A 101,704-nucleotide genomic window follows, 5' to 3' on the forward strand; every position below is an offset into this window, starting at 1 on the left:
ATCCGCACCATGCGCGACACCGGGGCCGACATGCACGACAAGTACAAGGAAACCTCCCGCGGCGGCCTGGCCGTCAGCGCCATCGAGTGCTGACCCGCCCGTGCCCCCGGCCCGGGCGCGCCGCCGCCTTTTGGTGCGTCGCGCCCGGAGCGGATTAAAAGACCTCCTGACCAATCGGTCACATCACGCGCCGTTCGTCTGTTACGGCCCACATTCCCGGATGTAGCGGGGTGACAGCGGCCCTCCCGTCCGGTGCTACCGAACACCCCAGACGCCAGGAACCACGCGGCCTGGCGGTCGCTATCAGAATGTTTCTGTCGCTCTCGCCTAGCCCCGCTGGCATGGGGTTTGGATGAATCGACGCATTTTTATTGAACAGCTGATCAATCCAGGCATGGCCTTTGCCTTGTAGAAAGGGCAACCGTCTGGGTCAGCGCGTACCAGAACCACCAATAAGAAAGAGGGCCTCGCAATAGGGGCTCAATGCGTGTTTAGCGTGAGGGTTTCGCAGATGTCACAGTCCACCACCGGCTCCCAGCCTCAGAATCGCGTCCCCCAAACCATCGGCTTCCTGCTGCTGGACAACTTCACCCTGATCTCCCTGGCCTCGGCGGTGGAACCGCTGCGCATGGCCAACCAGCTTTCCGGCAAGGAGCTGTACCGCTGGTACACCCTCAGCCAGGACGGCAAGCCGGTCAGCGCCAGCGACGGCCTGCAGATCACCCCCGACGCCGGCCTGGAGAATGCGCCGGCGCTGGATGCGGTGATCGTCTGCGGCGGGGTGGACATCCAGCACAGCGTGACCCGCGAGCACCTGCACTGGCTGCAGGTGCAGTCCCGCCAGGGCCGCCAGCTGGGCGCCGTGTGCACCGGCAGCTGGGCGCTGGCCAAGGCCGGTCTGCTGGACGGGTTCGACTGCAGCGTGCACTGGGAATGCCTGGCGGCCATGCAGGAAGCCTTCCCCCGCGCTGCCGTGACCACCCGCCTGTTCTCCATCGACCGCAACCGCAACACCTCCTCCGGCGGCACCGCGCCGATGGACATGATGCTGCACCTCATCGGCCGCGAGCATGGCCGCGAGCTGGCAGCAGCGATCTCCGAGATGTTCATCTACGAGCGCATCCGCAACGAGCAGGACCACCAGCGCGTGCCCCTCAAGCACATGCTCGGCACCAACCAGCCGAAGCTGCAGGAAATCGTCGCGCTGATGGAGGCCAACCTCGAAGAGCCCATCGACCTGGACGAACTGGCCTGCTACGTCGACGTTTCCCGTCGCCAGCTGGAGCGCCTGTTCCAGAAGTACCTGCACTGCTCGCCGTCGCGCTACTACCTCAAGCTGCGCCTGATCCGCGCGCGCCAGCTGCTGAAGCAGACCGCCATGTCGATCATCGAAGTGGCCTCGGTGTGCGGCTTCGTCTCCACCCCGCACTTCTCCAAGTGCTACCGCGAGTACTTCGGCATCCCGCCGCGCGACGAGCGCGCGGGCCAGAACGCCAACGTCGTCGCCCTGGTGCCGCTGCCCGAAGACCTGCGCCGCCCCTCTACCGCCGGCGTCGCCCTCAGCCGCGCGCAGAGCGAATCCACCTTCGCCAGCGTCCGCCTGTAACCCACCCGGGGCCGCCCAGCGGCCCCGTTCCCCAAAACGTCCCTGTAGCCCGGGCTTCAGCCCGGGAAACTCCCCTGCTGACGCCTGCCCGTAGGAGCGTGCTCTGCTCGCGGAGGTTCTTCCCTTGCCCATTCCCGGACTGAAGTCCGGGCTACATGGTTTTGCTTGGGTTTTGGTGCGGGTGCCTTTCGCGGTTGAAACCGCTCCCACGGGACTGGTGCCGGCTTGCGGGAACTGCTGGATTCGATGCGGTTCGCCGAGCTCACCGCATCCTACGTCGCATGCGATGGGGGGGGGGCGGAGGCGGACGTAGGATGGGCTGAGCTGTGCGAAGCCCATCGGCGCCAGGGTGCGTCCTCAGCCGTTCCCAGAGCGTCCCCGTAGCCCGGGCTTCAGCCCGGGAAACTCCCCGGCTGATACCCGCCCGTAGGAGTGAGCTCTGCTCGCGAAGGCTCCTCCCCGGGGCACCCTGCCCATTCCCGGACTGAAGTCCGGGCTACGCGGTTTTGCCTGGGGCTTGGGTGCGGGGGCTTTCGCGGTTGAAACCGCTCCCACAGGTGCCGACCTTTGGGAGCGGTCGCGTGCGATGGGGGCGGAGGCGGACGTAGGATGGGCTGAGCTGTGCGAAGCCCATCGGTGCCAGGGGATGTTTCGTGTCGGCGGGCGACGGTTTTGCGTGGGCATGAAAAAGGGCGCCAGCGGCGCCCTTTGTCGTTACGAGGAATCAGCGCGGCACCAGGGCCGGGAGCAGGGTGCGGGAGATGGCTTCGCGCACTTGGGGCAGCAGGGTGGCGTTGCCGCCCAGCAGTTCCTCCACCAGGCGCCGCAGGGCGGTGGCGCGCTCCGGGCTGAGGCCGCTGACGGCGTGTTCGCACGCCTGTTCGGCGCTCACCCCCGGCGGAATGCTGAGGCCCAGTGCAACCAGCCGGTCGCGGAAGTCATCCTGGTCGATCAGATCGGCATGCATCATGTCGGTGTCTCCTCCTGGTGCTGCGTCAGCGCAGCACGCCCTCTTCCTGCAGCAGTTTGAAGATAGCCTCGGCACCCGCTTCCGGCGAAAGGTCCTTGAGGACCTGGCCGCCCCCACCGGAGGCCTTGGCCGTCGCCGCCTTCATCCGCTCGGCACCGGTCTTGGCCTTGATCACCTTGAGGCGCTTGGGGCGCGGGCGGGCGGGTTGCAGCTGGCTGTCGGCGAACAGCTCGTCTTCTACCACGTCCACGTCTTCGGCACTTAGCTGTCCGCGACGCGCCGGGCCGTAGGCGCTCTGCCGTGCGGCCGGGGCGGCGTTGTCGACGCTGGCGAGGAACGGCAGGCGAACCTTCAGCCGGCGCCGCTGGCCACGGGGCAGGGCTTGCAGCACCTGGGCGACGCCGTTGTCCACCTTCTCCACCTCGGCCAGGCCCACCACCAGCGGCCAGCCGAGGCGTTCGGCCAGCAGGTAGGGCAGCATGCCCGAGCCTTCGCCGGTTTCCGCCTGGCTGCCGGTGAGCACCAGCTGCGCGCCGCTGTGCTGGATGAAATCGCCGAGGGCCGGCAGGGCGTCGTCACGCGGGCCCTGCTCCAGCACCACCAGCTCGGTCAGGCCCATGCCCAGGTAGCTGCGCAGGGCGTCTTCCCGGGGATCGCCGGCGTGCACCACCCGCAGCTGCGGGCCGGCCAGGCGCAGGCCCAGCTCCACCGCGCGGGCATCCTGGTCGGCGCGGCGCGGACGGCCGGACGTGGGGTGGGCGCCGACGGAGACGAGGCTGACGATCTTCAGTGCGTCATGCGGCATCGCGTGCCCCTCCCTGACGGTATTGCCGTACCCGCTCGATGAGCGCGGCGAGGATGGCGCCGGAGTCGCCGATCACCGAGAGATCGGCGCGTTTGATCATGTCGCAGCCCGGGTCCATGTTCACCGCCACCACCTTGTCGCAGGCGCCGATGCCTTGCAGGTGCTGGATGGCCCCGGAGATGCCCACCGCGAGGTAGACCCGCGCGGTGACCCAGGTGCCGGTGGCGCCGACCTGGCGGTTGCGCGGCATGTGGCCGTCGTCCACCGCCACGCGGGAGGCGCCTTCGGTGGCGCCCAGCTCGCGGGCGGCCTGGTGGAACAGGTCCCAGTCCTTCACGCCGTTGCCGCCGGAGAGGATGAACTCCGCTTCGGCCATGGGGATCTGCGCCGGGTCCACGGCCACCGGGCCGAGGTCTTCGATGCGCGGCAGGCTGTGGGCGATGGCGTGGGTGAGTTCCAGAGCGCGGGCCTCGTGGCGGGTCTCGCTGACCGGCTCGGCGCATTCGGCGGCGGCCAGCACCAGGCGTGGCAGGCGCCGTACCAGGTCTTCACGGCCGGCACCGGCACGGCCCGTGGCCTGCTGGTCGGCCACCTGCCAGACGCGGGTGGCGGGGCGCTCGCCGAGCTTGGCGGCCAGGCGCCGGCCCAGCTCGCCGCCACCGGTGCGGCTGTCGGGCAGTAGCCAGTGGCGCGGCGCCAGCTGGCTTTCCACGGCGCTCAGGGCCAGCACCCGCGCTTCCGGCGAGTAGCCGTCGAAGGCTTCACCGGGGATGCGCAGCAGGCGGTCGACGCCAGCGGTGTCGAAGGCGCTTTCCTTGTCCTCGCCGAACACCACGGCCACCACGGCGCCGTCACTGCCGGCCAGCTTGCGGGCCAGGCCGAGCAGGTCCTTGTCGTGGCTGGAGAGGCGGCCGCCGACCATGTCGGGCACCACGCAGATGTGGAAGGCCGGTTGTTCGATGACCAACAGCGGCAGTTGCACCACCTCGGGCGCGCTGCTGCGCTTGCCGGTGGTGCCCTGCTGGGTGCCGCTGCGGTCGATGCGCTTGACGCCGTTGGGGCCGATGAAGCCGGCGGCGGCCACATGGGGGTTCTTGCGCAGCACGCCGTTGGGGCCCATCCAGCTGGCCTGGCCTTGGGTCTGCAGCAGGCCGTGCAGCGGATGCAGGCGGTTGCGGGCGATCCACTCGGCGCGTGGGTCGCGGCGGATGATGTCGCTCATGCTCGGGTCTCCAGGCGGGGGAGGCGGTGGATGGGCATCACGCCACCTCCATGGACGCTTTGGCGGCGGCCGGTTTCTTCACCTCGGCGGGGGCCTCGATGAGCACGTCGGCCACCAGTTCGGCGATGTCCTTGATCTCCGGGCGCGGGGCGACCACGCCTTCGAGCATCGCGGTGCACTGCGGGCAACCGACGGCCACCAGTTCGGCGCCGGTTTCCTTGATGTCCACCATGCGCATGTCGGGAATCCGCTGCTTGCCCGGGATGTCGGTGATCGGTGCGCCACCACCGCCGCCACAGCAGCGGGAGCGGAAGCCGGAGCGTTCCATTTCCTTCACCTCGATGCCGATGGCCTTGAGCACGGCGCGGGGCGCTTCGTACTCGCCGTTGTAGCGGCCGAGGTAGCAGGGGTCGTGGTAGGTCACGCTGCCGGCCTTGCTCTGGCCGAGGTTCAGCGCGCCGCCGCGCACCAGTTCGTCGATGAAGGTGGTGTGGTGCAGGACGTCGTAGTGACCGCCGAGGGCGCCGTACTCGTTCTTCAGCACGTGGAAGCTGTGGGGGTCGCAGCTGACGATGCGCTTGAAGCGGTACTTGGCCAGGGTGGCGATGTTGCGCCTGGCGAGGGTCTGGAAGGTGGCTTCGTCACCCAGGCGCCGGGCCACGTCGCCGCTGTCGCGCTCTTCCAGGCCGAGCACGGCGAAGTCGACGTTGGCGGCCCTGAGCACTTTCACGAAGGCGCGCAGGGTGCGCTGGTTGCGCATGTCGAAGGCACCGTCGCCGACCCAGAACAGCACGTCGGCCTGTTGCTTGTCGCTCATCAGCGGCAGGTTCAGGTCGGCCGCCCAGTTCAGCCGGCCGCCGGGGGCGAAGCCGCCGGGGTTGTCGGTGGCGATGAGGTTTTCCAGCACCTCGGCGCCCTTGTTCGGGGTGGCGCCCTTCTCCAGGGTCAGGTGGCGGCGCATGTCGACGATGGCGTCGACGTGCTCGATCATCATCGGGCACTCCTCGACGCAGGCGCGGCAGGTGGTGCAGGACCACAGCGTATCGGCATCCACCAGGGCCTTGCCTTCCAGGGACACGATGGGCTGGTGCGGGCCGCCGCTGTGCTCACCCAGGGCCTTGCCGGGGTAAGGGCTGCCGGCGAAGGAGGCGTCGTTGCCGCCGGCCAGGCCGATGACCATGTCCTGGATCAGCTTCTTCGGGTTCAACGGCTGGCCGGCGGCGAAGGCCGGGCACATGGCTTCGCACTTGCCGCACTGCACGCAGGCGTCGAAACCGAGCAACTGGTTCCAGGTGAAGTCGGTGGGTTTCTCCACGCCCAGCGGGGCGCTCGGGTCGGTCAGGTCCAGGGCCTTGAGGCCGGTGGAGCGGCCGCCACCGAAGCGTTCGGCGCGGCGGTGCCAGGCCAGGTGCAGGGCCCCGGCGAAGGCGTGCTTCATCGGCCCGCCCCAGGTCATGCCGAAGAACAGCTCGGACACGCCCCAGGCCACGCCCACGGCGAGGAGGGCCGCGAGGAACCAGCCGCCGAAGCCGGCCGGGAGGATGCCGGCCACCGGCAGGGTAGCGATGAAGAAGCTCGCGGAGAACATCAGCAGGCTCTTCGGCAGGCGCATCCACGGGCCCTTGGACAGCCGCGCCGGCGGGTTGCGCCGGCGCTTGGCGACGAACAGGGCGCCGACGAACATCAGCGCCGTGGCCGCCAGCAGGGCGAAGCCGAGGATGCGGCTGTGCAGGCCGAAGCCATGCACCAGGATCGCCAGCAGCGCCGCCAGGACGAAGCCACCGGCGGTGGCGACGTGGGTCTTGGACATGTACTTGTCGCGCTCGACCACGTGGTGCAGGTCCACCAGGTAGCGGCGCGGCATCTTCATCAGCCCGCCGAGCCAGTCGACCTGCGACGGGCGGCCCCGGCGCCACATGAGGAAGCGCTTCGCGGCGCCGAGCACGGCCAGGCCGAGGGCGGTGAAGAGCAGGAGGGGAAGAATCGTGTTCAGCATTGCTGGTCTCCCTACGGGACCGGGTGAACGCGGGGAGGATGCGCGGGAGGGGTTTCGCGTCGCTCACCCCATCCCGCGTCTACCTGGCGGCGTCAGAAGTCCTTGCACAGGCGCAGGGCGTCGTAGATCGCCGCGTGCACGTTGCGGGGGGCGCCACAGTCTCCGATGCGGAACAGCAGGTAACCGTCACCGGGCTCGCTGAGGCAGGGCTGCGGCTGGATGGCGAACAGGGCGTCGACGTCGATCTGGCCCTTGTTGCGCGAGCCTTGCTTGAGTGCGTAGTACAGCGTCTCGTCCGGGCGTACGCCGTTCTCGATGACGATCTGGTCCACCACGCGCTCCTCGCGGGCGCCGGTGTACTCGTTCTCCAGCACGGCCACCACCTTGTCGCCCTCGCGGTAGACCTTCTCCAGCACCAGGTCGCCGGTCATGATCACTTCCTTCGGGTACAGGCTGCGGTAGTAGGTCGGGAAGGTGGTGCCACCCATGGCGACGCCGGGCTTGGTGTCGTCGGTGACGATCTCCACCTGGGCGCCCTTCTCGGACAGGTAGTCCGCCGCGGACATGCCGCCGAACTCGCAGATGGTGTCGTAGACCAGCACGTTCTTGCCGGGCTCCACCTTGCCTTCGAGGATGTCCCAGGCGCTCACCACCAGGCCGTCGGCCGCACCCCAGTGCTCGTTCTGCTCGATGAAGGGGTGGCCGCCGTTGGCCAGAACCACGATGTCGGGCTTGAGGTCGAGGATGGTGGCCGGATCAGCGGCGGTGCCCAGGCGCAGGTCGACGCCGAGGCGGGCGATCTCCAGCTGGTACCAGCGGGTGATGCCGGCGATCTGGTCGCGCTGCGGGGCCTTGGCGGCGAGGGTGATCTGGCCGCCGAGCTGGTCCTTCTTCTCGAACAGGGTCACGTCGTGGCCGCGCTCGGCCGCCACGCGGGCCGCTTCCATGCCGGCGGGGCCGCCGCCGACGATGACCACCTTGCGCTTCTTGCCGGTGGTCTTCTCGATGATGTGCGGAACGCCCATGTACTCGCGGGTGGTGGCGGCGTTCTGGATGCACAGCACGTCCAGGCCCTGGTACTGGCGGTCGATGCAGTAGTTGGCGCCGACGCACTGCTTGATCTGGTCCACCTGGCCCATCTTGATCTTGGCGATCAGGTGCGGGTCGGCGATGTGGGCGCGGGTCATGCCGACCATGTCCACGTAGCCGCCTTCGAGGATGCGGGTGGCCTGGTTCGGGTCCTTGATGTTCTGCGCATGCAGCACCGGGACGTTGACCACTTCCTTGATGCCGGCCGCCAGGTGCAGGAAGGGCTCCGGCGGGAAGCTCATGTTGGGGATGACGTTGGCCAGGGTGTTGTGGGTGTCGGCGCCGGAGCCGACCACGCCGATGAAGTCCAGCATGCCGGTGTCGCTGTAGTACTTGGCGATCTGCTTCATGTCCTCGTGGGACAGGCCGTCGGGGTGGAACTCGTCACCGGAGATGCGCAGGCCGACGCAGAAGTCGGGGCCGACTTCCTCGCGCACGGCCTTGAGCACTTCCAGGCCGAACTTCATGCGGCCTTCGAAGGTGCCGCCCCATTCGTCGGTGCGCTTGTTGACGCGGGGGCTCCAGAACTGGTCGATCATGTGCTGGTGCACGGCGGACAGTTCGACGCCATCCAGCCCGCCGGCCTTGGCGCGGCGCGCGGCCTGGGCGAAGTCACCGATGACGCGCCAGATCTCTTCCACCTCGATGGTCTTGCAGGTGGCCCGGTGCACGGGCTCGCGGATGCCCGACGGGGACATCAGGGTCGGCCAGTTGTAGCCGTCCCAGCGCGAGCGCCGGCCCATGTGGGTTATCTGGATCATGATCTTGGCGCCGTGCTTGTGCATGGCGTCGGCGAGGTTCTGGAAGTGCGGGATGATGCGGTCGGTGGACAGGTTCACCGAGCTCCACCACTGCTGCGGGCTGTCGGTGGAGACCACCGACGAGCCGCCGCAGATGGCCAGGCCGATGCCGCCCTTGGCCTTCTCCTCGTAGTAGCGGATGTAGCGCTCGGTGGTCATGCCGCCGTCGGTGGCGATCACCTCGGCGTGAGCGGTGGAAAGCACGCGGTTGCGGATGGTCAGCTTGCCGATCTGGATCGGCTGGAACATTGCTTCGAAGGCCATGGTGCGTGCTCCGGCTTACAGGGGTTTGACGGTGAACAGGCCGTCGTCGTGGCCTTCTTCCGAGCCGCTGTAGACCTGCTCGGCGACGGTACGAAGGCTGCTGCCACGGGCGGCGAGGATCTGGTCCATGGCGCCGGCGAACCAGCCGGTGAACATGTAGTCCACCTTGCGGCCGACCTTGCCGTAGACGTAGACGAAGGCGGAGTGCTTGAGCTTGACGCTGGCGGTGCCCTTGTCGAGGTCGATGTCCTGGATCTGGAACAGGCCCCAGCCGCGCTGGGACAGGCGCTTCATGTAGTGCTCGAACACCGCCACGCCTTCCAGGCCGTGGCATTCGGCCTCCTTCTCGCACCAGTGCCAGGCGGACTTGTAGCCGGCCTTGTAGAGGATCTCGGCGTAGCGCTCCGGGCCCAGCTCGGCCTCGATGCCCATGTGGTTGTTGACGAAGAAGTGGCGCGGCACATAGAGCATCGGCAGCGCGTCGGTGGTCCAGACGCCGGTCTCGCTGTCGACTTCGATGGGCAGTTCAGGGGCGTGTTTGGCCATGTGGATAACTCCGAATTCAGGTCAGGTATCGGGCGGATGGCGCTTCAGTCATCCGCCGCAGAGATGAGCCACCGCGCGGTGGGGTGGTGGATGAAAAGAGCGTCATCCACCCTACGATTCGTGTTCGGTTCCGGCTGGCGTCATTCGCCCCAGACGTCCTTCAGGACATTCACCCAGTTCTCGCCCATGATCTTGCGCACCACGCGTTCGCTGTGGCCGCGCTTGAGCAGGGTCTCGGTCAGGTTGGGGAACTCGCCCACGGTGCGGATGCCCAGGGGGTTCACGATCTTCCCGAAGTTGGTCAGGCGGCGGGCGTAGCCCTTGTCGTGGGTCAGGTACTCGAAGAAGTCCTGGCCGTGGCCCTGGGTGAAGTCGGTGCCGATGCCGATGGCGTCCTCGCCGACGATGTTCATCACGTACTCAATGGCTTCGGCGTAGTCGTCGATGGTGGAGTCGATGCCCTTGGCCAGGAACGGCGCGAACATGGTCACGCCGACGAAGCCGCCGTGGTCGGCGATGAACTTCAGCTCTTCATCGGACTTGTTGCGCGGGTGTTGCTTCAGGCCGGACGGCAGGCAGTGGGAGTAGCAGACGGGCTTCTTCGATTCGAGGATGACTTCCTCGGAGGTCTTGGAGCCGACGTGGGAGAGGTCGCACATGATGCCGACGCGGTTCATCTCGGCGACGATCTCGCGACCGAAGCCGGAGAGGCCGCCGTCGCGCTCGTAGCAGCCGGTGCCCACGAGGTTCTGGGTGTTGTAGCACATCTGCACGATGCCCACGCCGAGCTGCTTGAACACCTCCACGTAGCCGATCTGGTCCTCGAACGCATGGGCGTTCTGGAAGCCGTAGAGGATGCCGGTCTTGCCCTGTTCCTTGGCCTTGCGGATGTCGGCGGTGGTGCGCACCGGGATGACCAGGTCGCTGTTCTCGCGGATCAGGTTGTTGCTGGCGACGATGTTGTTCACCGTGGCCTGGAAGCCTTCCCACACGGAGACGGTGCAGTTGGCAGCGGTCAGGCCGCCCTTGCGCATGTCTTCGAAGAGTTCGCGGTTCCACTTGGCGATGATCAGGCCATCGATGACGATGCTGTCGGCGTGCAGTTCGGCTGGGCTCATCAGGCTGTCCCCTTGGTGTCGGGCGCGCCGAATCGGTTGCCGGCGCTTTGAAGGGAGCATATCCCCGGGGCTTTGGGCGCTATCGCGCAAAAGCGACCGGGGTATTGCCGAAAGCGTCAAGCCGGTCGCGGATAGGCATGCGGGGTTCGGCGACGCGGCGACTCGTGGCGGGCCGTGCGTCCGGCATCCGCCGATGGGGCTGCGGGGCATCTATATAAGAAGGTGGCGGCAAGTCGCCCGGCGTCGGTTTCAGCATGCACAGGGTCGCTGAGGTGCAATTTCCCAGGCGCAGGGATGGCAAGCTCGCGTAATGCCCCGGACCCGTGCGCGAAGACGTGCGGTCCCGGCAACAGGGTGGCAACCGGCCCGCGTACCGTGGCGGTCGGCGCTGCCGCAGCCGAAACCTCCAGGCCCAGGCGCCCAGCGCCCGGCCTGTGGAGCCGAGGAACGCTGTATGCCTGATGAGACGCTTCACCTGCCTCTGATTCAGCGCGTGCTGGCGCGGGAGAAGGACACCCCCGGTGCCCTGCTGCCGATCCTGCATGCCATCCAGGAGGGCGCCGGCTACATTCCCGCCCTCGCCATCCCCGAGATCGCCCACGCCCTCAACCTCAGCCAGGCCGAGGTCAATGGGGTGATCAGCTTCTACCACGACTTCCGCACCGCCCCGCCGGCACGCCACACCGTGCGCCTGTGCCGTGCCGAGTCCTGCCAGAGCCGGGGCGCCGAAGCCCTGGCGGCGCAACTGCGCGAGCAACTGCGGCTGGACGACCACGGCACCCTTGCCGATGGCCGCGTCAGCCTGCGCCCGGTCTATTGCCTGGGCGCCTGCGCCTGCTCCCCGGCGGTCGAGGTGGACGGCAAGGTCCACGCCCGGCTGACCCCTGAACGCCTGCACGCACTGGTGCAGGGTTGCCTGGAGGACGGCTCATGCTGAGGCTGTGCATCCCCTGTGATTCCGTCGCCCGCGCGGTGGGCGCCGATGCCGTGGCCGACGCCCTGGTGGCCGAGGCTGCGCGCCGGCAGTTGCCGCTGGAGGTGCGTCGCACCAGTTCCCGTGGCCTCTACTGGCTGGAGCCGCTGGTGGAGCTGGACGGGGCCGAGGGTCGCCAGGGCTTCGGCCCGGTCAGCGAAGCCGACGTGCCCGGCCTGCTCGACGCCCTGGCCGATGACGGCCAGCATCCCCTGGCCCTGGGGGCGGTGGAGGAGCTGCCCTACCTGAAGACCCAGCAGCGGCTGCTCTTCGCCCGTGCCGGCATCACCCGGCCGCTGTCCCTGGACGACTACCGTACCCACGGCGGCTTCGAAGGCCTGGCCCGCGCCGTGGCGCTGAGCGGTGACGAGATCGTCACCGCGGTGCTGGATTCCGGCCTGCGGGGGCGCGGTGGTGCCGCCTTCCCCGCCGGCATCAAGTGGCGCACGGTGCGTGGCGCCGTCGCCGAGCAGAAGTACGTGGTGTGCAACGCCGACGAGGGGGACTCCGGCACCTTCGCCGACCGCATGCTGATGGAGGGCGACCCCTTCCTGCTGATCGAGGGCATGGCCATCGCCGGCCTCGCCGTCGGCGCCAGCCAGGGCTACATCTACGTGCGCTCCGAGTACCCCCAGGCGGTGGAGGTCCTGCGCGGCGCCATCGTGCTGGCCCGTGATGCCGGCTACCTCGGTGCGGACGTGGCCGGCAGCGGCCGGCCCTTCGAGCTGGAGGTGCGGGTCGGCGCCGGGGCTTACATCTGCGGCGAGGAAACCGCGCTGCTGGACTCCCTGGAAGGCAAGCGCGGCGTGGTCCGCGCCAAGCCGCCGCTGCCGGCGCTGCAAGGCCTGTTCGGCCAGCCGACGCTGGTGCACAACGTGCTGACGCTGACCTCGGTGCCGCTCATCCTGGCCCGGGGCGCGGCGTTCTACCGTGACTTCGGCATGGGCCGCTCCCTGGGCACCATGCCCTTCCAGCTGGCCGGAAACGTCCGTCACGGCGGCCTGGTGGAGCGGGCCTTCGGCCTGACCCTGCGGGAGCTGATCGAGACCTATGGCGGCGGCTGCGCCAGTGGCCGGCCGGTGAAGGCCGCCCAGGTGGGCGGCCCCCTGGGGGCCTGGGTGCCGCCCGCGCAGTTCGACACCCCGCTGGACTACGAGGCCTTCGCCGCCATGGGCGCCATGCTCGGCCATGGTGGTGTGGTGGTGGCCGACGACAGCCTGGACATGGCGCAGATGGCGCGCTTCGCCCTGCAGTTCTGCGCCGAGGAGTCCTGCGGCAAGTGCACGCCCTGCCGCATCGGCTCGACCCGGGGCGTGGAAGTGGTGGATCGGCTGATCGCCGCCACCGACATCACCGCCCGCGAGGAGCAGGCCCTGCTGCTGCAGGACCTTTGCGACACCATGACCTACGGCTCGCTCTGTGCCCTCGGCGGGATGACCGCCTTCCCGGTCACCAGCGCCCTCAGGCACTTCCCCGCCGACTTCGGGCTGCCGCCCACGGAGGCTGAGCAATGATCCAGATCTTCGACCCCGCCAAGGACACCGACCTGGGCACCCCCGCCCGCCAGAGCGAGGTGCAGGTCAGCCTGAGCATCGACGGCCGCGAAATCAGCGTGCCTGCCGGCACCTCGGTGATGCGTGCCGCCGCGCTGCTCGGCACCACCATTCCCAAGCTCTGCGCCACCGACAGCCTGGAGGCCTTCGGCTCCTGCCGCATGTGCCTGGTGGAAATCGACGGCATGCGCGGCTACCCCGCCTCCTGCACCACGCCGGTGACCGAAGGCATGGTGGTGCGCACCCAGACGCCCAAGCTCGCCAGCCTGCGGCGCAACGTCATGGAGCTGTACATCTCCGACCACCCGCTGGACTGCCTCACCTGCTCCGCCAACGGCAACTGCGAGCTGCAGACCGTGGCCGGCCAGGTGGGCCTGCGCGAGGTGCGCTACGGCTATGACGGGGCCAATCACCTGAGCGATGCCAAGGACACCTCCAACCCCTATTTCGACTACGACCCGAGCAAGTGCATCGTCTGCAACCGCTGCGTGCGGGCGTGTGAGGAGGTGCAGGGCACCTTCGCCCTGACGATCGACGGGCGCGGCTTCGACTCCCGCGTGGCGGCGGCCGGCGGGGAGAACTTCCTCGACTCCGAATGCGTCTCCTGCGGGGCCTGCGTGCAGGCCTGCCCCACCGCCACGCTGATGGAGAAGAGCGTGGTGGAGATGGGCCAGCCGGAGCGCAGCGTGATCACCACCTGTGCCTATTGCGGCGTGGGCTGCTCCTTCCGGGCGGAGATGAAGGGCAATGAGCTGGTGCGCATGGTCCCGGACAAGAACGGCCAGGCCAACCACGGCCACTCCTGCGTCAAGGGCCGCTTCGCCTGGGGCTACGCCACCCACCCGGACCGCATCACCAAGCCGATGATCCGCAAGCGCATCACCGACCCCTGGCAGGAAGTCAGCTGGGAGGAGGCGGTGAACTACGCCGCCGGCGAGTTCCGCCGCCTGCAGCTGCAGTACGGGCGCGACGCCATTGGCGGCATCACCTCCAGCCGCTGCACCAACGAGGAAACCTACCTGGTGCAGAAGCTGGTGCGCGCCGGCTTCGGCAACAACAACGTGGACACTTGCGCCCGCGTCTGCCACTCGCCCACCGGCTACGGGCTGAAGCAGACCCTGGGCGAGTCCGCCGGCACCCAGAGCTTCGACTCGGTGATGCAGGCCGACGTCATCCTGGTGATTGGTGCCAACCCCACCGACGCCCACCCGGTATTCGGCTCCCAGCTAAAGCGCCGCCTGCGCGAGGGCGCGCGGCTGATCGTCATCGACCCGCGCCGCATCGACCTGGTGGACTCGCCCCATGCCCGCGCCGAGCTGCACCTGGCGCTGCGTCCGGGCACCAACGTGGCCATGCTCAATGCCCTGGCCCACGTGATCGTCACCGAGGGGCTGGTGAAGCAGGACTTCGTCGACGCCCGCTGCGAGCCGGCCGACTTCGCCCGCTGGAGTGCGTTCGTCAGCCGTCCCGAACATGCCCCCGAGGCCCTGGGCCCGGTCTGCGGCGTAGCCCCGGACGCCATCCGCGCGGCGGCCCGGCTCTACGCCACCGGCGGCAACGCGGCCATCTACTACGGGCTGGGCGTGACCGAACACAGCCAGGGCAGCACGGCGGTGATGGGCATCGCCAACCTCGCCATGGCCACCGGCAACGTCGGCCGCGAGGGTGTCGGGGTGAACCCGCTGCGCGGGCAGAACAACGTGCAGGGCTCCTGCGACATGGGCTCCTTCCCCCATGAGCTGCCGGGCTACCGCCACGTCTCCAACGAGGCGGTGCGGGCGCAGTTCGAGCAGGCCTGGGGCGTGACCCTGCAGCCCGATCCGGGGCTGCGCATCCCCAACATGTTCGAGGCCGCCCTGGGTGGCAGCTTCAAGGGGCTGTACTGCCAGGGCGAGGACATCGCCCAGAGCGACCCCAACACCCAGCACGTGACCGCTGCGCTGTCGGCCATGGAGTGCGTGGTGGTGCAGGACATCTTCCTCAACGAAACCGCCAAGTTCGCCCACGTGTTCCTGCCCGGCAGCTCCTTCCTGGAGAAGGACGGCACCTTCACCAACGCCGAGCGACGCATCTCCCGCGTGCGCAAGGTGATGGAGCCGCTGGGCGGCAAGGCCGACTGGGAAGCCACCGTGGCCCTGGCCAATGCCCTGGGCTACCGCATGGACTACCGGCACCCGTCGGAGATCATGGACGAGATCGCCCGCCTCACGCCGACCTTCAGCCGTGTCAGCTACGCCGAGCTGGAGCGTCACGGCAGCCTGCAATGGCCGTGCAACGACGCCGCGCCGGATGGCACGCCGACCATGCACATCGACGCCTTCGTGCGTGGCAAGGGGCGCTTCATGCTGACCGGCTACGTGCCCACCGAGGAGAAGGTGAACAACCGCTACCCGCTGCTGCTCACCACCGGGCGCATCCTCAGCCAGTACAACGTCGGCGCGCAGACCCGGCGCACCGACAACGTGGCCTGGCACGAGGAGGACCGCCTGGAGATCCACCCCAGCGACGCCGAGAGCCGTGGCATCGCCGAGGGCGACTGGGTGGGCGTGGGCAGCCGCGCGGGGCAGACCGTGCTGCGTGCCCGGGTGACCGAGCGGGTGGCGCCGGGGGTGGTGTACACCACCTTCCACTTCCCCGAGTCGGGGGCCAACGTGATCACCACCGACAACTCCGACTGGGCCACCAACTGCCCGGAATACAAGGTGACGGCGGTGGAAGTGACGAAGGTGTTCCAGCCTTCCGAATGGCAGAAACGCTATCAGGCGTTCAGTGACGAACAGCGGCGCCTGCTCAAGGAGCGCCGCAGGACGGAGAGAGTCGAGGCACGCCGATGAGCACAGACAACCTGATCAAGATGGCCAACCAGATTGCCCAGTTCTTCAGCAGCGAACCGGACCCGGAGGCGGCGGTGAAAGGCGTCCAGCAGCACCTGCAGAACTTCTGGACCCCGGCCATGCGCATCGAGCTCATGGCCTGGCAGGTGGAGCGCCAGGGCGAGAACCTCCACCCCCTGGTGCAGGCCGCCCTGGCCGAGCAGGGGCGGGCGGTTTAACCGCATCGTGCTGCACGCCACCGGGCGCTCCCTTTGCGCCCGACGGTGGAGCGCGATCCACCGTACGCGGGGGCCGCATGCACAACCCGTAGGATGCGGTGAGCTTGGCGAACCGCATCGATCCCGAACCGAGCCTGGCAATGATGGGCTTCGCACAGCTCAGCCCATCCTACGAGGCTGTCCAAACTCGGGCGTTCCCGTGGTGCCCGACGGTGGAGCGCGACCCACCCCAGGCGGCGCCGTGTGCATAACCCGTAGGATGCGGTGAGCTCGGCGAACCGCATCGCATCCGAGCCGTGCCTGGCCCTGATGGGCTCCGCACAGCTCAACGCCATCCCACGCCCGCTGTGCCGCTTTATCGCAGCGGCGGGTCCGGGTGTTCGTGCCGGTCGCGGCTCGGGGTGGTGTCGAAGCGCTGGCGGTAGCAGCGGGAGAAGTAGCTGGAGGACTCGAAGCCGCAGGCCAGGGCCACGTCCAGCACGCCCATGTCGGTCTGGCGCAGCAGCTGCCGGGCCTTTTCCAGGCGCAGGCCTAGGTAGAAACGGGTCGGCGTGTCCTTCAGGTGCAGGCGGAACAGCCGTTCCAGCTGGCGCGGGGTGACGCCCACGCGCTCGGCCAGGGTGCAGGTCGACAGCGGCGTCTCGCTGTGGCGCTCCATCTCGCCGATCACCTGCACCAGCTTGCGGTTGTGCACGTTGAAGCGGCTGGCGATCTGCATGCGCTGGTGGTCCTGCTGGGAGCGGATGCGGCCGAGCACGAACTGTTCCGACACCTTCAACGCCAGGGCCTCGCCGTGCTGGCGGGCGATCAGCGTGAGCATCAGGTCGAGGCTGGCGGTACCGCCGGCGCTGGTGATGCGGCGCCCGTCGATCTCGAACAGCTCCTGGGTGACGGTCAGCGACGGGTAGCGCTCGCGAAAGGCGTCGATGGCCTCCCAGTGCAGGGTCAGGCGCTGGCGCTCGAACAGTTCGGCCTCGGCCAGCACGAAGCTGCCGGTGTCGATGCCGCCCAGGCGCACGCCGTCGGCTTCGGCGCGGTTGAGCCAGTGGGACAGGCGCGGGTTGAAGGTGGCCAGCGGCTCGAAGCCAGCCACCACCAGCAGGCAATCCCCGACGGCCGGGGCCTCCAGGCCACCATCCACGTTGAGCGACATGCCATTGCTGCCGGCCACCGGGCCGCCGTCGGCACTGAGCAGGCGCCAGCGGTACAACTCGCCGCGGAAGCGGTTGGCCACCCGCAGCGGCTCCACCGCCGACATGAGGCCCATCATCGAGAAGCCGGGCAGCAGCAGGAAGCCGAAGGTCTGGGTCATGGGCGGGGTCCACGAGGCGATGAGCAGTTAAAAACCAGCTGCGCGGCGGCTGCAAGCGGGGAGGTCGTTTCTGTCCTAGAGGTGGTCGTTCTGGTTCGAATCGGTGGGGCGGGCGCTGCGTAAGTTGTGTCCATCGGGTTGACGTGGCGCCCGAGCACGGATGGAGTCGCCGGGCGGGTCGAGCGTGCCTGGAGCCGTCGACCCCGGCCTCCTGAACAACAAGTAGAAAGCCGCATGGCCGCAAGGGGAGCATCGATGAAACGTCTTACCGCATTCGCTGGTTGCTGTTTGTTCGCCCTGTCCCACACCGCTGCATTCGCCGCCGACGACGCCAGTTGCCAGAAGATCCGCATGGGCGTGGTGGGCTGGACCGACGTGGTCGCCACCTCCGCCGTCGCCAACGAGTTGCTGGGCAGCCTGGGTTACCAGACCAGCCAGACCCAGGCGTCGCAGCAGATCATCTTCGCGGGTATCCAGAAGAAGCAGGTGGACGTGTTCCTCGGCTACTGGAAGCCGATCATGGACGACAACATCAAGCCCTTCCTCGACAGCGGTGCCGTGAAGGTGGCGGCCCAGCCGTCCCTGGGCGATGCCGTGGCGGTGCTGGCGGTACCCACCTACACCGCCGAGCAGGGGCTGCGCACCTTCGCCGATATCGCCCGTTTCAAGGACCAGCTCGGCGGCAAGATCTACGGCATCGAGTCCGGTTCCGGTGCCAACCTGGCGATCCAGAAGATGATCGATGGCAACCAGTTCGGCCTGGGCGGCTTCAAGCTGGTGGAGTCCAGCGAGGCGGCGATGCTGACGGCGGTGAAGCGTGCGGTGAAGAACCACAAGCCGGTGGTGTTCTTCGGCTGGAAGCCGCACCCGATGAACATCCAGATGCCGGTGACCTACCTGACCGGCAGCGAGGACGTGTTCGGCCCCAACGACGGCGCCGCCACCGTCTCCACCGTGACCGCGCCGGACTTCGCCCAGCGTTGCCCCAATGCCAACCGGCTGGTTACCAGCCTGCGCTTCACCAGCGACCAGGAGGCGCAGCTGATGCAGCCGATCATGGAGCGCCAGGAGCCGGGCAAGGTGGCCCGCGAGTGGCTCAAGGCCAATCCGACGGTGGTCAAGGGCTGGCTGGAGGGCGTGACCACCTTTGATGGCCGCAGCAGCGACCAGGCCGTCGCCTCCCTGAAGTAATGCCGTTCAACCCCGGTGCGCGGGTTCGCCCGTGCACGGTTTCCGATCGCCTCGCAGAAGGATGAATCCACCGTGAACCATGAAGTCATCGTCACCTGCGCCGTCACCGGCGCCGGCGATACCGTCGGCAAGCACCCGGCCATTCCCGTCACCCCGAAGGAGATCGCCGCCGCCGCCATCGAGGCGGCCAAGGCGGGCGCCACCGTCGCCCACTGCCATGTGCGCGACCCGCGTACCGGCAAGCCGAGCCGCGACGTGGCGCTGTACCGCGAGGTGGTGGAGCGCATCCGCGAGAGCGACACCGACGTGATCATCAACCTCACCGCCGGCATGGGCGGGGACCTGGAGATCGGCAAGGGCGAGCAGCCGCTGGAGTTCGGCGCCGGCACCGACCTGGTGGGGCCGCTGGAGCGCCTGGCCCATGTGGAGGAACTGCTGCCGGAGATCTGCACCCTGGACTGCGGGACGCTGAACTTCGGCGATGGCGACTTCATCTACGTGTCCACCCCGGCCCAGCTGCGGGCGGGCGCCAGGCGCATCACCGAGCTGGGGGTGAAGGCCGAGCTGGAGATCTTCGACACCGGCCACCTGTGGTTCGCCAAGCAGATGCTCAAGGAAGGGCTGCTGGAGGACCCGTTGATCCAGATCTGCCTGGGGATTCCGTGGGGGGCGCCGGCGGACACCACGACCATGAAGGCCATGGCCGACAACCTGCCGCCCGGCCTGACCTGGGCCGGCTTCGGCATCGGCCGCATGCAGATGCCGATGGTGGCCCAGGCGATGCTGCTGGGCGGCAACGTGCGGGTCGGCCTGGAGGACAACATCTGGCTGGACCGGGGCGTGCACGCCAGCAACGGGCAATTGGTAGAGCGGGCCATCGAGATCATCGAGCGCCTGGGCGGCCGTGCCCTGAGCCCGGCCGAGGGCCGCGAGAAGATGAACCTCAAGCGCCGCGGCTGAGCAAATCCCTCATTCATACGCCGTAGCCCGGGCTTCAGCCCTGGGACGCAGCGTCAACCGACACAGGATCAGGAGCCACCATGGCCTTCACCACTCACATCAGAACCTTCGCCGCCCTTGGCAGCGGCGTGATCGGCAGCGGCTGGGTCGCCCGCGCCCTGGCCCACGGGCTGGACGTCGTCGCCTGGGACCCGGCACCGGGTGCCGAGGCCGCGCTGCGGGCCCGCATCGCCAATGCCTGGCCGGCCCTGGAGAAGCAGGGCCTGGCGCCGGGTGCGTCCCAGGCGCGCCTGCGTTTCGTCGACACCGTCGAAGAGTGCGTGCGGGACGCCGACTTCATCCAGGAGAGTGCTCCCGAACGCCTGGAGCTGAAGTTGGCGCTGCATGCGCAGATCAGCGCGGCGGCGCGCCCGGACGTGATCATCGGTTCCAGCACTTCGGGTCTGCTGCCCAGCGAGTTCTACGCCGACGCGCAGCACCCGGAGCGCTGCGTGGTGGGGCACCCGTTCAACCCGGTCTACCTGCTGCCGCTGGTGGAGGTGGTGGGCGGGGAGAAGACGGCGCCGGAGGCGGTGCAGGCGGCGATCCAGGTCTACAGCGCACTGGGCATGCGCCCGCTGCACGTGCGCAAGGAGGTGCCGGGCTTCATCGCCGATCGCCTGCTGGAGGCGCTGTGGCGCGAGGCGCTGCACCTGGTCAACGACGGTGTGGCCAGCACCGGGGAGATCGACGATGCGATCCGCTTCGGCGCAGGGTTGCGTTGGTCCTTCATGGGCACCTTCCTCACCTACACCCTGGCCGGCGGCAACGCGGGGATGCGCCACTTCATGGCGCAGTTCGGGCCGGCCCTGCAACTGCCCTGGACCTACCTGCCGGCACCGGAGCTGACCGAGACGCTGATCGACAGGGTGGTGGAAGGCACGGCGGTGCAGCAGGGCGAGCGCAGCATCGCCGAGCTGGAACGCTACCGGGACGACTGCCTGCTGGCGGTGCTGGCGGCGATCAAGGACACCAAGGCCCGCCATGGCTTCGCCTTCGCGGAGTAGCCGGCATGGTCTTTCGATGGAGTGGAGCCCGGACATGAGCAACCCCCTGGTGACCTACCGCACGCGCATTCCCGCCGAGTGGGTGGACTACAACGGCCACCTGCGCGATGCGTTCTACCTGCTGGTCTTCAGCTACGCCACCGATGCGCTGATGGAGGTGATCGGCCTCGACGAGGGCGGGCGCGCGGAGACCGGCCACACGCTGTACACGCTGGAGTGCCACCTGAACTTCCTGGCGGAAGTGAAACTGGATGAAGCGGTGGAGGTGCACACCCAGGTACTGGGCGTGGACGCCAAGCGCCTGCACATCCACCACAGCCTCCACCGGCCGGACGAACCGGTGATGCTCGCAGCCAGTGAGCAGATGCTGATGAACGTGGACGCCGCCACGGCGCGCTCCTGTGCGTTCGCACCCAGGGTGGCGGAACGGGTCGGGGCGTTGTTCGAGGGGCACCGGGCGTGTCCGCTGCCGGCGTATGTGGGGCGGGTGATCGGGCTGCCGTCTTCGCGATGAAGGCGGCGCCCCGGCGCAGGGGCCGGGGCTCGGCGCGGGGTCAGGTCGGCAAGGCGTAGCGGCGGGCGAAGTCGATGAGGTCCACCAGGTTGCGGGTCTTCAGCTTGTCCATCAGGCGGGACTTGTAGGTGCTGACCGTCTTGTGGCTGATGAACAGCTGCTCGGCGATTTCCTTGTTGTTCTTGCCGTTGGCCAGGTTCTGCAGCACGGCCAGCTCACGGTCGGAGAGGCTGTCCAGCAACTGGCTGTCGTTCGGGCTGCCGCCTTCCTGGGCGCCGGAGGGCAGGTGCACGGTGCTGGGGAACAGGCTGTAGCCGGAGAGCACCGAGCGGGTGGCGGAGATCAGGCTCACGGCCTGCTCCTGCTTGGAGAGGTAGCCGGTGGCGCCGGCCTGCAGGCAGCGGTTGGCATACAGCGCGGCCGGCAGCGAGGTGAGCACCAGCAGCTTGAGGTTCACGTCCATCGCGCTGAGGCGCCCCAGCACTTCCAGGCCGTCGAGCTTGGGAATGGCGATGTCGAGAATGACCAGGTCGGGGCGCAGGGAGCGGGCCATGCTGAGGCCTTCCACGCCGTTTTCGGTTTCACCGACGATTTCATAACCTTCGCGTTCCAGCAGTACGCGAGTCGCGAAACGAATCATGGGCTGGTTGTCGATCAGCAGAATCTTGCTCATCTGGTTGGTTCTCCTGCTCAAGTTTCTCAATTCAATAGGAAGGCGCACGGAAGCCTTCGGGAACTTGCCGTATAGGTGTGTTAAAGGATCGGTCTTTTGCCGTCCTGACCGCGAACGACGGGGGTATGGGCCCGAGCGCGATGTCGATCAAGTTGGCATTGAGCGATTCTTCTCAGAATCTTGCTCGCTGTCTTTCGGACTATTCCGAATACTTCGTTTTTCTGCCCGGCTAACTTGTACGACCTGATTTATCCGTCTGATGAGGCGGCTTAAAAAGTTTGGCTAAGCATGTAGAGCGCGGATTATATTTGCGGTGCGCGGCGGGATTGGTCTTTTGGGAAGTTTCCTACAAGACATGTAGGTATTACTTTTATGTACGCCCCCTTAGGGTCGCCTGTCTGCTCTTGAACTAAGGTTTCCCCGACACCTCTTTTCCCTGCAGGTGGGTCTGTGTCCCGTATTTCCGTCCTCCGCACACTCTCCCTGTGCCTGTCTTTGCTGTGCCTGTCGTTCGGCGGTGTCGTCCTGGCCGAGGAAGGGCGCGCCCTCTCGCTGTCCAGCCAGGTGGTGGTGGACCAGCAGGAGCTGGAAATTTCCGAATCCGACTGGCACTGGTTGCGCCAGCGGCGGGAGTTGGTCATGGGCGTGCTGGCCCAGGGGTATCCGCCCCTGGAGATCGTCCAGGGGCAGGGGGCCTACCAGGGCATGACGCCGGATGCGGCCGCGCTGCTGGGGCAGATGCTCGGTCTGCAGATCCGCCTGCGTGCCTACCCCGACCGTGCGGCGCTGGAGAAGGCGCTGCTGGCCGGGGACATCGACCTGTTCGGTGCCGACAGCCATGGCGAGCAGGAGCCGGGGCTTGCCCGCAGCCTGGCCTACGGCTCCAGCCGGCTGGCGTTGTTCCGCCGTGGCGATGACCGTCGCGAGTTTCCCGATGACCTCAAGGACCTGAAGGTGGCCTACACGCCGGGGCACGGCGATGCCGTGGCGCTGTTCCCGTCCGCCCAGGTGCTGCCGGTCGACACGGTGGAAGAGGGCGTCGCCGATGCCGCCTTCGGCCGTGCGGACCTGCTGCTGGCCGATGTGGTGCCGGTCTACTACCTGCTGAACCGCGCCTTCTACGGCACGGTGCGTTTCGAGCGCTATGTGGATTGGCCCGGCGGCGAGCTGGCCTTCGTGGTGCGTCAGTCCGACCCGCAACTGCTGCGGGGGATCGATGGGGCACTGCGTGCAGTCGGTCGCTCGCGCCTGGACGAGATCGCTCGCCGCTGGGTGGGCAACGGTGTGATGCCGGCGGCCGAGCGCATGGTGCTCACCCCGGAGGAGGCGCGCTGGGTGCAGCGTCATCCGGTGGTGCGCGTGGCAGTGGACGACGACCTGGCGCCCCTGGCCTTCTTCGATGGCAACGGGCAGTTCCAGGGCATCATCGCCGAGCTGCTGGACCTGGTGCGGCTGCGTACCGGGCTGCGCTTCGAGGCCGTCAGCCGCACCGGCGGCTACGCCGGCCAGATCGACGCCCTGACATCCGGCCTGGCGGATGTGGGGCTGCTGACGCAGGACCATGAGCGGGAAACCCTGCTGCGTTTCACCCGGCCGATCACCAGCAGCCCCTTCGTGCTGGTCACCCGTTCCGGCGCCGATGGCCTCGGCGAGTCGGTGGGGGACCTGTCCGGTCGCGTGCTCGCCTTGGGGCGCGGCCATGTGGCGCGGGAGGCGATCCGCCGTGCCTTCCCCAAGGCGGAACTGGTGGAACCCGGTTCGACCCTGGATGCCTTGCACAGTGTCGACACCGGCCGCGCCGATGCCGCCCTGGTGGGGCTTCCGGTGGCCCGCTATTACCTGGTGCGGATGTTCCAGGGCCGCCTGGCCATCGCCCAGGTGGCGCCGGTGGGGCCGGCCACGGCCAACTTCGCGGTGCGTCGGGGCGATACCGAGCTGCAGGCGATCCTCGACCGGGCGCTGGCCGAGCTGTCGCCCGACGAGCTGGCCGCCACGGCCAACCGCTGGCGCGGCATGCCGGGCATGAGCCCGCAGACCTGGCGCGACTACGGTGTGCTCATCCAGCGAATCATCATCGGTGCGGCGGTGCTCCTGCTGCTTGTGCTGGCCTGGGTGCTGCACCTGCGGCGCCAGGTGCGCCGGCGCCAGCTCGCCGAGCGCCAGTTGCAGGATGAGCTGCGCTTCATCGAAACCTTGATCGACAGCATGCCGCCGCCGGTCTACGTGCGGGACACCGAAGGGCGCCTGCTGTCGTGCAACCGCAGCTACCTGCAGACCCTTGGCCTGCCCCGCGAGGCGGTGATCGGCCTGACGGTGACCGAACTGCCGGTGGATTTCCCGGACGCCGCCGAATTCCACCAGCGGCAACTGCAGGCGATTGCCGAAGGGCAGCTGCAGCGCTCGGTGCATGAGCTGTCCCTGGGCGGTCGCACCCTGTGGATCGAGCACTGGATCCAGCCCTTCCAGGATTCCACCGGGGTCACCCGTGGAGTGATCTGCGGCTGGCTGGACCTCACCGAGCACCACAACCTGGTGCTGGAGCTGGAAGCGGCGAAGAACATGGCCGATGCGGCCAGCCGCGCCAAGACCACCTTCCTTGCCACCATGAGCCACGAGATCCGCACGCCGATGAATGCGGTGATCGGCATCCTCGAACTGGCGCTCAAGCGTGCGGCCGACCGTCCCATCGACCCGGCCAGCATCGAGGTGGCCTACACCTCGGCGAAGGGCTTGCTGGAGCTGATCGGCGACATCCTCGACATCGCCCGCATCGAGTCCGGTCGGCTCAGCCTGTCACCGCGCCGGGCCAACCTGCGGGAGCTGGTGGAGTCGGTGGCGCGGGTGTTCGACGGTTTGGCGCGGCAGAAGGGGCTGGTGCTGAACCTGGACATCGATGGCGGCATCCAGGGCGATGTGCTGGTGGACGGCATGCGCTTCAAGCAGGTGCTGTCCAACCTGGTCAGCAACGCCATCAAGTTCACCCGTGAAGGCAGCGTCAGCGTGCGCATCCATGGCGAGGATGGCGAGTCCGACCAGTTGCACGTCTACCTCAGCGTGGCGGACACCGGCATCGGCATCGACCCGGCGGACCAGGAGCGCCTGTTCCAGCCCTTCGAGCAGGTACAGCGCAGCACCGGGGCGATGGAAGGGGCAGGGCTGGGGCTGGTGATCTGCCGCTCACTCTGCGAAATGATGGGCGGCCGCCTGACCCTGGACAGCGCCCTCGGGCGTGGCACCCGGGTGGACGTGGAGTTGCGCCTGCTGCGGCTCGACCCGATCCCGCTGATGGAAATCGCCCGCCAGGAGGAGGCCCAGGCCCGGCGGAGGCTGAAAGTGCTGGTGGTGGACGACCACCCGGTGAACCGGCAGATCCTCGCCCAGCAACTCGCCTACCTGGGCCATACAGTGGTGGAGGCGGCGGACGGGGTGGATGCTCTGGCGCGTTGGCACGAGCAGCCCTTCGACGTCGTTGCCACCGACTGCCACATGCCACGCATGAACGGGGCAGACCTGGCCCGCGCCATCCGCGAGGACGAGCGCCAGCAGGGGCGCGTGCCGGCCCTGATCCTCGGACTGACCGCCGACGCCCAGCAGGAAGAAGTGGAGCGCGGCCTCAAGGCCGGGATGGACGATTGCCTGGTCAAGCCCATCGGGCTGGACCTGCTGGAGGAAAAGCTCGGCGGTGCCCCGGGCGCCTCACCCGCGCCGGTCGAGCCGCCGGCGGGCGAGGCTGCGGCGCTGTTCGACCTGAGCCCCCTGGCACCCTTGACCGGTGGCGACCCGGGCCTGGCGGTGAACCTGCTGCGGGAGTTGCTCAACACCAACCGACGCGACCTCGCCGCGCTGGAAGAGCAGGTCCGCCAGCGCGACGCCTCGGCGCTGTTCGAGCTGGCCCACCGGCTCAAGGGCGCAGCGCGGGTGATCAAGGCCACCCAGGTGATCGAGGCCTGCGAGTACCTGTCGCGGGCCAGCGTGGTGGAACGGCCGCGCACCGAGGCCCTCGAGGCCGGCGTGGAGGCTGTGCGGCGTGCCCTGGATGCCTTGGAGCGTGGCCTGCTCCAGCAGATGCCGGAGCTTCAGTGAAGCGTCGGGCGCTCCACCAGCAGGCGGTCGAAGTCCGGACGGGCCAGCGGCCGCGAGAAGAGGAAGCCCTGGCCTTCGGTGCAGCCCAGGGACAGCAGGCGCTCGCGCTGCTGGCGGGTCTCGATGCCTTCGATGATCAGGCTGATGTCCATGGCCTTGGCCAGCGCCACCGCGCTGCTGATCACCGCGCCGCTGCGGGGCTGGCTGGTGAGCTTGCGGGCGAAACCGGCGTCCAGCTTCACCTGGCTGAAGGGCAGGTCGCAGAGGCGGTCGAGGGAGGAGTAGCCGGTGCCGAAGTCGTCCATCGACAGGCCGCAACCCATCATACGCAGGCGAACGAGGTTCTCCAGGCTGGTGGTCGGGGCGCTGAACAGGCCGGTCTCGGTGACTTCGAAGGTGATGCCATCGGCGGGCAGGCCGGCTTCTTCCAGGTATTCGCGGACCCGCTCGGGGAGGGCGTTGTCGCTCAGTTGGCCGGGCTGGAGGTTGAAGGCGATGTTCAGCGAGCGGCCCTCGCGAGCGAGGCAGCGCTGCAGCTCCAGGCCCTGGCGGAAGATCTGCCAGAACATGCGGTTGATCAGGCCGTGGGCCTCCATCATCTGCAGGAACTGCGCGGGCATCAGCACGCCGTGCTGCGGGTGGCGCCAGCGGGCCAGGGCCTCGGCGCCGATCAGTTCGCCGCTGCGCAGGTCCACCTTGGGCTGGAACCAGGCCTCGAACTGGCCCAGTTCCAGGCCTTCCAGCAGTTCGTCGCGGGAGGGCAGTTCGAGGACTTCCGGCTCGCCCAGCCCACGGGCCTGGTTGGCTTCGTAGCGGGCCAGCAGTTGCGCGGCCCGCTCGATGTCGAAGGGCTTGCCCAGGTCACCCAGGCATTCCAGCCCGAGGGTACGGATCATCGATTGGGTGGCCTGGCGCAGGGGCGCTTCCACGGCACTGCTGAGGATCACCGAGCGCACGGCGCCGGAATGGCTGGCGTGGCGGAGGAAGGCGAGGCCGTCCATGCCCGACATGCGCAGGTCGCACAGCACGACATCGACGCCGCCGCAGCTCTGCAGTTCGGCCAGGGCGCTGGCGCCATCGCCGGCCTGGTGGATGCGCTGGACCCCCAGCTTCTGCAAGGCGGTGACGGCGATCAGGCGCTGGAAGGGTTCGTCTTCCAGAACCAGAATGCTGATGTTCTTCATGGCGAGGGCTCGGTTGGTAAAAAGTCCGGCCACGTTACGCAGGCAGTCCAAGTGCAGCTAGGCGAAGCGTCGGTAGCATTTGTAGGAAATTTCATCTGTGGCACGACTGTGTCACAGTTTTGTCGGGGCTCCCCCGAGCCGTGGTCCAGCGCGAGGTCGCAAGTATGAGAACAGCCCTGATCGTCGATGATCACCCGGTGATCCGCATGGCGGTGCGCATGCTCCTGGAGCGCAACGGGCTCGAGGTGGTGGGCGAGGCCGACAACGGCGTCGATGCCGTGCAGCTGGTGCGCCAGCACGAGCCGGATGTGGTCATCCTCGACATCGGCATTCCCCGCCTGGACGGCCTCAACGTCATCAGCCGCATCCGCTCGCTAGGGCTCGACAGCCATGTGCTGGTGCTCACCTCATTGCCCGCCGAGGGATTCTGCCAGCGCTGCCTGCAGGCAGGGGCACGGGGCTTCGTGAGCAAGGAGGAGGACCTGCAGAACCTGGTGATCGCCATCAACTCCATCAGCGCCGGCTTCACCTTCTTCCCCGCCGACGTGCTGCCGGTGGGGCAGGGCACGCCGGCCAGCGAGCAGGAGTTGGTGGGGCGCTTGTCCAACCAGGAGCTGATGGTGCTGCAGTACCTGGCGTCCGGTCTTGGCAACAAGGAAATTGCCGAGCGCATGCTGCTCAGCAACAAGACCGTGAGCACCTACAAGAGCCGCATCCAACAGAAGCTCAACCTCGCCTCCCTTCTCGAACTCATCGAGTTCGCCCGCCGCAACGACCTGAGCGCTCGGCAGCAGTAGCCGCTCTACCTCGCACTTCTCCCTCCTGGCGCCCGCTCGGGCGCCTTCTTCTGGGGCTCTGAAGCCAGCCTCAGAAAAGGTTTCAGATCCAGGTGAAATTTCCTACAGCCCGCATGGGTCGGGGACTCCATTCCCGGCTTGAGGCCGTCGATATCATTGTGCCCGCCACGCTGAAGTGCGATGCGGTTCTCAATACGAGGTCGGCAAGCGCTCAGTTCTGGTTCCGACTCTAGAGGTCAATCTTTCATTTCGGCGCGTGGAACCAGGCGCCTCTACAGGAGAGTCAAATGAAAAAGTTCCTCACCGCTGGCGCGGCCCTGGTCGGTTTCGGCCTGAGCAACCTGGCACTGGCTTCTGACGGCACGATCACCTTCAAGGGCGAAGTCTCCAGCAAGACCTGCACCATTGACAGCAATACCCTCAATCAAAATGTGGAAATGCCAGTCGTTTCCCAAACCTCGCTGGCTCCCGGCCAGAGGGCTGGTGCCAAGCAGTTCGAAATTCGCGTCAGCGCTTGCACTGCTGGCACCAAGGTCAAGGCTCATTTTGACGCGGGCTCTACGGTCGATGCTGTCGAAGGCGTTCTCAAGAACCAGAGCAAAGACGCTAATGCATCCAACGCCTTTGTTCAGATCCTCAACAAGAACGGTGATCCTATCAATCTGGTGAATGGAACCAACAACCTTGAGGAAGTGACCGGCACCAACAACGACGCCGTGTTGTTGTTCTCGGCCGCTTACCTTGCCCCGAAGGTCGATCCCATCAAGCCCGGTCCTGTGCTGACGAATGTCTCCTACACCATGACCTACGAGTAATACCCCCTACTCGCCCGGGACCTCCCGGGCGAGTTGCCTCTACGGTACTTCCCCATGTCCCTGCGCATCTCATTCACGCGATGGCTACTGGCTGTCACGACCTTGTTGACCCTGTCCGGCGCCCATGCCGGCATCGTGGTCAATGGCACCCGGTTCATCTACCCCGCGAAGCAGCAGGAGATCGGGGTGCGCGTCAGCAATGACGGCAATCAGCCTTCCCTGGTCCAGGTGTGGATCGACCGGGGTGACCCCGAGATTCGCCCCGAGAACGCTGAAGCTCCCTTCGTCATGACGCCGCCCCTGTTTCGTGTAGAGCCCGGAAAAGGCCAGAGCGTGAGGGTTTCCTTCATCGGCGAGCCCCTGCCCAAGGACCGCGAGAGCGTGTTCTGGCTGAACCTGCTGGACGTGCCGCCCATGCCCAGCGAGGACGGCAACTACATGCAGTTCGCCATTCGCACCCGGGTCAAGCTGTTCTACCGCCCCGAGGGGCTGCCGGGCCGCCCGGACCGCGCCATCGAGCAGGTGGCCTGGAGCCTGGCCAGCATCGACGGTAAGCCCGTGCTCAGGGCCACCAACCGCAGTGCCTACAACGTGTCCTTCGGCGATATCGCCCTGCGTGCCAACGGCCGCGACTACAAGGCTGGCAGCGGCATGGTCGGGCCCTTCGGCAGCCACGACTTCCCGGTTACCGGGTTGTCCGGCATGCCGGCATCCGGTCGCGTGGTGCTGCAGTGGATCAACGACTACGGCGCCAGCGTCGGTCAGGAGAGCAGCCTGGACAAGTAGGTCCGGGCATTAGTCGCCATTTTCTTTACACGAATCCCAAGGAGCATCGCGCTGGTCGATGCGAGGTGTACCCATGACTTCGCTTCCCGATACGGATGCCGTTGGCCTCACAAGGGCCTTACTCCCGGGCGGTCAGCGGCGGTGCCCTGTCGTACGCCCACACCTGTTGGCTTTTGCCGTGGCCATGGCCTCGCTCGGGGGGGCGATGGGCCTCGTCGATGCGGACGAATTGCCCAATAGCCCTCGCTTTGCGGCCTTCAACCCTGACTTCCTGTTCAATGGCTCGGGGCAGGGTGAAGCGGTGGACCTGTCCCGCTTCAGCCGCGGCACCGTGCTGCCGGCGGGCACCTATCGGCTGGACATCCTCCTCAACGAGCGCTGGATAGGCCGCCAGGAAGTCCGTCTGCAGGACGACAAGGACGCGCCCAACGGCGCCCGGGTCTGCTTCACCCCGACCCAGCTGGGCACCATCGGCCTCGACCTGGACAAGCTGCCGGACCCGGCGGCCGCCCGCGCGAAGCTGGAAAGCGAGGAGTGCCTGGACCTGACGCAACTGGTGCCGTCCTCCAGCGTCAACGTCGATCTGTCTGAACTCAGCGCCTACCTCAGCGTCCCCCAGGCCTACCTTGGGCGGCAGGTGCGCGGTGAGGTGGACCCCCGGGACTGGGATCGTGGCGTCACTGCCGGTTTCATCGGCTACAGCGCCAACCTCTACCGGAACCACACCGACAGTGGCGATACCCAACAGCTCAGCATCGGGCTCAACAACGGCATCAACCTGGGCGACTGGCGGCTGCGTACCAATGGCAACTACAACCGCTCCAGCTCGTCGGGCGCCCCGTCGCGCAGCCACTACAGCAACAGCAGCACCTACGTGCAACGGGACCTGACCGGCATCCGTTCGCAACTGACCGTGGGCGACTACTACACGCCGGGCGAGCTGTTCGACAGCGTGCCCTTCCGGGGCGTGCAGGTGAGTTCGGACGACCGCATGCTGCCCGACGCCCTGCGCGGTTATGCACCGGTCATCCGCGGCGTGGCGGAGACCAACGCCAAGGTCACCATCCGCCAGGGTGCGTCGATCCTCCACGAGGTCACGGTCTCCCCCGGGCCGTTCAGCATCGAGGACCTCTACGACTCGGGCTACTCCGGCGACCTGGAGGTCACCGTGACCGAGGCGGATGGCCGCCAGCGCACCTTCCTCGTACCTTACGCCTCCGTTGCCCAGTTGCTGCGCCCGGGCATGTCGCGCTTCAGCGTCACCGCCGGCGAGTACCGCAACGACTCGGCCGAGCGCGTCCCGCGCTTCGTCCAGGGCACCTACCAGCGTGGTATCTCCAACGACTGGAGTGCCTACACCGGCAGCATCATCGCCGAGAAGTACATGGCGGTTCAGGGTGGCGTGGCCCTGAGTACCGGCCTGGGCGCCCTGGCACTGGACGTGACCCAGTCGCAGGTCAAGGAGTCCCCCCTGCGCACCGAGGACTCGACGCCCAAGGGCGGCCGCAGCTACCGGATGACCTACTCGAAGCTGGTGGACGCGACCCAGACCAACTTCACCATGGCGGCCTATCGCTTCTCCAGTCGCGGCTACCTGAGCTTCAGCGACTACGCCCAGGCTTACGGTAATCCCCAGGGCGGACTCTATCGCCAGCGCAGCCGCTTCCAGGTGAGTGCCACGCAACCCCTGCCGGGGGAAATGGGCAGCCTCTACCTGAGCGGCTCGTCGCAGAAGTACTGGGACGCCTCGCGCAAGGGCGACATGACCTTCCAGGGCGGCTACTCCAACAGCTACCGCTGGGGCTCCATGAGCTTGTCGGTGGGGCGTACACGCATGGGCGAGGGGTATGAGAACCAGTACATGATGAGTTTCAACATCCCCATCGGCGATGTAGGTCGTTCCGCCAGCCTCAGCACGTCGGTCAACTACGCTAAGGGCCGCAGCAGCACCCAGGCCAGCCTGAGCGGCTCCCTCGGGGAACAGTCCCAGGCCAGCTACAGCCTCTATGGTTCCACCAGTCGCGACCAGGGCGAGCGTTCCAACAACACCGGTGGTAGCTTCAACTACCGTGCTTCCGCTGTGTCCCTCAACGCTGGATTGAGCAAAGGCACCGGCTACCGCCAGGAGAACCTCGGCGCGATGGGCACCGTCGTGCTCCACCCGGGGGGCGTCAACTTCACCCAGACCCAGGGCGAAACCCTCGCCATCATCGAGGCCAAGGGCGCCCAGGGTGCCTATGTGTCGAACGATGCCGGGACGCGGATTGCCGGCAATGGCTACGCCGTGGTCGGTGGGCTGTCCCCGTATCGGCAGAACCAGGTGGTGATCGACCCGGCCGGGCTGTTCCGCAACGTGGAGCTGCAGGTCACCGAGCAGTCGGTGGCGCCCCGCCATGGCGCGGTGGTCATGCTCAACTACCCGACCATCAGCGGCATCCCGGTGCTGTTGAAGATCGTGCGGGACAACGGCGAGAACCCGCCGCTGGGCTCTGAAGTGCTCGATGCCGACGGCAAGAGCCTGGCAATGGTGGGGCAGGCGGGCCGTGCGTTCCTGAGGGGGCTGGATCCGACCGGATCGCTGGTGGTGCGTTGGGGCAGCGACCCCGACAGGCGTTGCACCTTCGAGTACCGGCTGCCGGAAGCAGATCCGGATGATCTCAATTACCAGCAGTTGGAAGTTCGCTGTATCACCCGTACCGGGCGTTCCGAGGTCGCGTTCGCCGACTGACGCCTGGGCTACCTGAACGCTTTTCCTCATCAGGGCCGGTCTTTACCGGCCCTGTCTTTTTCTGCACGTCCGAACTGACTCAGTTGAAGGTGACGGTGATGATCCCGCCCTTGCGGCCCGAGCGGGTCGTGATGGGCTTCATCGCCACGCTCTGGGTCTGGGCGACGCCTGCACAGGCCGAGTCATGGAAGGGATCGGTCGGGGTGCGCGGGCTGATGCCATTGGCGCGTCCCACATTGTTCTGCCAGACACTTGTAGGAACGCTGCACATATCCTTTACGATTCGGCCCTGAAAGGTGATCTGACCATGAGCAGGTTCGTTGGCATTGGCTTGGGCAGCACCCAGGGCCAGGAAAAGGGCGACGGCGGAGAGACTCAGTATTTTTTTCATGTTTAGGACTCCTCACAGACATGACCTGAGTAAAAATCAGCGCGCTCCTACAATCCAGTTTTTTGCTGTCCTCTTTTTCTGTAGGCGACCTCGGGTGGGACGCCCTTGCGTCACAGTTCCATTTGCGACTGCCGATATTTTGTGACCACGTTCATTTCGTGGTCCTCGTCAGAAATTTCCTATATGGATCTTTCGTCCCTTAAAGGCCACAATCGGGCAGTCATCCCGCCGCAGGCACACTGCAAAAGCACCTCTGCTCCACCCGCCTCGCACACACAGCCAAGCCCCCTCGTTCAGCACCGACTGCCTTCATTTGCCTTTTCCGCCCCTGCGCAGGTGGTGGATTGGTTTTCTGCGGGCATGAAAAAGGCCCATCGCACTGGCGCGATGGGCCACATAAAAAAGCCCCCGTCAGGGCCGACGACCTGACGGGGGCGAGGGGTGTCCCTGACGGGACCTCAGTGTGTTGCTTTCAGCGCCGGGAGCGTTTGCAGGCCAGCGCCGCGTAGAGCATGAGCAGGATGAGGAATCCCAGGCTCAGGGACATGTCGCTTACTCGGCGCCGACCTGGCGCAGCTTGGTCGCCGGGGTGTCGCCCAGGTTGTTGAGCATCCGCTCGCTGTACCAGTCGAGGAAGTTGATCACGCCGAACTCGTAGGTCTTCGAGTAGGGGCCGGGCTGGTAGGCGGAGGAGTTGATGCCGCGCTGGTTCTCCTCGGCCAGGCGACGGTCCTGGTCGTTGGTGGCGTCCCACACCTCGCGCAGGCGCGCCACGTCGTAGTCCACGCCTTCCACCGCGTCCTTGTGCACCAGCCACTTGGTGGTGACCACGGTCTCCTGCGGGCCGATGGGCCACACGGTGAAGACGATCATGTGGTCGCCCATGCAGTGGTTCCAGGAGTGCGGCAGGTGGAGGATGCGCATGGAGCCCAGGTCCGGGTTCTGGATGCGGCCCATCAGTTTCTTGCTGCCCTGCTTGCCGTCCATGGTCATGGACACGGTGCCTTCGAGCAGCGGCATGCGCACGATGCGGTTGCGCAGGCCGAAGCTGGCGTGGGCATAGGGGATCTTCTCCGCGTCCCAGGCCCGGGTGCAGGCGGCCACCTGGTCCTTGAAGGCCTGGCTGGCGCGCGGGTCGGTCACGTCGTCCCATTCCAGCAGGGTGTTGAGCAGCTCCGGGTGCGAACCACTGCAGTGGTAGCACTCGCGGTTGTTCTCCATCACCAGCTTCCAGTTGGCGGCTTCACGCAGGGTGGTTTGCACGGCCACCTTGGTGTTCTCCATATCGTAGGGCTCCATGTAATGGGCCAGCGTGGAGAGGAAGTCGTCGATGGCCGGCGGGTTCTCCGCCAGGCTGATGAAGATGTAGCCACCGGCGGTCTTCACGTGCACCGGCTTCAGGCCGTACTGCTTCATATCGAAGTCGGCGCCCATCTCGGTGCCGGCGAACAGCAGGCGGCCGTCCAGTTCGTAGGTCCACTGGTGGTAGGGGCAGACCAGCTTGGCCACCTTGCCCTTGTCGCTGACGCACAGGCGCGAACCGCGGTGGCGGCAGACGTTGTGGAAGGCATGGACCTGGCCTTCGGCGCCGCGCAGGACGATCACCGGGTTGTCGCCCACCTGCAGGGTCAGGTAGTTGCCCTTGGCCGGGATCTCGCAGGTCATGCCGGCGATCAGCCACTCCTTGTGGAAGATCTCCTGCATGTCGAGCTGGAACAGGCGCTCGTCGTTGTAGAACGGCTGGGGCAGCGAGAAGGTGTGGTCGCGCTCCTTGAGCATGGCGGCCGTGGCCTTGCGTGCGGGTTCGAGCGGGTCGACCAGGCTCAGGGGGGAAGTGACGTCCATCGGTAACTCCTCAAAAGGCTGGTCGCACCGGCGACCGCCGCAATGGGTGGCTGATTCGGTTGTCACGCAAGGCGGCGTGACGTGCCCCTCTGTTCTCCCTGGCCGACTGCAGGCCCTGCTGCGGATACGAGGGTGGTTTTTCGAAAAGCCTCGTGTTCTGGCTGGGGCCGAGTGTGCTGTCGCCATGGGGTACGACCTTATCCACGGGCGACACGGCCGCATCCGTTTCCGACGCTCGAGCCCTTGTGGTTGCTGGCAGGTCGCGATGAGCATGCGAATGTCGCTGGCAGGTAAGTGGTGGGGATTTGCGTTCAGCAGAATCCGATCAAAGGCGCCGATCCACGGCGCGCGGAGATGCGTATGAGCAACAGCTTCCTGAACCCGGTGAACACCCAGACCTGGACCAACGGCCGCCACCTGGTGCGCTGCGTGAAGACCGTCCAGGAAACCTGGGACGTCCGCACCTTCTGCTTCATGGCCGACCAGCCGATCCTGTTCTTCTTCAAGCCCGGCCAGTTCGTCACCCTGGAGCTGGAGATCGACGGGCAGCCGATCATGCGTTCGTACACCATCTCCAGCACGCCCTCGGTGCCCTACAGCTTCTCCATCACCATCAAGCGCGTGCCGGGCGGCAAGGTCTCCAACTGGCTGCACGACAACCTCAAGGAAGGTGATGTCCTCCCCGTGCACGGCCCGGTGGGGCTGTTCAACGCCATCGACCACCCCGCCGACAAGGTGCTCTACCTTTCCGGCGGCGTCGGCATCACCCCGGTTATGTCCATGGCCCGCTGGTTCTTCGACACCAACGCCAACGTCGACATGGTCTTCGTCCACAGCGCCCGTACGCCGAAGGACATCATCTACCACCGCGAACTGCGCCACATGGCCTCGCGGATCGCCAACTTCAAGCTGCACCTGGTGGTCGAGCGCTACGATGCCGGCGAGACCTGGTCCGGCTACCGTGGCTACCTCAACGAAGCGATGCTGCACCTGATCGCCCCCGACTTCATGGAGCGGGAGATCTTCTGCTGCGGCCCCACCCCCTACATGAGCGCGGTGAAGCGCCTGCTGCAGGCCAAGGGCTTCGACATGGCGCGCTATCACGAAGAGGCCTTCGGCCCGACGCCCCCCGAGGTGCGCGAAGAGGTCAAGGAACTGGCCGCCGAGGCTGCCGAGGCCGCGCCCGTACCGGCCGCCGACCAGCACCTGGTGGAATTCAGCAGCACCGGCAAGAGCATCCGCGTCGCCCCGGGCGAGACCGTGCATTCCGCCGCCGCCAAGCTCGGCCTGCATATCCCCAAGGCCTGCGGCATGGGCATCTGCGGCACCTGCAAGGTGATGAAGACCGCCGGTGAGGTGGAGATGGAGCACAACGGCGGCATCACCGACGAAGACGTCGCCGAGGGCTACATCCTCTCCTGCTGCAGCGTGCCCAAGGGCGACGTCTGCATCGACTACTGAGTCCCCAGGCATCGTCCTGTACGGAAAACGACCAGGGCCTGCAAAGCCACGCCGGGCGGGGCCCAGCGGGTTTCGTGAACAGCTTGTCCACAGGCTGGTCCACGGCATCTGTGGATCGGCCGCGTACCCTCGGGCCCCGCACGGCAAGGCTTCCAGCCGCTTGAGGTTCCACGGGAGCGGACTGTTCAGGATTTGATCAGCGCGCTGCAAGCCTTGCCAACCATGGGCTGCAGTCATCTATCCACAGGTCGGCCACAGCCTCCTGCACAGTGGGTGTGCATAGTCACCCCACCGGCACCACCTTCCTGCTTGCAGGCTGACCTCCAGCCCAGGCAGCGCGGGCGCCGTGGCGTCCGAGCAGGGGTGAACAGGTTGTCCACAGGCTTGCCCACCGTTATCGGGGAAAACCTGGGGCCCACGCCCCGTGGAACATCCAGAACGCGGCTGGAGCATCCAGTCATTTCGCGGCCTTCAGGACTGGATGAAAAATGAGCGATCGGCTGGGCGCCACGTCTGGCAAAGGGTGTGGCGATCTATCCACAGGCAGTCGACAGGCCGGTGCACAGCAGCTGTGCATGAATGCACGGCAAGTGGCTGAAATAGAACGAAAAACAGGCGGGAGGCCAGGGCCGTTGCGGCGCCTGGCCTGGCGGGAGGGCTCCACGGCTTGTCCACAGGTTGATGCACCGTAATCGGGGACAAGTCGCGGAGCGGGGCTTCAGCCCTGGGCCATGGCAGCGCGGATGTCGGCGGCCAGCTCGCGTACCCGGGCTTCCTCGGTGTCCCAGGAGCACATGAAGCGAGCGCCACCGGCACCGATGAAGGTGTAGAAACGCCAGTTGCGCGCCCGCAGGTACTCCAGCGCCGCCTCGGACATCTGCAGGAACACCCCGTTGGCTTCCACCGGGAACATCAGGCTCACCCCCGGCACGTCCGCCACCAGCTCTGCCAGCAACTGCGCGCAGCCGTTGGCGTGCTGTGCGTAGCGCATCCAGGCGTCGTCCTGCAGCAGGCCCACCCAGGGCGCCGAGAGGAAGCGCATCTTCGAGGCCAGTTGCCCGGCCTGCTTGCAGCGGTAGTCGAAGTCCTCGGCCAGGTCATGGTTGAAGAACAGGATCGCCTCGCCCACTGCCATGCCGTTCTTGGTACCGCCGAAGCACAGCACGTCGACGCCGGCCTTCCAGGTCAGCTCCGCCGGGGTGCAGCCGAGGAAGGCGCAGGCGTTGGAGAAGCGCGCGCCGTCCATGTGCAGGCGCAGGCCCAGCTCCTTGCACACCGCGCTGATGGCGTGGACTTCCTCCGGGCGATAGACGGTGCCCACTTCGGTGGACTGGGTCAGCGTCACCACGCGGGGTTTCGGGTAGTGGATGTCCTGGCGCTTGAGGGCGATCTCGCGCACCGCGTCGGGCGTCAACTTGCCTTGCTCGGTGCGGGCCAGCAGCAGCTTGGAACCGTTGGAGAAGAACTCCGGCGCGCCGCATTCGTCGGTCTCGACGTGGGCCGTCTCCGAGCAGATCACGCTGTGGTAGCTCTGGCACATCGAGGCCAGAGCCAGGGAGTTGGCCGCCGTGCCGTTGAAGGCGAAGAACACCTCGCAGTCGGTCTCGAACAGGCGGCGGAAGTGATCGGCGGCGCGCGCCGTCCAGCTGTCCTCGCCGTAGGCGCGCTCATGGCCCTGGTTGGCCTGGGCCATGGCGGCCCACACTTCCGGGCAGATGCCGGAGTAGTTGTCGCTGGCGAATTGCTGGGTCTTGTCGGTCATCGAAGGGTCCTTTCGGTGTGCCACCCCGTGCGTAGGCGGCCGATGGGATGTAAGTTAACGCCAGCTTGGATGCACGGAAACGTGCTCAGGCGACATCTGTTTCCACCCAGGCGCTGTCCGGGCGCCTTCAGGAACTCCGAGCGGGCTTTGCGGCTCACAACAGAACCGCACCTGCCACGGGGCCGGACCCTGCCATCACCTGAGGAGTGTCACCGATGCGCTACACCCACCTGCTTGCCGTTGCCGCCACCCTTTCCGTCAGCCTGTCGGCCGCCGCCGCCCAATGGGGGCCGGGCGAGCGCGAGCGTTTCGTCCAGGACTGCGCCGCCGGCGCCCAGGCCCAGGTGGCCGGGGACAAACTGCAGAAATACTGCGGCTGTGCTGCCGACAAGGTCGGTGCCGAGTTCAGCCAGGCCGAGCTGGACGAGCTGAAGAACCAGACCACCCCGCTGCCCAAGCCCACCCACGAGCGCCTGATCAAGGTCACCAACCAGTGCCTGGCGCACCTCAACTGACCCCATCCCCCGGGCCTGGCCGCCGGCCGGGCCCTCTCCCAGCGTTCCGTATCCGCACTCCCGCGTAGAAAACCGACGCGTCGCCACTCGGGCGCTGCGTCTGCACGCGTCCGCTGTGCCTGTGGGTATCAGGGGCGGGCGGCGCTGGCGAACCGGAGGTGGCGCCAGGCCGCAGGGGGAGGGGTCAGTTGAAGACCGGGCGGAAGAAGCTGCGCTCGTAGCTGAGGATGCAGCGGGTCTGCTCTGCATAGGCGAAGGCCGCCTGGCAGTCGGCATCCTGCATCGACTGGGCGCGGTAGGTCTCGTAGGCGGCCAGGCTGGGGAAGGTGAACATCGCCATGGCGACGTTGTTGGCGCCCTCGGATGGCAGGAAGTAGCCGTGGTGCTGGCCGCCGAACTTCTCCACCAGCGGAATCCACAGGCGCCCGTAGTGCTCGAACTCGGCGAGCTTGTAGGGATCGATGATGTAGCGCAGGTAGCAGGTGACCATGGGGCGTCCTTTTCATTGGGCGATTGCCTGGGAGCCGGCACGCTAGCCAGTGCCCCGGCGGCTTGTCCAGCGCGCCGGCATCCACAGCCTGTCCGGGCCACTGTGCTGCGCTGTGGGCAAGTGGGGGAATGGACAACCTTTCCGCAAACCCTCAAAGGCCTCGCCAGGCTTGGGTCATGACGATCTATCCACAGGCTGTGAACAAGGCCGTGCACAGTTTCTGTGGGCAAGCACCGGCTGCAACCCGCTGATACTGCTCAAGAAATGTACGAAGCCCGGGAAGCCTCGCCATGCCTGGTGCGGCGCCAGCGCTCTACAGGTTATCCACAGGGTGCTCCACGCTTTGTGGGGATCACCCACCCACGCGTGTTCATCCATCGCCTCTCCGTCGCGCCGGCGGCCATGTCCCGTGGCGTCATCTGCTGTTCCCATCGCGTCGTCGCTTTTGGCAAAGACGGCGCTGCCTGGCGGCGCCGCGCCCTGTCGCCCCGGAGGCAAGGTGGCCGCTGAAAGCGCCGTGTCGCGGGCCGGGTCGTTTGAGCATTTGGACGTCGTAAACAGGCAAGTCACCCCCCAGGCGTTTTCGCACAATCGGTCGCAACAGGCCCGGTCAGGCCGGAGATTCCGGCGCTGGCGCCCCCGGTGGAAACACCGGTGGGCGCTTGCCGCGATGGCTCCCGACCAGCCCCCCAAACCCCGTGCGACAGCCGCACCGCAGGAGATCAGCGATGTTCAGCAAGCAAGACCGAATCCAGGGCTACGACGACGAACTGTTCAGCGCGATGCAGGAAGAAGCGCACCGACAGGAAGACCACATCGAGCTGATCGCCTCCGAGAACTACACCAGCCAGCGGGTGATGGAAGCCCAGGGCAGCGGCCTGACCAACAAGTACGCCGAAGGCTACCCGGGCAAGCGCTACTACGGTGGCTGCGAATTCGTCGACAAGGTGGAGCAGCTGGCCATCGACCGCGCCAAGGAGCTGTTCGGCGCCGACTACGCCAACGTCCAGCCGCACTCCGGCTCCTCCGCCAACAGCGCCGTCTACCTGGCCCTGCTCAATGCCGGCGACACCCTGCTGGGCATGAGCCTGGCCCACGGCGGCCACCTTACCCACGGCGCCAAGGTGTCCTCCTCCGGCAAGCTGTACAACGCCGTGCAGTACGGCCTGGACCCGGCCACCGGCCTGATCGACTACGACGAAGTCGAGCGCCTGGCCGTGGAGCACAAGCCGAAGATGATCGTCGCCGGCTTCTCCGCCTACTCCAAGACCCTCGACTTCCCGCGCTTCCGCGCCATCGCCGACAAGGTCGGGGCGCTGCTGTTCGTCGACATGGCCCACGTCGCCGGCCTGGTGGCCGCCGGCCTGTACCCGAACCCGCTGCCCTACGCCGACGTGGTCACCACCACCACCCACAAGACCCTGCGCGGCCCGCGCGGTGGCCTGATCCTCGCGCGCAAGAACGAAGAGATCGAGAAGAAGCTCAACTCCGCCGTGTTCCCCGGCGCCCAGGGCGGCCCGCTGATGCACGTCATCGCCGCCAAGGCCGTGTGCTTCAAGGAAGCGCTGGAGCCCGGCTTCAAGACCTACCAGGCCCAGGTCATCAAGAACGCCCAGGCCATGGCCAAGGTGTTCATCGAGCGTGGCTATGACGTGGTCTCCGGCGGCACCGACAACCACCTGTTCCTGGTCAGCCTGATCAAGCAGGGCCTGACCGGCAAGGACGCCGACGCCGCCCTCGGTCGCGCCGGCATCACCGTGAACAAGAATGCGGTGCCCAACGACCCGCAGTCGCCCTTCGTCACCTCCGGCGTGCGCATCGGCACCCCGGCCATCACCACCCGCGGCTTCAAGGAAGCCCAGTCCACCGAACTCGCCGGCTGGATCTGCGACATCCTCGACCACCTCGGCGACGCCGACGTGGAAGCCCAGGTGGCCCGGCAGGTGGCGGCGCTCTGCGCCGACTTCCCCGTCTACCGCTGATCCAGGAGTCCGAGCATGCAACGTTATTCCGGCTTCGGCCTGTTCAAGCACTCCCTGAGCCATCACGAGAACTGGCAGCGCATGTGGCGCAACCCCACGCCCAAGCCGGTCTATGACGTGATCGTGGTGGGCGGCGGTGGCCATGGCCTGGCCACGGCCTACTACCTGGCCAAGGAATTCGGCGTGAAGAACGTCGCGGTGGTGGAGAAGGGCTGGCTGGGCGGCGGCAACACCGCGCGCAACACCACCATCGTCCGCTCCAACTACCTGTGGGACGAGGCGGCGCACCTCTACGAGCACGCCATGAAGCTGTGGGAAGGCCTGTCCCAGGACCTGAACTACAACGTGATGTTCTCCCAGCGTGGCGTCTACAACCTCTGCCACACCCTGCAGGACATGCGTGACGCCGAGCGCCGCGTCAGTGCCAACCGCCTCAACGGTGTGGACGGCGAACTGCTCAACGCCCGCCAGGTGGCCGAGGAGATCCCCTACCTGGACTGCAGCACGAACACCCGCTACCCGATCCTCGGCTCCACCGTGCAGCGCCGTGGCGGCGTGGCCCGCCACGACGCCGTGGCCTGGGGCTTCGCCCGCGCCGCCGACGCCCTGGGCGTCGACCTGCTGCAGAACACCGAGGTGATCGGCTTCCGCAAGCAGGATGGCGCGGTCATCGGGGTCGAGACCAACCGCGGCTTCATCGGCGCCAAGCGCGTCGGCGTGGTCACCGCCGGCAACTCCGGGCACATGGCCAAGCTCGCCGGCTTCCGCCTGCCGCTGGAATCCCACCCGCTGCAGGCCCTGGTGTCCGAGCCGATCAAGCCGATCATCCACAGCGTGATCATGTCCAACGCCGTGCACGGCTACATCAGCCAGTCCGACAAGGGCGACCTGGTCATCGGCGCCGGCATCGACGGCTACAACGGCTACGGCCAGCGCGGCTCCTACCCGACCATCGAGCACACCCTGCAGGCCATCGTCGAGATGTTCCCGGTGCTGTCGCGCGTGCGCATGAACCGCCAGTGGGGCGGCATCGTCGACACCACCCCCGACGCCTGCCCGATCATCGCCAAGACGCCGGTGAAGAACCTGTTCTTCAACTGCGGCTGGGGCACCGGCGGCTTCAAGGCCACCCCCGGCTCGGGCAACGTCTTCGCCGCCAGCCTGGCCGCCGGCGAGATGCACCCGCTGGCCAAGCCCTTCTCCATCGAACGTTTCCACAACGGCGCACTGATCGACGAGCACGGCGCCGCTGCCGTGGCTCACTAAGGAGACCCGCCATGCTGCACATCTTCTGTCCCCACTGCGGCGAGCTGCGCTCCGAAGAGGAATTCCACGCCAAGGGCCAGGCGCACATCCCGCGCCCGCTGGACCCGGGCGCCTGCACCGACGAGGAGTGGGGCGACTACATGTTCTTCCGCGACAACCCCCGTGGCCTGCACCACGAGTTGTGGGTGCACGCGGCCGGCTGCCGTCGCTACTTCAACGTCACCCGCCACACCGTGACCTACGAAATCCTCGAAACCTACAAGATCGGTGAGAAGCCCAGCATCACCGAAGCCACCACCGGCGAGAAGAAAGCAGCGCCTGCAGGAGTAACGGCATGAGCCAGGTCAACCGCCTTCCCAAGGGGGGCCGCGTCGAGCGTGGCCAGCCCCTGACCTTCACCTTCAACGGCCAGAACTACCAGGGCTACGCCGGCGACACCCTCGCCTCGGCCCTGCTGGCCAACGGCGTGGACGTCGTCGGTCGCTCCTTCAAGTATTCCCGCCCGCGCGGCATCGTCGCCGCCGGTGCCGAAGAGCCCAATGCCATCCTCCAGCTGGGCTCCACCGAACAGGCCCAGGTGCCGAACATCCGCGCCACCCAGCAGGCCCTGTACGGCGGCCTGGTGGCCAGCAGCACCAACGGCTGGCCGAGCGTCAACACCGACCTGATGGGCATCCTCGGCAAGGTCGGCGGCGGCATGATGCCGCCCGGGTTCTACTACAAGACCTTCATGTACCCGCAGAACCTGTGGCTGACCTACGAGAAGTACATCCGCAAGGCCGCCGGCCTGGGCCGTTCGCCCACCGAAGTGGACCCGGACATCTACGACCACCTCAACCAGCACTGCGACGTGCTGGTGGTCGGTGCCGGCCCCGCCGGCCTGGCTGCCGCCCTGGCGGCCGGTCGTAGCGGCGCCCGCGTGATCCTCGCCGACGAGCAGGAAGAGTTCGGCGGCAGCCTGCTGGACACCCGCGAAACCCTGGACGGCAAGCCCGCCGCCGAGTGGGTCGCCAAGGCCCTGGCCGAACTGGCCAGCCTGCCGGAGGTGACCCTGCTGCCGCGCGCCACGGTGAACGGCTACCACGACCACAACTTCCTCACCATCCACCAGCGCCTCACCGACCACCTGGGTGAAGTCGCCCCCCGTGGCCAGGCGCGCCACCGCGTCCACCGCGTGCGCGCCAAGCGCGTGGTGCTGGCCGCCGGCGCCCACGAGCGGCCGCTGGTGTATGCCAACAACGACGTCCCCGGCAACATGCTGGCCGGAGCCGTCTCCACCTACGTCAACCGCTACGGCGTGGCCCCCGGCCGCGAACTGGTGCTGTCCACCAACAACGACTACGCCTACCGCGTGGTGCTGGACTGGCTGGACGCCGGGCAGAAAGTGGTCGCCGTCGCCGACGCCCGCAGCAACCCGCGCGGCGCCTGGGTCGAGGAAGCCCGCGCCCGTGGCGTGCGCATCCTCACCGGCAGCGCCGTGGTCGAGTGCCGTGGCAGCAAGCGCGTCACCGGTGCCCGCATCTGCGCCATCGACGTCAAGGGCCACCGCGTCACCAGCCCCGGCGAAGTGGTGGACTGCGACCTGATCGTCAGCTCCGGCGGCTACAGCCCCGTGGTGCACCTGGCCTCCCACCTGGGCGGCAAGCCCACCTGGCGTGAAGACATCCTGGCCTTCGTGCCCAGCGAGGGCGGCTTCCAGAAGCGCCTGTGCGCCGGTGCCGTGAACGGCGTCTTCGGCCTCGGCGACGTCCTCGCCGACGGCTACGAGGCCGGTGCCAAGGCCGCTGCCGAAGCCGGCTTCAAGCCGGTGGAAGGCGTCGTGCCCAAGGCCGCCATCCGTCACGAGGAGCCCACCCTGGCGCTGTTCCAGGTGCCCCACGACAAGTCCACCGCCCGCGCGCCCAAGCAGTTCGTCGACCTGCAGAACGACGTCACCGCCGCCGGCATCGAGCTGGCCACCCGCGAGGGCTTCGAATCGGTCGAGCACGTCAAGCGCTACACCGCGCTGGGCTTCGGCACCGACCAGGGCAAGCTGGGCAACATCAACGGCCTGGCCATCGCCGCCCGTTCGATGGGCATCAGCGTCGCCGAGATGGGCACCACCATGTTCCGCCCGAACTACACCCCGGTGACCTTCGGCGCCGTGGCCGGGCGTCACTGCGGCCACCTGTTCGATCCCAAGCGCTACACCGCCATGCACAGCTGGCACCTGGCCCAGGGCGCCGAGTTCGAGGACGTCGGCCAGTGGAAGCGCCCCTGGTACTTCCCGAAGAACGGCGAGGACCTGCACGCCGCCGTGGCCCGCGAATGCAAGGCCGTGCGCGAGAGCGTGGGCATCCTCGATGCCTCCACCCTCGGCAAGATCGACATCCAGGGCCCGGACGCCCGTGAGTTCCTCAACCGTGTCTACACCAACGCATGGACCAAGCTGGACGTGGGCAAGGCCCGCTACGGCCTGATGTGCAAGGAAGACGGCATGGTCTTCGACGACGGCGTCACCGCCTGCGTCGGCGACAACCACTTCATCATGACCACCACCACCGGCGGCGCCGCCCGCGTCATGGAGTGGCTGGAGCTGTACCACCAGACCGAGTGGCCGGAGATGAAGGTGTACTTCACCTCGGTCACCGACCACTGGGCCACCATGACCCTGTCCGGCCCCAACAGCCGCAAGCTGCTGGCCGAGGTCACCGACATCGACCTGGACAAGGACGCCTTCCCCTTCATGAGCTGGAAGGAAGGCAAGGTGGGGGGCGTACCGGCGCGGGTGTTCCGCATCTCCTTCACCGGCGAGCTGTCCTATGAAGTGAACGTGCAGGCCGACTACGCCCTGGGCGTGTGGAAGCAGCTGATCGAGGCCGGCAAGAAGTACAACCTGACCCCCTACGGCACCGAGACCATGCACGTGCTGCGGGCCGAGAAGGGTTTCATCATCGTCGGCCAGGACACCGACGGCTCGGTCACCCCGGACGACCTGGGCATGGGCTGGTGCGTCGGCCGCAACAAGCCGTTCTCCTGGATCGGCTGGCGCGGCATGAATCGCGAGGACTGCCTGCGCGAGGACCGCAAGCAACTGGTGGGCCTCAAGCCGCTGGACCCGAACAAGGTCCTGCCGGAAGGCGCGCAGCTGGTGTTCGATCCCAAGCAGTCCATCCCGATGAAGATGGTCGGCCACGTCACCTCCAGCTACATGAGCGCCAGCCTGGGCCATTCCTTCGCCCTGGCCGTGGTCAAGGGCGGCCTCAAGCGCATGGGCGAGCGGGTCTTCGCCCCTCTGGCCGATGGCAGCGTGATCGAAGCCGAAATCTGCAGCTCCGTGTTCTATGACCCGAAAGGGGATCGCCAGAATGTCTAACGTCAACGTCTACGAACAACGCCCGGGCAACATCCAGGGCGAGTCGCCCCTGCACCACGCCGGCCTCGACGAGCTGGCGCGCAAGGGCAAGGCCAGCGCCGGTGTCGTGCTGCGCGAGAAGAAGCTGCTGGGTCACCTGGTGATCCGTGGCGAAGCCAGCGACCCGGCCTTCGCCGGCGGCGTGCACAAGGCCCTGGGCCTGGAGCTGCCGGTGGCGCTGACCCTGGTGGCCAACGGCGACACCTCGCTGCAGTGGCTGGGCCCGGACGAGTGGCTGCTGATCGTCCCCGGTGGCCAGGAGTTCGCCACCGAGCAACGCCTGCGCGAGGCGCTGGACGGCCAGCACATCGCCGTGGTCAACGTCAGCGGCGGCCAGACCCTGCTGGAATTGAGCGGGCCGAAGGTGCGCGAGCTGCTGATGAAGTCCACCTCCTACGACGTGCACCCGAGCAACTTCCCGGTGGGCAAGGCGGTGGGCACCCACTTTGCCAAGGCCACGGCGGTGATCCGCCACACCGGCGAGGACACCTGGGAACTGGTGGTGCGCCGCAGCTTCTCCGACTACCTCTGGCTCTGGCTGCAGGACGCCAGCGCCGAGTACGGGCTGGCGATCAAGGCGTGAGATGGAGGGTGGACGGCGCCGTTGCCGTCCATCGCAGGCCAGCGCAGGTGGAGGGGTGAAGCGTTCTCCCCCCTGCGCCCCCTGACAGCACGGATTACCGAGGCCCCGACATGAGCCGCACCCCCGATACCTGGATCCTCACCGCCCACTGCCCCAGCGTGCTCGGCACGGTGGACGCGGTGACCGGCTACCTGTTCGAGCAGCGCTGCTACGTCACCGAGCACCATTCGTTCGATGACCGGTTGTCCGCGCGCTTCTTCATCCGCGTCGAGTTCCGCCAGCCCGACGGCTTCGACGAGGCCGCCTTCCGTGCCGGCCTGGCCGCCCGCGTGGCGCCCTTCGACATGCAGGTGGAACTGACCCCGCCGGGCTACCGCGCCAAGGTGGTGATCATGGTCTCCAAGGCCGACCACTGCCTGCATGACCTGCTCTACCGCCAGCGCATCGGCCAACTGGCGATGGACGTGATGGCCGTGGTGTCCAACCACCCCGACCTGGAGCCGCTGGCCCGCTGGCACGGCATCCCCTACCACCACTTCCCCCTCGACCCCAACGACAAGCCCGCCCAGGAGCGGCGCGTGCTGCAGGTGATCGAGGACACCGGTGCCGAGCTGGTGGTGCTCGCCCGCTACATGCAGGTGCTGTCGCCCGAGCTGTGCCGGCGCCTGGATGGCTGGGCCATCAACATCCACCACTCCCTGCTGCCCGGTTTCAAGGGCGCCAAGCCCTACCACCAGGCCTACCAGAAGGGGGTCAAGCTGGTGGGCGCCACGGCCCACTACATCAACAACGACCTGGACGAGGGCCCGATCATCACCCAGGGCGTCGAACCGGTGGACCACGCCCATTACCCAGAGGACCTGGTGGCCAAGGGGCGTGACATCGAATGCCTGACCCTGGCCAAGGCGGTGGGCTACCACATCGAGCGCCGCGTGTTCCTCAACGCCAACCGCACCGTGGTGCTCTGAACCAGCAGACGTGGCCCGGGCCCCGACCCGGGCGCGTGCCAGATCCCGGACGTGCGTCCGGCTACAGATTTCGGCAGCCGCCCTGCCAGTTCCACCCGGCGGCTCCGGCAACAGACACAAGCTCCAGTACAAGGCCGCGTGGCCCAGGCCGCGCCTTTGTATCCACAACAACAAAGGAGATTCATGCATGTCTGGTAATCGTGGTGTCGTTTATCTCGGAGCGGGCAAGGTCGAAGTGCAGAAGATCGACTACCCGAAGATGCAGGACCCCCGTGGCAGGAAGATCGAGCACGGCGTGATCCTGAAGGTCGTCTCCACCAACATCTGCGGCTCGGACCAGCACATGGTGCGCGGCCGTACCACCGCCCAGGTCGGCCTGGTGCTCGGCCACGAAATCACCGGCGAGGTGGTGGAGAAGGGCAGCGACGTCGAGAACCTGAAGATCGGTGACCTGGTGTCCGTGCCCTTCAACGTCGCCTGCGGCCGTTGCCGCTCCTGCAAGGAGATGCACACCGGCGTCTGCCTGACCGTCAACCCGGCCCGCGCCGGCGGCGCCTACGGCTACGTCGACATGGGCGACTGGACCGGTGGCCAGGCCGAGTACGTGCTGGTGCCCTACGCCGACTTCAACCTGCTGAAGCTGCCCGAGCGCGACAAGGCGATGGAGAAGATCCGCGACCTGACCTGCCTCTCCGACATACTCCCCACCGGCTACCACGGCGCCGTCACCGCCGGCGTCGGCCCGGGCTCCACCGTCTACGTGGCCGGTGCCGGCCCGGTGGGCCTCGCCGCTGCCGCCTCCGCCCGCCTGCTGGGCGCGGCCGTGGTCATCGTCGGCGACGTCAACCCGGTGCGCCTGGCCCACGCCAAGGCCGTCGGTTTCGAGATCGCCGACCTGTCCAAGGACACCCCGCTGCACGAGCAGATCGCCGACCTGCTGGGCGAGCCGGAAGTGGATTGCGCCGTCGACGCCGTGGGCTTCGAAGCCCGTGGCCACGGCCATGCCGGTGCCCAGCACGAGGCCCCGGCCACCGTGCTCAACTCGCTGATGCAGGTCACCCGCGTGGCCGGCAAGATCGGCATCCCCGGCCTCTACGTCACCGAAGACCCGGGCGCCGTGGACGCCGCCGCCAAGATCGGCAGCCTGAGCATCCGTTTCGGCCTCGGCTGGGCCAAGTCCCACAGCTTCCACACCGGCCAGACCCCGGTGATGAAATACAACCGCCAGCTCATGCAGGCCATCATGTGGGACCGCATCAACATTGCCGAAGTGGTGGGCGTGCAGGTCATCAGCCTGGATGACGCGCCCCGTGGCTACGGCGAGTTCGATGCCGGCGTGCCGAAGAAATTCGTCATCGACCCGCACAAGACCTTCAGCGCCGCCTGAGTCCTGAGCCGCAACCCCTGGTGCTGCGTTCTACCGGCGCAGTACCTGTCCTTCGAGGAGCCATGACGGCTCCTCTTTTTTATGGGTGGCTGACAGGAGGGCGCCCGGGCGTTCGCCCGGGGCTGCGGTCAACGCACCAGGTGCAGGAACTGCAGGTGCCGCTCGTACTGGTCGAGCATGTCGTCGATCACCTGCTGGCGGCTGTAGCCCACCAGGTCGTAGTCCTGGCTGCCCTCGGCCAGGTGCACCTCGGCGCGGTAGTAGCGGCGGTTCTGGCGGTTGCGCGCGTCCAGCCCGGCGACGGCGAAGGACGGCGTGAAGTAGCCGCGCATCACCACCCGGTAGAGGAACGGGTGTTCCTCGCCATGGCCCACTTCCAGGCTCAGGCTGGCGCCGGCCGGGTCCATGTGGGTTTCCACCGTCAGGCCACGGGTGCGGAACTGCTCGGCAAGGGCTTCCATGGCCGGTCGCACCTGCTCCTCCATGAAGCGGTACACCTCGTCCCGCGAGGGGAAGTGCACCGCCTGGGCCAGGCGCTGGCGCCAGCCGCTGCGGCGCCGGGGCGAGCGCTGGTCCACCGGCGAGGGCGCATGCAGGCGGGCGCGCTGGCGCTGGGATTCCAGGTAGAAGGCCTTGTGCAGCCCCCACATCATCAGCAGCAGGATCAGCGAGAAGGGCAGGGAGGTGAGCACCACCGCCGACTTCAGCGCGTCGATGCTGCCGGCGAACAGCAGGCCGATGGTGATCAGCGCGGTCAGTGCGCCCCAGAACACCCGCAGCCAGCGCGGGCCGTCCTCGTCCACCGCGCCACCCCGGGAGGAGAGGGTGGAGAGCACCACGGTGCCCGAGTCGGCGGAGGTGACGAAGAACACGAAGCTGATGAACACCGTCACGGCGATCACCGCGCGGCTCCAAGGATAGCTTTCCAGCAGGTGGTAGATGGCCATGGACGGTTCGTTCACCGCCACCGTGGCCAGGTCGCTGGCGCCGCTGAAGACCTGCTCCAGGGCGCTGTTGCCGAAGATCGACATCCACGCCAGGGTGAAACCCAGGGGAATGAACAGCACGCCGAAGACGAACTCGCGGATCGTCCGGCCACGGGAAATCCGCGCGATGAACAGCCCGACGAAGGGCGCCCAGGCGATCCACCAGGCCCAGTAGAACACCGTCCAGTCGCCCAGCCAGCGGGTGCCGCCGTCGTAGGCGTAGAGGTCGAAGCTCTTGGTCGGCAGCGCACCCAGGTAGTCGCCCAGGTTCTGCACCAGCATGTTCAGCAGGTGCTGGGTGGGCCCGGCGAAGAGCACGAACAGCAGCAGCGAGCAGGCCAGCAGCATGTTGACGTCGGACATCACCCGCACGCCCTTCTCCACGCCGCTGACGGCCACGATCACGGCGGCGCCCATCATCAGCACGATCAGCGCCACCTGCACCCACTGGTCGTGGGGGATGCCGAACAGGTAGTCCAGGCCGGCATTGAGGTGCAGCACGCCGAAGCCCATGTCGGCGCCCAGGCCGAACACCGTGGCGATGATGCCGAAGGCGTCCACGGTGTAGCCGATGGGGCCGTTGATGCGCTTGCCGATCAGCGGGTACAGCGCTGAGCGTAGGGCCAGCGGCAGGTTGTGGCGGTAGGCGAAGTAGGCCAGGGCCATGGCCACCAGGGCGAACACCCCCCAGCCGTGCAGGCCCCAGTGCAGGAACAGCAGCTGCATGGCCTGGCGCGCGGCTTCGCTGCCGCCGGCCTCGCCCTTGGGCGGCTGGGCGAAGTGGGTCAGCGGCTCCGACACGCAGAAGAAGAACAGGGTGATGCTGATGCCGGCGGCGAACAGCATGCCGGCCCAGGACAGGTAGCTGAACTCGGGCTCGTCGTGGTCGGCACCGAGCTTGATCCGGCCATAGCCGGACAGCGCGGTGACCACCACGAAGACCAGGTACAGCGTCATCGCCAGCAGGTAGTACCAGCCGACGCTGCCGGAGGCCCAGGCCTGGGCGCGGGCGAGCCATTCACCGGCCTGTTCGGCGAACAGGGTGGCGGCCAGGCCGAAGATGAGGACGAAGGCCGCCGAGCCGATCAGCACCGGGGCGTTCATACGCAGGGACGGGGTGGAAACTTGGGTCGAGGTGTTCACAGGGTTCCCCCTGCGTGGGTGGTCGAGGGTGTCGGCAAGCGGCATCTCCTTTAACGCGGATTCGGGCATTCGGGTGAGAGTGCGGGAGCGGGGACGGGGTTCCTTTTAAATTGATCGGGCGTTCAATATAAACACGCTAAAGCGCGTCAACGCCAATGGCGGCGCGCTCTACAGCCATTTCAGACAAGGCTTCAGGCCGGGTGGTACGGGGGCTGCGACGCTTCGTCGGAAAGCGCAGCGGGGCGGGCCGGGCGGGCGCCCGGCCGCGAGGGTCAGCCGTGCAGTTCGCTGCGCAACTGGTGGATGCGGGCGTCCTTCTCGGACCACAGGCGGCTCACCCAGTCCTGCAGGTGCTGGCGGAACACCGGGTCGTTCTCGTAGTCGCCCTGCCAGAGGGACGGGTCGAGGTCGCGGGTCTGGATGTCGACGATCACCCATGGCACCTGGCCTGACACCAGGGCCCAGAAGCCCGGCACCTGCTGGCCGGGGTAGATCAGCGTGACGTCGAGGATCGCATCCAGCTGCTCACCCAGGGTCGCCAGCACGAAGGCCACGCCGCCCGCCTTGGGCTTGAGCAGGTAGCGGTAGGGGGAGCCCTGCTGGGCCTGCTTGGCAGGGGTGAAGCGGGTGCCTTCCAGGTAGTTCACCACGGTGACCGGCAGGCGCTTGAACTTCTCGCAGGCAGCCTTGGTGATCTCCAGGTCCTTGCCCTTCATCTCCGGGTGCTTCGCCAGGAAGGCCTTGGAGTAGCGCTTCATGAAGGGGTAGTCCAGCGCCCAGAACGCCAGGCCGATGAAGGGCACCCATATCAGTTCCTGCTTCAGGAAGAACTTGAAGTAGGGTGCCTTGCGGTTGAAGGCCTGAACCAGCGCGGGGATGTCCACCCAGGACTGGTGGTTGGACACCACCAGGTAGGAGGTGTCGTTGCGCAGGCCGTCGCCGCCACGGATGTCCCAGCGGGTGGGGGTGAGCAGGGCGAAGATGCGCTTGCAGTTCTCCGCCCAGGCCTCGGCGATGCCCATCACCGCACGGGAGCAGGCGTCCTTGAGGGCCTGGCCGGGGAGCACCAGCTTGAGCAGGGCGATCAGCAGCATCGGGCCGATCAGGGCCAGGGTGTTGATCAGCACGAGGAGGATGGTGGTGATACCGGTCAGCAGCGCCCTCATGGGTCCATGGCTCCTTGGCCTGTGGGTGGCGTTGCCATGATACGCAGGCGTGAACGGCTGCCAAGACACTCATCCCCTTCCTCAGATAAAGTCAGGCGAAACGGCTGTTCCGGCCACTGGCCATCAGGCATCATCGCCCTCGTTCCTGGTTTCTCGTGTGTTTCCATCGGTGCCCATCGTGTTGAAGAAGATCGCTGTGTCGGACCTGCGTCCGGGCATGTACGTTCAGGAACTCTGCGGCTCATGGATGGACCACCCCTTCTGGAAGAGCAGCTTTCTGCTGAAGTCCCAGAAGGATCTGGCGCGCATTCTCGACAGCGCCGTCACCGAAGTCTGGATCGACACCTCCAAGGGCCTCGACCTCGCCCCGGACCAGGCTGCTGCCCAGGTCACGGCCGAGCAGGCCAACGAAGAGGCCGACGCCCAGCTGCTGGCCGCCAACCACCCCGACAACGCCGCCGCGCGCCCCGTCAGCCTGGAAGACGAAGTGGCCCGGGCCGTGGCGCTGTGCGAGCGCTCCCGCGCCGCCGTCATGGCCATGTTCAAGGACGCCCGGCTCGGCCAGGTGGTGGAGCTGAGCCAGGCCGACGGGCTGGTGGAGGAAATCTCCGCCTCGGTGCTGCGCCACCCCAACGCCCTCATCAGCCTCGCGCGGCTGAAGAACTCCGACGAATACACCTACATGCACTCGGTGGCCGTCTGCGCCCTGATGATCGCCCTGGCCCGCCAGCTCGGCCTGCCCGAGCCCCAGGTGCGCGAGGCCGGGCTCGCCGGGCTGCTCCACGACATCGGCAAGATGGCCGTGCCCAACGCCGTGCTGAACAAGCCCGGCAAGCTCACCGACAGCGAGTTCGCCACCATGCGCGGCCACCCCATGGCCGGCGCACGCATCCTGCTGGAGAGCCATCAGGTCAGCGCGCTGGTGCTGGACGTGTGCCTGCACCACCACGAGAAGTTCGACGGCAGCGGCTACCCCCATCACCTGGCCGGCGAGCAGATCAGCCTGCTGGCGCGGATGGGCGCGGTGTGCGACGTGTACGACGCCATCACCTCCGACCGCCCCTACAAGAAGGGCTGGGACCCGGCCGAATCCCTGCACAAGATGGCCGAGTGGACCAAGGGCCACTTCGACCCCAAGGTCTTCCAGGCCTTCGTCAAATGCGTCGGCATCTACCCCACCGGCTCCCTGGTGCGCCTGGAGAGTGGGCGCCTCGGCGTGGTGCTGGAGCAGGGCAGTGGCTCCCTGCTGATGCCCAAAGTGCGGGTGTTCTTCTCCGCACGCTCCAAGGTGCCGATCCCCCAGGAGGTGATCGACCTCGCCACCATGCAGGGCCGCGACCGCATCGTCGCCCGCGAATCCCCCGAGGACTGGGGCTTCCGCAACCTCGAGGAACTCTGGGGCGGGGTGCGCCTGAAGAAGGTGGGCGGGTAGACTGCGCGGCACCGCCGAACCAAAGGCCCGTCGTGCCGGTCCCAGAACCTGCCGGCGCACGTGCCCCGTCGACAGAACCGCCCACCGCGCCCCACGCCGAGGAGACCGACTTGAAACCCTTGCTCGCCCTGCTGACCCTGCTCGCCCTGCCGGTATTCGCCGCCGAGGAGCCTGACCTCTACGGCCGCTACGAATACATCCGTCTGCCCGAGATCGGCCAGACCCTCAAGGCCAAGATGGACACCGGCGCCCTCACCGCCTCCCTCTCGGCCAAGGACATCGAGCGCTTCAAGCGCGACGGCGAGGAGTGGGTTCGCTTCCGCCTGGCCACCAAGGACGCCGACGACACCCTCTACGAACACCGCCTGGCGCGCATCAGCAAGATCAAGACCCGCGCCGAGGAAGCCGGCGATGAAGAGGACGACGAGCGCGAGAAGGCCGACCCGTCCAAGCGCCCGGTCATCGAACTGGAAATGTGCCTGGGCGATACCAAGCGCACCGTCGAGGTCAACCTCACCGACCGCAGCAGCTTCAACTACCCGCTGCTGATCGGCGCCAAGGCGCTGCGCGAATTCCGCGCCGCCATCTACCCCGGCCGCAAGTACACCGCCGGCAAGCCGCAGTGCTGAACCGTCGGCCCGGGCGGGATTGACGCCGCCCGGGCCCGACGGCACCCTGCCGGCTTTCCCGCCGCCTCGCACGGACGCCATGCCCAGCATCCTCATCGTCGAAGACGAAGCCGCCATCGCCGACACCCTCGTCTACGCCCTGCAATCCGAAGGCTTCACCGTCACCTGGCTCAGCCTGGCGGGCGAGGCCCTGGAGCGCCTGGCCCACGAGCCCTTCGACCTGGTCATCCTCGACGTCGGCCTGCCCGACATCAGCGGCTTCGAAGCCTGCCGCCGGCTGCGGCGCTTCTCCGAAGTGCCGGTGATCTTCCTCACCGCCCGCGATGCCGAGATCGACCGCGTGGTGGGCCTGGAGATCGGCGCCGACGACTACGTGGTCAAGCCCTTCAGCCCTCGCGAAGTGGCCGCCCGGGTCCGCGCCATCCTCAAACGCATGGCCCCCCGCGAGCCGGCCCCGGCCGCCCCCGCAGCTCCTGCCGGCGACGGCCCCTTCCAGGTGGACCTGGAGCGCTTCCGCATCCACTACCACGGCCAGTTGCTGGCCTTGACCCGCCACGAATTCCGCCTGCTGCAGCACCTGCTCGGCCAGCCGGAGCGGGTGTTCAGCCGCGAGCAACTGCTCGACGCCCTCGGCGTGGCCAGCGACGCCGGCTACGAGCGCAGCATCGACAGCCACATCAAGAGCCTGCGCGCCAAGCTGCGCCAGGTCGCCGATGCCGAGCCGATCCAGACCCACCGCGGGCTCGGCTACAGCTACGACCCCCGCGCCTGAACCCGCCCGCGCCCCGAGGACCTGCCATGCCACTGGGCATCCGAATCTTCTTGGTCTACTTCCTCTTCGTCGGCTTGGCCGGTTACTTCGTGCTCAGCACCGTGATGGACGAGATCCGCCCCGGTGTGCGCCAGTCCACCGAGGAAACCCTGGTGGACACCGCCAACCTGCTGGCCGAGATCCTCCGCGACCCGGTGCGCGACGGCACCCTCACCCAGAGCAACCTGCCCGAGCTGCTCAAGGCCTACGGCAAGCGCCAGCCCGGCGCCGAGATCTGGGGCGTGCGCAAGACCGAGGTCAACCACCGCATCTACGTTACCGACGGCACCGGCCGCGTCCTGCTGGACTCCACCGGCCAGGCCGTGGGCCAGGACTACTCCGGCTGGAACGACGTCCTGCTGACCCTGCGCGGCCAGTACGGCGCCCGTTCCACCCGTGAAGACCCGGCCGATCCCGACTCCTCGGTGATGTACGTGGCGGCGCCGATCCGTGCCGACGGGAAGATCATCGGCGTGGTCTCGGTGGCCAAGCCCAACCGCTCGCTGCAGCCCTACATCTACCGCTCCCAGGTGCGCCTGGCCTGGCTCGGCGCCGGCCTCATCGTCCTCGGGCTGCTGATCGGCGGCCTGCTCTCCTGGTGGCTCAGCGGCTCCCTGCGGCGCCTGACCCGCTATGCCCAGGCCGTCAGCGAAGGGCAGCGGGCCGAACTTCCCAGCCTCAGCGGCGGCGAACTGACTAAGCTGGCCCGCGCCGTGGAGCGCATGCGCACCGAGCTGGAGGGCAAGGCCTACGTCGAGCGCTACGTGCACACCCTGACCCATGAACTGAAGAGCCCCTTGGCAGCCATCCGGGGCGCCGCCGAATTGCTGGAGGGCGACATGCCCGCCGAGCAGCGGCAGCGCTTCGTCGCCAACATCGCCGGCGAGGGCGCGCGCCTGCAGCAACTGATCGAACGCCTGCTGTACCTGGCCCAGGTCGAGCAGCGCCAGGGCCTGGAGGAGCGCGTCAGCGTGCCGGTGGCGCCGATGGTGGATGAGCTGGTGCAGGCCCAGGCGGCGCGCATCGAATCCGCCGGCCTGCTCGTCGAAGACGCCATCGGCGACGACGTGGAGGTGAAGGGGGAGCGCTTCCTGCTGCGCCAGGCCCTGGCCAACCTGCTGGACAACGCCCTGGACTTCACGCCCCCCGGCGGCCTCATCCGCTTCGCCGCCGAGCGCGAGGGCAGCCACTGGACGCTGTGCCTGTTCAACCAGGGCGACGCCATCCCCGACTACGCCCTGGCCCGCCTCACCGAACGCTTCTACTCCCTGCCGCGCCCCGGCAGCGGGCGCAAGAGCACCGGCCTCGGCCTCAACTTCGTGCAGGAAGTGGCCAACCTGCACGGCGGCGCCCTGCGGGTGGAAAACCGCGACGGCGGCGTCGAAGTCCGCCTGCGGCTGCCCGCTGTCTGAACGCCTGTGCACCATACTGGTGCCGAGTAGCGCCCCGTATCGACGCGATGTACCGCGTACCAGGGCCCGCCCCCGCGTGGTGGGTCGATGGAGCGCGACCCACCCTACGACCGCGCTGCGCTCAACCTGTGTGGGGGGCGCTTTCCCATCCACCGAAGGACCGTTCGGAACCTCCCGTCGCGTGGGAAGCAGCTGGCAGATTTCTTGCTCGACACCCCCTCGGAACCGGCACCCGCTGCCGCCCTTTGCGGGCGCCCACAATTGACTATTCTCAGTTCGCCGCCGTGATGGAACGCGGTGCACACGACCACGAGAAAACCGGGAGCAGCCGATGAAGACCGTTGCCGAAATACTGCGGGGCAAAGCCCACACGACGATCTACCGCGTGGACCCCACCACCACCGTGCTGGAAGCGGCCGAGCTGATGGCCGAGAAGGGCATCGGCGCCGTGCTGGTGATGGAGCGCGACGAACTGGTGGGCATCGTCACCGAGCGCGACTACGTGCGCCGGGTGGCCGCCAAGGACCGCTCCTCCTACGGCACCGAGGTGCAGGAGATCATGACCTCCAACCTCTACGTGGTCGGCCCGAAGGACAGCAACCAGTTCTGCATGCAGCTGATGACCGAGAAGAACCTGCGCCACCTGCCGGTGCTGGATGAAGGCAAGGTGATCGGCCTGCTGTCGATCCGCGACCTGGTGCGTGACATCACTGCCGAGCAGGAAAGCCTGATCCAGCACCTGGAGCAGTACATCCGCGGGTCGTGCTGACCGCCCTGCTCCCGTAGGGTGGGCTTCAGCCCACCGTCAGCCCAGCGTTTCGCTCAGGGTGATCGGCCTGCGGGATCGCGCAGCGATCCCGGCTCTTCACCCAATTCCCACACAAACTCCACATTCCCCCCATAGCCCCACCCCAGGCGCGCTCCAGACTTTCCTCATCGAACACATGAGGAGAGTCCGAGATGACCCGAACCCTGGGCTTCAAGCTGGGCGCCATCGCCCTGCTGATCCTGCTGCTGCTGATCCCGCTGCTGATGATCGACGGCCTGATCGACGAGCGTCAGATGGCCCGCGACAGCGTGCAGGCCAACATCGCGCAGAGTTCCAGCTACGCCCAGCAGGTGACCGGCCCGCTGCTGGTGGTGCCGTTCCGCCGCACCGTGCGCGAGTGGAAGACCCACGAGAAGACCGGCCAGCGCTACCTGGATGAGCGCGAGCAGCGCGGCCGGCTGTTCTTCCTGCCCGAGCGCTTCCACCTGCAGGGCGACGTCGACACCCAGTTGCTGACCCGTGGCATCTACCAGGCCCGGCTGTACAAGAGCGACAGCCGCATCAGCGGTGAATTCGCCGTGCCGGCGCATTTCGGCATCGAGGAAGGGCTGGAGGACTACCAGTTCGAGACCCCGTTCCTGGCGGTGGGCATCAGCGACATCCGTGGCATCAACAACGCTCTCAAGCTGGAACTGAACGGCCGCAGCCTGGACTTCCAGCCCGGCAGCGGCGACCCGATCCTGGCCAGCGGCGTGCATGTACCGCTGCCCCACCTGGCCAGCGGCGAGGCCCAGACCCTCAACTACGGCTTCACCCTCAACCTGCAGGGCACCGAATCGCTGCACATCACCCCGGTGGGGCGTGACAGCCAGGTGGAGCTGAAGTCGCCCTGGCCGCACCCCAGCTTCGTCGGCGAGTTCCTCCCCGCCGAGCGCGAGGTGCGCGAGGACGGCTTCACCGCCCGCTGGCAGACCAGCTTCTTCGCCACCGACCTGCAGCAGGCCCTGGCCGACTGTGCCTATGAGGACCGCTGCCAGGCCTTCAACAGCCGGGTGTTCGGGGTCAGCTTCGTCGACCCGGTGGACCAGTACCTGAAGAGCGACCGCGCCATCAAGTACGCCCTGCTGTTCATCTGCCTGACCTTCGCCGGATTCTTCCTGGTGGAAGTGCTCAAGCGCATCAACGTCCACCCCGTGCAGTACGGCCTGGTGGGCCTGGCCCTGGCGTTTTTCTACCTGCTGCTGCTGTCGCTCTCCGAGCACCTGGCGTTCGGCCTGGCCTATGCGCTGTCCGCCTCGGCCTGCGTGCTGCTGGTGGGCATCTACGTCAGCAGCGTGCTGCACAGCTGGGTGCGCGGTGGCGGCTTCACCGCCGGCCTCGCCGCGCTGTACGGGATGCTCTACGGCCTGCTCAGCGCCGAGGACTACGCCCTGCTGATGGGCTCGCTGCTGGTGTTCGGCCTGCTGGCCTGCGTGATGGTGCTGACCCGCAAGCTCGACTGGTACGCCGTTGGCCGCCCCGCCGCCCCGTTCCAAGCCCAAACCCAGGCCCCAGCCCAGGCCTGAGCCCAGGCAGATCCCCAACCCCCGGCGCGGCACCCCGCCGCGCCGCCTACTGAAGGAAGACCCACCATGCGCGCACTGTTCCAGTTCTCCGCCTGCTTCGCCCTCGGGCTGGTGATCTCGGTGTTCATCCTCGGCGGCCTGATGTTCGCCAACGGCTTCGGCGTCATCGAGATCTGGCTGCTGACCGGCAAGCCCCTGGCCAGCCTGGCCCTCACCGTCATCCCGGACGGCTTCTGGCACGCCCTCACCGGCGTGATGGAGGCCCGCACCAACCCCACCGTCAACTCCTTCCTGCAGATGTGCGCCGCGCTGGCCCAGGTCGCACTGGTGCTGGGCTACGGGCTGTTCCGCTTCTGGTACCGCCGCGATGACGACGAAGAGGAGGCCTGCGATGGGACCGCTCACTGAGGAACGCCGGCAGGCCCGGCTGCTCGCCGCACGCATCGCCCTGCATTTCCCCGGCTACCAGGTGGCCCCGGAAGGCGTGACCGGGGTGCGGCAGCCGGCCCGGCGGCAAGGGGGCGAGCCGCAGCCCCAGCCGGGCAGGTGAAGGTGCGATGTGTCGGGATTGTAGGGAATCGGTATCAGATGGCTATCAATATCAAATGCAAATAAATATCATCTGCGCCCTTTCCCCACGATCCGGACGCCGATCATGCACCACCCTGCCCATCCCTCCACCCTTTCCCGCATTGCCCTGGGCCTGGCCGCCACCCTGATGGCACCGCTGGCCCTCGCAGCCGGAGCGTCCACCGAACTGCCGGCCATCGAAGTGGAGGGCAAGGGCAGCCAGGACACCCGCACCCGCGAGGTCTCCACCGCCACCCGCACCGCCACGCCGGTGCGCTACGTGCCCCAGGCCATCGACTCGGTACGCACCCAGGACGCCCTCAACTACGGCGCCACCCGCATCGGCCAGGTGCTCAGCGGCCTGCCCAACGTCAGCGACGCCAGCGACACCCGCTTCGACGGCCTGCGCATCCGTGGCTTCGACGCCAGCAACGACTTCTACCTCGACGGCCTGCGCGACGACAGCCAGTACACCCGCGACCTGCACAACATCGAGCGCATCGACGTGCTCAAGGGCCCGGCCGCCGTGCTCTACGGGCGTGGCAGCCAGGGTGGCCTGGTCAACCGCATCAGCAAGCAGCCCCAGGCCGGCCTCGGCTCCTCCATCGAGGCGCAACTGGGCAGCCAGGACTACCGCAGCCTGTACGCCGACCTCAGCGCCGACGCCAGCGACGACATCGCCCTGCGCCTGAACCTCGGCGAGCAGGACGCCAACAGCTTCCGCAAGGGCATCGACTCCAGTCGGCAGCTGTTCGCCCCGGCCATGAGCTGGCAGCTCAGCCCCGACCTCAACTGGCTGGTGCAGTACGAGTACAGCCGCCACAACCGCACCCCGGACCGTGGCATCCCCGGCCTCAACGGCCGCCCCGCCGACGTCGGCCGCGACACCACCTACGGCGACCCGCAGCGCGACTACATCGACGACAAGGCTCAGTCCCTGCGCTCGCGCCTCACCTACGACATCAGCCCCGACTGGCAACTGCGCCAGACCCTCGGGCTGTTCATGCTCGACAGCCGCTTCGACAACACCTACGTCACCAGCGTCAACGCCGCCGCCCGCACCGTCGGCCGCGCCCGCTGGCAGCAGGACCTGACCACCCGCAACCTGTTCAACAGCGTCGAGCTGGAAGGGCTGGTGATGACCGGCGACATCGAGCACCGCCTGCTCACCGGCGTCGAACTGGGCAGCCAGCAGCGCAATCCGAAGCTCTACACCAACGCCACCGGCGCGGCCAACGCCGTGCCGGCCCTCGGCATCTTCGACCCCGACACCGGCCGCCAGCACACCGGCCGCATGGTCGCCAGCAGCGATGCCCAACACCACATCGACAGCCGCGCGCTCTACCTGCAGGACCAGGTGCGCCTGGACGAGCACTGGCAGGTGCTGCTCGGCCTGCGCTACGACCACTTCGAGGTGGACTCCGAGAACCGCCTCAACGGCCGCCGCGAACGCCGCGTGGACGACAGCCTCAGCCCCCGCGTCGGGCTGGTCTGGACGCCCGTGCCGGAGCATTCCTTCTACGCCTCGTTCAGCAAGAGCTACGCCCCGGTGGGGGGCGGGCTGATCGGCATCACCGCCGGTGCAGCGGGCAACACCAACGCCCTCGACCCGGAACTGACCCGGCAGAAGGAAGTGGGGGTGAAGAGTGACTGGCTCGACGACCGCCTCAGCACCACCTTCGCGCTGTACGAGATCGAGCTGTACAACCGCCGCACCAGCGACCCTAACAACCCCGGCAACGTGCTGCTTTCCGGCCTGCAGCGCTCCCGGGGCGCCGAGCTGACCGCCACCGGGCGGCTGTACGGCAACTGGGTGGTACGCGGCGGCATCGGCCTGCAGGACGCCACCATCGTCAAGGACAACAACGGCTTCGAAGGCAAGCGCATCGGCAACGTCGCCAAGCGCAACGGCAGCCTGTTCATCGGCTGGCAGCCCGAGCAGGGCTTCTACGGCGAGACTGGCGTGACCCTGGTGGGCGACCGCTACGCCGACAACGCCAACACCGTGGTGCTGCCCGGCTACGGCCGCTGGGACGCGCTGCTGGGCTACCGGGTCGAGCACTGGGACCTGCACGCCGCCCTCACCAACCTGACCGACAAGACCTACTACAGCACCGCCACCAGTGCCGTGCAGATCATGCCCGGCGACCCCCGCACCCTGATGACCACCCTGGCGTACCGGTTCTGATGCGCCCGGTGCCCAGGTCCCCGGACTGAAGTCCGGGCTACGAAAAGCGCTGGGGCCGAGCGTGGGGTGGATGGGACGCCATCCACACCACGCCCCGACGCGATGCGGTTCGTGGCCTCACCGCATCCTACGAGGGCCGTAGCCGTTCAAGACGAGCGGTGGATCGTGCTTCACCGATCCACCGTTCGCGGCCATGCCGAGCGCCCACGGTGGCTGGAAAACACTACGCACGAAGCCGCGATGTGCCGTTTTGTGGGAGCGAATTCATTCGCGATGGGGCCGGAATATCGGCACCGTTCCCGGGCTGAAGCTGGGGCTACGGATCGTGCCGTGCGCGCTTACTCCTTGATCACCACCAGCCGGTCGCGGTTGGATTCGGCGCCCCAGACTTCGCCGATGCGTCCGGCCAGGTGCAGGACGCGGGCGTCGGCCTGGTCGCTGGGGAAGCGGGTGAAGCGCTGGCTGAAGGGGTTGAAGCGCAGGATGGCGTTGCTGTGGAAGTCGCTCAGCCAGAGCCGGTCCTGCTCGTCGACGTACAGCGCATGGGCCTCGGCGTCGGCGCTGGGCAGCGCCCAGTGGGTCCAGGCCTTGGCCAGGGGGTCGTAGCGGCTGAGCTGGCCGCTGCCGCGCTCGCTGACCCACAGGGTGCCCTTGGCGTCGCTCCAGATCCGCTGCGGGCCTTCGCCGCCGCCGGGGCTGTCGATCACCTCGGCTTCGCCGCTGGTGCGGTCGATGCGGGCGATGTGGCGGCCGTCGCGGCTGGCGTACCAGACCTCGCCGTTGGGCGTGACGGTGATGCCGTAGGGGCCGGCGCCGCGCGGAGCGGGCCAGGTCTTCAGGTCGCCGTTGCGTGGGTCGAGGCGGCCGTAGAAGCCGTTCTGACCGGTGAACCAGAGCAACCCGTCCCGATCGAAGGCGGCGGCCACCAGCCCGGCGTCGCCGAGCTGGCCGGGCAGCGGGTAGCGCTTGAGCGTGGGGCCGGTGGGGTCGACACGCACCAGGGCGTTGAGGCCAGCATCGGTGATCCACGCCGCGCCGTCCTCGGCCACCACCACGCCCCGGGGGCTGGAGCCGGCGCCGAGGGCCATGGGCTGGCTCTGCCCGGTGAGCGGGTCCAGCAGCCCCACCAAGCCCAGGGCGGGGGCGGTGTACCAGACCCGGCCGTCGGTGGCCGGGGCCACGTCACGGGGGGCGCTGCCCGGCGGCAGCGGGTAGTAGTGGACCTCGGCGGCGAAGCCGGGCAGGGCGAGCAGGGTGGCGATCAGGCCGGCGGCCAGGGCGCGGATCATGGCGACCTCCAGTCAGGAATATCTCCTTATGGACGCCTGCCCGCGCCGAGGGTTCGCCCGCCCGGCTCAGCGGCGCCGCAGGAAGGGCCGCACGCCGAGGGCGACCGGGATGCCCAGGCCGACCCAGGCCAGGGCGTCCCAGATGCCGTCGCCGAGCAGCGCGCCCACCAGGCCGATGGCGGTCAGCGCGGCCAGCAGCGCGGGCACGGCGAAGATGCGCGTCAGGTTCATGCCGTGGCCTCCCGCCGGCGTGCCGGGGCGCGTCGGCGTGCCCACCACAGGTAGAGCCCGCTGCCGAGGACGATGAGGGTCAGCACATCGAGCGCCGCCCATAGCAGTTGCATGGGCCGGCCGCCGTAGTCGCCGAAGTGCAGCGGTTGCGACATGGCCAGGGCGTCCATGTACCAGGGGCGCTCGCCGATGGCGGTGACGGCCAGGGTGCGCGCGTCGATCAGCACCGGCGTCCACAGGTGCGAGGTGAGGTGGCTGCTGCCCTTCATGAACACCGAGTAATGGTGCTCGCTCGAGAAGCGCGTGCCGGGGAAGGCGATGAAGTCCGCCGCCATGCCCGGCGTCGCCTTCGCGGCGATCTCCAGCAGGCGCGTGGCCGGGGCGCGGTCGGTGAGCGGCGGGGCGTCGCGGTAGGGCTCGACCATGGCGGCCAGGCTTTCGTTGCGCCAGGCGGCGATCACCAGGTCGGCGCAGGCGCTGATCACCCCGGTGACGCCCACCACCAGGGCCCAGGTGAGGGAGACGATGCCGATCAGGTTGTGCAGGTCCAGCCAGCGGGTGCGGGGGGAGCGCTCGTGGCGCACGGTGCCGAACTCCAGGCGGCGCATGAAGGGGGCGTAGAGCACCACGCCGGAGATGATCGCCACCATGAACAACAGGCCCATGAAGGCCAGCAGCAGCTTGCCCGGCAGCCCGGCGAACAGGTCCACGTGCAGGCGCAGCATCGTCATCATGAAGCCGCCGTTGGCCGAGGGCATGGCCACCGGCTCGCCGCTGCGGGCGTCGAGCATGAAGGTGTGGGAGGCGTTGGGTTCGGTGCCGGCGGTGGCGGCGGTGATGGCTACCACGCCGTTGGGCTGGTCGTCCTCCCAGCCGAGGTACTGCACTACCTCGCCGGGGCGGTGGGCTTCGGCGGCCTGCACCAGCTGCTGCAGGTCGAGGCGCGGCGTATCGGCCGGCATCTCGCGCAGCACCGGGGCGTCGCCCAGCAGGTGGTCGATCTCGTGGTGGAAGATCAGCGGCAGGCCGGTCAGTGCCAGGAGCAGCAGGAAGGCCGTGCAGATCAGGCTGGTCCAGGTGTGGACGAAGGACCAGCGGCGGAGGGTGGTGGTTTTCATGGCGATCTCCGGCTGTCACGGCCGCGGGCAGCGGCCGTGACCAGGGCTCAGAACTCCAGCTGGGCGGAGAAGGTCAGGGTGCGCGGGGCGCCCAGGTAGTTGCTGGTCAGCCAGTACGCCTTGTCGGTGAGGTTGCTGACGTTGGCCCGCAGGGTGAGGGCCTGGTCGTCGTCCAGGCGGATGCGGTAGCGGCCGCCGGCGTCGAAGGTGGTGAAGGACGGCAGGCTGTGGACGTTGGCCTCGTCCGCGTACTGCTTGCCGGTGTAGTAGGCGCCACCGGTGACGGCCAGGCCCGGCAGGGCGCCGAGTTCGTATTCGGCGTAGAGCTTGGCCATCTGGGTGGCGACGTTGGTGGGGCGGTTGCCCTCGTTGGCGGCGACGCTGGTCTTCTTCACCACCGGGTCGAGCAGGGTGAGGCCGCCAATCACCGTCAACTCGGGCAGCACCTTGCCGGTGACGGTGAACTCCAGGCCGTTGTTCTCCTGGCGGCCGTCCTGCACGTAGACGCGGTTGCCGTTGGTGTAGGCGTTGGGCTTGTCGATGTTGAACAGGGCGAGGGTCAGCAGGGTGTCACCCAGTTCGGCCTTGGCGCCGATCTCGTACTGCTCGCTGACCAGCGGGGCCATCGCCTGGCCGACGTTGAGGCTGCCGGACGGGGCGATGCCGCCGGCCTGCAGGCCCTCGATGTAGGTGGCGTAGGTGGTCAGCCAGGGCTGCGGTTTGTAGATCAGCGAGACGTTGGGGGAGGTTTCGCTCTCGGCGTAGTTCGTCTGGGTGCGGGGGAAGAACGCCGGCATGGCGACGGCCCAGACGAAGTTGTCGTTGAAGGTGCGGATGCGCGTGCGGGTGAGGCCGAGCACGGTGGACCATTGTTCGTTGAAGGTGATGACGTCGCCCACCAGCAGGTTGTCCGACTGGGTGCGCGACGAGAGCATCTGGTCGCCGTGGCCGACCGAGTAGTTGGGCTTGCCCACCTGCGGGCCCTGGCCGATGGGCACGCTGCCGACCACCGAGCCGTACTGGTAGGCGGTGTCGATGTAGTCGGTGTAGTTGCGCTCGCGGGCGATGTTGCCCTGGTAGCCGACGGTGGCCTTGTGCTGCAGGGTGCCGGTGCTGAACTCGGCGTCGAGGAACAGGTTGGCGGAGGTTTCCTCCGTCTCCACCGGGGCGAAAGCGTAGAGCGGCTGCTCGTACTGGCCGGCGGCGGTGCCGGCGTTCACCGTGGGGCCGGTGTAGGCGTACTCGGTGACGTACTGGCTGTAGCCCAGGGCGCCGCGCAGGGTGAAGACGTCGTCCAGGCGCCAGTTGAAGCGGCCACCGATGCGGTCGTGGCGGGCATTGTCGTAGGCCCAGCGCTGGCTGTAGAGCCTGTCGTTGTCCAGGTCCTTGGCATCGGGGCGGCGGCCCTGGTCGGCGAAGAACCAGTAGCTGGTCAGGCCGTGGACTTCGCTCTCCTTGTGGGAGGCGTCGAACTGCACCAGCAGGTCGTCGCTGACGTTCCAGTCCAGCGCCAGGCTGATCATCTGGCGGCGCTTGTGCTGCAGGTCGATGGCGGTCTCGCCGTCCTGGGTGAGCAGGTTGACGCGATAGGCGAACACGCCTGCGTCGTCGATGGGGCCGCCGAAGTCGCCGTGCAGGTAGTAGTTGTCGCCGCCGGCATTGCCCAGGGTGACGCTGTTGTAGCGCGTGTAGGTGGGGCGCTTGAGCACGTAGTTGACCAGGCCGCCGGGGCTGGCCGGGCCGTAGAGGAAGCCGGCGAGGCCGGTGAGCACTTCGATGCGCTCCATTTCCTCGACGAAGTTGCCGCCGTCGTAGCCGTTGGAGAAGCGCAGGCCGTCGTTGGCCAGGTTGAGGCTGCCGGCGCCGCCGAAGCCGCGCATGCTCACGGCGCTGGCGTAGCCGGCATCACCGGGGGAGGTGAACTGGGTGGCGGGGTTGAGCTTGAACACCTGGTCCATGGAGGTGGCCTGGATGTTCTGCAGGAGTTCCCTGGGCACCACGCTGATGGAGTAAGGCGCGTCCTTGAGGGCCATGCCGCCGAGGGCGCCGACGTTCTTCACCGCCTCGGTGCGGTAGCCCGCTTCGGCGCTGCCGTCCTGCTGGCTGCTGCGACCTTCCACGTTGACGTCGGGCAGGGCCAGGCTGCTGGCATCAAGGGCTTCCAGGCTGAAGGTGCCGGACGGGGTCCGCACCAGTTGCAGGCCGCTGCCGCTGAGCGCGGCGCGCAGGGCAGCCTCGGGGCTGTAGTCGCCCTTCACCGGCTGGGCGGTGCGACCCTGGGTCAGCGCCGGGTCGATGCTCAGCGCCAGGCCGGCCTCGCTGGCGATGCGGGTGAGGGTATTGGCCAGTGGCGCGGGAGCCAGGTCGTAGGGTTGGGCGAAGGCGACCAGGGGCAGGTGGGCCAGGGCGATGGCGGCGGCGAGCAGCGGACGGCGGAACGAGGGGGAGCAGGGCATTACGAACGACTCCTGAACGTAAACAAGTCTCAATGACCTGTTGCCGAAGCAGGATCGAAAAGTGATAGGCCCGGTGCGAAAAATTTTCACGGCATCGCGCGTGGGCACGTCAGGCATCCTGCCGGGCCGCCCCGAGCAGGGGCGGCCGAAGGTCAACGGGGCGCCTTCGGCACCACCTTCACCCACCAGTCGGTGTGCCGCTCGATGCGCACCGGCAGGCTGGGCGGCAGCGCGGCCAGGGCCTGGTCGGTGTCGCCGAGGGGGAAGCTGCCGCTGATGCGCAGGTCGGCCACCGCCGGGTCGACCCCGAGGTAGCCACGGCGGTACTGGCCGAGCTGCTCCAGCAGGTCCGCCAGGCGGACGTTGTCGGCGACCAGCATGCCGCGGCTCCAGGCGTCGGCGCCCACCGGGGCGGCCTCGCTGCGGCCCAGGGCGTCGGCCTGCATCAGCACCTGCTGGCCTTCGCCGATGATGCGTTCGTCCCCGGCCTGCGCGGGGTGTGCGGCGACGGCGGAGCGCAGCACGACCAGGCGGGTGGCCTGGCCTTCGCGGCGCACCAGGAAGCGGGTACCGAGGGCGCGCAGCTCGCCCTGTTCAGTGGCGACCACGAAGGGGCGCGGGTCGCCGTGGGCGGTTTCGACGAGGATCTCGCCGCTGCGCAGGTAGAGCCGCCGCTGCGGGCCGTCGAACTGGATGTCGAGGGCGCTGCGGCTGTTCAGGCGCACCTGGCTGTGGTCCGGCAGTTGCAGCTGGCGCTGCTCGCCGCTGGCGGTCATTTCGTCGGCCAGCCAGTCCCCCAGCGGGCGGTGCTGCTGGGCGAGGAGCAGTCCGAGCACGCCGGCCAGGCACAGGCCGAGCACGCTGCCGCTGCTGCGCAGGCGGCGGCGCGGGGCCTCCAGCAGGGCATGGCGGGCCGGTGCGCTGCTGGCGGCGCCCAGGTGCGCATCCAGGCCGTTGAGCCGCGACCAGGCGAGGGCGTGCTCGGGGCTGGCGGCGTGCCAGAGGTTGAATTCGGCCCGTTCCTGGGCGCTGGCTTCGCCGGAGCCGAGGCACAGCTGCCAGTGGATGGCTTCGTCCAGCACGCGGGCGGACACCGGCGCCGGGTTCATTGCGGCGCTCCGTAGAGGGCGATGTAGCACTGGCGCAGGCCCTGGGCGAGGTACTGGCGCACGCGGGGCACGGAGACGCCCAGGCGCTGGGCGATCTCGGCGTGGCCGAGGCCGTCCAGGCGGTTGTAGAGGAAGGCGGCGCGGGCCTTGGCCGAGAGGCTGCCGAGCAGGCGGTCGATTTCGCGCAGGGATTCGAGCATCAGCGCCTGTTCCTCCAGGCTCGGCTGGGTGGGTTCGGGCAGGTGTTCCAGGGCTTCCAGGTAGGCCCGCTCCAGGGCGCTGCGGCGGAAGTGGTCCACCAGCAGGCCCCGGGCGATGGTGGTGAGCAGGGCGCGGGGTTCGCGCACCTGGCCGAGGTCGGGTTTGCCCAGCAGGCGGACGAAGGTGTCCTGGCTGAGGTCTTCGGCGCGGTGGTGGTTGTCCAGGCTGCGGCGCAGCCAGCCGAGCAGCCAGGCGCGGTGGTCGCGGTACAGGGCACCGGCCAGTTCCTGGTTTGTGGGGTCCACCGACGACACGGCCACCTCCGGCTGAGTACGAATCATGAGCGAGAATGATTCGCAATTATGCCGATGGCGGCGAAGTGCCGCAATTGCAGGCCGTCGGCCGGTCAGAACCCGGGTTGCTGCTGGCGGCGTTGCTGCCGGGCGAGGGCGGCGGACAGTGCGGCGGGGCTGTCCAGCCCCTGGCGGCGGGCGTGGGCGAAGAGGATCAGGGCCATCTCGGCGGTGGCCAGGGCATCGGCGCTGGCGTGATGGCGTTGCTGCACCTGCAGGCCGAAATGCTCGGCCCACTGGTCCAGCCCGCCGTTGCGGATGCCGGCGTCGGGGCAGAGCAGGGGGGCCAGTTCGGCGATGTCGAGGAACGGGTGGCGCAGGCGCAGGCCCAGGTCCTGGCGCAGGGCGCGGGCGAGCATGCGCTGGTCGAAGGGGGCGTGGAAGGCCAGCACCGGGCTGTCGCCCAGGTAGTCCATGAAGTCCAGTAGGGCTTCGGCCGGCGCCAGGCCGGCGGCGGAGACGCTGGGGGCGATGCCGTGGATGAGCACGGCGGGGGAGGTGGCGGCGTTCCGGTACAGGGTCGCTTCGAAGCCCCGTCCGAGGGGAATGGCGCCGGCCTCGATGCTCACCGCGCCAATGGACAGCACCAGGTCGCGGCTCATGTCCAGGCCGCTGGTCTCCAGGTCGAGCACCACGAAGCGCTGCTCGGCCAGGGGCCGGTCGTCCAGCGCCTGGGGCGCGGGCAGGGCGTCGCGGCGCTGCTGCTGGTCGTCTGTCAGGGCCGGGCGCTGGCGCCGGGTGAACCAGGAGAAGGCATTCATAGCTGGTAGCGCAACGCCAGGCTGGCCTGCAGGCGCTGGGCCTGGCGGAAGGACTCGCGGAGGATGCGCCGGTCCAGGTGGTTGAGGCTGTCGGGGTTGAGGTGGTTGGACAGCGGGAGCCCCTGGCGGGCCTGTTGCTGGTGCTGCTGCATGCGGGTCTGCTGTATGAAGTGGTAGGCCTCTTCGAAGGCGGCGCCGTCCTGGGCGTCGATCACTTCGCGCTGCACCAGCTGGCGCAGGCGGTCGAGGGTGTTGCCGCTCTCGATGCCGTTGGCCAGGGCCAGCAGGCGGGCGCCGTCGACGAAGGGGGTGAGGCCCTGGACCTTGAGGTCGAGGGTGTCTTTCTCGGCGCCCTTGCGGGCCACCACGAAGTCGCGGAAGCGCCCCACCGGCGGGCGCTGGCGCAGGGCGTTCTCGGCCATCATGCGCTGGAACAGGCTGTTGTCGGCGACCTGCGCGAGCATCTCGCGGCGCAGCTGGTCGCAGCCGTCGTGCTCGCCCCAGACGGCGCGCAGGTCGAAGTAGATGCTGGAGGCCAGGAGGTTCTCGGGGGTGGCCTCGCGGATGAAGCCGGTAAAGCGCCGGCGCCATTCATTGCGCGACAGGCACAGCTCGGGGTTGCCGGCCATGATCCGCCCTTTGCACAGCTCGAAGCCGCAGGTGGCGAGGGCCTGGTTGATGCGTTCGGCCAGCGGCAGCAGGCGCCCGCGCAGCAGGGCGGCCTCGGCGTCGTCGGCGGCTTCGAAGAGGATGCCGTTGTCCTGGTCGGTGTGCAGGGTCTGTTCGCGGCGCCCTTCGCTGCCGAAGCAGAGCCAGGTGAAGGGCACGCCGGGATCGCCCATCTCTTCCAGGGTCAGTTCGATCACCCGGCACACGGTGTGGTCGTTGAGCAGGGTGATGATGTGGGTGATCTGGGTGGAGCTGGCGCCGTGGGCGAGCATGCTGTCCACCAGGCGGCGGATGTCGGCGCGCAGGGCGGCGAGGGTCTCGACGCGACCGGCATGGCGGATGGTGCGGGCCAGGTGCACCAGGTCGACCCGCTGCAGGGAGAACAGGTCGCGCTCGGAGACCACGCCCTGCAGGCGACCGTCCTCCACCACGCAGACGTGGGCGATGTGGCGCTCGGTCATGGCGATGGCGGCGTCGAAGGCGCTGGCGCCGGGCGGCAGGTGGAAGGGTTGCTGGGTCATCAGCTCGGCGATGGGCTGGTCGAGGTCGGCGCAGGCGTCGGCGATCACCCGGCGCAGGTCGCGCAGGGTGAAGATGCCCACCGGGCGCTCGTCGCCCTGGACGATGACGATGCTGCCCACCTGGCTCTCGTGCATCAGCCGCACCGCTTCGCGCAGGGGCATGTGCGGCGGGCAGGCCACCGGCTGGCGCACGGCCAGCTCCGCCAGACGGGTGTCGAGGGAATACTGGGCGCCGAGGGTTTCCACCGCACGCAGCTGGACCTGCTGGTTGACCTGGTCCAGCAGGCTGCTGACGCCGCGCAGGGCGAAGTCGCGGAAAGGGTTGGAGAGGGCGAACAGCTTGACGAAGCTTGCCTTGTCCAGCAGCAGGCAGAAGGTGTCTTCGCCGGCCAGGTGCTCGGTGCGGGTGGCGCGCTCGCCCAGCAGGGCAGCGAGGGGGAAGCACTCGCCGGTGGCGATCTCGAAGGTGGTTTCGGTGCCGCGCTTGGCCGAATGCGGGCGCTCGCCCACCACCCGGCCCTGCTTGACGATGTAGAAGTGCTCCACCGGCCCGTCGCCGGGCTTGATGATGGAGTCGCCGCGCGCATAGAAGCGCAGCAGGCAGTGCTCCACCAGGAAGGCCAGGTGGGCGCTTTCCATCTGGTTGAAGGGCGGGAACTTCTGCAGGAACTCCATGGTGCCGTGGACGTTCTGCATCACCGCGAGCTTGCCCGCCTGCTCGAAGGCGTTGCCTGTCGTGCTCATGCCGTGCTTCCGCGTGTCTCTTGTTGTCCCGGCATGGTCGTGGCTGGGGGCCCGGGCTGCCCATTGGACGTAAGTATAGGAAGGGGCGGCGACCGTCCGGCGGGCCAAGGGAACTCCGCCGAAGCGGCGTTATCCCACCCTAGTTGGCCGTCCATGAGGTGGGCGGGCCGGGAGTCGGGCATAGGTGACGCGATGAGTTACGGCGATCTGCTCAGTGAAGAAGAACTGCTCGCGCTGGACGAACTGGTGCGCGGCCCGCACCAGGCGTCGGTGCTGCTGGTGGACGGCGATGATGCGCTGTATCCACAGCTGGCCGCTGCGCTGCAGGGGCTCGGCTTGCGCTGCCTGTACGCGCCCGGCCGTGCCGAGGCGCTGGAGCTGCTGGCCTCGCGTTCTTCCATCGGTTTGCTGGTGTGCGCCCTGCACCTGCCGGACGGCAGCGGCCTGGAGCTGGTGCGCCAGGTGCGCCAGTCGGCCCGCGCCAGGCTGCCGGTGGTGATGATGGCAGGCGATGCGACGGTGCAGGATGCGGTGGAGGCCTTGCACCTGAAGGTGCTGGACTTCCTGCTGGGGCCGCCCGACCTGGCCCACCTGACCACCCTGGCGCGCAATGAGCTGGGGACGCCGCCGGAGCCGAAGGTCGTCCGGAGGCGGCCCAGGCCGAAAGAAGCGGCCGTCGAAACCTGCCTCGCCCTGAAGAGCGCCTGAGCCGAGCGGCCCAGGCGTTCTTCGTTCAGTGGTGGACGCTGTCCACCGCGATGGATTCCCCCGAAACCTCCACGAACGGCTGCCGGCGATCGGCGAGCGCGACGTGGATCAGTGCCGCCAGCCCGGCGCCGAAGAACCAGGAGAAGTGCGACAGGCTCTCGAAGGCCGGCAGCAGCGCGAGGACGATGGCGATCAGCGCCGAGGGGGCGAAGGCGGCCAGGGCCCGCAGGTTGATGCCGCGGTGGTAGTGGTAGGCCGCCTCGGGCGCCTCCGAGTACAGCTCCGGCAGGTTCACCCGGCCCCGGCGCACCAGGTAGTAGTCGGCGACGATGATGCCGTACAGCGGGCCGAGCAGGGCGCCCAGGCCGCCGAGGAAGTAGAGGATCACGCCGGGGCTGTTGTAGAGGTGCCAGGGCAGGATCACCACGGCGAGGGTGGCGGCCAGCAGGCCGGCGCGGCGGAAGTTCAGCACGCGCGGGGCCAGGTTGGTGAGCACGTAGGCCGGGGCGACGAAGTTGGCCATGATGTTCACCGCCACGGTGACGATCAGGAAGGCCAGGCAGCCGAGCACCAGCAGCCCGGTGTGGGGGATGGCGGCGACGATGTCGGTGGGGCTCTGGATCAGCGTGCCGTCGAGGCTGAACTGGGCCCCGGCGAGGACCACGGCGATCAGCCCGAACAGCAGCATGTTCACCGGCAGGCCCCAGAAGTTGCCCTGGCTGATGGTGCGGCGGTCCGGGCAGTTCCGCGAGAAGTCGCAGAAGTTGAGGATCATGGTGCCGTACAGGCTCACCCACAGCGCTGCGCCGCTGAACACCTTGAGCCACAGGCCGGCGTCTTCGGCCTGCTGGCCGGTGGACCAGCTGATGCGCAGCCCGGCGCGGACGTACATCCAGCTGGCCAGCGCGGCGACGGTGACCAGGATCACCGGCCCGGCGAAGGATTCGTAGCGCCGCACCATTTCCATGCCGTAGGCGAAGATCAGTAGCTGCACGCACCAGATGCCGAGGAAGGTCAGCCAGCCCAGGGTGGACAGGCCCAGCAGGCTGTCCTGGTCGTAGGCCCGCAACTCCGGCGCCAGGGCGGTGAGCAGCACCCGCAGCACCACCGAGGCGAGGTAGGTCTGGATGCCGAACCAGGCGATGGCGATCACCGCGCGGATCAGCGCCGGCAACTGGGCGCCGTGGATGCCGAAGGCGATGCGACACATCACCGGGTAGGGCAGGCCGGTCTTCTGGCCCATGTAGCCGGAGAGGTTCATCAGGCCGTAGATGAGCAGGGCACCGAGGGCGAAGGCGGCGAGGATCTGCGCGCCGCTCATGCCGAGGGCGAACAGGCCGATGGCGAAGGAGTAGTTGGCGATGTTGTGGACGTCGTTGGTCCACAGCGCGAAGAGGCTGTAGCGCCCCCAGCGGCGCCCCTCGGCCTTGGTGGGGGCGAGGTCGGCGCTGTAGAGCCGGGGGCTGAGGGCGGCTTGCTGGGGTGAGGCGGCGGTGGGCGCGGTGGCGGCACCGGGTGCAGCGGCGACATGGGCGGGGGTTGGGTTCATGGTCGGCTCGGCCTGTATGCACGGTTTGTTTGAGTTGTGTGCAATTGCGAGTTCCATGCCACTTTCCGGGCGTTGGCGCTCATCTGCGTGCTGCGCGTGCTCTCACGCCAGGCGTGGCGAGGGCTGCCGGGAATGGATTGAATTTTCCTTGTCGATCATTGACTTACGAGTCAGATTTGGCGTGCCCAGTCGCGGGGCGCTTTGGGTTTTTTGTACACAAAACTGTGCGCAGGCGTTACGACGTTCTGCGTGCCTTTATCGGCTGTGTGATCATCGCGCGGTTTGATCACGGTGAGGGTGGGTGATGAGTGACGAGCCGAGTTTCGTCTGGACCTGGTACGGGCAGGACGAGCACGCCTGGGTGCTGGCCAGTTGCAAGGTAATGCAGTGCCTGGAGTTCCTCGCCCTGGAGGCGCCCGAGCAAGCAGTGCGGATCTGCGGGTGCCCCGGTTGCGAAACCTGGTCGGGCAAAGTGCTGCCCCTGCATGGCTGGCTCAAGGCGTGTCCGGGGTCTCAGGTGCCGCAGTTCCGCGACGCACTGCAGAAGGTTTGGGCGCTTTGCAACGAACTGCCTGACGCTGCGCTGGGTTGCTATGAACATGACATCTACCACTGCGAGGAATGGGAGGCCGTGCGTTTAGCAGCGCGGGCCGCTCTTGCAGCCGGGGGGTGGGACAGCGTGCGCGAGCATATCGAGGGCATCACGACGACCTGTAACCGTCACCTGTTGCCCTGGGGTCATCGCCCAGCATAAAAAAACCGCCCCGGAGGGCGGTTTCTTCAACGCGGTGCGCTGTGCTTACAGGCCGTTCTTGGCCTTGTACTCGCGGCGACGGCGGTGCAGTACCGGCTCGGTGTAGCCGTTGGGCTGCCGGGTGCCTTCGACCACCAGTTCCAGGGCGGCCTGGAAGGCGACGTTGTCGTCGAAGTTCGGCGCCATCGGGCGGTAGAGCGGGTCGCTGGCGTTCTGGCGGTCCACCACGGCGGCCATGCGCTTGAGGCTTTCCTCGACCTGCTCGCGGGTGATCACGCCGTGGCGCAGCCAGTTGGCCAGCAGCTGGCTGGAGATGCGCAGGGTGGCGCGGTCTTCCATCAGGCCGACGTCGTTGATGTCCGGCACCTTGGAGCAGCCGACGCCCTGGTCGATCCAGCGGACCACGTAGCCGAGGATGCCCTGGGCGTTGTTGTCCACTTCGTTCTTGATCTCCTCGGCGGTCCAGTCGGTGCTGGGAGCCAGGGGGATGGTCAGGATGTCGTCCACGGAGGCCTGGGTGCGCTTGGCCAGCTCGGCCTGGCGGGCGAACACGTCGACCTTGTGGTAGTGCAGCGCGTGCAGGGTGGCGGCGGTGGGCGAGGGGACCCAGGCGGTGTTGGCGCCGGAGAGCGGGTGGCCGATCTTCTGCTCCACCATCGCGGCCATCAGGTCCGGCATGGCCCACATGCCCTTGCCGATCTGCGCGCGGCCTTGCAGGCCGGTGGCCAGGCCGACGTCGACGTTGTTGTTCTCGTAGGAGCCGATCCACTTCTCGCTCTTCATGGCGGCCTTGCGCACCATGGCGCCGGCTTCCATGGAGGTGTGGATTTCGTCACCGGTGCGGTCGAGGAAGCCGGTGTTGATGAACACCACGCGCTCGGCGGCGGCCTTGATGCAGGCCTTCAGGTTGACGGTGGTGCGGCGCTCCTCGTCCATGATGCCGACCTTGAGGGTGTTGCGCGGCATGCCCAGCACGTCTTCGACGCGGCTGAAGATCTCGGTGGCGAAGGCGACTTCCTCCGGACCGTGCATCTTCGGCTTGACGATATAGACCGAGCCGGTGCGGGTGTTTTTGCGGCTGGTGTTGCCGTTGAGGTTGTGCAGGGCGATGAGGCTGGTGAACAGCGCGTCCTGGATGCCCTCGGGCACTTCGTTGCCAGCGGCGTCGAGGATGGCCGGGTTGGTCATCAGGTGGCCGACGTTGCGCACGAACAGCAGGCTGCGGCCGTGCAGGGTCAGCTCGGAACCGTCGGCCTGGGTGTAGACGCGGTCGGGGTTCATGGTGCGGGTGAAGGTCTGGCCGCCCTTGCTGACTTCCTCGGCGAGGTCGCCTTTCATCAGGCCCAGCCAGTTGCGGTAGACGACGGTCTTGTCGTCGGCGTCGACGGCGGCGACGGAGTCCTCGCAGTCCATGATGGTGGTCAGGGCGGCTTCCATCAGCACGTCCTTGACGCCAGCGGCATCGGTCTGGCCGATGGGGCTGGTGGGGTCGATCTGGATCTCGAAGTGCAGGCCGTTGTGCTTGAGCAGCACGGCGGCAGGCTTGGCAGCGTCACCCTGGAAGGCGATGAACTGCGCGGCGTTCTTCAGGCCGGTCTCGCTGCCGTTCTTCAGGCTCACGGCGAGCTGGCCGTTCTTGACGGTGTAGGCGGTGGCGTCGACGTGGGAGCCGGACTCCAGCGGCGCGGCTTCGTCGAGGAAGGCGCGGGCGTAGGCGATGACCAGGTCACCCCGGACCTTGTTGTAGCCCTTGCCCTTCTCGGCGCCGTTGGCTTCGCTGATCACGTCGGTGCCGTAGAGCGCGTCGTACAGCGAGCCCCAGCGGGCGTTGGCGGCGTTCAGGGCGAAGCGGGCGTTCATCACCGGCACCACCAGCTGCGGGCCGGCCATGCGGGCGATTTCTTCGTCGACGTTCTGGGTGCTGGCCTGGAAGTCGGCCGGTTCGGGCAGCAGGTAGCCGATTTCCTGCAGGAAGGCCTTGTAGGCCGCGGCGTCGTGTGCCTGGCCGGCACGGGCCTGGTGCCAGGCGTCGATCTTGGCCTGCAGTTCGTCGCGTTTGGCGAGCAGGGCTTTGTTCTTCGGCGCGAGGTCGTTGATGACCTTCTCCGCACCGGCCCAGAACGCGTCGGCAGCGATGCCGGTTCCGGGGATGGCTTCGTTGTTCACGAAGTCGAACAGGACTTTGGCGACCTGCAGGCCACCGACTTGAACGCGCTCAGTCATTGCTTGCCTCACTCTGCTCAATATCCGCTCTGGACCGTGCCTGAAAGCTTGTAGTCCGAGCCGCGGCATACTACATGAACCCGTCACAAAAAACAGGGTCGGGCGTCGCTATGCGACCGAAAAACCACTTACGGTCACTGCGGGGCAAGAATGTTCTCAAAAAACCGATAGATTGTTCCAGATAAATCTTCAAACCGTACACGATCACGATTTTCGCGGCGCTGCGACCCGGCGTCGCAGCATCTGACAGCGCCATCAGCCACTACCTTCAGCTCTTTTCTATACTGCCTCCACTACAAAAAAAGGAGCCCCACCATGACGGTACGCGCTGCGACCGCCGCTGACCTGGATGAGCTGAGCCAGTTGTTCAGTGGTTACCTGGACTTCTACCGGGTGCCCCGCCCGCTGCAGGAGATCCGCCACTTCCTCGGCGAGCGCCTGGAACGCGGCGATTCGGTGATCCTCATCGACCGCGACGAATCCGGGCATGCCCAGGGGTTCGTCCAGCTCTATCCCTTCATGTCCTCCCTGGCGTTGGCGCCGGCCTGGTTGCTCAGTGACCTGTTCGTTGCCCCTTCGGCGCGCCGCCTGGGGGTGGGCGAACGGCTGATGAACGCCGCCCGTGCCCATGGCGAGGCCACCGGCGCCTGCGGCCTGCAGCTGGAAACCGCGCGGACCAACCTGGCCGGGCAGGCGCTCTACGAGCGGCTCGGCTACGTGCGGGACGAGGTGTACCTGACCTACTGGCTGAGCCTGGATCGCCGCTGAGCGACCCCGCACCAAGGAGACCGATATGCACCATCTCGTACTCACCGTGATCGCCGCCGACCAGCCCGGGCTGGTGGAGCGCATCGCCCAGTGCATCGCCACCCACGGCGGCAACTGGCTGGAAAGCCGCATGGCTCGGATGGCCGGGCAGTTCGCCGGCATCCTGCGGGTGGCCGTGCCCGCCGAGGGCCAGGGCAAGCTGGTGGCGGGCCTGCAGGGGCTGGAGACGCACGGCATCCGCGTGATGCTGGCGGACAGTGGCACCGAGCCGGCCAGCGGCTGGCAGACCATCCACCTGGAGCTGGTGGGCAACGACCGCCCCGGCATCGTCCGTGACATCACCCACCTGCTGTCCCGCCACGGGGTCAACCTGGAGCAGTTGCAGACCGAGGTGGTGCCGGCGCCCATGAGTAGCGAGCCGCTGTTCCGCGCCGAGGCCACCCTGGCCGTGCCCCTGGCGCTGTCGCTGGATGACCTGCAGGCGCAGCTGGAAACCCTGGCCGACGACCTGATGGTGGAGCTGACGCTCAACGCCGACGCTTGAGGCTTACCCACGGAAAACCGGGGCAAGCCTGTGGACAAGTTGGAGATGCTCCGCCGCAGGCCTTGCCGGGCGTGGACTGCAGGCGGCTGGTCGGAAACTGGTCAGCTCGCCGGGCTTGTGCACATCCGCCGTGGACGGGCCTGTGGATAAGCTCGGGATCGACGGCTGCAGCCCTCGCCAGCAGCGGCGTGCAGTCCATCGTTCACTTATTGCTCAACCCTGGTTGCGGCGCAGGGTCATCCAGGCATCGACGCTGTAGATCGCCAGGCCGGCCCAGATGCAGCAGAAGGCCACCAGCTTGTTCGGGTCGAAGTGCTCACCGAACAGGAAGATCGCCTGCAGCATCACCAGGGTCGGCGCCAGGTACTGCAGGAAGCCCAGGGTGGTGTAGGGCAAGTGGCGGGCGGCGGCGTTGAAGCACACCAGCGGCACCAGGGTCACCGGGCCGGCGGCCACCAGCCAGAGGGCCTGCGGGTCGCTCCAGAACCCCGCCTGGCCGGTGCTGGCCTCCGGGTGCAGCAAGAGCCAGCCCAGGGCCAGCGGCAGCAGCAGCCAGGTCTCCACCACCAGGCCCGGCAGCGCAGCCACCGGGGCCTGCTTACGGATCAGCCCATAGAAACCGAAGGTCAGGGCCAGGGTCAGCGACACCCAGGGCAGCGCGCCCACCTGCCAGATCTGCTGGGCCACGCCCAGCGCCGCCAGGCCCACCGCCAGCCACTGCAGGCGGCGCAGGCGCTCGCCGAGCAGGAGCATGCCCAGCAGCACGTTCACCAGCGGGTTGATGTAGTAGCCCAGGCTCGCCTCCAGCATCCGGCCGTTGTTCACCGCCCAGACGTAGACCAGCCAGTTGCTGGCGATCAGCAACCCGCTGGCGCCGAGGATGGCGAAGCGACGCGGGTTCTCGCGCAGCTCCCGCCACCAGCCCGGGTGCTTCCACACCGCCAGCAGCAAGGCGCCGAACAGGGCGGACCAGATGGCCCGGTGGGTGATGATCTCCAGGGCGGGAATGCGCTCGAGCAGCTTGAAGTAGATCGGGAAGAGTCCCCAGATGACATAGGCAGTCAGGCCCAGGGCATAGCCCCGGCGGGGATTGGCGGTGGCCATCAGGCGTCCTTGGTTCGGCAGGTAGAAGGAAGCGCGCCATTTTAGGGCGCGCGCTGGCGCTTGTCTGTGACGTTGCGGTCGGCACCGGGTTCCGTGGCGGCATGGGAGGGCGGTCGCGGCAATGCTGCCCGGCGGCTGGCACACTGCACGCCGGTTTCCCAAGGAGTGCGCCATGACCGTCGTCGAACGCTACCTGCAAGGCCTGGAGCAGGCCCTGCCCCCCGAGTCCCGTCAGCGCCTGGGCCAGGCCCTGGGGGCCACGCCCGCCCAGCTGGAGGCGCTGCGTGCGGCCTATCCCCAGGTGCCCGACAGCCTGCTGGCGCTGCTCCGGCGCATCAACGGCACCTACTGGCAGGACCACGGCGGGGTCATGCTGCAGGAGCTGATTCTCGGCTCGGACGTGTTCGAGTACCCCTATTACCTGCTCTCGGTGGAGCAGATGCTCGCCGAGCGTCGCCGTACCGACAGCATCCTCCAGGTCTACGACGGCTACCTGGATGAGTTTCCGGAGCTGATCGGCGCCGGCATCGACCCGGCGCTGCCGATGGATCGCCGCCTGTGCTTTTCCCACTGCATGAACAACGGCGGCACCTCGTTGCTGTACCTGGACTTCGACCCGGCGCCGGGCGGTACGGTGGGGCAGGTCGTGCGCTTCCTGCACGACCCCGATTCCTACGCGGTGATCGCGCCGAGCTTCGAGCGCTACCTCGAACAATTGATGGAGGACGACTACGCCTTCGTCTTCGACGAGGACGAGTGAGCCCCTCAGAACAGCCTGAGCGGCTCCTCGTCCAGGGCCGCCAGTTGCTCGCGCAGGGTGAGCACCTGGTCGCCCCAGTAGCGTTCGCTGCCGAACCAGGAGAAATGCATGGGGAAGGCCGGGTCGTCCCAGCGGCGGGCGATCCAGGCGCTGTGGTGCATCAGGCGCAGGGCCCGCAGGCCTTCGATCAGCGGCAGCTCGCGGGGGTCGAAGTCGTGGAACTCCTGGTAGCCGTCCATCAACTCGGAGAGCTGCCCCAACCGCTCCTGGCGTTCGCCGGCCAGCATCATCCACAGGTCCTGCACGGCGGGGCCCATGCGGCAGTCGTCCAGGTCGACGACGTGGAAAACCTCGTCGCGGTACAGCAGGTTGCCCGGGTGGCAGTCGCCATGCAGGCGGATGGGGCTGTAGCGCACCTCGGCGAACAGTTTGTCGAGGCGCTTCAGCAGGTCGCGGGCCACCGATTCGTAGGCCGGCAGCAGGCCCTTGGGGATGAAGCCACCTTCCAGCAGCGTCTGCAGCGAGGCGTGGCCGAAGTTATCCACAGCCAGCTGCTCGCGGTGCTGGAACGACCGGGTCGCGCCCACGGCGTGCAGGCGGCCGAGCAGCTGGCCGAGACGGTAGAGCTGGTCGAGGTTGCCCGGCTCCGGGGCGCGGCCGCCGCGACGGGGGAACAGGGCGAAGCGGTAGCCGGCGTGCTCGAACAGCGTCTCGCCCTCGCAGCGCAGGGGCGCCACCACCGGCACTTCGTGTTCCTCCAGCTCCAGGGTGAAGGCGTGCTCCTCGCGGATCGCGGCGTCGGTCCAGCGCTCGGGCCGGTAGAACTTGGCGATGAGGGGCGCGCTGTCCTCGATCCCCACCTGGTACACGCGGTTCTCGTAGCTGTTCAGCGCCAGTACCCGGGCATCGCTGAGGTAGCCCAGGCTCTCCACGGCATCCAGGACCAGGTCGGGGGTGAGGGCGTCGAAGGGATGGGACATGGGGCGGCTCCAGCGGATGGGCGCACAGTCTAGCGGGTCGCGCGCCGGCCTGCCGAAACCGCCGAGCTAGAGTGCCGTGCCCAGCAGCACCTGGCCGGGGTCGAACAGCACCCGCGCCAGCTGGCCGGGCTGCAGGCCGTCGGCGGCGAGGCGGGTCGGTTCGGCCAGGGCGCAGAGGGTCTGGCCGCTGCCCAGGGCAATGCGCACCTCGCTGGGGCCTTCCGCGTCGGGGACGATGGCCTCGATCCGGCCTTCCAGGGCGTTCAGGTGGGCATCCACGGGCGCATGCAGCGGGCGCACCTCCAGCCAGCCGGCCTTCATCAGCGCGACCACGCCGACGCCCAGGGCCAGCTCCAGCTTCTCGGTGCTGTCGTGGGTGATCTGCGCCTTCAGCCGGGCGCCACCGGGCAGTTCCATCTCCACCAGGTCGTTGCGGCCGTGGGCCTGCAGGCCGACCACCTTGCCGCTGAGCTGGTTGCGCGCACTGGTGCGCAGCATCAGGCGGCCCAGGCGCTCCAGATCCTGTTCGTGCTCGGCGCTTTCCACCAGGCGTGCCTGCAGGCTTTCCAGGCGCTTGAACAGCGCCAGCAGGCGCTCACCCTCGGCGGACAGGCGTGCGCCGCCGCCGCCCTTGCCCCCCACGCTGCGCTCCACCAGCGGCTTTTCGGCGAGGTTGTTGAGCTCGTCGATGGCATCCCAGGCGGCCTTGTAGCTGAGGCCGGCGGCCTTGGCGGCGCGGGTGATGGAGCCCTGGATGGCGATCTGCTCCAGCAGCGCCATGCGCTGGGGGCGGCGGGTCAGTTGCTGGGTGAGGGGGATCAGCTGGCTCATGGTGGTCGGGGCCCGGTGGACATGGCGCGCAGGCTGAGTGAGCGGGGCGCGGTCGTCAAGCGCCCGTCAGGGCACGCTGCCCGGCTTGGGCGTGCGGGCCAGGCAGTAGACGTCCACCCGTGCGGCACCGGCGCGCTTGAGCAGGCGGGCGAGGGCGTGGGCGGTGGTGCCGGTGGTCAGCACGTCGTCCACCAGGGCCAGGTGCAGCCCGGCGGGGCGCGCACGGGGTGCCAGGGCAAAGGCCCGGCGCAGGTTGCGTCGCCGGGTGGCAGCATCCAGCCCTTGCTGGGCCGGGGTGTCCTGGGTGCGCAGCAGCCAGCCGGCCTCCACCTTCAGGCGCAGCGAGCGGCCGAGCCAGTCGGCGAGCATCTGCGCCTGGTTGAAACCCCGCGCCCGCTGGCGTGCCCGTGCCAGGGGCACCGGCAGCAGCAGGTCCGGCAGCGCTTGCCGGGTGTGCCGCAGGTGGTCGGCGAACAGCTCCGCCAGCAGGCGCCCGGCAGGCCAGTCGGCACGGTGCTTGAAGCGGGTGACCAGAGCGTCGAGGGGGAAACCGTAGCGCCAGGGCATGCAGGCGCTGTCGAAGGCCGGTGGCCGCCGCTGGCATTCGCCGCAGAGCAGCCCGTCGGCCGGCAGGGGCAGGGCGCACTGGCGGCAATGGCCGGCCAGCCAGGGCAGGTCGAGCAGGCAGCCGGGGCAGATGGGGTGGACGTCATCGCCCTCCAGGGTGGCCAGGCACAGCTGGCAGCGGGCCTGGCTGCGCGCCAGGCGGCGAAGCCGGTGGAGGAGTCCGTCCATGGTGGTCCTGCGGGGTCAGTGGATGAGCCAGCTCATCACCACCAGGCCGAGCAGGGTGAGGATGAGGCCGCTGATGATGCCCTTCCTCGCCAGGGCGCGGATGCCGGACACCAGCAGCATCAGTCCGATGAACAGTACGACGAAGCTGAACAGCGAGGTATCCATTCCGATGGCCCGTGCCAGGCCGTGGAAAAAGTCGTCCATCGCCGACCAGATGCCGCCGAGCAACCCGGAGAGCAGGTCGACGATGAAGCGGATGGCGCGGCCCAGCACCTCGCCGAGCCAACCGAAGAAACCTTCTGTGCCCATGGTGGATCCTTGCGTGGGGGATTCGGCCATTGGATTCGTGGCGGCGACGGGGGTTCAGCGTCGCGGGCTGTTCACCTGCGGCGCCAGGAAGGAATGCCGGAAGTACTCGCGGAATGCCTGCATCGGTTCATTGAAGACGCGGTCCCGGCGCCAGGCGAGCCCGACGCTCATCGACGGCACCGCGTCGGTCAGCGACAGGGTTTCGATGCGCCGTCCCTCCAGGGACCAGGGGCGGTAGACCAGGTCGGACAGGATGGCGACGCCCGAGCCGTTGGCCACCATGCTGCGAACCGCCTCCACCGAGCTGGTGCGGAGGATCACGTTGGGGCGGAATTCAGTGGCTTCCCAGTAGCGCAGGGCGGTCTGGTCCGCCTCGTCCACGGTCAGCAGGATGAAGGGCTCGGGGGCCACGTCGGCGAGCCCGACGGAGACCCGTTCGCTGAGCGGGTGGCGGTTCGGCAGCCAAAGGCGCCGTTCGGAGCTGAACAGGGTCTCGGCGGCGATGTCCGGGTGGCGCAGGTTGGCGGTCAGCACCACCGCCATGTCCAGCGAGCCGTCCAGCAGGCCGCGCTCGATGGCCTGGCGCTCCTGCTCGTGGAGGTCGAGCCGGATGCCCGGGTACCACTGCGCCATGCGCTGCAGGTGGTAGGGCAGGAAGTAGCCCATCACCGTGTAGCTGGCGGCCACCTTCAGGCTGCCTTCGAGGCTGGTGTCCGGCAGTGGGCTCTTCAGGGCGTCCTCCACGCTGCGCTGGATCGAGTAGGCGTGGTTGAGGAAGTGCCGGCCGCTGTCGGTGAGGGTCATGCCCTGGGGGGAACGGATGAACAGGCTGACGCCGAGCAGGCTCTCCAGCTCCTGGATGGCACTGGTGACGGCCGACTGCGAGATGTTCAGGTGGATCGCCGCCTGGGATATCTGCCCGACTTCGGCGGTGGCGATGAAGTAGCGCACCTGGCGCAGGGTGAATGACATGGGAACGCCCTTGGGTATCGATTTTTCAGATATCAGTCTATCGAATAATAGATCTTCCCAATGCCTCGTCCCCGCTCTTAACGTCTCGCCATCGATAGTCGAGCGCACGAGGAGAGCAGCGGATGATCGAGGTCGACCTCAATTCGGACCTGGGCGAGGGTTTCGGGCCCTGGACCATCGGCGATGGTGTTGATGCCCAGCTGATGCCCCTGATCAGCAGCGCCAACATTGCCACCGGCTTCCACGCCGGTGACCCCAACATCATGTCGCGCACCGTCGAGCTGGCGAAGCAGCATGGCGTCGGGATCGGGGCTCACCCCGGCTTTCGCGACCTGGTGGGGTTCGGTCGCCGGCACATCGCGGCGCCTGCGACCGAACTGGTCAACGACATGCTCTACCAGCTGGGCGCGCTGCGGGAGTTCGCCCGCCTTCACGGGCTGGCGTTGCAGCACATCAAGCCCCATGGCGCGCTCTACATGCACCTGGCCCGCGACGAGGAGGCGGCTCGCCTGTTCGTCGAGACCTTGCAGCGCGTGGACCCGACCCTGTTGCTGTTCTGCATGGACGGTTCGGCCACCTGTCGCTGGGCCGAGGCCCTGGGCCAGCCGGTGGTGCGTGAGTTCTATGCCGACCGCGAGTACGACGTGACCGGCTCCATCGTGTTCATCCGCCGGGTCACCGCGTGGGACCCGGACCAGGTGGCGGAGAAGGTCCTGCGCGCCTGCCGCGAAGGGCAGGTGCGGACGGTGAATGGCCAGGACATCCCGATCCGCTTCGATTCGATCTGCATCCACAGCGACACACCCGGCGCCCTGGCGCTGGTCCAGCGCACCCGGGAGCGCCTGGCCGCTGCCGGGATCGCTGTACGCGCGCCCCGCTGAACCCCTGCCAACGCCTGCCCAGACAATGACGACAAGAGGAAAAGACATGGCTGAACATCAGGTACTTTCGCCGCTTCCCGGCACCTTCTATCGCAAGCCCGCCCCCGATGCCGCCGACTACGTGCGTGTCGGCGAGCGTGTTGACGTGGGAACCGTGCTGGGGCTGGTGGAGGTGATGAAGCAGTTCTCGGAGTTGACCGCCGAGGTTGCCGGCACGCTCGTCGCCTTTCACGTGGACGACGGTGATCCGGTAGAGCCTGGCCAGTTGCTGGCCGTGATCCAGAGCGACGACTGAGGAGGCTGGCCGATGACCGGTTCGATCCGAAAATTGCTGGTGGCCAACCGCGGCGAGATTGCCGTGCGCATCATCCGTGCGGCTCAGGGCCTGGGCATTCCCACCGTGGCAGCGTGCAGCGAGGCGGATGTCGATGCCTTGCCGGCCCGGCTGGCCGATGAGGTCCGGGTGATCGGCCCGGCGCGAGCCGACCGCAGTTACCTGAACGGCGAGGCGCTGATCGCAGCGGCCCTGGACAGCGGCGCCGATGCCATCCACCCCGGCTATGGCTTTCTCTCGGAGAACGCCGCGTTCGCCCAGGCCGTGACCGAGGCCGGCCTGGTCTTCGTCGGCCCCGACGCCGCGACGATCCGCCAGATGGGCGACAAGGCCGAGGCCCGGCGCACCGCCAAGGCCGCTGGCGTGCCGGTGGTACCCGGCTCGCCCGGCGAGCTGGACAGCCTCGAGGCGGCACTCGCCTGCGCCGTCGAGGTGGGTTATCCGTTGCTGATCAAGGCGTCGGCCGGTGGCGGTGGACGAGGCATCCGCATCGCCCACGATGCAGAAGAGCTTGCCCGCGAGTTTCCGCTGGCCCAGCGCGAGGCCCAGGCGGCCTTCGGCTCGGGCGCTGTGTACCTGGAGCGCTTCATCCGCCAGGCGCGGCACATCGAGGTGCAGGTGCTGGGGGATGGTCAGCACGCCGTGCACCTGTTCGAGCGCGAGTGCTCCCTGCAGCGTCGTCGGCAGAAGGTCTTCGAGGAGGCGCCGTCCCCGGCGCTCAGCGAGGCCCAGCGTGCGGCCCTGTGTGAAAGCGCGGTGCGCCTGGCCCGGCAGATCGGCTATCGCGGTGCCGGGACCCTGGAATACCTCTTCGATGCGGTGAGCGGCGAGTTCTTCTTCATCGAGATGAACACCCGCATCCAGGTGGAGCACCCCGTGACCGAGATGGTGACCGGGGTGGACCTGGTGCAGTGGATGCTGCGTATCGCCGGCGGCGAGCCGCTGTCCCTGTCCCAGGCGGAGATCCGCCTGCAGGGCGCCGCCCTGGAGATGCGCATCAATGCCGAAGACCCGGCCCGCAACTTCTTCCCCAGCCCCGGCGTGGTGCAGTCGCTGAGCTGGCCGCAGGTGGAGGGCGTGCGCGTGGACAGCCATCTCTTCGAGGGCTACCGAGTGCCCGCCTACTACGACTCGCTGCTGGCCAAGGTGGTGGTTCAGGGCGCCGACCGCAACGAGGCGTTCGCCCGTGCCGAGCAGGCGCTGGCGGCGACCCGCCTGACCGGGATGGCCACCACCCTGCCGCTGCATCGACTGCTGCTGGCGGACGCCGCCGTACGCGACGGGCAGTTCGATACCGGCACCCTGGAACCCTGGCTCGTCGAGCGTGCCGCCCTGCTGGCCGCTGCCGTGGAGGTCCCCCATGAACACTGAAGCCGTGCGCTACAGCTTCGGCGGAGATGAACACCTGTTCGCCGAAGTGTCCGAATCCATGTCCCTGCCGGCATTCTTCCGTGGCATGGCTATTACCCGCGCCCTGGAGCGCGAGGCCCTGCCCGGGGTGCTGGACATCTGCCTGGCCAACGCCTCGTTCCAGGTGCGCTTCAACCCGGATGTGATTGCGCCGGAGGCGCTGCTGGAGCGGGTCCGGCAACTGGAGGCCCAGGCTGTTGCCGAACGCCGCCTGGAGACCCGCATCATCGAGATTCCGGTGCTCTACAACGACCCGTGGACGGCGGAAACCCTGATGCGATTCCGCGATCGCCACCAGGACCCGGCGTCCACCGACCTGGAATACGCCGCGCGCATCAATGGCTATGCCGACGTCCAGGCCTTCATCGAGGCCCACAGCGGCGCGCCCTGGTTCGTCTCCATGGTCGGCTTCGTCGCCGGGCTGCCCTTCATGTACCAGATGGTGGAGCGCGACCGGCAGTTGCAGGTGCCCAAGTATCTGCGCCCGCGCACCGATACGCCCCGGCTCACCCTGGGCCACGGCGGTTGCTTCGGCTGCATCTACTCGGTGCGTGGGGCCGGTGGCTACCAGATGTTCGGTGTGACGCCCGCGCCCATCTACGACCCCGAGCAGCGCCTCGATTACCTGCGGGACTCCATGGTGTTCTTCCGCTCCGGCGACATCGTGCAGTTCAAGGCCATCGACCGCGACGCCTATGACCGGGCGTTGGCCGAGGTCGAGGCAGGAACCTTCAGCCTGCGCATCCGTCCGGTCACCTTCGACCTGGATGCGTTCATCCAGGACCCACGTGCGTGTACCCAGGCCCTGCAGGAGGTGCTCAATGATTAAGGTGCTGAAACCCGGGCTGGCGACATCGGTCCAGGATGCCGGTCGGGAAGGCCATTACCACCTGGGCATTCCACCCTCCGGCGCGCTCGACCAGTTCGCCCTGCGCGCCGCCAACCTGCTGGTGGGCAATGCGCCCACCGCCGCCTTGCTGGAGTGCACCCTGCTGGGGCCTCAACTGGAGTTCCAGCGTGACGCCCTGGTCGCCGTCTGCGGCGCGCGCATGACGCCGCGCCTCGACGGTGAGGAAATGCCCCTGGACGCCGCGTTCCGGGTGCGCGCCGGGCAGGTGCTGGGCTTCGACTACCTGAAGGCAGGGGCGCGGGGGTATCTGGCCATCGAGGGCGGCATTGCGGTGCCCGAGGTGCTCGGCAGCCGGTCCACCTATGGCCTCGGGGCGATTGGCGGCCTCGAAGGGCGGCGCCTGGCAGCCGGTGATCAGCTCCCCCTGGGGCCCGCATCGGGGCGTGGGCGCGAGGGCGTGACCCTGCCACGCTCGCTGCAGGACGAGGTCGGTGGCGAGATGACGCTGCGGGTGGTGCCGGGGCTTTATGTACACCGCCTGACGCCGCAGGCGCTGGAGCAGTTCTTCGCCGACACCTGGACGGTGGGCTCCGAGGCGGATCGCACCGGCTACCGCTTCAAGGGCGGGGCGCCGCTGGCGTTCGAGCCGCGCGAGCAGCCGTTCGGTGCCGGGTCCGATCCGTCGAACATCGTCGATGCCTGCTACCCCATCGGCTCCATCCAGGTGCCCGGCGGCCTGGAGCCCATCATCCTGCACCGCGACGCCGTTTCCGGCGGGGGCTATGCCACCATCGGCACGGTCATCAGCCCGGACCTGGATCGCATGGCGCAGATGCAGCCGAACCAGAAGGCGCGCTTCGTCGCCGTCGACCTCGAGGAAGCCCTGGCCATCCGGCGCCAGTACAACCAGCGGTTGGAGCGCTTGCAGCGGTTCGTCCTCGACTGATCCTTTCGGCCGCCCTCACCCGTGAACCGCCCCGATCCTTCGAGAGGGGCGGTTTTCGTTTGGTCATAAAATACACAGTTGTAAACCTGTGTCCCGAATCTGGTTGACAGCGTCGAACCCGAAATTAAGATGCCCCTTAGCCTGAACGCCCAGGCCCACCGGCCTGGGCCACTCCGACAAGAGGCGCCATCCAAGCGTCGTAGGAACCCTTCCCATGAGTGCAACCGCCGCCATCGCTACCCGCCACGACTGGACCCTCGCCGAGGTGAAGGCGCTGTTCCAGCAGCCGTTCAACGACCTGCTGTTCCAGGCCCAAACCGTGCACCGCGCGCACTTCGACCCGAACCGCGTTCAGGTCTCCACCCTGCTCTCCATCAAGACCGGCGCCTGCCCGGAAGACTGCAAGTACTGCCCGCAGTCCGGCCACTACAACACCGGCCTGGACAAGGAAAAGCTGATGGAGGTGCAGAAGGTGCTGGAGGCGGCCGCCGAGGCCAAGGCCATCGGCTCGACCCGCTTCTGCATGGGCGCGGCGTGGAAGCACCCCTCGGCCAAGGACATGCCCTACGTGCTGGAGATGGTGAAGGGCGTGAAGAAGCTCGGCCTGGAGACCTGCATGACCCTCGGCCGCCTGGACCAGGAGCAGACCCGGGCGCTGGCTGATGCCGGCCTGGACTACTACAACCACAACCTGGATACCTCGCCGGAGTTCTACGGCAACATCATCACCACCCGCACCTACAGCGAGCGCCTGCAGACCCTGGCCTACGTGCGCGAAGCGGGGATGAAGATCTGCTCCGGCGGCATCCTCGGCATGGGTGAGTCGCTGGACGACCGCGCCGGCCTGCTGATCCAGCTGGCCAACCTGCCGGAGCATCCCGAGTCGGTGCCGATCAACATGCTGGTGAAGGTCAAGGGTACGCCCCTGGCCGAGGAACAGGACGTCGACCCGTTCGACTTCATCCGCACCCTGGCGGTGGCGCGGATCATGATGCCCCAGTCCCACGTGCGGCTGTCTGCCGGGCGTGAGCAGATGAACGACCAGATGCAGGCCCTGGCCTTCATGGCCGGCGCCAACTCGATCTTCTACGGCGAGAAGCTGCTGACCACCGCCAACCCCCAGGCGGACAAGGACATGCAGCTGTTCGCCCGCCTCGGCATCAAGCCCGAGGAGCGCGAGGAACACGCCGACGAGGTGCACCAGGCCGCCATCGAGCAGGCCCTGGTGGAGCAGCGCGATTCGCAGCTGTTCTACAACGCCGCCTCGGCCTGACGTTCGCCCGGTGGCGGGTACTTGCGCCCGCCACCCCGTGCAACCCGATTCCCCGTAGGGCCGGTGCGCCGCCGTAGGCCGCCTGCCCACTGCCGGTGAGCCATTGCGATGCCTTTCGATCTCGCCTCCCGCCTTGCCGCCCGCCGTGCGGAAAATCTCTACCGCCAACGCCCGCTGCTGGAAACGCCCCAGGGGCCCGAGGTGGTGGTGGATGGCCGGCCGATGCTGGCCTTCTGTTCCAACGACTACCTGGGCCTGGCCGACCACCCCGAGGTGAAGGCCGCCTTCATGCGCGGTGTCGAGCGCTGGGGCGCGGGCGGCGGCGCCTCGCACCTGGTGATCGGCCACAGCGGCCCGCACCACGATCTGGAACTGGCCCTGGCCGAGTTCACCGGGCGGCCGCGGGCGCTGCTGTTCTCCACCGGCTACATGGCCAACCTGGGCGCCGTGACCGCGTTGGTGGGCAAGGGCGACACCGTGCTGGAGGACCGCCTCAACCACGCGTCGCTGCTGGACGCCGGGCTGCTCTCCGGGGCGCGCTTCTCCCGCTACCTACACAACGACGTCGCCAGCCTGGAGGGCCGGCTGGACAAGGCCGAGGGCAACACCCTGGTGGTGACCGACGGCGTGTTCAGCATGGACGGTGACCTGGCCGACCTGCCCGGCCTGTGTGCCGCGGCCCGCGCCCGGGGCGCCTGGGTGATGGTGGACGACGCCCACGGCTTCGGGCCCCTTGGTGCCCAGGGCGGCGGCATCGTCGAGCACTTCGGCCTGGGCCTGGAGGACGTGCCCGTGCTGGTGGGCACCCTGGGCAAGGGCTTTGGCACCGCCGGTGCCTTCGTGGCCGGCAGCGACGACCTGATCGAGAGCCTGATCCAGTTCGCCCGGCCCTACATCTACACCACCAGCCAGCCGCCGGCGGTGGCCTGCGCGACCCTGAAGAGCCTGGAACTGCTGCAGCGCGAGCATTGGCGCCGCGAGCACCTGGATGCGCTGATCCGCCGCTTCCGCGAGGGCGCCGCCGAGATCGGCCTGGACCTGATGGATAGCCCCACGCCGATCCAGCCGATCCTGGTGGGTGACAGCGCCCGTGCGCTGCGGCTGTCGGCCCTGCTGCGCGAGCGCGGGCTGCTGGTCGGGGCGATCCGCCCGCCCACGGTGCCGGTCGGTGCCGCGCGCCTGCGGGTGACGCTCAGTGCCGCCCACAGCGAGGCGCAGGTGGAACGACTGCTGGTGGCGTTGTCCGAAAGCTGGAAGCTGCTGGCCGAAGAAGGACAACCCGATGCGTGACCGACTGATCCTCATCCCCGGCTGGGCCCTGGGCCCGGCTGCACTCGAACCCCTGCGCGACGCCCTTGCCGAGCGCGCCCCGCACCTGGCGGTGCAGATCCAGCCGTTGCCGGAACTGGACGACCCGGCCGCCTGGCTCGACGAGCTGGATGCGCGCCTGCCCGGCGACAGCTGGCTGGCGGGCTGGTCCCTGGGCGGCATGCTGGCCGCCGAACTGGCCGCGCGGCGGGATACGCACTGCCGGGGCCTGATCGGCCTGGCCGCCAATGCCTGCTTCCGCGCCCGCGATGATTGGCCGAGCGCCATGCGCGCCGATGTGTTCGGCGACTTCCAGGAGGCTTTCGGGCTCGACCCGGAGCTGACCCTCAAGCGCTTCCGCCTGCTGGTCAGCCAGGGCGCGCGGGACCCGCGCACTTTGGCGCGGCAGCTGCAGGTGACGCAGCCGGCCACCGAGCCGACGATCCTCGCGGCCGGCCTGCAGTTGCTGGCCGAGCTGGATACCCGCGCGGCCCTGGGCCGTTTCACCGGGCCGCAGCTGCACCTGTTCGCCGGGCGCGACACCCTGGTGCCCGCCTCGGCGGCCGATGCCCTGCTGGAGGAGTTGCCGGACGTGGAGGTGTCGGTGATCCCCGAGGCCAGCCACGGCTTGCCGGTGGAGTGCGCGGATGCCGTTGCGGCGGCGATGCTGGCATTCATGTTCGAAGGTGACGATGTCTGAGTTCCCCGTACCACCCGTGCCCGGCCTGCCGGACAAGCGCCAGGTGGCGGCGTCCTTCTCCCGTGCCGCCGCCAGCTACGACGCCGTGGCCGGCCTGCAGCGCCAGGTCGGTGCCGACCTGCTGGCGAGCCTGCCGGATGGCTTCGAACCACAGCGCTGGCTCGACCTGGGCTGCGGAACGGGGCACTTCTCGCGCCAATTGGCGGAGCGCTTCCCCCGTGCCCAGGGCCTGGCCCTGGACCTGGCCGAGGGCATGCTCCAGCACGCTCGCCCGTTGGGTGGAGCAGCGCATTTCATCGCCGGTGACGCCGAGCACCTGCCGCTGGCCGATGCCAGCCTGGACCTGGTGTTCAGCAGCCTGGCCGTGCAGTGGTGCGAGGACTTCCCGGCGGTGCTGGCGGAGGCACGGCGGGTGCTTCGCCCCGGTGGCCTGCTGGTGTTCAGCAGCCTCTGCGTCGGCACCCTGCAGGAGCTGCGCGACAGCTGGCGCGAGGTGGATGGCTTCACCCACGTGAACCGCTTCCGCGCCTTCACCCACTACCAGGCGTTGTGCGCCGACAGCGGGTTGCAGGTGCTGCAACTGGAGCGCCGTCCCCACGTGCTGCACTTCCCCGACCTGCGCCAGCTGACCCACGAGCTGAAGGCGCTGGGGGCTCACAACCTCAACCCCGGGCGTCCCGGCGGCCTGACCGGGCGAGCCCGCATGCGGGCGCTGGTCGATGCCTACGAACAGCGGCGCGAGGCCCTGGGGTTGCCGGCGACCTACCAGGTCGTCCACGGCCTGCTACGCAAGGAGACCTGAATGGGCGCTGCCTTTTTCGTCACCGGGACCGATACCGAGATCGGCAAGACCACCATCGCCTGCGGCCTGCTCCAGGCCGCCCGCAATGCCGGGCTGAGCACCGCCGCCGCCAAGCCGGTGGCTTCAGGCTGCGAGCGGACCGCCGAGGGGCTGCGCAACAGCGATGCCCTCGGCCTGCTGGCGGGCTGCAGCCTGCCGTTGCGTTATGAGGAGGTGAATCCCTTCGCCTTCGAGCCGGCCATCGCCCCGCACCTGGCGGCGCGTGAGGCGGGGGTGCAGCTGGATGTCGAAGCGCTGGCCGGGCCGGTCAACGCGGTGCTGGCGCGCAACGCCGACTTCACTTTGGTGGAGGGGGCCGGTGGCTGGCGCGTGCCCCTGGCGGGTGGGGAGAACCTGTCTGACCTGGCGGTGCGCCTGGGCCTGCCGGTCATCCTGGTGGTGGGCATGCGCCTGGGGTGCATCAACCACGCCGTACTGAGTGCCGAGGCGATCCAGCGGGACGGCCTGGTGCTGGCGGGCTGGGTGGCCAACATCGTCGACCCGGCCACTTCGCGGCTGGAGGAGAACCTCGCGACCCTCGCCGAGCGCCTGCCGGCACCGTGCCTTGGTCGCGTGCCGCGCCTTGAGGTGCCGTCAGCCGAGGCCGTCGCCGCGCATCTGGACCTGCATCCGCTGAAGCTGCCGCTATAAGCCGTCGGTCGTCCATCGCATTTTGTTTGTACGTTTTTTAAGCGGTATCTGCTTCAATTACGACGTGGTTCCCCTGGTTCGAGGTTGACGATGGAAATCTCAGGCAGTGCATTCAGCTACGGGCTCAACGCCCTGCAGTCCGGTCAGCAGCGTATCGACAAGGCCGCGTCGGATATCGCCAGTGCGCCGGTCCAGCGTTCGACCGATGCCCAGGCTGCGCGTACCGATGGTGATTCGGATGACCGCAGCAACGCCGACCTGGCTTCCAACCTGGTGGACCTGGACGTCGGCAAGTACCAGGCCCTGGCAGGTGCCAAGGTCGTGAAAACAGCCGACGACGTGCTCGGCACGCTGGTCGACACCAAGGCCTGATCCCCGCTCTCTCTCCCATCTTCGCGGCAGAGGCCGGTGAGCGGGCTCAGGCGCGGAGGGCCTTATGCGGATCGGCAGTCTCGCTCTCGATCCCTTCGTCAGCATCACGCGCTCCCGTGCGTCGGCAGGGGCGGCGGGTGGTTCCTCATCGACTGCCCTCGAAACCCCCAATCGTTCTTCTGGCGCCTCTTCACGTTCGTCTGAGCAGGGTTCATCCGGCAAAAGCACCGAGCTGAGCCAGGAAGACCAGCAGCGTGTCGCCGAACTGGTCAGCACCGATCGCAAGGTCCGTGCCCACGAGCAGGCACATGCCTCGGTGGGTGGCCGCTATGCCAGCGCCCCCAGCTATGACTTCGAACGCGGCCCCGACGGCCTCGACTATGCGGTCAGTGGTGAAGTCAGCATCGATGCCAGCCCGGTGGCCAATGACCCCGAGGCCACCCTCGTCAAGATGGACATCGTGCAGCGCGCGGCCCTCGCACCTGCCGACCCGTCCGCCCAGGACCGCCAGGTGGCGGCACGGGCTGCCGGCCATGCCGCCGAGGCTCGGATCGACCTGGCTCGCTTGCGCCTGGAGGAAGCCGGCGGCGGAAGCCAGGCCGATGCTGCGTCGCCATCCGCCCCGGCCAGCGCCTCCAGCGACCTGGGTCTCTACGCGCAGATCGCCCAACCGGAACAGGCACCGCCCCTGCTGGATACCCGCGCCTGACGGCACCGCGTGGATGCTTGACAAGGGTCTGTGCGAAACGTATGTTTCAAACACCTGTTTGATTGCGGGCGGCACCCTGCAGCCGGCAACGACTACCGTGAAGTTGTAAGCGACCGATTCACCGGTCACCTAACTAGGAACCACCGTAGAGGTTTACCGCTATGCCTGATTACAAGGCCCCCTTGCGTGATATCCGCTTCGTTCGCGATGAACTGCTTGGCTACGAAGCGCACTATCAGAGCCTGCCTGGCTGCCAGGACGCCACCCCGGACATGGTCGACGCCATCCTCGAGGAAGGCGCCAAGTTCTGTGAGCAGGTGATCGCTCCGCTGAACCGCGTCGGTGATACCGAAGGCTGCACCTGGTCCGCCGAGGGTGTTAAGACCCCGACCGGTTTCAAGGAAGCCTACAAGCAGTTCGTCGAAGGCGGCTGGCCGAGCCTGGCCCACAACGTCGAGCACGGTGGCCAAGGTCTGCCGGAGTCCCTGGGCCTGGCCATCAGCGAGATGGTCGGTGAGGCCAACTGGGCGTGGGGCATGTACCCCGGCCTGTCCCACGGCGCGATGAACACCATCGAGCAGCACGGCACCGACGAGCAGAAGCACACCTACCTGACCAAGCTGGTTTCCGGTGAATGGACAGGCACCATGTGCCTGACCGAGCCGCACTGCGGCACCGACCTGGGCATGCTGCGCACCAAGGCCGAGCCCCAGGCCGATGGCACCTACAAGGTGTCCGGTACCAAGATCTTCATCTCCGCTGGCGAACACGACATGGCCGACAACATCGTCCACATCGTGCTGGCCCGCCTGCCCGATGCCCCTGCGGGCACCAAGGGCATCTCCCTGTTCATCGTGCCGAAGTTCATGCCGACCGCCGAAGGCGGCGTCGGTGCGCGCAACGCCGTGACCTGCGGTTCCATCGAGCACAAGATGGGCATCCACGGTAACGCCACCTGCGTGATGAACTTTGACGGCGCCACCGGCTTCCTGATCGGCCCGGCGAACAAAGGCCTGAACTGCATGTTCACCTTCATGAACACCGCTCGCCTGGGCACCGCGCTGCAAGGCCTGGCCCACGCCGAGATCGGTTTCCAGGGTGGCATCAAGTACGCCCGCGAGCGTCTGCAGATGCGTTCCCTGACAGGCCCGAAAGCGCCGGACAAGGCCGCTGACCCGATCATCGTCCACCCGGACGTGCGTCGCATGCTGCTGACCATGAAGGCCTTCGCCGAAGGCAACCGTGCCATGGTGTACTTCACCGCCAAGCAGGTGGATATCGTCAAGTACAGCCAGGACGAGGAAGAGAAGAAAGCCGCCGATTCCCTGCTGGCCTTCCTGACCCCCATCGCCAAGGCCTTCATGACCGAAGTCGGCTTCGAAGCCGCCTCCCACGGCATGCAGATCTACGGTGGCCACGGCTTCATCAGCGAGTGGGGCATGGAGCAGAACCTGCGTGACTGCCGCATCTCCATGATGTACGAGGGCACCACCGGCGTTCAGGCGCTCGACCTGCTGGGCCGCAAGATCCTCATGACCCAGGGCGAAGCGCTGAAGGGCTTCACCAAGATCGTCCACAAGTTCTGCCAGGCCAACGAGAGCAACGAAGCCGTCAAGGAATTCGTCGAGCCGCTGGCCAAGCTGAACAAGGAGTGGGGCGAGGTCACTATGAAGGTCGGCATGGCCGCCATGAAGGACCGCGAGGAAGTCGGTGCCGCTTCGGTGGACTACCTGATGTACTCCGGCTACGCCTGCCTGGCCTACTTCTGGGCCGACATGGCTCGCCTGGCTGCCGAGAAGCTGGCTGCCGGCGAAGGCGACGCCGCCTTCTACAAGGCCAAGCTGCAGACCGCGCGCTTCTACTTCAAGCGCATCCTGCCGCGTACCCGCACCCACGTGGAAACCATGCTGTCCGGCGCCAGCAACCTCATGGACCTGGCCGAAGAAGACTTCGCCCTGGGCTACTGAGTTCTGCGCGTCTAGAAGGAGCCCGCCTTTCGGCGGGCTTCTTCATTTCCGGTCCCCTGCCGGGCACCGTGCGTCGTCCGGCTGAGTGCCAGTGATCGGCGGAAGTGCCATCATATGGCCTGCTTTCCAACCAGTCGGACCCAGACGCGTGCGGACACTCCCGTCATTCCGCTTCAGCCATTTCCTGCCGCCGCTGGCCCTGGTGCTCGGCGGTGCGGTGGCGGGGACCCTGGCGGACATGAACGAGTTCTTCGTCTCCCTGTTCAACGTCCTGCCCACCCTGCTGCTGTTGCTCGGCGGCTCGTTCTGCGCCGCCTATGGGCGCCTTCGCCAGCTCTTCCTGCTGGCCTCGATCTACATCGGCTACTACCTGCTGGACACCCAGGTCGACTACTTCCAGGCCGAGCGCGTGGTGCGGGAAGATGCGGCCCTGGTGTTCCACCTCACCAGCCTGGTGCTGCCACTGCTGTTCGGCCTGTTCGGCTGCTGGCAGGAACGCACCCACCTGCTGCAGGACTTCGTCGCCCGCAGCGCCGTCCTGCTGGCCACCCTCGGCGTGGTCATGGCCTTGGGGCGGAGCTACCCCGAGGCGATGCTGGCCTTCGTCACCCCTGTGCGCTGGCCGCTGCTGCACGGCAGCTGGATGAGCCTGGTGCAGCTCTCCTACTTCGCCTTCGTCATCGCCCTGCTGGCCCTCGGCATCGCCTATCTGCGACAGCCCCGGCCGCAGCACGCCGCCCAGGTGGTCGCCCTGGCGGGGCTCTGGTGGATGCTGCCGAAGGTGTTCATCCTGCCCCACGCCCTGCATGCGATGACCAGCCTGACCATGCTCGCCCTGACCGCCTCGGTGGCCCACGAGGCCTACCAGATGGCCTTCCGCGACGAACTGACCGGCCTGCCGGGGCGTCGCGCGCTCAACGAACGGCTGCAGCGGTTGGGGCGCAACTACGTGCTGGCCATGACCGACGTGGACCACTTCAAGAAGTTCAACGACACCTACGGCCACGACGTCGGCGATCAGGTGCTGCGCATGGTCGCCAGCCAACTGCGGCGGGTCGGCGGGGGCGGCAAGGCCTACCGCTACGGCGGCGAGGAATTCACCATCGTCTTCGCCGGCAAGAGCATGGAAGAATGCCAGCCCCACCTGGAGGCCGTGCGCGAGGCCATCGAGCGTTATGCCCTGCACCTGCGTGACCGCGACAGCCGGCCGAAGAACGACCAGCAGGGCCGTGCCAAGCGCGGTGCGGCGGCGGCCCAGAGCGTCTCGGTGACCATCAGCATCGGCGTGGCCGAACGCGACGCTGAGCAGCGCACCCCGGAAGAGGTGATCAAGGCCGCCGACCAGGCGCTGTACAGCGCCAAGAGCGCCGGGCGCAACCGCGTCTTCCTCCACGGCCAGGCGCGTCGGGGCGCCGTGCGGGTGCGCCAGCCGGCCACCTGAACGGCCGGTTATGGCGCTGCATTCAGCGCCCGCAGCGTCGTTGTCGAGGGGGCGCCCAGCCTTTAGGGTCCGGAGATTGGCGCCGAGCCTGGCGCAGCCAAGGAGACCCTGCCATGCCCGAGTACAAGGCCCCCCTGCGCGACATGCGCTTCCTCACCGACGAGCTGTTCGACTTCCCCGCCACCTACACCGCCATCGGCGCCAGCGATGCCAGCCCCGACATGGTCGCCGCGATCCTCGAAGAAGGCGCCAAGTTCTGCGAGCAGGTGCTCTCGCCGCTGAACCGCTCCGGTGACGAAGAGGAATGCCAGTGGAAGGATGGCGTGGTCACCACACCCAAGGGCTTCAAGGAAGCCTTCTCCCAGTACGTCGAGGGCGGCTGGAACGGTCTCTCCGCCGATCCCACCTACGGTGGCCAGGGCCTGCCGCACTCCCTCGGGCTGATCGTTAGCGAGATGGTCGCCTCGGCCAACCAGTCCTGGGCCATGTACCCGGGCCTGACCCATGGCGCCATGTCCGCCATCCATGCCCACGGCAGCGAAGAACAGAAACAGACCTACCTGACCCGCCTCACCGAAGGCCGCTGGACCGGCACCATGTGCCTCACCGAGCCCCACTGCGGCACCGACCTCGGCATCATCAAGACCCGCGCCGTGCCCCAGGCCGATGGCAGCTATGCCATCTCCGGCACCAAGATCTTCATCTCCGCCGGCGAGCACGACATGAGCGAGAACATCGTTCACCTCGTCCTGGCCAAGCTGCCCGACGCCCCCGCCGGCACCAAGGGCATCTCCCTGTTCATCGTGCCCAAGTTCCTGCCCCGAGGAGACGGCATCGGCGAGCGCAACGCCGTGTCTTGCGGCTCCATCGAACACAAGATGGGCATCAAGGCCTCCGCCACCTGCGTGATGAACTTCGACAGCGCCACCGGCTTCCTCATCGGCGAGGCCAACAAGGGCCTGAACTGCATGTTCACCATGATGAACCACGCCCGCCTGGGCACCGGCATGCAGGGCCTCTGCCTCGGCGAGGCCAGCTACCAGGGTGCCGTGCGCTACGCCACCGAACGCCTGCAGATGCGCGCCCTGACCGGGCCCAAGGCGCCGGACAAGCCCGCCGACCCGATCATCGTCCACCCGGACGTGCGCCGCATGCTGCTGACCATGCGCGCCTTCAACGAGGGCAACCGCGCCCTGGCGTACTTCACGGCCCAGCAACTGGACATCGCCCACGGCGCCGAAAGCGCCGAGGAGCGCGAGCAGGCCGAGAACCTGCTGGCCTTCCTCACCCCCATCTGCAAGGCCTTCATGACCGAGACCGGCCTCGAAGCCACCAACCTCGGCATGCAGGTGTTCGGCGGCCACGGCTACATCCGCGAGTGGGGCATGGAGCAACTGGTGCGCGACTGCCGCATCGCCCCCATCTACGAGGGCACCAACGGCATCCAGGCCCTCGACCTGCTGGGCCGCAAGGTCCTGGGCAGCCAGGGCAAGCTGCTGATGGGCTTCACCAAGCGTGTCCACCAGTTCTGCCAGGCCCAGGCCGAGCACCCGCAACTCAAGGCCCAGGTGGCGCAACTGGCCGACCTCAATCGCCAATGGGGCGAACTGACCCAACGCATCGGCATGGCGGCGTTGAAGAACCCCGACGAAGTCGGCGCCGCCTCCGTGGACTACCTGATGTACAGCGGCTACATCGTGCTGGCCTACTTCTGGCTGCAGATGGCGGTGGTCGCTCGCCAACAGCTGGACGCCGGCACCGGCGAAGCCGCCTTCTACGAAGCGAAGCTGCTCACCTGCGACTTCTACTTCAAGCGCTTGCTGCCCCGTACCGCCGCCCACAAGGCCGCCGCAGAAGCCGGCAGCGACTGCCTGATGGCCCTCTCCGCCGAGCAGTTCGCCCTCTGACGGCCTATCGTCAGAACGACCGGGCCCGCCGCGTGCGGGCCTTTTCACAAGGGGCAATTTGTGTGACCCGTATATTTTATATGGTCACACACTGACCCTATGTGTCTGTCGAGTTGTTCGGATACACTGCCGGCCTGTTCCGTGAAACCGGCCTGACCGGCCACCTGAGAGTTCCTGCGAGGTTTGCACATGGCTGACTACAAAGCGCCCCTGCGCGATATGCGCTTCGTCCTCAATGAAGTCTTCGACGTCGCCAAGCTCTGGTCCGAAATGCCAGCCCTGGCCGAGGTGGTCGATGCCGATACCGCGTCGGCGATCCTGGAAGAGGCCGGCAAGGTCACCAGCGGCGTCATCGCGCCGCTGAACCGTTCCGGCGACGAAGAAGGTTGCCAGTGGAACGACGGCCGCGTGAGCACCCCGGCCGGCTTCCCCGAGGCCTACCGCACCTACGCCGAAGGCGGCTGGGTCGGCGTCGGTGGCGATCCGGTGTTCGGTGGCATGGGCATGCCCAAGGTCATCTCCGCCCAGGTGGAAGAGATGGTGAACTCCGCCAACCTGTCCTTCGGCCTCTACCCGATGCTGACCGCCGGTGCCTGCCTCTCCATCAACGCCCACGCCAGCGAAGAGCTGAAGCAGAAGTACCTGCCGAACATGTACGCCGGCACCTGGGCAGGCTCCATGTGCCTCACCGAGCCCCATGCCGGTACCGACCTCGGCATCATCCGCACCAAGGCCGAACCCCAGGCCGACGGCAGCTTCAAGATCACCGGCACCAAGATTTTCATCACCGGTGGCGAGCACGACCTGACCGAGAACATCATCCACCTGGTGCTCGCCAAGCTCCCCGACGCACCGGCCGGTCCCAAGGGCATCTCCCTGTTCCTGGTGCCCAAGGTGCTGGTGAACGAAGACGGCTCCCTGGGCGAGAAGAACAGCCTGTCCTGCGGCTCCATCGAGCACAAGATGGGCATCAAGGCCTCCGCCACCTGCGTGATGAACTTCGACGGCGCCACCGGCTGGATCGTCGATGCACCGAACAAGGGCCTGGCCGCGATGTTCACCATGATGAACTACGAGCGCCTGGGCGTCGGCATCCAGGGCCTGGCCACCGGCGAGCGTTCCTACCAGAGCGCCATCGAGTACGCCCGCGAGCGTATCCAGAGCCGCGCCCCGACCGGCCCGGTCGCCAAGGACAAGGCCGCCGACCCGATCATCGTCCACCCGGACGTGCGCCGCATGCTGCTGACCATGAAGGCCTTCAACGAAGGTGGCCGTGCGTTCTCCAGCTACGTGGCCCTGCAACTGGACACCGCCAAGTACAGCGAGGACCCGGTGGTGCGCAAGCGCGCCGAGGAACTGGTCGCCCTGCTCACCCCGGTGGCCAAGGCCTTCCTGACCGACCTCGGCCTGGAAACCACCGTCCACGGCCAGCAGGTCTTCGGCGGCCACGGCTTCATCCGCGAGTGGGGCCAGGAGCAACTGGTACGCGACTGCCGCATCACCCAGATCTACGAAGGCACCAACGGCATCCAGGCCCTGGACCTCGCCGGCCGCAAGGTGGTGGGCAGCGGCGGTGCGTTCTACAAGCACTTCGCCGACGAGGTGAAGGCCTTCGCCAGCGGCGCGTCGGCCGAACTGGCCGAGTTCACCGAGCCGCTGAAGGCCGCCATCGCCAACCTGGACGACCTCACCGCCTGGCTGCTGGAAAGCGCCAAGACCAACCCCAACGAGATCGGCGCCGCTTCCGTGGAGTACCTCCAGGTCTTCGGCTACACCGCCTATGCCTACATGTGGGCACTGATGGCCCGCGCCTCCCTCGGCAAGGAAGGCCAGGACGAGTTCTACGCCAGCAAGCTCGGCACCGCGCGCTTCTACTTCGCCCGCCTGCTGCCGCGCATCCACTCCCTGACCGCCTCGGTCAAGGCCGGCAGCGACTCGCTCTACCTGCTGGACGCCGCGCAGTTCTAAGGCGCAGCGTGAATGAGGAAGCCCCGCCTTGGCGGGGCTTTTTCATATCCGCGCCAAGGGGCGCCTGATCCATTCCGGCAGCAACGGCCCCCGGCGTCGGAAGGCCGCCTCCAGCTCCTCCAGCCTAATGCAGCGCGCCGTGGCCGTCGGCGCCAGAGCGGCCCGCAAGGCGCGCCAGGCTCCCAGGGGCAAGACACCGGGTGCATCCAGTCGCCGGTGGCGGTGCTGCTCCAGGGCCTGGCGGGCGTCCAGCCGGCCATAGGGGTGGTGCCCCGTCGCCAGTTCGTAGAGCACGCAGGCCAGTGCGTAAAGGTCACTGGCTGTGCTCGGCTTGTCGCCGTCGAGCAGTTCCAGGGCGGCGTAGCGGGGTGTCCAGGCGCCGATCCGTTCCCGTGCCAGGGTGGGCAGGCCGCCGTCGGCGTGGGCCAGGCCGAAGTCGAACAGCCGTGGCCCCGCGTCGGTGAGTATCACGTTGCTCGGCTTCAGGTCGCCGTGCACCACACCACAGTGGTGAGCGTGGGCGACGGCACCGAGCAGCGGCACGGCGATCTCCCGCAGTTCCAGCCAGGGCAGCCCGGTCGGACGGTCACAGAGCAGGTGATCCAGGGGCAGCCCTTTGAGCAGCTCCTGGGTGATGAAGGCACGCCGGCAGGCGGTGTCCACCTCGAAGGCGTGCAAGCGGACGATGGCCGGATGACGCAGGCGTACCGCCAGGGCGTACTCGCTGTAGAGCAGCGCGCTGGCATCGGGGATGGTGGCGAACTCCTCGTTCAGCAGCTTCACCGCCACCCAGGGCGACGGTTCGCCGAACTGTTCCCACAGCAGGTCCCGTGCCCGGTACACCGAGCCCATGCCGCCGATGCCCAGCAGGCGCTCCAGGCGGTAGCGTCCGTTGAGCACGGTCGGCAGTTCGCCGAGGTCGGCCGCCGGCGCGCTGTTGGCACAGGCGAAGCCCTCGTGCGATGCCGGCGTGATGGCCGGGCGTGGCTTGCGGCGGCGTCTGGCTTTGCTCATCGGCGCGCCACCACGGCGGTGATGTTGTCCGGGGCCGCCCCCTGCAGGGCCTGCTCGAAGAGCTGCTCGAGGGTGGCGATGGGCGAGGCGAGGCTGAGGGCCTGGCTCAGGGCCACCTCGTCCAGCTCGCGGTACAGCCCGTCGCTGCAGAGCAGGAAGGTGTCGCCGGGGTGCAGCTCCAGCTCCAGCACATCCAGGGCGAAGGCACCGTCACCGCCCAGGGCACGGGTCAGGGCATGGGCGGACGGATGTCGACCGGCCTGCTCCGGGCTCATGCCCTGGTCCTCGATCAGCTCGCGCAGCAGCGAGTGGTCGCGGGTGAGCTGGTAAAGGCAGCCCCAGCGCCACAGGTAGCAGCGGCTGTCCCCGGCCCACACGCAGGCGGCGCGGCTGCCCTCCACCAGCAGGGCGGCCACCGTGCTGCCCATGATCCTCCGCTGGCCGTCGGTGACGGTGAGTTCGTCTGCCAGCCTGCGGTTCAGCCAGTGCAGGTGGCGGCGCAGGTGCTGCAAGCGGTTGGCGAAGTCCCCCGAGGCAGGCAGCTCGGCCAGGCTTTCCACCACCAGGCGGCTGGCGCGGTCACCG

The 101,704-nt window shown here is 67.9% G+C and carries 88 protein-coding genes; 54 read left to right on the forward strand and 34 right to left on the reverse strand.

Annotation, left to right across the window (positions count from 1 at the left end):
• A partial coding sequence (locus RTK35_RS29120; RefSeq protein ID WP_316909640.1) for a hypothetical protein occupies positions 1-93 on the forward strand: 93 nt, incomplete at its 5' end.
• Positions 94-511: 418 nt separating this feature from the next.
• Positions 512-1,606, forward strand: a complete 1,095-nt coding sequence (locus RTK35_RS29125) for a GlxA family transcriptional regulator (protein WP_044409222.1) — start codon at positions 512-514, stop codon at positions 1,604-1,606.
• Positions 1,607-2,330: 724 nt separating this feature from the next.
• Here RTK35_RS29125 and RTK35_RS29130 read toward each other — a convergent pair.
• From RTK35_RS29130 to RTK35_RS29160, 7 genes are all read right to left on the reverse strand, one after another.
• On the reverse strand, positions 2,331-2,576 hold the full coding sequence (locus RTK35_RS29130) for a hypothetical protein (protein WP_044409219.1): 246 nt from the start codon (positions 2,574-2,576) through the stop codon (positions 2,331-2,333).
• 25 nt (positions 2,577-2,601) lie between these two features.
• Positions 2,602-3,381 carry an electron transfer flavoprotein subunit beta gene (locus tag RTK35_RS29135; RefSeq protein ID WP_044409216.1) on the reverse strand — a complete coding sequence of 260 codons (780 nt, stop codon included), beginning with the start codon at positions 3,379-3,381 and terminating at the stop codon, positions 2,602-2,604.
• A complete protein-coding gene (locus RTK35_RS29140; RefSeq protein WP_316909615.1) occupies positions 3,371-4,603 on the reverse strand; it encodes an electron transfer flavoprotein subunit alpha/FixB family protein in 1,233 nt (410 codons plus the stop codon). The genes RTK35_RS29135 and RTK35_RS29140 overlap by 11 nt, the downstream gene beginning before the upstream one ends.
• Positions 4,604-4,640: 37 nt before the next feature.
• Positions 4,641-6,599, reverse strand: coding sequence for a dimethylglycine demethylation protein DgcB (dgcB, locus tag RTK35_RS29145; RefSeq protein ID WP_316909616.1), 1,959 nt, complete (start codon positions 6,597-6,599; stop codon positions 4,641-4,643).
• A gap of 92 nt (positions 6,600-6,691) precedes the next feature.
• Positions 6,692-8,752: a dimethylglycine demethylation protein DgcA gene (gene dgcA / locus RTK35_RS29150; protein ID WP_044409207.1), complete on the reverse strand. Its 2,061-nt coding sequence runs from the start codon at positions 8,750-8,752 to the stop codon at positions 6,692-6,694.
• Between the two features lie 15 nt (positions 8,753-8,767).
• A complete protein-coding gene (locus RTK35_RS29155) occupies positions 8,768-9,298 on the reverse strand; it encodes a DUF5943 domain-containing protein (RefSeq protein WP_074967296.1) in 531 nt (176 codons plus the stop codon).
• 140 nt (positions 9,299-9,438) lie between these two features.
• Positions 9,439-10,416, reverse strand: a complete 978-nt coding sequence (locus RTK35_RS29160) for a dipeptidase (protein WP_279803032.1) — start codon at positions 10,414-10,416, stop codon at positions 9,439-9,441.
• 454 nt (positions 10,417-10,870) lie between these two features.
• On the opposite strand from RTK35_RS29160, the gene RTK35_RS29165 reads away from it, so the two are divergent.
• The 4 genes from RTK35_RS29165 to RTK35_RS29180 are packed head-to-tail and all read left to right on the forward strand — an operon-like array spanning position 10,871 to position 15,994.
• Entirely contained in the window at positions 10,871-11,353 is a 483-nt protein-coding gene (locus RTK35_RS29165; protein WP_316909617.1) for a formate dehydrogenase subunit gamma, read from the forward strand.
• The gene (locus RTK35_RS29170; protein WP_316909618.1) at positions 11,347-12,903 is read left to right on the forward strand and encodes a formate dehydrogenase beta subunit; all 1,557 of its coding nucleotides are present in this window, start codon (positions 11,347-11,349) and stop codon (positions 12,901-12,903) included. The genes RTK35_RS29165 and RTK35_RS29170 overlap by 7 nt, the downstream gene beginning before the upstream one ends.
• On the forward strand, positions 12,900-15,776 hold the full coding sequence (gene fdhF, locus RTK35_RS29175; protein ID WP_044409199.1) for a formate dehydrogenase subunit alpha: 2,877 nt from the start codon (positions 12,900-12,902) through the stop codon (positions 15,774-15,776). Before RTK35_RS29170 ends, fdhF begins: the two co-directional genes overlap by 4 nt.
• The gene (locus RTK35_RS29180; RefSeq protein WP_044409197.1) at positions 15,773-15,994 is read left to right on the forward strand and encodes a formate dehydrogenase subunit delta; all 222 of its coding nucleotides are present in this window, start codon (positions 15,773-15,775) and stop codon (positions 15,992-15,994) included. The genes fdhF and RTK35_RS29180 overlap by 4 nt, the downstream gene beginning before the upstream one ends.
• Before the next feature lie 355 nt (positions 15,995-16,349).
• On the opposite strand, the gene RTK35_RS29185 is transcribed toward RTK35_RS29180, so the two are convergent.
• Positions 16,350-17,306 (reverse strand): GlxA family transcriptional regulator, encoded by a 957-nt coding sequence (locus RTK35_RS29185; protein WP_316909619.1) that lies wholly within the window; start codon positions 17,304-17,306, stop codon positions 16,350-16,352.
• 255 nt (positions 17,307-17,561) lie between these two features.
• Here RTK35_RS29185 and choX point away from each other — a divergent pair, with 255 nt between their 5' ends.
• From choX to RTK35_RS29205, 4 genes are all read left to right on the forward strand, one after another.
• A complete protein-coding gene (gene choX / locus RTK35_RS29190) occupies positions 17,562-18,497 on the forward strand; it encodes a choline ABC transporter substrate-binding protein (protein WP_316909620.1) in 936 nt (311 codons plus the stop codon).
• Between the two features lie 72 nt (positions 18,498-18,569).
• On the forward strand, positions 18,570-19,457 hold the full coding sequence (locus RTK35_RS29195) for a 3-keto-5-aminohexanoate cleavage protein (protein WP_044409188.1): 888 nt from the start codon (positions 18,570-18,572) through the stop codon (positions 19,455-19,457).
• A gap of 80 nt (positions 19,458-19,537) precedes the next feature.
• Positions 19,538-20,503, forward strand: a complete 966-nt coding sequence (locus RTK35_RS29200) for an L-carnitine dehydrogenase (RefSeq protein ID WP_222900783.1) — start codon at positions 19,538-19,540, stop codon at positions 20,501-20,503.
• A 34-nt stretch (positions 20,504-20,537) separates the two neighbouring features.
• The gene (locus tag RTK35_RS29205; protein ID WP_316909621.1) at positions 20,538-21,017 is read left to right on the forward strand and encodes a thioesterase family protein; all 480 of its coding nucleotides are present in this window, start codon (positions 20,538-20,540) and stop codon (positions 21,015-21,017) included.
• 40 nt (positions 21,018-21,057) lie between these two features.
• Here RTK35_RS29205 and RTK35_RS29210 read toward each other — a convergent pair whose 3' ends face one another.
• Entirely contained in the window at positions 21,058-21,690 is a 633-nt protein-coding gene (locus tag RTK35_RS29210; RefSeq protein WP_044409178.1) for a response regulator transcription factor, read from the reverse strand.
• A 450-nt stretch (positions 21,691-22,140) separates the two neighbouring features.
• Here RTK35_RS29210 and RTK35_RS29215 point away from each other — a divergent pair, with 450 nt between their 5' ends.
• Positions 22,141-25,773, forward strand: coding sequence for a transporter substrate-binding domain-containing protein (locus RTK35_RS29215; RefSeq protein WP_316909622.1), 3,633 nt, complete (start codon positions 22,141-22,143; stop codon positions 25,771-25,773).
• Here the strand turns inward: RTK35_RS29215 and RTK35_RS29220 are convergent.
• Entirely contained in the window at positions 25,767-26,957 is a 1,191-nt protein-coding gene (locus RTK35_RS29220; RefSeq protein WP_074967311.1) for an EAL domain-containing protein, read from the reverse strand. The genes RTK35_RS29215 and RTK35_RS29220 overlap by 7 nt on opposite strands.
• Positions 26,958-27,121: 164 nt before the next feature.
• Between RTK35_RS29220 and RTK35_RS29225 the strand changes: the two genes are divergently transcribed.
• From RTK35_RS29225 to RTK35_RS29240, 4 genes are all read left to right on the forward strand, one after another.
• Positions 27,122-27,754, forward strand: a complete 633-nt coding sequence (locus tag RTK35_RS29225) for a response regulator transcription factor (RefSeq protein ID WP_107329718.1) — start codon at positions 27,122-27,124, stop codon at positions 27,752-27,754.
• Between the two features lie 287 nt (positions 27,755-28,041).
• On the forward strand, positions 28,042-28,569 hold the full coding sequence (locus RTK35_RS29230) for a fimbrial protein (protein ID WP_074967315.1): 528 nt from the start codon (positions 28,042-28,044) through the stop codon (positions 28,567-28,569).
• Positions 28,570-28,671: 102 nt separating this feature from the next.
• The gene (locus RTK35_RS29235) at positions 28,672-29,355 is read left to right on the forward strand and encodes a fimbria/pilus periplasmic chaperone (RefSeq protein ID WP_244165657.1); all 684 of its coding nucleotides are present in this window, start codon (positions 28,672-28,674) and stop codon (positions 29,353-29,355) included.
• Between the two features lie 205 nt (positions 29,356-29,560).
• Positions 29,561-32,083, forward strand: coding sequence for a fimbria/pilus outer membrane usher protein (locus tag RTK35_RS29240; RefSeq protein ID WP_316909623.1), 2,523 nt, complete (start codon positions 29,561-29,563; stop codon positions 32,081-32,083).
• 79 nt (positions 32,084-32,162) lie between these two features.
• Here the strand turns inward: RTK35_RS29240 and RTK35_RS29245 are convergent, their stop codons facing one another.
• Both RTK35_RS29245 and gbcA read right to left on the reverse strand, forming a co-directional pair.
• Positions 32,163-32,474: a hypothetical protein gene (locus RTK35_RS29245; protein WP_107329715.1), complete on the reverse strand. Its 312-nt coding sequence runs from the start codon at positions 32,472-32,474 to the stop codon at positions 32,163-32,165.
• Positions 32,475-33,026: 552 nt separating this feature from the next.
• Complete coding sequence (gbcA, locus tag RTK35_RS29250) at positions 33,027-34,319, reverse strand: glycine-betaine demethylase subunit GbcA (protein WP_044409161.1); 1,293 nt, start codon at positions 34,317-34,319, stop codon at positions 33,027-33,029.
• Between the two features lie 360 nt (positions 34,320-34,679).
• On the opposite strand from gbcA, the gene gbcB reads away from it, so the two are divergent.
• Entirely contained in the window at positions 34,680-35,780 is a 1,101-nt protein-coding gene (gene gbcB / locus RTK35_RS29255; RefSeq protein WP_044409158.1) for a glycine-betaine demethylase subunit GbcB, read from the forward strand.
• Between the two features lie 718 nt (positions 35,781-36,498).
• Here gbcB and RTK35_RS29260 read toward each other — a convergent pair.
• Positions 36,499-37,542: a low specificity L-threonine aldolase gene (locus tag RTK35_RS29260; RefSeq protein WP_316909624.1), complete on the reverse strand. Its 1,044-nt coding sequence runs from the start codon at positions 37,540-37,542 to the stop codon at positions 36,499-36,501.
• A 215-nt stretch (positions 37,543-37,757) separates the two neighbouring features.
• On the opposite strand from RTK35_RS29260, the gene RTK35_RS29265 reads away from it, so the two are divergent.
• Positions 37,758-38,057, forward strand: a complete 300-nt coding sequence (locus tag RTK35_RS29265) for a hypothetical protein (protein ID WP_044409151.1) — start codon at positions 37,758-37,760, stop codon at positions 38,055-38,057.
• Positions 38,058-38,241: 184 nt separating this feature from the next.
• Here the strand turns inward: RTK35_RS29265 and RTK35_RS29270 are convergent, their stop codons facing one another.
• Positions 38,242-38,547 carry an NIPSNAP family protein gene (locus RTK35_RS29270; RefSeq protein ID WP_107331324.1) on the reverse strand — a complete coding sequence of 102 codons (306 nt, stop codon included), beginning with the start codon at positions 38,545-38,547 and terminating at the stop codon, positions 38,242-38,244.
• Between the two features lie 728 nt (positions 38,548-39,275).
• Here RTK35_RS29270 and glyA point away from each other — a divergent pair.
• The 7 genes from glyA to fdhA all read left to right on the forward strand — a co-directional run bounded on the left by glyA (position 39,276) and on the right by fdhA (position 48,127).
• Positions 39,276-40,529, forward strand: a complete 1,254-nt coding sequence (glyA, locus tag RTK35_RS29275; protein ID WP_069559108.1) for a serine hydroxymethyltransferase — start codon at positions 39,276-39,278, stop codon at positions 40,527-40,529.
• 15 nt (positions 40,530-40,544) lie between these two features.
• On the forward strand, positions 40,545-41,795 hold the full coding sequence (locus tag RTK35_RS29280) for a sarcosine oxidase subunit beta family protein (protein WP_309041572.1): 1,251 nt from the start codon (positions 40,545-40,547) through the stop codon (positions 41,793-41,795).
• A gap of 11 nt (positions 41,796-41,806) precedes the next feature.
• Positions 41,807-42,133, forward strand: a complete 327-nt coding sequence (locus tag RTK35_RS29285) for a sarcosine oxidase subunit delta (RefSeq protein ID WP_044409140.1) — start codon at positions 41,807-41,809, stop codon at positions 42,131-42,133.
• Positions 42,130-45,150 carry a sarcosine oxidase subunit alpha gene (locus tag RTK35_RS29290; protein ID WP_074967325.1) on the forward strand — a complete coding sequence of 1,007 codons (3,021 nt, stop codon included), beginning with the start codon at positions 42,130-42,132 and terminating at the stop codon, positions 45,148-45,150. The genes RTK35_RS29285 and RTK35_RS29290 overlap by 4 nt, the downstream gene beginning before the upstream one ends.
• Entirely contained in the window at positions 45,143-45,772 is a 630-nt protein-coding gene (locus RTK35_RS29295) for a sarcosine oxidase subunit gamma (RefSeq protein ID WP_044409134.1), read from the forward strand. The genes RTK35_RS29290 and RTK35_RS29295 overlap by 8 nt, the downstream gene beginning before the upstream one ends.
• 110 nt (positions 45,773-45,882) lie before the next feature.
• A complete protein-coding gene (gene purU / locus RTK35_RS29300) occupies positions 45,883-46,740 on the forward strand; it encodes a formyltetrahydrofolate deformylase (RefSeq protein WP_044409131.1) in 858 nt (285 codons plus the stop codon).
• A gap of 187 nt (positions 46,741-46,927) precedes the next feature.
• Positions 46,928-48,127: a formaldehyde dehydrogenase, glutathione-independent gene (gene fdhA / locus RTK35_RS29305; protein WP_044409128.1), complete on the forward strand. Its 1,200-nt coding sequence runs from the start codon at positions 46,928-46,930 to the stop codon at positions 48,125-48,127.
• Between the two features lie 128 nt (positions 48,128-48,255).
• Here the strand turns inward: fdhA and betT are convergent, their stop codons facing one another.
• Together betT and RTK35_RS29315 are read right to left on the reverse strand one after the other, a co-directional pair.
• Entirely contained in the window at positions 48,256-50,217 is a 1,962-nt protein-coding gene (gene betT, locus RTK35_RS29310; RefSeq protein WP_236212461.1) for a choline BCCT transporter BetT, read from the reverse strand.
• A gap of 311 nt (positions 50,218-50,528) precedes the next feature.
• Entirely contained in the window at positions 50,529-51,422 is an 894-nt protein-coding gene (locus RTK35_RS29315) for an acyltransferase (protein WP_142012704.1), read from the reverse strand.
• 217 nt (positions 51,423-51,639) lie between these two features.
• Between RTK35_RS29315 and RTK35_RS29320 the strand changes: the two genes are divergently transcribed.
• The 9 genes from RTK35_RS29320 to RTK35_RS29360 all read left to right on the forward strand — a co-directional run bounded on the left by RTK35_RS29320 (position 51,640) and on the right by RTK35_RS29360 (position 60,798).
• Positions 51,640-52,854: an HD-GYP domain-containing protein gene (locus RTK35_RS29320; protein ID WP_373323503.1), complete on the forward strand. Its 1,215-nt coding sequence runs from the start codon at positions 51,640-51,642 to the stop codon at positions 52,852-52,854.
• Positions 52,855-52,964: 110 nt separating this feature from the next.
• A complete protein-coding gene (locus RTK35_RS29325; protein WP_074967329.1) occupies positions 52,965-53,483 on the forward strand; it encodes an ATP-dependent zinc protease in 519 nt (172 codons plus the stop codon).
• Positions 53,484-53,562: 79 nt separating this feature from the next.
• Positions 53,563-54,255, forward strand: coding sequence for a two-component system response regulator CreB (gene creB, locus RTK35_RS29330; RefSeq protein ID WP_044409119.1), 693 nt, complete (start codon positions 53,563-53,565; stop codon positions 54,253-54,255).
• A gap of 26 nt (positions 54,256-54,281) precedes the next feature.
• Positions 54,282-55,706 (forward strand): two-component system sensor histidine kinase CreC, encoded by a 1,425-nt coding sequence (gene creC / locus RTK35_RS29335; protein WP_253121828.1) that lies wholly within the window; start codon positions 54,282-54,284, stop codon positions 55,704-55,706.
• A gap of 331 nt (positions 55,707-56,037) precedes the next feature.
• Positions 56,038-56,475, forward strand: coding sequence for a CBS domain-containing protein (locus RTK35_RS29340; protein WP_044409110.1), 438 nt, complete (start codon positions 56,038-56,040; stop codon positions 56,473-56,475).
• A 191-nt stretch (positions 56,476-56,666) separates the two neighbouring features.
• Positions 56,667-58,040, forward strand: a complete 1,374-nt coding sequence (gene creD / locus RTK35_RS29345; RefSeq protein ID WP_284547696.1) for a cell envelope integrity protein CreD — start codon at positions 56,667-56,669, stop codon at positions 58,038-58,040.
• Positions 58,041-58,106: 66 nt separating this feature from the next.
• Entirely contained in the window at positions 58,107-58,448 is a 342-nt protein-coding gene (locus tag RTK35_RS29350; RefSeq protein ID WP_044409104.1) for a hypothetical protein, read from the forward strand.
• The gene (locus tag RTK35_RS29355; RefSeq protein WP_160158613.1) at positions 58,432-58,590 is read left to right on the forward strand and encodes a hypothetical protein; all 159 of its coding nucleotides are present in this window, start codon (positions 58,432-58,434) and stop codon (positions 58,588-58,590) included. The genes RTK35_RS29350 and RTK35_RS29355 overlap by 17 nt, the downstream gene beginning before the upstream one ends.
• A 105-nt stretch (positions 58,591-58,695) precedes the next feature.
• Positions 58,696-60,798, forward strand: coding sequence for a TonB-dependent siderophore receptor (locus RTK35_RS29360; RefSeq protein ID WP_316909625.1), 2,103 nt, complete (start codon positions 58,696-58,698; stop codon positions 60,796-60,798).
• A 338-nt stretch (positions 60,799-61,136) separates the two neighbouring features.
• Here the strand turns inward: RTK35_RS29360 and RTK35_RS29365 are convergent, their stop codons facing one another.
• The 8 genes from RTK35_RS29365 to RTK35_RS29400 all read right to left on the reverse strand — a co-directional run bounded on the left by RTK35_RS29365 (position 61,137) and on the right by RTK35_RS29400 (position 70,250).
• A complete protein-coding gene (locus tag RTK35_RS29365) occupies positions 61,137-62,087 on the reverse strand; it encodes a lyase (protein ID WP_316909626.1) in 951 nt (316 codons plus the stop codon).
• 66 nt (positions 62,088-62,153) lie between these two features.
• Positions 62,154-62,318 (reverse strand): hypothetical protein, encoded by a 165-nt coding sequence (locus RTK35_RS29370; RefSeq protein WP_316909627.1) that lies wholly within the window; start codon positions 62,316-62,318, stop codon positions 62,154-62,156.
• Positions 62,315-63,436 carry a PepSY-associated TM helix domain-containing protein gene (locus RTK35_RS29375; RefSeq protein WP_316909628.1) on the reverse strand — a complete coding sequence of 374 codons (1,122 nt, stop codon included), beginning with the start codon at positions 63,434-63,436 and terminating at the stop codon, positions 62,315-62,317. The genes RTK35_RS29370 and RTK35_RS29375 overlap by 4 nt, the downstream gene beginning before the upstream one ends.
• Before the next feature lie 47 nt (positions 63,437-63,483).
• Positions 63,484-65,892 (reverse strand): TonB-dependent receptor, encoded by a 2,409-nt coding sequence (locus RTK35_RS29380; RefSeq protein ID WP_222900799.1) that lies wholly within the window; start codon positions 65,890-65,892, stop codon positions 63,484-63,486.
• A 152-nt stretch (positions 65,893-66,044) separates the two neighbouring features.
• Positions 66,045-67,001, reverse strand: coding sequence for a FecR family protein (locus RTK35_RS29385; RefSeq protein WP_316909629.1), 957 nt, complete (start codon positions 66,999-67,001; stop codon positions 66,045-66,047).
• The gene (locus RTK35_RS29390) at positions 66,998-67,543 is read right to left on the reverse strand and encodes an RNA polymerase sigma factor (RefSeq protein ID WP_202119494.1); all 546 of its coding nucleotides are present in this window, start codon (positions 67,541-67,543) and stop codon (positions 66,998-67,000) included. The genes RTK35_RS29385 and RTK35_RS29390 overlap by 4 nt, the downstream gene beginning before the upstream one ends.
• A 65-nt stretch (positions 67,544-67,608) precedes the next feature.
• Entirely contained in the window at positions 67,609-68,316 is a 708-nt protein-coding gene (locus RTK35_RS29395; RefSeq protein ID WP_044411866.1) for a PolC-type DNA polymerase III, read from the reverse strand.
• Entirely contained in the window at positions 68,313-70,250 is a 1,938-nt protein-coding gene (locus tag RTK35_RS29400) for a putative nucleotidyltransferase substrate binding domain-containing protein (RefSeq protein WP_165668229.1), read from the reverse strand. The genes RTK35_RS29395 and RTK35_RS29400 overlap by 4 nt, the downstream gene beginning before the upstream one ends.
• A gap of 192 nt (positions 70,251-70,442) precedes the next feature.
• Here RTK35_RS29400 and RTK35_RS29405 point away from each other — a divergent pair, with 192 nt between their 5' ends.
• Positions 70,443-70,958, forward strand: coding sequence for a response regulator (locus tag RTK35_RS29405; RefSeq protein WP_301151282.1), 516 nt, complete (start codon positions 70,443-70,445; stop codon positions 70,956-70,958).
• Positions 70,959-70,983: 25 nt separating this feature from the next.
• Here RTK35_RS29405 and RTK35_RS29410 read toward each other — a convergent pair whose 3' ends face one another.
• Positions 70,984-72,507: an NCS1 family nucleobase:cation symporter-1 gene (locus RTK35_RS29410; protein WP_316909630.1), complete on the reverse strand. Its 1,524-nt coding sequence runs from the start codon at positions 72,505-72,507 to the stop codon at positions 70,984-70,986.
• Positions 72,508-72,811: 304 nt separating this feature from the next.
• Between RTK35_RS29410 and RTK35_RS29415 the strand changes: the two genes are divergently transcribed.
• The gene (locus RTK35_RS29415) at positions 72,812-73,261 is read left to right on the forward strand and encodes a hypothetical protein (RefSeq protein WP_308725860.1); all 450 of its coding nucleotides are present in this window, start codon (positions 72,812-72,814) and stop codon (positions 73,259-73,261) included.
• 45 nt (positions 73,262-73,306) lie between these two features.
• Here RTK35_RS29415 and RTK35_RS29420 read toward each other — a convergent pair whose 3' ends face one another.
• Positions 73,307-75,484 carry a malate synthase G gene (locus RTK35_RS29420; protein ID WP_316909631.1) on the reverse strand — a complete coding sequence of 726 codons (2,178 nt, stop codon included), beginning with the start codon at positions 75,482-75,484 and terminating at the stop codon, positions 73,307-73,309.
• 315 nt (positions 75,485-75,799) lie between these two features.
• Between RTK35_RS29420 and RTK35_RS29425 the strand changes: the two genes are divergently transcribed.
• Both RTK35_RS29425 and RTK35_RS29430 read left to right on the forward strand, forming a co-directional pair.
• Positions 75,800-76,252: a GNAT family N-acetyltransferase gene (locus tag RTK35_RS29425; RefSeq protein ID WP_074967354.1), complete on the forward strand. Its 453-nt coding sequence runs from the start codon at positions 75,800-75,802 to the stop codon at positions 76,250-76,252.
• A 25-nt stretch (positions 76,253-76,277) separates the two neighbouring features.
• Complete coding sequence (locus tag RTK35_RS29430) at positions 76,278-76,796, forward strand: glycine cleavage system protein R (RefSeq protein WP_044411880.1); 519 nt, start codon at positions 76,278-76,280, stop codon at positions 76,794-76,796.
• Positions 76,797-77,009: 213 nt separating this feature from the next.
• On the opposite strand, the gene rarD is transcribed toward RTK35_RS29430, so the two are convergent.
• Positions 77,010-77,900: an EamA family transporter RarD gene (gene rarD, locus RTK35_RS29435; RefSeq protein ID WP_309040376.1), complete on the reverse strand. Its 891-nt coding sequence runs from the start codon at positions 77,898-77,900 to the stop codon at positions 77,010-77,012.
• Positions 77,901-78,072: 172 nt separating this feature from the next.
• Here rarD and RTK35_RS29440 point away from each other — a divergent pair, with 172 nt between their 5' ends.
• Positions 78,073-78,660: an SMI1/KNR4 family protein gene (locus tag RTK35_RS29440; protein ID WP_316909632.1), complete on the forward strand. Its 588-nt coding sequence runs from the start codon at positions 78,073-78,075 to the stop codon at positions 78,658-78,660.
• A 5-nt stretch (positions 78,661-78,665) separates the two neighbouring features.
• Here RTK35_RS29440 and RTK35_RS29445 read toward each other — a convergent pair whose 3' ends face one another.
• The 5 genes from RTK35_RS29445 to RTK35_RS29465 all read right to left on the reverse strand — a co-directional run bounded on the left by RTK35_RS29445 (position 78,666) and on the right by RTK35_RS29465 (position 82,547).
• Entirely contained in the window at positions 78,666-79,640 is a 975-nt protein-coding gene (locus RTK35_RS29445) for a serine/threonine protein kinase (RefSeq protein ID WP_316909633.1), read from the reverse strand.
• A 66-nt stretch (positions 79,641-79,706) separates the two neighbouring features.
• Positions 79,707-80,471 (reverse strand): TOBE domain-containing protein, encoded by a 765-nt coding sequence (locus RTK35_RS29450; RefSeq protein WP_172432424.1) that lies wholly within the window; start codon positions 80,469-80,471, stop codon positions 79,707-79,709.
• A 66-nt stretch (positions 80,472-80,537) separates the two neighbouring features.
• Positions 80,538-81,266 (reverse strand): ComF family protein, encoded by a 729-nt coding sequence (locus tag RTK35_RS29455; RefSeq protein WP_236214058.1) that lies wholly within the window; start codon positions 81,264-81,266, stop codon positions 80,538-80,540.
• A 15-nt stretch (positions 81,267-81,281) separates the two neighbouring features.
• Complete coding sequence (locus RTK35_RS29460) at positions 81,282-81,575, reverse strand: hypothetical protein (protein WP_142012672.1); 294 nt, start codon at positions 81,573-81,575, stop codon at positions 81,282-81,284.
• 54 nt (positions 81,576-81,629) lie between these two features.
• Positions 81,630-82,547 (reverse strand): LysR family transcriptional regulator, encoded by a 918-nt coding sequence (locus RTK35_RS29465; protein WP_044411895.1) that lies wholly within the window; start codon positions 82,545-82,547, stop codon positions 81,630-81,632.
• A gap of 122 nt (positions 82,548-82,669) precedes the next feature.
• Here RTK35_RS29465 and RTK35_RS29470 point away from each other — a divergent pair, with 122 nt between their 5' ends.
• The 16 genes from RTK35_RS29470 to RTK35_RS29545 all read left to right on the forward strand — a co-directional run bounded on the left by RTK35_RS29470 (position 82,670) and on the right by RTK35_RS29545 (position 100,105).
• Positions 82,670-83,428 (forward strand): 5-oxoprolinase subunit PxpA, encoded by a 759-nt coding sequence (locus tag RTK35_RS29470; RefSeq protein ID WP_044411897.1) that lies wholly within the window; start codon positions 82,670-82,672, stop codon positions 83,426-83,428.
• Between the two features lie 46 nt (positions 83,429-83,474).
• Positions 83,475-83,723: an acetyl-CoA carboxylase gene (locus RTK35_RS29475; RefSeq protein WP_222900809.1), complete on the forward strand. Its 249-nt coding sequence runs from the start codon at positions 83,475-83,477 to the stop codon at positions 83,721-83,723.
• 12 nt (positions 83,724-83,735) lie between these two features.
• On the forward strand, positions 83,736-85,133 hold the full coding sequence (locus tag RTK35_RS29480) for an acetyl-CoA carboxylase biotin carboxylase subunit (RefSeq protein WP_316909634.1): 1,398 nt from the start codon (positions 83,736-83,738) through the stop codon (positions 85,131-85,133).
• Positions 85,123-86,001: a 5-oxoprolinase subunit B family protein gene (locus RTK35_RS29485; RefSeq protein WP_172432430.1), complete on the forward strand. Its 879-nt coding sequence runs from the start codon at positions 85,123-85,125 to the stop codon at positions 85,999-86,001. Before RTK35_RS29480 ends, RTK35_RS29485 begins: the two co-directional genes overlap by 11 nt.
• The gene (locus RTK35_RS29490; protein WP_316909635.1) at positions 85,994-86,968 is read left to right on the forward strand and encodes a biotin-dependent carboxyltransferase family protein; all 975 of its coding nucleotides are present in this window, start codon (positions 85,994-85,996) and stop codon (positions 86,966-86,968) included. Before RTK35_RS29485 ends, RTK35_RS29490 begins: the two co-directional genes overlap by 8 nt.
• 214 nt (positions 86,969-87,182) lie before the next feature.
• Positions 87,183-88,241 carry a biotin synthase BioB gene (gene bioB, locus RTK35_RS29495; RefSeq protein ID WP_142012659.1) on the forward strand — a complete coding sequence of 353 codons (1,059 nt, stop codon included), beginning with the start codon at positions 87,183-87,185 and terminating at the stop codon, positions 88,239-88,241.
• Positions 88,242-88,349: 108 nt separating this feature from the next.
• Positions 88,350-89,531, forward strand: coding sequence for an 8-amino-7-oxononanoate synthase (gene bioF, locus RTK35_RS29500; RefSeq protein ID WP_236214063.1), 1,182 nt, complete (start codon positions 88,350-88,352; stop codon positions 89,529-89,531).
• Positions 89,524-90,249, forward strand: coding sequence for an alpha/beta fold hydrolase (locus RTK35_RS29505; RefSeq protein WP_142012655.1), 726 nt, complete (start codon positions 89,524-89,526; stop codon positions 90,247-90,249). The genes bioF and RTK35_RS29505 overlap by 8 nt, the downstream gene beginning before the upstream one ends.
• Positions 90,242-91,051 (forward strand): malonyl-ACP O-methyltransferase BioC, encoded by an 810-nt coding sequence (bioC, locus tag RTK35_RS29510; protein ID WP_236211973.1) that lies wholly within the window; start codon positions 90,242-90,244, stop codon positions 91,049-91,051. Before RTK35_RS29505 ends, bioC begins: the two co-directional genes overlap by 8 nt.
• The gene (bioD, locus tag RTK35_RS29515) at positions 91,052-91,741 is read left to right on the forward strand and encodes a dethiobiotin synthase (RefSeq protein WP_316909636.1); all 690 of its coding nucleotides are present in this window, start codon (positions 91,052-91,054) and stop codon (positions 91,739-91,741) included.
• A 90-nt stretch (positions 91,742-91,831) separates the two neighbouring features.
• Complete coding sequence (locus RTK35_RS29520) at positions 91,832-92,113, forward strand: hypothetical protein (RefSeq protein ID WP_044411926.1); 282 nt, start codon at positions 91,832-91,834, stop codon at positions 92,111-92,113.
• A 64-nt stretch (positions 92,114-92,177) separates the two neighbouring features.
• Positions 92,178-92,822 carry a putative metalloprotease CJM1_0395 family protein gene (locus RTK35_RS29525; protein ID WP_316909637.1) on the forward strand — a complete coding sequence of 215 codons (645 nt, stop codon included), beginning with the start codon at positions 92,178-92,180 and terminating at the stop codon, positions 92,820-92,822.
• 161 nt (positions 92,823-92,983) lie between these two features.
• Positions 92,984-94,789: a phenylacyl-CoA dehydrogenase gene (locus RTK35_RS29530; RefSeq protein WP_044411932.1), complete on the forward strand. Its 1,806-nt coding sequence runs from the start codon at positions 92,984-92,986 to the stop codon at positions 94,787-94,789.
• A 148-nt stretch (positions 94,790-94,937) separates the two neighbouring features.
• Positions 94,938-96,230 (forward strand): sensor domain-containing diguanylate cyclase, encoded by a 1,293-nt coding sequence (locus RTK35_RS29535; RefSeq protein ID WP_233473394.1) that lies wholly within the window; start codon positions 94,938-94,940, stop codon positions 96,228-96,230.
• 113 nt (positions 96,231-96,343) lie between these two features.
• On the forward strand, positions 96,344-98,137 hold the full coding sequence (locus RTK35_RS29540; protein ID WP_142012644.1) for an acyl-CoA dehydrogenase C-terminal domain-containing protein: 1,794 nt from the start codon (positions 96,344-96,346) through the stop codon (positions 98,135-98,137).
• A 189-nt stretch (positions 98,138-98,326) separates the two neighbouring features.
• Entirely contained in the window at positions 98,327-100,105 is a 1,779-nt protein-coding gene (locus tag RTK35_RS29545) for an acyl-CoA dehydrogenase C-terminal domain-containing protein (protein ID WP_142012642.1), read from the forward strand.
• 42 nt (positions 100,106-100,147) lie between these two features.
• Here RTK35_RS29545 and RTK35_RS29550 read toward each other — a convergent pair whose 3' ends face one another.
• On the reverse strand, positions 100,148-101,119 hold the full coding sequence (locus RTK35_RS29550) for a serine/threonine-protein kinase (RefSeq protein ID WP_316909638.1): 972 nt from the start codon (positions 101,117-101,119) through the stop codon (positions 100,148-100,150).
• A partial coding sequence (locus RTK35_RS29555) for a PP2C family serine/threonine-protein phosphatase (RefSeq protein WP_316909639.1) occupies positions 101,116-101,704 on the reverse strand: 589 nt, incomplete at its 5' end. The genes RTK35_RS29550 and RTK35_RS29555, both read right to left, overlap by 4 nt.

The organism is Pseudomonas sp. zfem003 (genome assembly GCF_032621675.1).
Taxonomy (GTDB): Bacteria; Pseudomonadota; Gammaproteobacteria; order Pseudomonadales; family Pseudomonadaceae; genus Metapseudomonas; species Metapseudomonas otitidis.

What these genes read in the sequence shown, in the direction of transcription:
- RTK35_RS29125 (WP_044409222.1), top strand. Translation starts at nt 512, where the DNA reads ATGTCACAGTCCACCACCGGCTCCCAGCCTCAGAATCGCGTCCCCCAA.
- RTK35_RS29130 (WP_044409219.1), bottom strand. Translation starts at nt 2,576, where the DNA reads ATGATGCATGCCGATCTGATCGACCAGGATGACTTCCGCGACCGGCTG.
- RTK35_RS29135 (WP_044409216.1), bottom strand. Translation starts at nt 3,381, where the DNA reads ATGCCGCATGACGCACTGAAGATCGTCAGCCTCGTCTCCGTCGGCGCC.
- RTK35_RS29140 (WP_316909615.1), bottom strand. Translation starts at nt 4,603, where the DNA reads ATGAGCGACATCATCCGCCGCGACCCACGCGCCGAGTGGATCGCCCGC.
- dgcB (WP_316909616.1), bottom strand. Translation starts at nt 6,599, where the DNA reads ATGCTGAACACGATTCTTCCCCTCCTGCTCTTCACCGCCCTCGGCCTG.
- dgcA (WP_044409207.1), bottom strand. Translation starts at nt 8,752, where the DNA reads ATGGCCTTCGAAGCAATGTTCCAGCCGATCCAGATCGGCAAGCTGACC.
- RTK35_RS29155 (WP_074967296.1), bottom strand. Translation starts at nt 9,298, where the DNA reads ATGGCCAAACACGCCCCTGAACTGCCCATCGAAGTCGACAGCGAGACC.
- RTK35_RS29160 (WP_279803032.1), bottom strand. Translation starts at nt 10,416, where the DNA reads ATGAGCCCAGCCGAACTGCACGCCGACAGCATCGTCATCGATGGCCTG.
- RTK35_RS29165 (WP_316909617.1), top strand. Translation starts at nt 10,871, where the DNA reads ATGCCTGATGAGACGCTTCACCTGCCTCTGATTCAGCGCGTGCTGGCG.
- RTK35_RS29170 (WP_316909618.1), top strand. Translation starts at nt 11,347, where the DNA reads ATGCTGAGGCTGTGCATCCCCTGTGATTCCGTCGCCCGCGCGGTGGGC.
- fdhF (WP_044409199.1), top strand. Translation starts at nt 12,900, where the DNA reads ATGATCCAGATCTTCGACCCCGCCAAGGACACCGACCTGGGCACCCCC.
- RTK35_RS29180 (WP_044409197.1), top strand. Translation starts at nt 15,773, where the DNA reads ATGAGCACAGACAACCTGATCAAGATGGCCAACCAGATTGCCCAGTTC.
- RTK35_RS29185 (WP_316909619.1), bottom strand. Translation starts at nt 17,306, where the DNA reads ATGACCCAGACCTTCGGCTTCCTGCTGCTGCCCGGCTTCTCGATGATG.
- choX (WP_316909620.1), top strand. Translation starts at nt 17,562, where the DNA reads ATGAAACGTCTTACCGCATTCGCTGGTTGCTGTTTGTTCGCCCTGTCC.
- RTK35_RS29200 (WP_222900783.1), top strand. Translation starts at nt 19,538, where the DNA reads ATGGCCTTCACCACTCACATCAGAACCTTCGCCGCCCTTGGCAGCGGC.
- RTK35_RS29205 (WP_316909621.1), top strand. Translation starts at nt 20,538, where the DNA reads ATGAGCAACCCCCTGGTGACCTACCGCACGCGCATTCCCGCCGAGTGG.
- RTK35_RS29210 (WP_044409178.1), bottom strand. Translation starts at nt 21,690, where the DNA reads ATGAGCAAGATTCTGCTGATCGACAACCAGCCCATGATTCGTTTCGCG.
- RTK35_RS29220 (WP_074967311.1), bottom strand. Translation starts at nt 26,957, where the DNA reads ATGAAGAACATCAGCATTCTGGTTCTGGAAGACGAACCCTTCCAGCGC.
- RTK35_RS29225 (WP_107329718.1), top strand. Translation starts at nt 27,122, where the DNA reads ATGAGAACAGCCCTGATCGTCGATGATCACCCGGTGATCCGCATGGCG.
- RTK35_RS29230 (WP_074967315.1), top strand. Translation starts at nt 28,042, where the DNA reads ATGAAAAAGTTCCTCACCGCTGGCGCGGCCCTGGTCGGTTTCGGCCTG.
- RTK35_RS29240 (WP_316909623.1), top strand. Translation starts at nt 29,561, where the DNA reads ATGGGCCTCGTCGATGCGGACGAATTGCCCAATAGCCCTCGCTTTGCG.
- RTK35_RS29245 (WP_107329715.1), bottom strand. Translation starts at nt 32,474, where the DNA reads ATGAAAAAAATACTGAGTCTCTCCGCCGTCGCCCTTTTCCTGGCCCTG.
- gbcA (WP_044409161.1), bottom strand. Translation starts at nt 34,319, where the DNA reads ATGGACGTCACTTCCCCCCTGAGCCTGGTCGACCCGCTCGAACCCGCA.
- gbcB (WP_044409158.1), top strand. Translation starts at nt 34,680, where the DNA reads ATGAGCAACAGCTTCCTGAACCCGGTGAACACCCAGACCTGGACCAAC.
- RTK35_RS29260 (WP_316909624.1), bottom strand. Translation starts at nt 37,542, where the DNA reads ATGACCGACAAGACCCAGCAATTCGCCAGCGACAACTACTCCGGCATC.
- RTK35_RS29265 (WP_044409151.1), top strand. Translation starts at nt 37,758, where the DNA reads ATGCGCTACACCCACCTGCTTGCCGTTGCCGCCACCCTTTCCGTCAGC.
- RTK35_RS29270 (WP_107331324.1), bottom strand. Translation starts at nt 38,547, where the DNA reads ATGGTCACCTGCTACCTGCGCTACATCATCGATCCCTACAAGCTCGCC.
- glyA (WP_069559108.1), top strand. Translation starts at nt 39,276, where the DNA reads ATGTTCAGCAAGCAAGACCGAATCCAGGGCTACGACGACGAACTGTTC.
- RTK35_RS29280 (WP_309041572.1), top strand. Translation starts at nt 40,545, where the DNA reads ATGCAACGTTATTCCGGCTTCGGCCTGTTCAAGCACTCCCTGAGCCAT.
- RTK35_RS29285 (WP_044409140.1), top strand. Translation starts at nt 41,807, where the DNA reads ATGCTGCACATCTTCTGTCCCCACTGCGGCGAGCTGCGCTCCGAAGAG.
- RTK35_RS29290 (WP_074967325.1), top strand. Translation starts at nt 42,130, where the DNA reads ATGAGCCAGGTCAACCGCCTTCCCAAGGGGGGCCGCGTCGAGCGTGGC.
- RTK35_RS29295 (WP_044409134.1), top strand. Translation starts at nt 45,143, where the DNA reads ATGTCTAACGTCAACGTCTACGAACAACGCCCGGGCAACATCCAGGGC.
- purU (WP_044409131.1), top strand. Translation starts at nt 45,883, where the DNA reads ATGAGCCGCACCCCCGATACCTGGATCCTCACCGCCCACTGCCCCAGC.
- fdhA (WP_044409128.1), top strand. Translation starts at nt 46,928, where the DNA reads ATGTCTGGTAATCGTGGTGTCGTTTATCTCGGAGCGGGCAAGGTCGAA.
- betT (WP_236212461.1), bottom strand. Translation starts at nt 50,217, where the DNA reads ATGAACGCCCCGGTGCTGATCGGCTCGGCGGCCTTCGTCCTCATCTTC.
- RTK35_RS29315 (WP_142012704.1), bottom strand. Translation starts at nt 51,422, where the DNA reads ATGAGGGCGCTGCTGACCGGTATCACCACCATCCTCCTCGTGCTGATC.
- RTK35_RS29320 (WP_373323503.1), top strand. Translation starts at nt 51,640, where the DNA reads ATGTACGTTCAGGAACTCTGCGGCTCATGGATGGACCACCCCTTCTGG.
- creB (WP_044409119.1), top strand. Translation starts at nt 53,563, where the DNA reads ATGCCCAGCATCCTCATCGTCGAAGACGAAGCCGCCATCGCCGACACC.
- creC (WP_253121828.1), top strand. Translation starts at nt 54,282, where the DNA reads ATGCCACTGGGCATCCGAATCTTCTTGGTCTACTTCCTCTTCGTCGGC.
- RTK35_RS29340 (WP_044409110.1), top strand. Translation starts at nt 56,038, where the DNA reads ATGAAGACCGTTGCCGAAATACTGCGGGGCAAAGCCCACACGACGATC.
- creD (WP_284547696.1), top strand. Translation starts at nt 56,667, where the DNA reads ATGACCCGAACCCTGGGCTTCAAGCTGGGCGCCATCGCCCTGCTGATC.
- RTK35_RS29350 (WP_044409104.1), top strand. Translation starts at nt 58,107, where the DNA reads ATGCGCGCACTGTTCCAGTTCTCCGCCTGCTTCGCCCTCGGGCTGGTG.
- RTK35_RS29355 (WP_160158613.1), top strand. Translation starts at nt 58,432, where the DNA reads ATGGGACCGCTCACTGAGGAACGCCGGCAGGCCCGGCTGCTCGCCGCA.
- RTK35_RS29360 (WP_316909625.1), top strand. Translation starts at nt 58,696, where the DNA reads ATGCACCACCCTGCCCATCCCTCCACCCTTTCCCGCATTGCCCTGGGC.
- RTK35_RS29365 (WP_316909626.1), bottom strand. Translation starts at nt 62,087, where the DNA reads ATGATCCGCGCCCTGGCCGCCGGCCTGATCGCCACCCTGCTCGCCCTG.
- RTK35_RS29370 (WP_316909627.1), bottom strand. Translation starts at nt 62,318, where the DNA reads ATGAACCTGACGCGCATCTTCGCCGTGCCCGCGCTGCTGGCCGCGCTG.
- RTK35_RS29375 (WP_316909628.1), bottom strand. Translation starts at nt 63,436, where the DNA reads ATGAAAACCACCACCCTCCGCCGCTGGTCCTTCGTCCACACCTGGACC.
- RTK35_RS29380 (WP_222900799.1), bottom strand. Translation starts at nt 65,892, where the DNA reads ATGCCCTGCTCCCCCTCGTTCCGCCGTCCGCTGCTCGCCGCCGCCATC.
- RTK35_RS29385 (WP_316909629.1), bottom strand. Translation starts at nt 67,001, where the DNA reads ATGAACCCGGCGCCGGTGTCCGCCCGCGTGCTGGACGAAGCCATCCAC.
- RTK35_RS29390 (WP_202119494.1), bottom strand. Translation starts at nt 67,543, where the DNA reads ATGATTCGTACTCAGCCGGAGGTGGCCGTGTCGTCGGTGGACCCCACA.
- RTK35_RS29395 (WP_044411866.1), bottom strand. Translation starts at nt 68,316, where the DNA reads ATGAATGCCTTCTCCTGGTTCACCCGGCGCCAGCGCCCGGCCCTGACA.
- RTK35_RS29400 (WP_165668229.1), bottom strand. Translation starts at nt 70,250, where the DNA reads ATGAGCACGACAGGCAACGCCTTCGAGCAGGCGGGCAAGCTCGCGGTG.
- RTK35_RS29405 (WP_301151282.1), top strand. Translation starts at nt 70,443, where the DNA reads ATGAGTTACGGCGATCTGCTCAGTGAAGAAGAACTGCTCGCGCTGGAC.
- RTK35_RS29410 (WP_316909630.1), bottom strand. Translation starts at nt 72,507, where the DNA reads ATGAACCCAACCCCCGCCCATGTCGCCGCTGCACCCGGTGCCGCCACC.
- RTK35_RS29415 (WP_308725860.1), top strand. Translation starts at nt 72,812, where the DNA reads ATGAGTGACGAGCCGAGTTTCGTCTGGACCTGGTACGGGCAGGACGAG.
- RTK35_RS29420 (WP_316909631.1), bottom strand. Translation starts at nt 75,484, where the DNA reads ATGACTGAGCGCGTTCAAGTCGGTGGCCTGCAGGTCGCCAAAGTCCTG.
- RTK35_RS29425 (WP_074967354.1), top strand. Translation starts at nt 75,800, where the DNA reads ATGACGGTACGCGCTGCGACCGCCGCTGACCTGGATGAGCTGAGCCAG.
- RTK35_RS29430 (WP_044411880.1), top strand. Translation starts at nt 76,278, where the DNA reads ATGCACCATCTCGTACTCACCGTGATCGCCGCCGACCAGCCCGGGCTG.
- rarD (WP_309040376.1), bottom strand. Translation starts at nt 77,900, where the DNA reads ATGGCCACCGCCAATCCCCGCCGGGGCTATGCCCTGGGCCTGACTGCC.
- RTK35_RS29440 (WP_316909632.1), top strand. Translation starts at nt 78,073, where the DNA reads ATGACCGTCGTCGAACGCTACCTGCAAGGCCTGGAGCAGGCCCTGCCC.
- RTK35_RS29445 (WP_316909633.1), bottom strand. Translation starts at nt 79,640, where the DNA reads ATGTCCCATCCCTTCGACGCCCTCACCCCCGACCTGGTCCTGGATGCC.
- RTK35_RS29450 (WP_172432424.1), bottom strand. Translation starts at nt 80,471, where the DNA reads ATGAGCCAGCTGATCCCCCTCACCCAGCAACTGACCCGCCGCCCCCAG.
- RTK35_RS29455 (WP_236214058.1), bottom strand. Translation starts at nt 81,266, where the DNA reads ATGGACGGACTCCTCCACCGGCTTCGCCGCCTGGCGCGCAGCCAGGCC.
- RTK35_RS29460 (WP_142012672.1), bottom strand. Translation starts at nt 81,575, where the DNA reads ATGGGCACAGAAGGTTTCTTCGGTTGGCTCGGCGAGGTGCTGGGCCGC.
- RTK35_RS29465 (WP_044411895.1), bottom strand. Translation starts at nt 82,547, where the DNA reads ATGTCATTCACCCTGCGCCAGGTGCGCTACTTCATCGCCACCGCCGAA.
- RTK35_RS29470 (WP_044411897.1), top strand. Translation starts at nt 82,670, where the DNA reads ATGATCGAGGTCGACCTCAATTCGGACCTGGGCGAGGGTTTCGGGCCC.
- RTK35_RS29475 (WP_222900809.1), top strand. Translation starts at nt 83,475, where the DNA reads ATGGCTGAACATCAGGTACTTTCGCCGCTTCCCGGCACCTTCTATCGC.
- RTK35_RS29480 (WP_316909634.1), top strand. Translation starts at nt 83,736, where the DNA reads ATGACCGGTTCGATCCGAAAATTGCTGGTGGCCAACCGCGGCGAGATT.
- RTK35_RS29485 (WP_172432430.1), top strand. Translation starts at nt 85,123, where the DNA reads ATGAACACTGAAGCCGTGCGCTACAGCTTCGGCGGAGATGAACACCTG.
- RTK35_RS29490 (WP_316909635.1), top strand. Translation starts at nt 85,994, where the DNA reads ATGATTAAGGTGCTGAAACCCGGGCTGGCGACATCGGTCCAGGATGCC.
- bioB (WP_142012659.1), top strand. Translation starts at nt 87,183, where the DNA reads ATGAGTGCAACCGCCGCCATCGCTACCCGCCACGACTGGACCCTCGCC.
- bioF (WP_236214063.1), top strand. Translation starts at nt 88,350, where the DNA reads ATGCCTTTCGATCTCGCCTCCCGCCTTGCCGCCCGCCGTGCGGAAAAT.
- RTK35_RS29505 (WP_142012655.1), top strand. Translation starts at nt 89,524, where the DNA reads ATGCGTGACCGACTGATCCTCATCCCCGGCTGGGCCCTGGGCCCGGCT.
- bioC (WP_236211973.1), top strand. Translation starts at nt 90,242, where the DNA reads ATGTCTGAGTTCCCCGTACCACCCGTGCCCGGCCTGCCGGACAAGCGC.
- bioD (WP_316909636.1), top strand. Translation starts at nt 91,052, where the DNA reads ATGGGCGCTGCCTTTTTCGTCACCGGGACCGATACCGAGATCGGCAAG.
- RTK35_RS29520 (WP_044411926.1), top strand. Translation starts at nt 91,832, where the DNA reads ATGGAAATCTCAGGCAGTGCATTCAGCTACGGGCTCAACGCCCTGCAG.
- RTK35_RS29525 (WP_316909637.1), top strand. Translation starts at nt 92,178, where the DNA reads ATGCGGATCGGCAGTCTCGCTCTCGATCCCTTCGTCAGCATCACGCGC.
- RTK35_RS29530 (WP_044411932.1), top strand. Translation starts at nt 92,984, where the DNA reads ATGCCTGATTACAAGGCCCCCTTGCGTGATATCCGCTTCGTTCGCGAT.
- RTK35_RS29540 (WP_142012644.1), top strand. Translation starts at nt 96,344, where the DNA reads ATGCCCGAGTACAAGGCCCCCCTGCGCGACATGCGCTTCCTCACCGAC.
- RTK35_RS29545 (WP_142012642.1), top strand. Translation starts at nt 98,327, where the DNA reads ATGGCTGACTACAAAGCGCCCCTGCGCGATATGCGCTTCGTCCTCAAT.
- RTK35_RS29550 (WP_316909638.1), bottom strand. Translation starts at nt 101,119, where the DNA reads ATGAGCAAAGCCAGACGCCGCCGCAAGCCACGCCCGGCCATCACGCCG.